Origin of the sequence: Salinibaculum salinum, from assembly GCF_037645885.1 — an archaeon.
Classification (GTDB): domain Archaea; phylum Halobacteriota; class Halobacteria; order Halobacteriales; family Haloarculaceae; genus Salinibaculum; species Salinibaculum salinum.
In genome coordinates this window covers 114,536-225,580 of sequence record NZ_JBBENW010000007.1, presented here as the reverse complement: position 1 = coordinate 225,580, position 111,045 = coordinate 114,536, and the positions used below count along the sequence as shown (strand labels likewise).

General features: G+C 60.8%; 112 protein-coding genes, 3 tRNA genes and 1 pseudogene (1 of these 116 running past the window's edge). 50 read left to right on the top strand and 66 right to left on the bottom strand.

Annotated features, from left to right (window positions below; translation table 11 throughout):
• The 5 genes in view from rpoA2 to WDJ60_RS09585 are tightly spaced (at most 3 nt apart) and all read right to left on the bottom strand, a layout consistent with a single transcriptional unit that may run on beyond the window.
• A protein-coding gene (gene rpoA2, locus WDJ60_RS09605; protein ID WP_340100162.1) for a DNA-directed RNA polymerase subunit A'' crosses the window boundary here: on the bottom strand, positions 1-649 show its 5' portion. It extends 551 nt beyond the left edge of the window; 649 of the gene's 1,200 nt are visible here — the first part of the coding sequence; the start codon lies at positions 647-649; the stop codon falls past the left edge of the window.
• Positions 650-652: 3 nt separating this feature from the next.
• Positions 653-3,631, bottom strand: a complete 2,979-nt coding sequence (locus tag WDJ60_RS09600) for a DNA-directed RNA polymerase subunit A' (RefSeq protein WP_340100160.1) — start codon at positions 3,629-3,631, stop codon at positions 653-655.
• Between the two features lies 1 nt (position 3,632).
• A complete protein-coding gene (rpoB, locus tag WDJ60_RS09595; protein WP_340100159.1) occupies positions 3,633-5,465 on the bottom strand; it encodes a DNA-directed RNA polymerase subunit B in 1,833 nt (610 codons plus the stop codon).
• A gap of 1 nt (position 5,466) precedes the next feature.
• Positions 5,467-7,029, bottom strand: coding sequence for a DNA-directed RNA polymerase subunit B'' (locus WDJ60_RS09590; protein WP_340100158.1), 1,563 nt, complete (start codon positions 7,027-7,029; stop codon positions 5,467-5,469).
• Entirely contained in the window at positions 7,029-7,256 is a 228-nt protein-coding gene (locus tag WDJ60_RS09585; RefSeq protein WP_302082690.1) for a DNA-directed RNA polymerase subunit H, read from the bottom strand. Before WDJ60_RS09585 ends, WDJ60_RS09590 begins: the two co-directional genes overlap by 1 nt.
• A gap of 274 nt (positions 7,257-7,530) precedes the next feature.
• Here WDJ60_RS09585 and WDJ60_RS09580 point away from each other — a divergent pair.
• Both WDJ60_RS09580 and WDJ60_RS09575 read left to right on the top strand, forming a co-directional pair.
• Positions 7,531-7,603 (top strand) — tRNA-Asp (locus WDJ60_RS09580).
• Between the two features lie 130 nt (positions 7,604-7,733).
• The gene (locus WDJ60_RS09575) at positions 7,734-8,549 is read left to right on the top strand and encodes a YihY/virulence factor BrkB family protein (protein ID WP_340100157.1); all 816 of its coding nucleotides are present in this window, start codon (positions 7,734-7,736) and stop codon (positions 8,547-8,549) included.
• 46 nt (positions 8,550-8,595) lie between these two features.
• Here the strand turns inward: WDJ60_RS09575 and WDJ60_RS09570 are convergent, their stop codons facing one another.
• The gene (locus tag WDJ60_RS09570; protein WP_340100156.1) at positions 8,596-9,810 is read right to left on the bottom strand and encodes a LolA family protein; all 1,215 of its coding nucleotides are present in this window, start codon (positions 9,808-9,810) and stop codon (positions 8,596-8,598) included.
• Positions 9,811-9,918: 108 nt separating this feature from the next.
• Between WDJ60_RS09570 and WDJ60_RS09565 the strand changes: the two genes are divergently transcribed.
• Positions 9,919-10,569, top strand: a complete 651-nt coding sequence (locus WDJ60_RS09565; protein ID WP_340100155.1) for a hypothetical protein — start codon at positions 9,919-9,921, stop codon at positions 10,567-10,569.
• Positions 10,570-10,587: 18 nt separating this feature from the next.
• Here WDJ60_RS09565 and WDJ60_RS09560 read toward each other — a convergent pair whose 3' ends face one another.
• From WDJ60_RS09560 to WDJ60_RS09550, 3 genes are read right to left on the bottom strand one after another with little or no spacing between them, the layout of a single operon-like run.
• Positions 10,588-11,694, bottom strand: a complete 1,107-nt coding sequence (locus WDJ60_RS09560) for an aminotransferase class V-fold PLP-dependent enzyme (RefSeq protein ID WP_340100154.1) — start codon at positions 11,692-11,694, stop codon at positions 10,588-10,590.
• A 47-nt stretch (positions 11,695-11,741) separates the two neighbouring features.
• Positions 11,742-12,086 carry a fluoride efflux transporter FluC gene (locus WDJ60_RS09555; protein ID WP_340100153.1) on the bottom strand — a complete coding sequence of 115 codons (345 nt, stop codon included), beginning with the start codon at positions 12,084-12,086 and terminating at the stop codon, positions 11,742-11,744.
• Complete coding sequence (locus WDJ60_RS09550) at positions 12,086-12,457, bottom strand: fluoride efflux transporter FluC (RefSeq protein ID WP_340100152.1); 372 nt, start codon at positions 12,455-12,457, stop codon at positions 12,086-12,088. Before WDJ60_RS09550 ends, WDJ60_RS09555 begins: the two co-directional genes overlap by 1 nt.
• Positions 12,458-12,578: 121 nt before the next feature.
• On the opposite strand from WDJ60_RS09550, the gene WDJ60_RS09545 reads away from it, so the two are divergent.
• Entirely contained in the window at positions 12,579-13,022 is a 444-nt protein-coding gene (locus WDJ60_RS09545) for a DUF7382 domain-containing protein (RefSeq protein ID WP_340100151.1), read from the top strand.
• 24 nt (positions 13,023-13,046) lie between these two features.
• On the opposite strand, the gene WDJ60_RS09540 is transcribed toward WDJ60_RS09545, so the two are convergent.
• The 8 genes from WDJ60_RS09540 to WDJ60_RS09505 form a co-directional block, all read right to left on the bottom strand.
• On the bottom strand, positions 13,047-13,796 hold the full coding sequence (locus WDJ60_RS09540) for a protein-L-isoaspartate O-methyltransferase family protein (RefSeq protein WP_340100150.1): 750 nt from the start codon (positions 13,794-13,796) through the stop codon (positions 13,047-13,049).
• 74 nt (positions 13,797-13,870) lie between these two features.
• Positions 13,871-14,497 carry a protein-L-isoaspartate(D-aspartate) O-methyltransferase gene (locus WDJ60_RS09535; RefSeq protein WP_340100149.1) on the bottom strand — a complete coding sequence of 209 codons (627 nt, stop codon included), beginning with the start codon at positions 14,495-14,497 and terminating at the stop codon, positions 13,871-13,873.
• Between the two features lie 22 nt (positions 14,498-14,519).
• Complete coding sequence (locus WDJ60_RS09530; RefSeq protein ID WP_340100148.1) at positions 14,520-15,167, bottom strand: HVO_0476 family zinc finger protein; 648 nt, start codon at positions 15,165-15,167, stop codon at positions 14,520-14,522.
• A 168-nt stretch (positions 15,168-15,335) separates the two neighbouring features.
• Positions 15,336-15,530, bottom strand: coding sequence for a cold-shock protein (locus WDJ60_RS09525; protein WP_302082681.1), 195 nt, complete (start codon positions 15,528-15,530; stop codon positions 15,336-15,338).
• A 145-nt stretch (positions 15,531-15,675) separates the two neighbouring features.
• Positions 15,676-16,626 carry an aminopeptidase gene (locus tag WDJ60_RS09520; protein ID WP_340100147.1) on the bottom strand — a complete coding sequence of 317 codons (951 nt, stop codon included), beginning with the start codon at positions 16,624-16,626 and terminating at the stop codon, positions 15,676-15,678.
• Between the two features lie 123 nt (positions 16,627-16,749).
• Positions 16,750-16,935, bottom strand: a complete 186-nt coding sequence (locus WDJ60_RS09515) for a DUF1328 family protein (RefSeq protein WP_340100146.1) — start codon at positions 16,933-16,935, stop codon at positions 16,750-16,752.
• A 60-nt stretch (positions 16,936-16,995) separates the two neighbouring features.
• Positions 16,996-17,490, bottom strand: coding sequence for a metallophosphoesterase (locus tag WDJ60_RS09510; RefSeq protein WP_340100145.1), 495 nt, complete (start codon positions 17,488-17,490; stop codon positions 16,996-16,998).
• Positions 17,491-17,515: 25 nt separating this feature from the next.
• A complete protein-coding gene (locus WDJ60_RS09505; protein ID WP_340100144.1) occupies positions 17,516-18,826 on the bottom strand; it encodes a coiled-coil domain-containing protein in 1,311 nt (436 codons plus the stop codon).
• A gap of 173 nt (positions 18,827-18,999) precedes the next feature.
• Between WDJ60_RS09505 and WDJ60_RS09500 the strand changes: the two genes are divergently transcribed.
• Complete coding sequence (locus WDJ60_RS09500; RefSeq protein ID WP_340100143.1) at positions 19,000-20,058, top strand: type II glyceraldehyde-3-phosphate dehydrogenase; 1,059 nt, start codon at positions 19,000-19,002, stop codon at positions 20,056-20,058.
• A gap of 9 nt (positions 20,059-20,067) precedes the next feature.
• Here the strand turns inward: WDJ60_RS09500 and WDJ60_RS09495 are convergent, their stop codons facing one another.
• The gene (locus WDJ60_RS09495; RefSeq protein WP_340100142.1) at positions 20,068-20,481 is read right to left on the bottom strand and encodes a hypothetical protein; all 414 of its coding nucleotides are present in this window, start codon (positions 20,479-20,481) and stop codon (positions 20,068-20,070) included.
• 119 nt (positions 20,482-20,600) lie between these two features.
• A complete protein-coding gene (locus tag WDJ60_RS09490; protein WP_340100141.1) occupies positions 20,601-21,830 on the bottom strand; it encodes a phosphoglycerate kinase in 1,230 nt (409 codons plus the stop codon).
• Between the two features lie 153 nt (positions 21,831-21,983).
• Here WDJ60_RS09490 and WDJ60_RS09485 point away from each other — a divergent pair, with 153 nt between their 5' ends.
• The 3 genes from WDJ60_RS09485 (at position 21,984) to WDJ60_RS09475 (ending at position 23,664) form a co-directional block, all read left to right on the top strand.
• Complete coding sequence (locus WDJ60_RS09485; protein ID WP_340100140.1) at positions 21,984-22,385, top strand: Hsp20/alpha crystallin family protein; 402 nt, start codon at positions 21,984-21,986, stop codon at positions 22,383-22,385.
• Positions 22,386-22,564: 179 nt separating this feature from the next.
• On the top strand, positions 22,565-22,948 hold the full coding sequence (locus WDJ60_RS09480) for a DUF7344 domain-containing protein (RefSeq protein WP_340100139.1): 384 nt from the start codon (positions 22,565-22,567) through the stop codon (positions 22,946-22,948).
• A gap of 8 nt (positions 22,949-22,956) precedes the next feature.
• Positions 22,957-23,664 carry a DICT sensory domain-containing protein gene (locus WDJ60_RS09475; protein ID WP_340100138.1) on the top strand — a complete coding sequence of 236 codons (708 nt, stop codon included), beginning with the start codon at positions 22,957-22,959 and terminating at the stop codon, positions 23,662-23,664.
• Between the two features lie 3 nt (positions 23,665-23,667).
• On the opposite strand, the gene WDJ60_RS09470 is transcribed toward WDJ60_RS09475, so the two are convergent.
• From WDJ60_RS09470 to WDJ60_RS09460, 3 genes are all read right to left on the bottom strand, one after another.
• Entirely contained in the window at positions 23,668-24,528 is an 861-nt protein-coding gene (locus WDJ60_RS09470) for an ATP-grasp domain-containing protein (RefSeq protein ID WP_340100137.1), read from the bottom strand.
• 98 nt (positions 24,529-24,626) lie between these two features.
• The gene (locus tag WDJ60_RS09465) at positions 24,627-25,274 is read right to left on the bottom strand and encodes an HVO_2922 family protein (protein ID WP_340100136.1); all 648 of its coding nucleotides are present in this window, start codon (positions 25,272-25,274) and stop codon (positions 24,627-24,629) included.
• A gap of 177 nt (positions 25,275-25,451) precedes the next feature.
• Positions 25,452-25,982, bottom strand: a complete 531-nt coding sequence (locus tag WDJ60_RS09460; protein WP_340100135.1) for a 50S ribosomal protein L16 — start codon at positions 25,980-25,982, stop codon at positions 25,452-25,454.
• Positions 25,983-26,090: 108 nt separating this feature from the next.
• Between WDJ60_RS09460 and WDJ60_RS09455 the strand changes: the two genes are divergently transcribed.
• Entirely contained in the window at positions 26,091-26,906 is an 816-nt protein-coding gene (locus WDJ60_RS09455) for a DUF4097 family beta strand repeat-containing protein (protein WP_340100134.1), read from the top strand.
• Between the two features lie 42 nt (positions 26,907-26,948).
• Here the strand turns inward: WDJ60_RS09455 and WDJ60_RS09450 are convergent, their stop codons facing one another.
• A complete protein-coding gene (locus WDJ60_RS09450; protein ID WP_340100133.1) occupies positions 26,949-27,509 on the bottom strand; it encodes a type IV pilin N-terminal domain-containing protein in 561 nt (186 codons plus the stop codon).
• A gap of 135 nt (positions 27,510-27,644) precedes the next feature.
• Here WDJ60_RS09450 and WDJ60_RS09445 point away from each other — a divergent pair, with 135 nt between their 5' ends.
• The gene (locus tag WDJ60_RS09445) at positions 27,645-28,643 is read left to right on the top strand and encodes a glutathione S-transferase family protein (protein WP_340100132.1); all 999 of its coding nucleotides are present in this window, start codon (positions 27,645-27,647) and stop codon (positions 28,641-28,643) included.
• 6 nt (positions 28,644-28,649) lie between these two features.
• Here the strand turns inward: WDJ60_RS09445 and WDJ60_RS09440 are convergent, their stop codons facing one another.
• Positions 28,650-29,360 (bottom strand): sugar phosphate nucleotidyltransferase, encoded by a 711-nt coding sequence (locus WDJ60_RS09440; RefSeq protein ID WP_340100131.1) that lies wholly within the window; start codon positions 29,358-29,360, stop codon positions 28,650-28,652.
• A gap of 72 nt (positions 29,361-29,432) precedes the next feature.
• On the opposite strand from WDJ60_RS09440, the gene WDJ60_RS09435 reads away from it, so the two are divergent.
• From WDJ60_RS09435 to WDJ60_RS09425, 3 genes are all read left to right on the top strand, one after another.
• Positions 29,433-29,597 carry a hypothetical protein gene (locus tag WDJ60_RS09435; RefSeq protein ID WP_340100130.1) on the top strand — a complete coding sequence of 55 codons (165 nt, stop codon included), beginning with the start codon at positions 29,433-29,435 and terminating at the stop codon, positions 29,595-29,597.
• Between the two features lie 81 nt (positions 29,598-29,678).
• A complete protein-coding gene (locus WDJ60_RS09430; protein ID WP_340100129.1) occupies positions 29,679-30,425 on the top strand; it encodes a DUF429 domain-containing protein in 747 nt (248 codons plus the stop codon).
• Positions 30,426-30,510: 85 nt separating this feature from the next.
• Positions 30,511-33,015 carry a PAS domain-containing protein gene (locus WDJ60_RS09425; RefSeq protein ID WP_340100128.1) on the top strand — a complete coding sequence of 835 codons (2,505 nt, stop codon included), beginning with the start codon at positions 30,511-30,513 and terminating at the stop codon, positions 33,013-33,015.
• Between the two features lie 77 nt (positions 33,016-33,092).
• On the opposite strand, the gene WDJ60_RS09420 is transcribed toward WDJ60_RS09425, so the two are convergent.
• Positions 33,093-33,287, bottom strand: coding sequence for a cold-shock protein (locus tag WDJ60_RS09420; RefSeq protein ID WP_302082665.1), 195 nt, complete (start codon positions 33,285-33,287; stop codon positions 33,093-33,095).
• Between the two features lie 215 nt (positions 33,288-33,502).
• On the opposite strand from WDJ60_RS09420, the gene WDJ60_RS09415 reads away from it, so the two are divergent.
• Positions 33,503-33,862 carry a Cdc6/Cdc18 family protein gene (locus WDJ60_RS09415; RefSeq protein ID WP_340100127.1) on the top strand — a complete coding sequence of 120 codons (360 nt, stop codon included), beginning with the start codon at positions 33,503-33,505 and terminating at the stop codon, positions 33,860-33,862.
• A gap of 26 nt (positions 33,863-33,888) precedes the next feature.
• On the opposite strand, the gene WDJ60_RS09410 is transcribed toward WDJ60_RS09415, so the two are convergent.
• Positions 33,889-34,623 (bottom strand): MinD/ParA family ATP-binding protein, encoded by a 735-nt coding sequence (locus WDJ60_RS09410; RefSeq protein ID WP_340100126.1) that lies wholly within the window; start codon positions 34,621-34,623, stop codon positions 33,889-33,891.
• Positions 34,624-34,782: 159 nt separating this feature from the next.
• Here WDJ60_RS09410 and WDJ60_RS09405 point away from each other — a divergent pair, with 159 nt between their 5' ends.
• Positions 34,783-35,181, top strand: coding sequence for a DUF2892 domain-containing protein (locus tag WDJ60_RS09405; protein ID WP_340100125.1), 399 nt, complete (start codon positions 34,783-34,785; stop codon positions 35,179-35,181).
• A 241-nt stretch (positions 35,182-35,422) separates the two neighbouring features.
• On the top strand, positions 35,423-36,385 hold the full coding sequence (locus WDJ60_RS09400) for a glycosyltransferase family 2 protein (protein ID WP_340100124.1): 963 nt from the start codon (positions 35,423-35,425) through the stop codon (positions 36,383-36,385).
• A gap of 2 nt (positions 36,386-36,387) precedes the next feature.
• Here the strand turns inward: WDJ60_RS09400 and WDJ60_RS09395 are convergent, their stop codons facing one another.
• Complete coding sequence (locus WDJ60_RS09395; RefSeq protein ID WP_340100123.1) at positions 36,388-37,305, bottom strand: glycosyltransferase family 2 protein; 918 nt, start codon at positions 37,303-37,305, stop codon at positions 36,388-36,390.
• 166 nt (positions 37,306-37,471) lie between these two features.
• Here WDJ60_RS09395 and WDJ60_RS09390 point away from each other — a divergent pair, with 166 nt between their 5' ends.
• Complete coding sequence (locus WDJ60_RS09390; protein ID WP_340100122.1) at positions 37,472-39,259, top strand: ABC transporter ATP-binding protein; 1,788 nt, start codon at positions 37,472-37,474, stop codon at positions 39,257-39,259.
• Positions 39,260-39,263: 4 nt separating this feature from the next.
• Positions 39,264-40,223 carry a hypothetical protein gene (locus tag WDJ60_RS09385; protein ID WP_340100121.1) on the top strand — a complete coding sequence of 320 codons (960 nt, stop codon included), beginning with the start codon at positions 39,264-39,266 and terminating at the stop codon, positions 40,221-40,223.
• Here WDJ60_RS09385 and WDJ60_RS09380 read toward each other — a convergent pair.
• The gene (locus tag WDJ60_RS09380; protein ID WP_340100120.1) at positions 40,211-41,104 is read right to left on the bottom strand and encodes a ParB N-terminal domain-containing protein; all 894 of its coding nucleotides are present in this window, start codon (positions 41,102-41,104) and stop codon (positions 40,211-40,213) included. The two genes, WDJ60_RS09385 and WDJ60_RS09380, sit on opposite strands and share 13 nt — an antisense overlap.
• Positions 41,105-41,146: 42 nt before the next feature.
• Positions 41,147-42,940 carry a hypothetical protein gene (locus tag WDJ60_RS09375; protein ID WP_340100119.1) on the bottom strand — a complete coding sequence of 598 codons (1,794 nt, stop codon included), beginning with the start codon at positions 42,938-42,940 and terminating at the stop codon, positions 41,147-41,149.
• Between the two features lie 248 nt (positions 42,941-43,188).
• Between WDJ60_RS09375 and WDJ60_RS09370 the strand changes: the two are divergent.
• Positions 43,189-44,297: pseudogene (locus WDJ60_RS09370) on the top strand (transposase).
• Between the two features lie 562 nt (positions 44,298-44,859).
• The gene (locus tag WDJ60_RS09365) at positions 44,860-46,434 is read left to right on the top strand and encodes an HTTM domain-containing protein (protein WP_340100117.1); all 1,575 of its coding nucleotides are present in this window, start codon (positions 44,860-44,862) and stop codon (positions 46,432-46,434) included.
• 80 nt (positions 46,435-46,514) lie between these two features.
• Here the strand turns inward: WDJ60_RS09365 and WDJ60_RS09360 are convergent, their stop codons facing one another.
• From WDJ60_RS09360 to WDJ60_RS09350, 3 genes are all read right to left on the bottom strand, one after another.
• Positions 46,515-47,417, bottom strand: a complete 903-nt coding sequence (locus WDJ60_RS09360; protein WP_340100116.1) for a hypothetical protein — start codon at positions 47,415-47,417, stop codon at positions 46,515-46,517.
• Between the two features lie 5 nt (positions 47,418-47,422).
• Positions 47,423-47,914 carry a hypothetical protein gene (locus tag WDJ60_RS09355; protein WP_340100115.1) on the bottom strand — a complete coding sequence of 164 codons (492 nt, stop codon included), beginning with the start codon at positions 47,912-47,914 and terminating at the stop codon, positions 47,423-47,425.
• A gap of 336 nt (positions 47,915-48,250) precedes the next feature.
• A complete protein-coding gene (locus tag WDJ60_RS09350) occupies positions 48,251-49,222 on the bottom strand; it encodes a DUF7983 family protein (RefSeq protein ID WP_340100114.1) in 972 nt (323 codons plus the stop codon).
• Positions 49,223-49,303: 81 nt separating this feature from the next.
• Here WDJ60_RS09350 and WDJ60_RS09345 point away from each other — a divergent pair, with 81 nt between their 5' ends.
• The 6 genes from WDJ60_RS09345 (at position 49,304) to WDJ60_RS09320 (ending at position 57,282) form a co-directional block, all read left to right on the top strand.
• Complete coding sequence (locus WDJ60_RS09345; RefSeq protein WP_340100113.1) at positions 49,304-50,899, top strand: hypothetical protein; 1,596 nt, start codon at positions 49,304-49,306, stop codon at positions 50,897-50,899.
• A gap of 40 nt (positions 50,900-50,939) precedes the next feature.
• Entirely contained in the window at positions 50,940-53,300 is a 2,361-nt protein-coding gene (locus WDJ60_RS09340; protein ID WP_340100112.1) for a DEAD/DEAH box helicase, read from the top strand.
• A gap of 22 nt (positions 53,301-53,322) precedes the next feature.
• Positions 53,323-54,120: an SWIM zinc finger family protein gene (locus WDJ60_RS09335; RefSeq protein ID WP_340100111.1), complete on the top strand. Its 798-nt coding sequence runs from the start codon at positions 53,323-53,325 to the stop codon at positions 54,118-54,120.
• An 81-nt stretch (positions 54,121-54,201) separates the two neighbouring features.
• Positions 54,202-54,762 (top strand): IS1096 element passenger TnpR family protein, encoded by a 561-nt coding sequence (locus tag WDJ60_RS09330; RefSeq protein ID WP_340100110.1) that lies wholly within the window; start codon positions 54,202-54,204, stop codon positions 54,760-54,762.
• Positions 54,763-54,907: 145 nt separating this feature from the next.
• Positions 54,908-55,897, top strand: coding sequence for a DUF8137 family protein (locus tag WDJ60_RS09325; protein WP_340100109.1), 990 nt, complete (start codon positions 54,908-54,910; stop codon positions 55,895-55,897).
• Positions 55,894-57,282: a hypothetical protein gene (locus WDJ60_RS09320; protein ID WP_340100108.1), complete on the top strand. Its 1,389-nt coding sequence runs from the start codon at positions 55,894-55,896 to the stop codon at positions 57,280-57,282. The genes WDJ60_RS09325 and WDJ60_RS09320 overlap by 4 nt, the downstream gene beginning before the upstream one ends.
• 15 nt (positions 57,283-57,297) lie before the next feature.
• On the opposite strand, the gene WDJ60_RS09315 is transcribed toward WDJ60_RS09320, so the two are convergent.
• The 4 genes from WDJ60_RS09315 to WDJ60_RS09300 all read right to left on the bottom strand — a co-directional run bounded on the left by WDJ60_RS09315 (position 57,298) and on the right by WDJ60_RS09300 (position 60,562).
• Positions 57,298-57,786, bottom strand: coding sequence for a hypothetical protein (locus tag WDJ60_RS09315; protein WP_340100107.1), 489 nt, complete (start codon positions 57,784-57,786; stop codon positions 57,298-57,300).
• 73 nt (positions 57,787-57,859) lie between these two features.
• On the bottom strand, positions 57,860-58,402 hold the full coding sequence (locus WDJ60_RS09310) for a hypothetical protein (RefSeq protein ID WP_340100106.1): 543 nt from the start codon (positions 58,400-58,402) through the stop codon (positions 57,860-57,862).
• Between the two features lie 20 nt (positions 58,403-58,422).
• Positions 58,423-60,240 carry an SWIM zinc finger family protein gene (locus tag WDJ60_RS09305; RefSeq protein ID WP_340100105.1) on the bottom strand — a complete coding sequence of 606 codons (1,818 nt, stop codon included), beginning with the start codon at positions 60,238-60,240 and terminating at the stop codon, positions 58,423-58,425.
• Between the two features lie 67 nt (positions 60,241-60,307).
• A complete protein-coding gene (locus WDJ60_RS09300; RefSeq protein ID WP_340100104.1) occupies positions 60,308-60,562 on the bottom strand; it encodes a DUF8081 domain-containing protein in 255 nt (84 codons plus the stop codon).
• 41 nt (positions 60,563-60,603) lie between these two features.
• Between WDJ60_RS09300 and WDJ60_RS09295 the strand changes: the two genes are divergently transcribed.
• The 4 genes from WDJ60_RS09295 (at position 60,604) to WDJ60_RS09280 (ending at position 62,518) form a co-directional block, all read left to right on the top strand.
• On the top strand, positions 60,604-60,756 hold the full coding sequence (locus WDJ60_RS09295) for a DUF8137 family protein (protein WP_340100103.1): 153 nt from the start codon (positions 60,604-60,606) through the stop codon (positions 60,754-60,756).
• Between the two features lie 61 nt (positions 60,757-60,817).
• On the top strand, positions 60,818-61,351 hold the full coding sequence (locus WDJ60_RS09290) for an ERCC4 domain-containing protein (RefSeq protein ID WP_340100101.1): 534 nt from the start codon (positions 60,818-60,820) through the stop codon (positions 61,349-61,351).
• Between the two features lie 46 nt (positions 61,352-61,397).
• Positions 61,398-61,943 (top strand): helix-turn-helix domain-containing protein, encoded by a 546-nt coding sequence (locus tag WDJ60_RS09285; protein ID WP_340100100.1) that lies wholly within the window; start codon positions 61,398-61,400, stop codon positions 61,941-61,943.
• A gap of 158 nt (positions 61,944-62,101) precedes the next feature.
• On the top strand, positions 62,102-62,518 hold the full coding sequence (locus WDJ60_RS09280) for a hypothetical protein (protein WP_340100099.1): 417 nt from the start codon (positions 62,102-62,104) through the stop codon (positions 62,516-62,518).
• Between the two features lie 110 nt (positions 62,519-62,628).
• On the opposite strand, the gene WDJ60_RS09275 is transcribed toward WDJ60_RS09280, so the two are convergent.
• A tRNA-Phe gene (locus tag WDJ60_RS09275) sits at positions 62,629-62,702 on the bottom strand.
• Between the two features lie 111 nt (positions 62,703-62,813).
• Here WDJ60_RS09275 and WDJ60_RS09270 point away from each other — a divergent pair.
• The 3 genes from WDJ60_RS09270 to WDJ60_RS09260 all read left to right on the top strand — a co-directional run bounded on the left by WDJ60_RS09270 (position 62,814) and on the right by WDJ60_RS09260 (position 64,430).
• Positions 62,814-63,101 carry a DUF7577 domain-containing protein gene (locus tag WDJ60_RS09270; RefSeq protein WP_340100098.1) on the top strand — a complete coding sequence of 96 codons (288 nt, stop codon included), beginning with the start codon at positions 62,814-62,816 and terminating at the stop codon, positions 63,099-63,101.
• 93 nt (positions 63,102-63,194) lie between these two features.
• Positions 63,195-64,019 (top strand): heliorhodopsin HeR, encoded by an 825-nt coding sequence (gene heR, locus WDJ60_RS09265; RefSeq protein ID WP_340100097.1) that lies wholly within the window; start codon positions 63,195-63,197, stop codon positions 64,017-64,019.
• A gap of 174 nt (positions 64,020-64,193) precedes the next feature.
• Positions 64,194-64,430 carry a hypothetical protein gene (locus WDJ60_RS09260; RefSeq protein ID WP_340100096.1) on the top strand — a complete coding sequence of 79 codons (237 nt, stop codon included), beginning with the start codon at positions 64,194-64,196 and terminating at the stop codon, positions 64,428-64,430.
• A 176-nt stretch (positions 64,431-64,606) separates the two neighbouring features.
• On the opposite strand, the gene WDJ60_RS09255 is transcribed toward WDJ60_RS09260, so the two are convergent.
• A tRNA-Val gene (locus WDJ60_RS09255) sits at positions 64,607-64,680 on the bottom strand.
• Between the two features lie 84 nt (positions 64,681-64,764).
• Here WDJ60_RS09255 and WDJ60_RS09250 point away from each other — a divergent pair.
• Complete coding sequence (locus WDJ60_RS09250) at positions 64,765-65,247, top strand: DUF192 domain-containing protein (protein ID WP_340100095.1); 483 nt, start codon at positions 64,765-64,767, stop codon at positions 65,245-65,247.
• Positions 65,248-65,286: 39 nt separating this feature from the next.
• Entirely contained in the window at positions 65,287-67,182 is a 1,896-nt protein-coding gene (locus tag WDJ60_RS09245) for an ABC transporter ATP-binding protein (RefSeq protein WP_340100093.1), read from the top strand.
• Between the two features lie 32 nt (positions 67,183-67,214).
• On the opposite strand, the gene WDJ60_RS09240 is transcribed toward WDJ60_RS09245, so the two are convergent.
• Complete coding sequence (locus WDJ60_RS09240; RefSeq protein WP_340100092.1) at positions 67,215-67,409, bottom strand: DUF7501 family protein; 195 nt, start codon at positions 67,407-67,409, stop codon at positions 67,215-67,217.
• 114 nt (positions 67,410-67,523) lie between these two features.
• Between WDJ60_RS09240 and WDJ60_RS09235 the strand changes: the two genes are divergently transcribed.
• Both WDJ60_RS09235 and WDJ60_RS09230 read left to right on the top strand, forming a co-directional pair.
• Positions 67,524-68,033 (top strand): DUF6789 family protein, encoded by a 510-nt coding sequence (locus tag WDJ60_RS09235; RefSeq protein ID WP_340100091.1) that lies wholly within the window; start codon positions 67,524-67,526, stop codon positions 68,031-68,033.
• A 38-nt stretch (positions 68,034-68,071) separates the two neighbouring features.
• On the top strand, positions 68,072-68,806 hold the full coding sequence (locus WDJ60_RS09230; RefSeq protein ID WP_340100090.1) for a creatininase family protein: 735 nt from the start codon (positions 68,072-68,074) through the stop codon (positions 68,804-68,806).
• On the opposite strand, the gene WDJ60_RS09225 is transcribed toward WDJ60_RS09230, so the two are convergent.
• From WDJ60_RS09225 to WDJ60_RS09215, 3 genes are all read right to left on the bottom strand, one after another.
• Positions 68,807-69,250, bottom strand: a complete 444-nt coding sequence (locus WDJ60_RS09225; RefSeq protein ID WP_340100089.1) for a DUF5790 family protein — start codon at positions 69,248-69,250, stop codon at positions 68,807-68,809.
• An 84-nt stretch (positions 69,251-69,334) separates the two neighbouring features.
• Positions 69,335-70,351 (bottom strand): DUF7544 domain-containing protein, encoded by a 1,017-nt coding sequence (locus WDJ60_RS09220; protein WP_340100088.1) that lies wholly within the window; start codon positions 70,349-70,351, stop codon positions 69,335-69,337.
• 61 nt (positions 70,352-70,412) lie between these two features.
• On the bottom strand, positions 70,413-70,769 hold the full coding sequence (locus tag WDJ60_RS09215; protein WP_340100087.1) for a dihydroneopterin aldolase family protein: 357 nt from the start codon (positions 70,767-70,769) through the stop codon (positions 70,413-70,415).
• Positions 70,770-70,856: 87 nt separating this feature from the next.
• On the opposite strand from WDJ60_RS09215, the gene azf reads away from it, so the two are divergent.
• On the top strand, positions 70,857-71,627 hold the full coding sequence (gene azf, locus WDJ60_RS09210) for an NAD-dependent glucose-6-phosphate dehydrogenase Azf (protein ID WP_340100086.1): 771 nt from the start codon (positions 70,857-70,859) through the stop codon (positions 71,625-71,627).
• A 459-nt stretch (positions 71,628-72,086) separates the two neighbouring features.
• Here the strand turns inward: azf and WDJ60_RS09205 are convergent, their stop codons facing one another.
• Complete coding sequence (locus tag WDJ60_RS09205) at positions 72,087-72,695, bottom strand: GNAT family N-acetyltransferase (protein ID WP_340100085.1); 609 nt, start codon at positions 72,693-72,695, stop codon at positions 72,087-72,089.
• Between the two features lie 332 nt (positions 72,696-73,027).
• Here WDJ60_RS09205 and WDJ60_RS09200 point away from each other — a divergent pair, with 332 nt between their 5' ends.
• On the top strand, positions 73,028-73,312 hold the full coding sequence (locus WDJ60_RS09200; protein ID WP_340100084.1) for a HalOD1 output domain-containing protein: 285 nt from the start codon (positions 73,028-73,030) through the stop codon (positions 73,310-73,312).
• Between the two features lie 497 nt (positions 73,313-73,809).
• On the opposite strand, the gene WDJ60_RS09195 is transcribed toward WDJ60_RS09200, so the two are convergent.
• From WDJ60_RS09195 to WDJ60_RS09160, 8 genes are all read right to left on the bottom strand, one after another.
• The gene (locus WDJ60_RS09195) at positions 73,810-74,202 is read right to left on the bottom strand and encodes a hypothetical protein (protein ID WP_340100083.1); all 393 of its coding nucleotides are present in this window, start codon (positions 74,200-74,202) and stop codon (positions 73,810-73,812) included.
• Positions 74,195-75,307, bottom strand: a complete 1,113-nt coding sequence (locus WDJ60_RS09190) for a signal peptidase I (RefSeq protein ID WP_340100082.1) — start codon at positions 75,305-75,307, stop codon at positions 74,195-74,197. Before WDJ60_RS09190 ends, WDJ60_RS09195 begins: the two co-directional genes overlap by 8 nt.
• Complete coding sequence (locus WDJ60_RS09185) at positions 75,304-76,200, bottom strand: hypothetical protein (RefSeq protein WP_340100081.1); 897 nt, start codon at positions 76,198-76,200, stop codon at positions 75,304-75,306. Before WDJ60_RS09185 ends, WDJ60_RS09190 begins: the two co-directional genes overlap by 4 nt.
• A 289-nt stretch (positions 76,201-76,489) precedes the next feature.
• On the bottom strand, positions 76,490-77,158 hold the full coding sequence (locus tag WDJ60_RS09180; protein ID WP_340100080.1) for a hypothetical protein: 669 nt from the start codon (positions 77,156-77,158) through the stop codon (positions 76,490-76,492).
• A gap of 79 nt (positions 77,159-77,237) precedes the next feature.
• Complete coding sequence (locus WDJ60_RS09175; RefSeq protein ID WP_340100079.1) at positions 77,238-78,308, bottom strand: right-handed parallel beta-helix repeat-containing protein; 1,071 nt, start codon at positions 78,306-78,308, stop codon at positions 77,238-77,240.
• Between the two features lie 89 nt (positions 78,309-78,397).
• Entirely contained in the window at positions 78,398-79,984 is a 1,587-nt protein-coding gene (locus tag WDJ60_RS09170; protein WP_340100078.1) for a SipW-dependent-type signal peptide-containing protein, read from the bottom strand.
• A gap of 83 nt (positions 79,985-80,067) precedes the next feature.
• Positions 80,068-81,822, bottom strand: a complete 1,755-nt coding sequence (locus WDJ60_RS09165; RefSeq protein WP_340100077.1) for a vWA domain-containing protein — start codon at positions 81,820-81,822, stop codon at positions 80,068-80,070.
• Positions 81,823-81,960: 138 nt separating this feature from the next.
• A complete protein-coding gene (locus WDJ60_RS09160; RefSeq protein ID WP_340100076.1) occupies positions 81,961-83,439 on the bottom strand; it encodes a SipW-dependent-type signal peptide-containing protein in 1,479 nt (492 codons plus the stop codon).
• 352 nt (positions 83,440-83,791) lie between these two features.
• Here WDJ60_RS09160 and WDJ60_RS09155 point away from each other — a divergent pair, with 352 nt between their 5' ends.
• Both WDJ60_RS09155 and WDJ60_RS09150 read left to right on the top strand, forming a co-directional pair.
• Positions 83,792-84,331, top strand: a complete 540-nt coding sequence (locus WDJ60_RS09155; RefSeq protein WP_340100075.1) for a DUF7344 domain-containing protein — start codon at positions 83,792-83,794, stop codon at positions 84,329-84,331.
• A 1,038-nt stretch (positions 84,332-85,369) separates the two neighbouring features.
• The gene (locus WDJ60_RS09150; RefSeq protein WP_340100074.1) at positions 85,370-86,122 is read left to right on the top strand and encodes an IclR family transcriptional regulator; all 753 of its coding nucleotides are present in this window, start codon (positions 85,370-85,372) and stop codon (positions 86,120-86,122) included.
• A 140-nt stretch (positions 86,123-86,262) separates the two neighbouring features.
• Here the strand turns inward: WDJ60_RS09150 and WDJ60_RS09145 are convergent, their stop codons facing one another.
• The 6 genes from WDJ60_RS09145 to WDJ60_RS09120 all read right to left on the bottom strand — a co-directional run bounded on the left by WDJ60_RS09145 (position 86,263) and on the right by WDJ60_RS09120 (position 92,960).
• Positions 86,263-86,661, bottom strand: coding sequence for a universal stress protein (locus tag WDJ60_RS09145; RefSeq protein ID WP_340100073.1), 399 nt, complete (start codon positions 86,659-86,661; stop codon positions 86,263-86,265).
• Between the two features lie 56 nt (positions 86,662-86,717).
• Positions 86,718-87,440 (bottom strand): ABC transporter ATP-binding protein, encoded by a 723-nt coding sequence (locus tag WDJ60_RS09140; RefSeq protein WP_340100072.1) that lies wholly within the window; start codon positions 87,438-87,440, stop codon positions 86,718-86,720.
• Complete coding sequence (locus WDJ60_RS09135; protein WP_340100071.1) at positions 87,433-88,200, bottom strand: ABC transporter ATP-binding protein; 768 nt, start codon at positions 88,198-88,200, stop codon at positions 87,433-87,435. The genes WDJ60_RS09140 and WDJ60_RS09135 overlap by 8 nt, the downstream gene beginning before the upstream one ends.
• A complete protein-coding gene (locus WDJ60_RS09130) occupies positions 88,193-90,220 on the bottom strand; it encodes an ABC transporter permease (RefSeq protein WP_340100070.1) in 2,028 nt (675 codons plus the stop codon). Before WDJ60_RS09130 ends, WDJ60_RS09135 begins: the two co-directional genes overlap by 8 nt.
• Before the next feature lie 7 nt (positions 90,221-90,227).
• Positions 90,228-91,457: an ABC transporter substrate-binding protein gene (locus WDJ60_RS09125; protein ID WP_417750449.1), complete on the bottom strand. Its 1,230-nt coding sequence runs from the start codon at positions 91,455-91,457 to the stop codon at positions 90,228-90,230.
• A gap of 141 nt (positions 91,458-91,598) precedes the next feature.
• On the bottom strand, positions 91,599-92,960 hold the full coding sequence (locus WDJ60_RS09120) for an NAD-dependent succinate-semialdehyde dehydrogenase (protein ID WP_340100069.1): 1,362 nt from the start codon (positions 92,958-92,960) through the stop codon (positions 91,599-91,601).
• A gap of 120 nt (positions 92,961-93,080) precedes the next feature.
• Between WDJ60_RS09120 and WDJ60_RS09115 the strand changes: the two genes are divergently transcribed.
• From WDJ60_RS09115 to WDJ60_RS09100, 4 genes are all read left to right on the top strand, one after another.
• Positions 93,081-93,797: an EthD domain-containing protein gene (locus WDJ60_RS09115; RefSeq protein ID WP_340100068.1), complete on the top strand. Its 717-nt coding sequence runs from the start codon at positions 93,081-93,083 to the stop codon at positions 93,795-93,797.
• Positions 93,798-93,800: 3 nt separating this feature from the next.
• Positions 93,801-94,391, top strand: coding sequence for an HD domain-containing protein (locus tag WDJ60_RS09110; RefSeq protein ID WP_340100067.1), 591 nt, complete (start codon positions 93,801-93,803; stop codon positions 94,389-94,391).
• 77 nt (positions 94,392-94,468) lie between these two features.
• Positions 94,469-94,672: a DUF8027 family protein gene (locus WDJ60_RS09105; RefSeq protein ID WP_340100066.1), complete on the top strand. Its 204-nt coding sequence runs from the start codon at positions 94,469-94,471 to the stop codon at positions 94,670-94,672.
• Between the two features lie 109 nt (positions 94,673-94,781).
• Positions 94,782-94,961, top strand: a complete 180-nt coding sequence (locus WDJ60_RS09100; RefSeq protein WP_340100065.1) for a DUF8027 family protein — start codon at positions 94,782-94,784, stop codon at positions 94,959-94,961.
• A gap of 27 nt (positions 94,962-94,988) precedes the next feature.
• Here WDJ60_RS09100 and WDJ60_RS09095 read toward each other — a convergent pair whose 3' ends face one another.
• The 5 genes from WDJ60_RS09095 to WDJ60_RS09075 form a co-directional block, all read right to left on the bottom strand.
• The gene (locus tag WDJ60_RS09095) at positions 94,989-97,787 is read right to left on the bottom strand and encodes a penicillin acylase family protein (protein ID WP_340100064.1); all 2,799 of its coding nucleotides are present in this window, start codon (positions 97,785-97,787) and stop codon (positions 94,989-94,991) included.
• A 118-nt stretch (positions 97,788-97,905) separates the two neighbouring features.
• Positions 97,906-99,213, bottom strand: coding sequence for a methyl-accepting chemotaxis protein (locus WDJ60_RS09090; protein ID WP_340100063.1), 1,308 nt, complete (start codon positions 99,211-99,213; stop codon positions 97,906-97,908).
• Between the two features lie 115 nt (positions 99,214-99,328).
• Positions 99,329-99,712 (bottom strand): PaaI family thioesterase, encoded by a 384-nt coding sequence (locus tag WDJ60_RS09085; protein ID WP_340100062.1) that lies wholly within the window; start codon positions 99,710-99,712, stop codon positions 99,329-99,331.
• Between the two features lie 69 nt (positions 99,713-99,781).
• Positions 99,782-101,068 (bottom strand): phenylacetate--CoA ligase PaaK, encoded by a 1,287-nt coding sequence (gene paaK, locus WDJ60_RS09080; protein WP_340100061.1) that lies wholly within the window; start codon positions 101,066-101,068, stop codon positions 99,782-99,784.
• Between the two features lie 49 nt (positions 101,069-101,117).
• Positions 101,118-102,122, bottom strand: coding sequence for an LLM class flavin-dependent oxidoreductase (locus WDJ60_RS09075; protein WP_340100060.1), 1,005 nt, complete (start codon positions 102,120-102,122; stop codon positions 101,118-101,120).
• A 285-nt stretch (positions 102,123-102,407) separates the two neighbouring features.
• Here WDJ60_RS09075 and WDJ60_RS09070 point away from each other — a divergent pair, with 285 nt between their 5' ends.
• Both WDJ60_RS09070 and WDJ60_RS09065 read left to right on the top strand, forming a co-directional pair.
• Positions 102,408-103,685 (top strand): MFS transporter, encoded by a 1,278-nt coding sequence (locus WDJ60_RS09070; protein ID WP_340100059.1) that lies wholly within the window; start codon positions 102,408-102,410, stop codon positions 103,683-103,685.
• Between the two features lie 186 nt (positions 103,686-103,871).
• The gene (locus WDJ60_RS09065) at positions 103,872-104,168 is read left to right on the top strand and encodes an acyl-CoA thioesterase (RefSeq protein WP_340100058.1); all 297 of its coding nucleotides are present in this window, start codon (positions 103,872-103,874) and stop codon (positions 104,166-104,168) included.
• Here the strand turns inward: WDJ60_RS09065 and WDJ60_RS09060 are convergent.
• Positions 104,165-105,433 carry a M24 family metallopeptidase gene (locus WDJ60_RS09060; RefSeq protein WP_340100057.1) on the bottom strand — a complete coding sequence of 423 codons (1,269 nt, stop codon included), beginning with the start codon at positions 105,431-105,433 and terminating at the stop codon, positions 104,165-104,167. The two genes, WDJ60_RS09065 and WDJ60_RS09060, sit on opposite strands and share 4 nt — an antisense overlap.
• 94 nt (positions 105,434-105,527) lie before the next feature.
• Between WDJ60_RS09060 and WDJ60_RS09055 the strand changes: the two genes are divergently transcribed.
• Both WDJ60_RS09055 and WDJ60_RS09050 read left to right on the top strand, forming a co-directional pair.
• Positions 105,528-106,967, top strand: a complete 1,440-nt coding sequence (locus WDJ60_RS09055; RefSeq protein ID WP_340100056.1) for an amidase — start codon at positions 105,528-105,530, stop codon at positions 106,965-106,967.
• 69 nt (positions 106,968-107,036) lie between these two features.
• Positions 107,037-107,510 carry a VOC family protein gene (locus WDJ60_RS09050; RefSeq protein ID WP_340100055.1) on the top strand — a complete coding sequence of 158 codons (474 nt, stop codon included), beginning with the start codon at positions 107,037-107,039 and terminating at the stop codon, positions 107,508-107,510.
• A gap of 4 nt (positions 107,511-107,514) precedes the next feature.
• On the opposite strand, the gene WDJ60_RS09045 is transcribed toward WDJ60_RS09050, so the two are convergent.
• Positions 107,515-108,477 carry an NAD-dependent epimerase/dehydratase family protein gene (locus WDJ60_RS09045; RefSeq protein WP_340100054.1) on the bottom strand — a complete coding sequence of 321 codons (963 nt, stop codon included), beginning with the start codon at positions 108,475-108,477 and terminating at the stop codon, positions 107,515-107,517.
• 109 nt (positions 108,478-108,586) lie between these two features.
• On the opposite strand from WDJ60_RS09045, the gene WDJ60_RS09040 reads away from it, so the two are divergent.
• The gene (locus WDJ60_RS09040) at positions 108,587-108,982 is read left to right on the top strand and encodes a RidA family protein (protein ID WP_340100053.1); all 396 of its coding nucleotides are present in this window, start codon (positions 108,587-108,589) and stop codon (positions 108,980-108,982) included.
• Positions 108,983-108,994: 12 nt separating this feature from the next.
• Here the strand turns inward: WDJ60_RS09040 and WDJ60_RS09035 are convergent, their stop codons facing one another.
• The gene (locus tag WDJ60_RS09035) at positions 108,995-110,698 is read right to left on the bottom strand and encodes a thiamine pyrophosphate-binding protein (protein ID WP_340100052.1); all 1,704 of its coding nucleotides are present in this window, start codon (positions 110,696-110,698) and stop codon (positions 108,995-108,997) included.
• Positions 110,691-111,017: an EthD family reductase gene (locus tag WDJ60_RS09030; protein ID WP_340100051.1), complete on the bottom strand. Its 327-nt coding sequence runs from the start codon at positions 111,015-111,017 to the stop codon at positions 110,691-110,693. Before WDJ60_RS09030 ends, WDJ60_RS09035 begins: the two co-directional genes overlap by 8 nt.
• Between the last annotated feature and the right edge of the window lie 28 nt (positions 111,018-111,045).

The following is a 111,045-nucleotide window of genomic DNA, read 5'->3' as shown; positions in this document are numbered from 1 at the left end:
GCTGGAGGAGGTCGCGGTAGGACGGCTCCTCGGGACCGAAGGCGATGACGAGGTCCTGCCGACGCGTCTCGACGCCGAGTTTCGACTCGATGGTGTCGGCGATTTCCTCGGCGATCTCGATTGGGTCGTCGACGGTCGGCCACCGTTCGAGCAGCGTGTCCTCGTTGAGCGAGACGCGAACCTGCATGTCCGCAACGTTCGTGGAAACGTCACCGAGCTGAAGAATCTTCGTCGCCTCGATGTTCCAGACGACTTCGTGTGCGCGCTCGCGATTCTCGGCGAACTCGTCTTCGAGGTGGACCGTCATCATCGGCGTGTCCGGTTCCTTCCGGGCGTCGACGAGTTCGATGAGTCGCGGCAGGCCCTGCGTCACGTCGATCTCTGCGACGCCCGCGTAGTGGAACGTGTTCATCGTCATCTGCGTTCCGGGTTCGCCGATGGACTGGGCCGAGACGGTCCCGACCGGGTCCAGCGGGTCCACGCGGGTGTCGAGATACTCGGCCTCGACGCCCTGGACGATGTCTTCGACCTGGTTGAGGCTCGCGTCGCGGTCTTCGAGTGTGCTGTACACCTCGTCTTTGAGTCGTCGCGGAAGCTCCGTATCTTCCACGAGGACTTCGATGTCGGTGGATACGTCGTAGTCTGTCATGGGTTAGTCGTCACTCTGGGCCATCCACCAGTCGTCGGCGTGCTCCGACAGGTTGGTCGGCGTGGCCTTGTCGCCGAGGAACTGTTCTTTCGCCTGGGCACTGTCGAACTCCTCGTCGAGGACGCGGTCCGCGATACCCTCGACGTCGACAGCCGGTTCGTCCACCGAACTAGACACCTCCACGGGGGAGGTCCCGTCCTCGCCGAACTCGAACTGAACGACGGTGTCCGAGGTGTCCCGGACGGTGCCGTCGTACTGGGTTTCCAGTTCGGAGAGTGCGTTGATGAGACGTCGCTGGAGGTAGCCGGACTTGGAGGTCCGGACTGCCGTGTCCACCAGCCCCTCGCGGCCACCCATCGCGTGGAAGAAGAACTCCTTGGGATTGAGCCCCTCACGGTAGGAGTGCTCCACGAAGCCGTGTGCCTCCGCGGAGAGGTCGTTGGGCGCGAAGTGTGAGAGCGTGCGGTCCTCGTAACCGCGGTTGATTCGCTCGCCACGGACTGCCTGCTGGCCGACACAGCCGGCCATCTGCGTGAGGTTCAGCATCGACCCACGCGCGCCGGACTCGGCCATCACGACGGCCGGGTTGTCGTCGGCGAAGTGGTCTTCGGCGATGTCACCCGCGCTGTCACGGGCCTTGCCGAGTGCCTGCATAATCTTCATCTCCAGCGTCTCGTCGACGGTTCGACCCGGTAGCGATTCGAGTTCGCCCCGATCGTAGGTGTCGATGAGTTCCTGCACCCGGTCGTAGGCGCTGTCGATCGCCTCGTCGACCTGCTCCTGGGCCGCCGGCGGAATCGACTCGTCGTCGATACTGATGGAGAACCCGAAGTGCATGATGGTCCGGATGGCGAGGCTGGACACCTCGTTGATGAAGATGCGCGCCCGGGTTCGCGAGTACTGCTTCGTGATGGTGTCAACGATTTCACCACCGAAGGCACCGACCCCGTCCTCGTCGATGGTGCCGGCCGTGTGTTGGCCGTCCTCGATGACGACGGTGTCGCCGGCCGAGGAGGTGAATTCGAGATTCAGTCCGTCGGGGAGCAGTTCCGAGAAGAGGGTCCGGCCGGTCCAGTACTCGGTACCGCTGTCGTCGGTCCGGTCCGGTTCCGGCAGCTCGTCGATGCGGGTGGTCCGCAACAGGTCGAGCGCCTGCGTCTCGTTGAACTCCGGATTCTGGTTCGTCAGGAGGTAGGTCGCGGTGATGTGGTCCTGAATTGCGCCGATGATGTTCTCACCGAAGCGCGGCGAGAGCATCTGTTCTTGGACGCGCATGAGGACGCGCGCCTCCGCACGGGCCTCCTCGTTCTGGAGGGCGTGCATGTTCATCTCGTCGCCGTCGAAGTCTGCGTTGTACGGCGGGCAGACCACAGTATTGAGACGGAACGTCTTGTACGGCATCACGACCACTTCGTGGGCCATGATGGACATCCGGTGTAGCGACGGCTGCCGGTTGAAGATGATGATGTCGCCGTCGATGAGGTGCCGGGAGACTTCCCAGCCCGCCTCGACCTTCTCCGAGAGTTCCTCGCAGTTTTTCTCGGTAACCTTGAGTCGGCGTCCGTCCGGTCGGCGGACGTAGTTCGCCCCCGGATGGCCCTCCGGTCCGTTCTGGACGTAGCGACGCGCTTCGGCCAGATTCATCTCGTTGACGTTCATCGTCTGGGTCATCTCCTTTGCGACCCGGTCCGGGACCCCGACCTCGTTCAGCGAGAGGGTCGGGTCCGGACTGATGACGGTCCGAGCGGAGAAGTTCACACGCTTTCCGGACAGGGAGCCACGGAAGCGCCCTTCCTTGCCTTTCAGGCGCTGGGAGAGCGTCTTGAGCGGGCGACCCGAGCGGTGTCGGGCCGGCGGCGTCCCCGAAATCTCGTTGTCCATGAACGTGGTGACGTGGTACTGGAGCAGTTCCCAGAGGTCCTCGATGATGAGCTGTGGGGCACCCGCCTCGCGGTTCTCCATGAACCGTTGGTTGATGCGGATGATGTCGACCAGCTTGTGGGTGAGGTCGTCCTCGCTGCGCTGACCGTTGTCCAGCGTAATCGAGGGGCGTGCGGTCACCGGCGGCACCGGGAGCACGGTCAGAATCATCCACTCCGGTCGGGATTTCTCGGGGCTGACACCGATGGCGTCCAGGTCCTCGTCCGGGATGTCCTCGAACCAGTCGCGGATGTCCGAGGGCATCAGCTTGTTCATATCCTCTTCGGTGAGGTCCGCGCCGAGCGCGTCCTCGATTGCCTTCCGGTCGTCCTCGCGCGGGCGGAACGAACCGGAGAGAATCTCCTGCACGCGACCGGGATCGATTCCCGTCTGGTCGGCGAGGTCCTGCGGCGTGATGCGCTCGTCGTCCTCGTCGTCCGGTTCCATGGCGCTGGCGATGCGCTCGGGGTAGTCCGAGGAGAGGACCTGCTGGACCTCGTAGTAGGTAGTCGGCTTCTCGTGTTTGACGTCGTACTGAACTGCCCCACAGTAGGGGCAGAGGTCCTCGTTCGTGTTCGTCGAGGAGCGCCGACAGGTCCGCATCGCCGATTTGAGTTCGTCGCTGAGGTCCTGGCTGAGGTCGCGCGCCTCGCGGAGGTTCCGGCGGAACTCGTCGAGCTGGTCGTCGGCGGCCGCGCTCGACTCTTCGAGGTCGGCGTACTTGCTGCCGTCGACGGGGGTGAGTCGCGAACACTCGCGACAGGTCCCGCGCAGCAGGCGGCGAATGAGCTTGTTGAAGCCGACGTGGATGACCGGTGCGGCCAGTTCGATGTGCCCGAAGTGACCGTTACACGACCCGGAGTGCTTCCCGCAGGTCTTGCACTCCAGTCCGGGGTCGATGACGCCCAGACGCGGGTCCATCAGTCCCATGTCGATGGGGAAGCCGTCGTCGTCGTAGGTGTCGGCTGTGATGACCTTCGTGGCGCTCATGTTTCGGTACTCCTCGGGGTCCATCAGCCCGAAACTCAGGCTCTGGATTTCCTTGGGTGCGTGTTGGCTCATGTTAGACTGCGTCCTCCAGTTCGATGCGCGGAGCGATGCCAAGCGCCTTCATCTCGTCGAGCAGGAGCTTGAACGCGTAGGACATCTCGATTTCGTGCACGTCTGTCTCCTCGTCACAGTTCGGACAGTAGACGCGCCGTTGGTCGACGTTCTCGACGGCCGCCATGCCACAGTTGGCACAGACGTAAATCCACTCGCGGTCGGACTCGTCGAGGAGTCGCTCCTTCAGGGTCATGGCCGCGCCGTGTCCGATGAACACGTCGCGCTCCATCTCCCCGATACGGAGACCACCCTCACGGGCGCGCCCCTCGGTAGGCTGTCGCGTGAGCACCTGCACGGGGCCACGCGAGCGGGCGTGAATCTTGTTCGAGACCATGTGGTAGAGCTTCTGGTAGAAGATAGTCCCGACGAAGATCTCTGCCTGAATCTTCTCGCCGGTGACACCCGAGTACATGACCTCCTTCCCGCTGGACATGAAGCCGTGGTCTTCCAGCGAGCCGCGGAGTTCATCCTCGTCCTCTCCGGTGAAGGGAGTCCCGTCGACGCGCCGGCCTTCCAGCGCGCCGACTTTCCCGCCGATCATCTCGAGGATGTGTCCGACCGTCATCCGGGACGGCAGCGCGTGGGGGTTGACGATGAGGTCCGGCACGACGCCGTCCTCGGTAAAGGGCATGTCCTGCTGGGGTGCGATGTGACCGACGACACCCTTCTGCCCGTGCCGCGATGCGAACTTGTCGCCGAGTTCCGGAATCCGCTCGTCGCGCACGGACACCTTGGAGAGTTTCGAACCGTCCTCGCCCTCCATCAGCGTCACCGTGTCGACGACGCCGGACTCGCCCGAGCGCATCGTCACGCTCGTCTCACGGCGCTTCTGGGGTGAGAGGCCGCCCATATCGTCTGGTTCTTCCAAAAATCGAGGCGGGCTGGTCTTCCCGAGCAGGACGGCGTTCTCGTCGACCTGCGTTTCGGGGTTGACCAGTCCGTCCTCGTCGAGGTGGGTGTACGCTTCCTCGCCGCGTGCGCCTCGGACCTCTTCGTCGGGAATCTCGAAGCGGTCCTCCTGACCGCCGGGGTAGCGTCGTTCCTCGCCCTCGTAGGTCCGGAAGAAGTGCGAGCGAGCGAGTGCGCGCTCGACGGACCCTTTGTTCATGACGAGTGCGTCCTCGATGTTGAACCCCTCGTAGGACATGACCGCGACGACGAAGTTCTGTGCCGCCGGGCGGTCGTCGTAGCCGATCTGTTCGGTGGTCTGGGTCTTGACCATCGAGAGCTGCGGGTAGTGCAGCAGGTGCTGGCGCGTGTCCGGCCGAATCCGGTAGTTCGCGCTGGGCAGCCCCAGCGACTGCTTGATCATCCCCGAACCCATCGTAATCCGCGGGCTGGCGTTGTGTTCAGGGTATGGAATCATCCCCGCACCGATACCGAACATCAGCTGCGGGTCGATTTCGAGGTGCGTGTGGTTGTCGGTCAGTTCCTCCTCCTCGACGGCGACGAAGATGTCGCCCTCCTCTTCGGCGTCGATAAACTCGACGAAGCCCCGGTCGACGAGGTCTTCGAACTCGATATCGCCGTTCTGGAGCGCTTCGACCTCCTCGTCGGAGATGAGCGGTTCGCCGTCCTCGACGACCAGCAGTGGGCGGCGCGCCCGGCCGGCGTCGGCGTTGACGATGACCTCCTGAGTCCGCTCGTCGACGGAGACGTTGACCATCTCCGAGACATCGCCTCGGCGGCGGGCCTGTCGAATCTGGTGTGCGAGCTTTTCGGGGTTGGGGTGTGTCCCAACCAGACTGCCGTTGACGTAGACTTTGGCTTCTCGTCCCTGTTGTTTGCTCATATTAATCGTCCGCAGGCTGTTCGACACTCTCGATGCCGGGGATGCCCTGTACCCCCATCTGCGCGAGTTCCTGTTTGAGTCCCTGTTCGTCCTCGATGTTCTGGGAGAGCTCCATCGCCTGTGCGAAGTTCTTCACCAGCCCACAGTTCGGTCCCTCGGGCGTCTCGGAGGGACAGATGCGACCCCACTGGGTCGCGTGCAGGTCGCGCGCTTCGAAGTGTGGCTGACTCCGCGAGAGCGGCGAGCGCAGGCGGCGAAGGTGCGAGAGAACCCCCATGTAGTCGGTCCGGTCCACGAGCTGGCTGACGCCAGAGCGGCCGCCGACCCAGTTCCCGGTCGCAATCGGGTGTTCGAGTCGCTCGGTCAGCACGTCCGACCGAACCACGGTGGAAACCGACAGCTGCCGGTTCCGCATGTTGGCGCGTTCGAGCTGGTATTTCACGTCGCGTGCCAGCTTGTTCAGCGCCGTCCGGAACAGGTCCTTCATCAGGTCGCCCGAGACTTTCAGGCGCTTGTTGGCGTAGTGGTCCTTGTCGTCTGCCTCACGGCGGTCGAGCGCCAGCTCGAAGCAGGCCTCGGCCATCCGGCAGAGGTAGTAGGCCTTGTTGATGCGCACGTCCTCGTCTTCGACACCCTCCTCGTGGAGGTGCGGCAGCAGATATCGGTCGATGACGTAGTTGGCGCGTTTGAGCTGGTAGTTTCTGCCCTGGCCGCTTGCGACGCGTTCACCCAGCGTCTTGATTGCGTCCTCGGTGGTCTGGACTTCCGCGGCCTCCAGATTCTCCAGCATGAACTTGACAATCTCGGGGTCGTCGCTCACGCGGTGGACGATCTCCTCGTCGGATTCCAGTCCGAGCGCGCGGACGAGCGTGACGAAGTTCACGCTGCCCGAAACGGACGGGAAGGAGACTTCCAGCAGACCGTCGCGGGTCCGCTCGACGAGCACGAGCGCACGGTAGCCACGACGCTGGCTGAACGTCTTGGCAACTTCGATGGTGTCGCCGTACTTCGTGTCGGTCTCGGCGAGAATCTTGTTCGGTGCGAGGTCCTCGCTCGTCATCAGGACTCGCTCGGAGCCGTTGACGATGAAGTACCCACCGGGGTCGGCGGGGTCCTCGCCGATATCGATGAGTTCCTCGTCGGAGAAGCCGGCGATGTTACACTTCTCGGAGCCGACCATGACCGGCATGCGGCCGATTTTCGTCTCGGTCTGGTCGACGACGCGCTCTTCCTCGTCGTGGCCACCCTTGACGATGGCCATCTCCATGAAGACTGGCGCGGAGTAGGTGATGTTGCGCAGGCGCGCCTCCTGCGGATAGAGTAGTTCTTCACTCCCGTCGGCCTCCCGGACGCGGGGCGTGACGACGCGCACGTCGCCGAGTTCGACGAAGACCGGTTCCTCGCCTTCCTTGTCGCCGATGTCCGTCTCGATGGTCTCTTTCTCGTCGACCACCTGCTGCATTCCTCGGCCGAGGAAGGAGTTGAACGACCGGAAGTGATGTTCAGCGAGCCGTTCGCGCGAAAAGTATTCCCGTGAGATGTCTCGTTTGTCGTCGATATCCATTATTCCACCACCAGTCGGTACACTCTTGCGACGTCTGTGGTGCGTGAGTCGCGTTCGATTTTCACCACGTCGCCAATCGACGCGTCGTCGGGCAACGCGGGGTCTGCGCGTTTGATTTTCGGCAGGTCTGTTTTTCTAATGTTATACTCCTCGAGTACGTCCTCGAGTGCATCGTCCTCAAGGACCGTATGGTCGGGCACGAGTTCGTGTTGGCTTACATCTACCATGGGTGTGGCTTGGCCGGCAGAGAAGGCTGTTCGAAGATACTACAGCGCCCTATATTCGGAAGCCATATAACACTTACCAAACGCCGACGAGCGACGCTATCGAACCCCCGGCCGAACCGCGCGGTTGAGCCACGTAAACAGCCGTGACACGGGGAGTTTCTGGTCTGGTATCTCGCTGTTGTCGTGGCGAGAATATATAATTTGGGTCGGACTCCCACAGCGTCTTGCTTTGGAAAGTCTTAATACCAGAACCTGGATACGGTGTAATGCGAAGGCCCGGGTGGTGTAGTGGCCCATCATACGACCCTGTCACGGTCGTGACGCGGGTTCAAATCCCGCCTCGGGCGTCTCTACCTTTCTGCGAGGCGTTTCATCGCCGAGCACCCGCTCTATTGTGGCGGTGAGGGTCGCTGCCCGACTGAAAAACCAACTGTATCAGGCCCTTCAGTTACAGTGCCCGAATGAGATGGTGAAACTATGGATATCCGGCCAACTGTCTCGCAAGCGAAAGTGGTCATGAGCGTCTTTAGCGAGAAGAACGTGACGTTCCTCGCCGGCAGTATCGCCTACAGCGCGCTCATCTCACTCATTCCACTGATTCTGTTCTTTTTTCTTGCGGTAACTGTGTTCGGTGCTCCCGAACTGCAGCAGCGAATCATCGAGGTCACCACCGACAGTGTCTCCCCGGCAATAGGGGGAATCATCGAGGTGATGATCGAAGAACAAAGAGACACTGGTACTGGATCGACTGTTGGCGCATCTCTCATCGGAGTGCTCACGCTCGTCTGGGGTGCAATCAAGGTATTCCGTGGACTCGATACTGCGTTCTCGGAGATCTATGAAATAACCACACAGGAATCGTTCGTCGGCCAGATAAAGAAGAGCCTGCTCGTGCTTGTTACTCTCACGATAGGAGTTGTCGTGATGGTCGGCACCACCAGCGTCGTCGCGCTCTTCTCGTCTCTCCCATTCATTGGGGTCGTTGCACCGCTGCTACTTATTGCTGGCCTCGGTGCCGTGTTCTTCCCACTGTACTACCTGTTTCCGGACATCGACATGGAGCCGCGGGATGTACTTCCAGGGACGATTGTCGGGGCCGTCGGCTGGGCACTCCTGCAGGTACTGTTTCAGGTGTACGTCTCCCTGAGTGGGAGCGGCGGCGGCAGTCTCATCGCGAGCGTCCTGCTGTTGATCACCTGGCTTTATTTCAGCGGCGTCATCCTGCTGCTAGGCGCTGTGGTCAACGCAGTCGTCATCGGCCGTGCTGGCGAGATTGTCAGGATGGCAGGCTGATCGTTGGCACCGGGAGCAAACAGGAGTCCCGACGAGACGCAGTCTCTCATCGACAGTCGATAGAGGCCACGATCTCGAGCAGCGTGTCTTTGCTGACCGCGTTTCCGGAAATTGAGTAGCCGAAGTCGCCACATTCGAAGACGACGCTATTGGTGGTGCCGAACTGCCGATAGACGACTTCGCGGCCGTCGACAGTGACTGGCTCGCCGCTCACGTTGGTCGTCGTCATATTGTCGACGCTGACGGTCAACACCGACGTTTCGTTGGTGTACCGGAGCGAGGCAAAGCGGTACTCGCCGGGAGCGAGCTGTGCCCGTTCGAGCTCGTAGGATTGGTCGATGTCGGGGTCCGGAATCGGAAGTTCCGTGTTCGCACGGAGTTCAGCGACTGAGTCGTAGGTCTGAACCGACGGGAGGCCGGGGTCGACTATCGTCGCGTTTTCGGGGGGTTCAAACCGGAACGTGTCGTCGTCGATGCCGGGCTCGAAGGTGACGTTCCGATAGGTGGTCGTCGACTCGATTCGGCGGTCGTCAGACACCCACTCGATGTGGGTCTCCAGCGGGAGGAACCACTCCGCGTCGACGTGCATCGTCTGTTTGTACTCCTCGAGAGTCGTCGCGTTGTCGGCAGTCGCTGTCGGCCGTATCGAAATGACGTACACCTCTCGGCCGGCGACCGTGTCAGTCCCCTCGTACCGGACGCCGAACTCGTCGGCAGCCTCGACCGGTGGGGCTGGTGTCGAAACGCCCGACTCGCCGCTTGGGACCACTGGAAGCGGTGCCGCTCGTGGCTTGACTTCGACCGTTGTCGACTGGCCGTCTGTGTCACGAGTGACGTTGAGGCGAGTGAATATCTGCTCGATGCGCTCTGCCTGCGTGAGGCTCGCGGACGGCTGTCCAGACGTGTTCAACCGCGTGACGTTGTTCTCCTCGCGGTCGTACAGCCAGGTGACAGAATCGTTCGACACGACGAGAGAATCAGTCGGCCCCTCGATGGACTCGACCCGTCGCTCGCCGGTGCTGGGACGCGCCCAGACCCGCTGGACCGACCGGTTCGATTCGTTCCCGAAAGCGTACGACGACTCGACTGTGGCGACGTAGCCGTCGAGTTCCGCCAGCCGTTCGGATGCGTTCTGACCGATTGGCTCTGGAGCACTCTGTTGTGTCTCGGCGGGCCAGAATGCGACCAGCCCGGTGGCAGTGACAGCGACAGCGAGGACAGCGACGAAGACAATACTGGGGAGGGACTTGCCGAGCGGCATTCGTAAGTAGGCAAACATGACGGCGAACGCATAATCGTTTCGAGACACGGGGCCGCGCAGTCACGACCGACCGGTAAACGGTTTAGTCCCCGAGTGAAAACGAGGTGTATGGACGACGTGGACAGGGAGATGCCGGGGGCTATCGTCGAGGAGTTCCTGCAGCGCGAACGGGGGACGCGGGCGCTACTCGATGAACTGGAACAACTGTCCATCGAAGGCAACAACGAAGAGGTCCGGAACCGCATTCGTGAGTTCGCCGACAGCAGCCGCAACGTCTTTTTCGCCGTCGCGCTCTCGCTGACGAACTCGAAGCACTTCTTCGGCGACGTGGAGTCACAGCTTGGCGTCGGTGCCGCCGACCGCCTCCGCGACCTCGCGGACACCTATCCGACGCTCGCAGAACCGTTCGGTATCGTCCGGATGGAGGTCGCAAACGACCGAAAGAACCCGATGACGGGCATGGACGTGACCACCAGCTACCACGCCGAAGAGGAGGTCCCGCTCATCGCCTACACCGCCCACTCCGGCGAGATGGCGCTCCACGAGTCGCGGGGGTCACCCCAGGAAGTGCTTCAGTCGGCGAGCTACCTCGTGCAGGCGACCAACGATGCGCTGGAAGCCGCACTCGACCAGGACCACTCGGTCAACACCGACGAACTCAGCGAACTCATCGACCGCCGCGAACAGCTAGAGTCGGAACTGGGCCAACTGCGGGACCGCATCGACGAACTCCGACGCAAGCCCGTCGGCGACGAATAGCGAAGCGAGGAGCGCCGTTCAGAGCGCGTCGAGCAGTCGGTCGACATCCTCGGCGGTGTTGAACACGTGGACCGACGCCCGACAGGCGTTTGGCTCGGGAATCGAGCGAATCTGAATTCCCTTCTTTGCCAGTCTCTCGGCCGTCTCGTCTGGATTCTCGACAGAGAAGGACACCAGCCCCGACTCGTACTCACGGGGACTCAGCAGTCGGTCACCCAGCCCATCTTTCAGCCGGTCGGTCAGTCGCTCGATCCGCGACTGAACGGTATCGAGACCGAGTTCCTCGAACAGCGCGACGCTCTCGGCCAGTCCGACGTAGGGACCGAGCGCCGTCGTCCCGAGTTCGAACCGACTGGCGTCCGGGGCGTAGGTGTACCCTTCGCCAGTGGCATCCCAGTCGATAGAGAAGTAACCGATTCGCTGCGGTTCGAGGTCGTCGAGGACAGCGCGGTCGACGTACAGAAAGCCCGCGCCCCACGCGCCGAGGAGCCACTTGTGGCCCGACGCCGCGACGAAATCCGCGCCCCACTCGTTAACGTCCATCGGGACCTGTCCCGGCGACTGGACGGCGTCGACGAGCACGAGCGTGTCCGCGTCGTGAGCGATGTCGACCACCTCACCGATTGGCAGGCGCGTGCCGTAGTTCCACGACAGCGAACTCAGGCACAGCAGGCGCGCGTCTGCGACTGCTGTTTTCAGTTCCTCCAGCGAGAGTCGCCCGCTTTCGGTTTCGAGTTCGCGTACCTCGATACCGTGGCGGTCGGCCATTCGCTCCCACGGCAATTCGCCCGCTGGGTGTTCGAGGTCAGTCCGGACGACGATGTCGCCCGGCTCCCACTCGATGCTGGTTGAGACGTGATTAATCCCTTCGACAGTATTCCTGGTGAGTGCGATTTCCTCGGGGCGCGCACCGACGAAGCCGGCGACTGCCTCGCGGGCGCGCTGGCGCTCGTCTGCCGCAACCTGGTACATGCCGTCGCCACAGGGCGCGTCGAACTTATGCCGGCGCTGGAAGTCGCTGATAGCATCCACGATTCGCGTCGGGCTGGGACCGCTCGCACCGGTGTTGAGATACGTACAGTCAGAGAGTGCGGGAATGTCAGCACGGAGTGTCTCCGGGTCCATACAGAAGCGTCGAGGCCGACGTACTACAATCCCGCGCCCGAGCGTCCTCAAAACACCAGGCCGACAACGACAGAACCAGCAAATACTGCGACAACCGCCCCGGCCAGATTGACCGTCGCGTTCACAGTCGCCTGCGCGGCGTCGCCCGTCTCGGCCAGCCGGACCGTCTCGAAGGCAAACGAAGAAAAGGTCGTGAACGCGCCACAGAACCCGACTCCGGCCAACAGCAAGAGCGACTCGTCGACCGGCGCAGCGACGAGCGCACCAAGCAGGAAGCTCCCGAGGACGTTGACGGCGAGTGTATCTCTCGTGTTGGTGTCGACGCGTTCACCGACGAGATGGCGGGCGATGGCACCGAGAACGCCGCCGAACCCGACGAGGGCGAAGACCATCACGATAGCCACCTCGCGACGAGTTGTCCGAGAAGCACGGCAAGAAAGCCGAGCGCGTAGTTCGCGCCGACGTTGAGCGCGGCCAGCTGTGGGGACAGTTGCGTCGTCTCCAGCGCGAACGTGCTGTAGGTCGTAAACGACGAACAGAAGCCGGTGCCGGCGACCAGACGCGTCTCCACACTGAGTCGGTCTGCAATATGGGCTTCGTAGAGGAGAATGCCCAGCAGAAACGTCCCGGCGACATTCGCGAGCAGCGTCCCCCACGGGAACGCCGTCGGGAACGCCACGGCGACGGCGTGTCGGAGCACCGCCCCGAGAAACCCGCCAGTCGCGATGAGTGCGAGCGGTCTGGCTCGCTCCCGTAGCTGCATCGTCCGTGGCAACTCAACCCCGCTATTCGTCGTTTACGGTCTCAGTCAACGAGGTGGTTCCGGGTTCCCTGAAAAACCCTCGTCCGAGTGTTTATCCCCCAATACGGGACCAGTCCCCCGTGTGTCCGACAGAAGCCTCCGGCACGACACCCGTGCCATCGAAGGACTGCCGATTCGACTCGTCATCGCGCTGGTCGTCGGGGTGGCCTGCCTCAGCGTCATGATGACCACGATCTCCGGGATGGAGAGTCTCGGCGTCAGCGAAGTCGACGTACAGCCAGAGCCGGAAGTCGTCTCCCCGTCTGTGGACAACGTCACCGTCACTGTCGTCGATGCCAACGGTGACCCCGTCTCGAACGCCACGGTCATCGCAAAGAGCGGGTCGGCCAAACTCTCCGGCGTCGAGACGGCCAAAACACGAACCAACGGGACCGCAACGATGTCACTCGACCCAAAGCTCGGCCCGAATCAGGTTGAGGGGACAATCAAATTCGACGTAAAACCGCCCGGTGGGGACTACGCCGACCGACGCGAGAACACGGAACTGCTGGTAATCAAAGAATGAGAGGGTGCAACCGGTGACAAACAGCTACCGCATCTGGGGTTCACTATCCCAGTCGATCCAGTCGAGTTCCCAGCCCTTCCGGCGGCGGGCATCGCGCTCGGCGAACTCGCGGTCCTCGCGGCGAGTCCGGTTGCGCTCGATGGTGTCGGCCTGCTCGCCTTCGACTAGCATCGGGTCGAAGGCACACGACCCCAGTCGCTCGGCGTCGCCGTCGCGGTCCACGACGGCGATAGTCTGCTGGTGAGCACCCAGCGGCATCACCAGTTGCCCGTCCCGGGAGAGCTGGTCGAGCAGCGCCCGCGGGGGACGGACAGCCGCTGCCTCGACCAGAATCCGATCGTAGGGTGCGTACTCGGGGAACCCGTCCGCGCCGTCACGACAGTCGACGAGAACTCCCTCGTAGCCCGCCCGCGCGAGGTTCTGGCGTGCCTCGTAGACGAGACGGCGCGTGATGTCGATGGCCTGCACGTCACGCTGGCCGGCGATTTCCGCCAGCACGGCCGCGGTGTAGCCGACGCCCGCGCCGACGACGAGCACCGAGTGGCCCTCGTCGGTATCGAGTGCCTCCAGCAATCGTGCGACGGTGCTGGGAGCGAGCACGCGCGTGCCCATGTGTTCGAAGGCGCGGTCGGCGTACGCGTTGTGGTCGTCGTCGACGAACTCGTGGCGCGGCACCGCCCGCATCGCCACGGAGAGAGTGTCGCTGTGCAGACAGCCCTTGCTCTCGTGGGTGAGGCTGTCGACCATATCGTCCCGCAACACCGCGGCGTCCATGTCCGGACGTTAGCGTGGACAGTAATGAATTGCCCGCCCGCCGAACCCGACATCCCCGCAAGGACAGACTGCGGTTACTTCAGCGGGACAAATCGCACGCGACTGTGCTCCTCACGGTCAAGCGACCCATCGGCACGCCGCCGCGCCCGGACCAGCGTCTGTCTTCGGTCACCGAGAGGGCCAAGCAGAATGCCACCGGGACGGACCTGCTCGATGACCGCCTGCGGAAACGCCGACGCCGCACAAGTTAGATACGCGCGGTCGAACGGCGCGTGCTCGGACCATCCCTGCTTGCCGTCGCCCGCGCGCACGGAGATAGCACCGTAGCCGGCACTGGCGAGTGTCTCCCGAGCTTTGGCGGCCAAACGGTCGTGGTACTCCACGCTGTAGACGTTCTCGGCGCCGACGACTTCGGCCGTTACAGCGGCGTGATAGCCACAGCCAGTCCCGATTTCGAGGACGGTATCGCCGGACTGGAGTTCCAGCAGTTCGGTCATGAGAGCGACCATATGGGGCGCGCTGATGGTCTGACCCTTTCCGATCGGGAGTGGCGTATCCTTGTAGGCCGCCCGACGGCTGCCGCGGGGAACGAACTCGTGTCGGGGGACCGCGCGCATCGCCGCGAGCGTCTGCTCGGTGAGGTCGTCTCGCGTTGCGAGGGCGTCAACCATCGCCGCCCGCCTGTCGGTCCAGTCGGTCATGGCTCCGTGTCGCCCGTCGCCGCTACCAGGCCGACCACGCGCTGGTCGACTCGTCGCGTGCGTAGAGTCGTTTGATGTCCTTGGCGACGACCGTGTCACCGTCGAAATCGAGTTTCTCGTGGTCGTAGCCCATCGCGTCGTCGCGGACGAGGACGCCCTCAACGGTGAACTCCTCGCCGCCCAGCTCCTCGGTCTCGCCGACGACGAATTCGTAGTCACCGGGCACCTGCAAGTCGAAACTGCGCGTCTCGTCGTGTTCGCCGCCTTTCGGGTGGGCAGTCACGCTGACGCTGACGTTGCCGACTGCGCGCGTCCAGATGGTGTCGACGGTGTCGGCGGCAGCTTCGTCCTCCCGGCGGTCGCCGACTTCGAGGCTCGTGATACGGACGGTCATGATCGCCTCGTCGGTTTCCAGCAGGAACTCCTCGCCCGTGGCGAGCGTCTCGTCGGCTGGAACGTCGGCCTTCGCGGAGAAGGACTCGTCCTCCTGGGAGACGACCACGTCTATCTGTCTGGTCTGTTCTTCTGGCAGGGCTGTCTTGTGGACGTGACTGCATTCGGTACAGCGGACAGTCGCCTGTCCGCCGGGTTTCAGTACTTCGTGAACCGTTTCGAGGTCCGGTGAGCAGGCCGGACACTCGAGCGGGACCCGCTCGACGGTATCGTTCATATCCGGTGTCTACGCCAGTCCTGTATAAAAGGCGTGGGCTCCGGCCCGCGCGGAGAGCGGTGTCGACCGACGCTGGCGGTCAAGAGAGAGCGAAGCGACTATCCAGAACAAAATAAAGAAACCGAAATCCGCATTCAGTGTCGCCGGAGGGCGACGGTAAATGGGAGATTAGTTGCGGACGACGTTCGTCGCGCGGGGACCCTTGGGGGCCTGTTCGATGTCGAATTCGATATCTGTTCCCTCTTCGAGGTCCGGGCCGCCGACATCTTCCATGTGGAAGAACACGTCGTCGTCAGCATCGTCCGTCGAAATGAAACCGTAGCCGCCTGTGTCGTTGAAGAAATCAACGTTACCTTTCGCCATTACAAACAAACGTACATCCGGCCCGCGGATAACCCTTCCGAGAGTCGTGGTACCATCCAGGTCGCGGCTCCGCCACACGGCTATGCTGTTCAGCTACTTCTGGGGGAGTTCCACTTCCTCTCCGTCTCGCGGCTACGCCGCTCGACTATTCCCGAGGAAGTTTCACTTCCTCTCCGTCTGCGTAAACCGTCGGTTCAGTCAGAATCCCGTCCGAGTGAATCGGTGCGTGCACGTCGCCGCCGATACCGTGGTCGTCGCCGATGGCGATATGGACGGTCCCGGCCGCTTTCTCGTCGAGCAACACCGACCCGACGAGGTCCTGCACGCCGACGTTCGTCCCGATACCCAGTTCGGCAAGATTGTACGCAGCGTCGCCGACTTCCCCGGCGGCGGCCTCGACTTCACCACGGAGTCCCTCGTCAGCGATATCGACGACCTGCCCGTCCTCAACGGTGAACTCGACGACGTGGCCGTCTTCGAGCTGTCCGTGGGGCATCATCGTCCCGTCGACGACGACGGTGCCGTCTGCGGTTTCGGGGCTGACGAACACCTCACCGGCAGGGAGATTGGTCATCAGCCCGGGTTCGTGGACGATGCCGGTGTCCTCCCGCCACTCGCGGTCGCCGGGAGAGAGCGTGATATCGGTCCCCTGGGGTGAAGTGACCCGAATCTCCTCGGCGTCCTCGACCTGCGCCAAGACCTTCCCGCACTCCTCGCGGATGCGCTCGTAGTCGGCGTCCATCCCCATCAGAAAGACGCCGTCGGTGATGCCGGGAAGGGTGGCGACGCGTGCGCCCGCCTCGTTCGCGTCCGTGCGTGCGTTCGTATGACTCAGACTCTTGGTCGTCGGCGCGAGTACCACGTCCGACCCGGCCATCGCGGCAGCGACTGGCGCGGGCGGTTCCTCGCCGTGCTGGTCGCCCGGCGGGTAGCGAATCATCGCCACGTCGTCGGTGATTTCGCGGGCAACAGCGTACAGCGCCTCGGCGATTGCCTTCCGTTTGTCGTCGGTGACGATACAACAGGACTCGTTGGCGCGCAGTCCCATGCACTGCTCGATTGCGGTTTCGGCGGGCTTGCGAAGGGAGTTGTTCATGTCGGCGAGGTTGGGCGGTAACGGTATAGGAGTTTCTGCCCGCAGACGGATTGCCGTCGATCGGTTCGGTCTCGACCGCGCTACAGCGAGGGTCGAACCGACGCACAGCGACAGCGATGCGTATCACAGCACAATCGACGCGATGGCGAGGACAACGAAGATGATGACCAGCCACTTCGCGATAGTCATACTGAGGCCAGCAATCCCACGTGCGCCAGCGAGCGCCGCGAGAATCGCGAGGATGACGAAGATGATTGCGTACTCCAGAAACTCACCCGAAAACGACTGGAGGACAATGAGGTCAGTCATGGGAGTTCGTTCGACCTCGACGGGCTTTGTTACCCGGCTGCTATGTCGGGTAAGCTCCGCTCACTGCAACGGGGTGAAGGTTATCGCACCGGTTTCGGTGTCCAGTACGACCGCGGCGGGCGGCTCGCCGCCGCTGGGTTCGGTCGGGATACCGCCGGGGTTGATGTGCATCGTTCCGTCGTAGTCCTCCTCGACTTGCTCGTGGGTGTGGCCACGGAGGACGTAATCGTAGCTGCCCGACTCCAGGAGCGCGCCGACGATGCCCTCGCTGGTGCCGTGATAGACTGCGATACGGGTCTCGTCGAGGACGAGTTCTCCCATCTCGCCGAGGTACATCCCGAACTCGTCGACAAGCCCTTTCAGCCCCCACTCACCGTCGTTGTTTCCACGGACTGCGTAGAAGTCGAACTCGTCGCTGTCGAAGGGACGGGCCGCGAAGGGAGCGACGATGTCGCCGCAGTGGACGACCACGTCTGCAGTCTCTTCGAAGTGGTCGACTGCGCGCTGTACGATGTCGAGGTTGTCGTGCGTATCGGAGACGATGCCGACTTTCATGGGCCTCGTTCGGCTGGGACCTGTATCACGGTTTGGAATGAGTGATGTCGAACCAGCGCTGGAAGGCGTCGATAGCGGCGGGCAACGAGTCGAGTCGCGCGTGGAGATTGGCATACTGTGCGTAGTACAGCGACGGGTTCACGTCTCGGTCCTCTTCGCGGGCCCTCGAAACGCTCTCGAGCAGACTCTCGTCGATCAGGTGCGCCCACTGAACCGTTCGAACGTAGATGTCTGCACCAAGTGACTGCTCGGCCGGGTCGATGTCGATATTCTCGGCCGCAGTAAGTGCAGCGTCCCGTTCCTCGCGAACCCGGTCGGCCGTCTCGGGCGGCGGGAAGTCGTCGTCGTTGAGCCGTGACAGAATCGCCTCCAGCGCACGCCCCTCCATCGCCATATCGAGTGCCGAATCGAGAGCCAGCGCAAGCTGGCGCCGCTGTGCGTGTTCGTTGAGTTGTTGGAGGCGCTCCGGCGAGACCTGCGCGATATCGACGAGCCGTGCGACATCTGACCGGTCCGCCGCTGCGTCGGCCAGTTCCTCCGGTGATTCTTTTGCCCGCACGTACTCGGCGAGGTCCGCTCTAGCGCGTGCCAGGACCGCATCGAACGTCTGCGTGAACTCGGTCGGGGTCTGGACGGTCGCACTGTGTCGCTCCGACAGGTGCGCAGCTGTGTCGGTGATTGCCCTGGCGTACTCGGCGTCCGCTGCGAGCTGGCCGAGCCCGGGCGCGCCCCCGTCGTCGTGGTCATAACTCCGAGCGAGCGCGCGCTGTGCCGCAGTCAGCGAGTCCTCCAACCGGGCAGCGAGCAGGAGTGTCCGGTCGCAGTCCTCGCCAGCGTACTGCACCTGTGCCAGTTGCGTCCCGAGCGCTCGCTCGACGTCCGTCCGTTCGCTCTCGATACTCTCGCGGCGGTCCGAGTCGAGTGCCTCGTAGGTCGTTCCGGCGTTTCGAGCGCGCTGACGGAATCGGGCGACCTCTCTGAGCGCGTGAAAATCAGTCGGAGCCGCCTCGACCTCCGTTCGTTTCTGCCGCGCCCGTTCTCGGAGTTGGGTGAGTTCCCGCCGGACGTCCTCGTCGGGGATCGCCTCCGAGGAGAGCGAGTCCGGTAGCCTGGCGAGGAGTTCGTCCCCACGATTGAGTCCCGATTCGACGACACCCGCGGCTGGCTGGATGGGGGCCGGACGAGCGATGTCCGGCGGAGATTCCGAAACGATGGCAGCCACTTCGTCGGGGTCGAGACGAGGGTCCGCGTCGTCGCCATCGAAGAGAGACGAACAGCCGGCGGCAGCGCCGAGCGCAGTGCCCCCGACCAGGCCCAGAAGCTGTCGACGCTTCATATCTCACCAAACGATTTGCCAATATAAATGCAGTTTCAAAGATCAAATCGGCGTTTGACCTACGCCCGTAGCAGGCCGGGACACCGCTAGAGACCGACCAGTCGAACAGGAGCGAGACGAGCAGTCACACCCAATCACAACGCCTATACAGAAAAGCGGCGAACCTCCGGACAATGATTCAAGTCGGTATCAACGGGTACGGGACCATCGGAAAGCGTGTGGCCGACGCCGTCCGCGAGCAACCGGACATGGAAGTCGTCGGCGTCGCCAAGACCCGACCGAACTTCGAGGCACAGAGCGCCGTGGACAAGGGATTAGACCTCTACGCGGCCATCGAAGACCGCAAACACCGCTTCGCCGAAGCCGGCATCGACATCGCTGGCGACGTCGAGGAACTCGTCGAACAGAGCGATATTATCGTCGACGCCTGTCCGTCGGGCATCGGTGCCGACAACGCCGAGATGTACGCCGAGTACGATACGCCGGCGCTCCTCCAGGGCGGCGAGGACGGCAATATCGTCGACGCGAGTTTCAACGCCCGGTCGAACTTCGACACCGTCGAAGGCGAAGACCTTGTCCGCGTCGTCTCCTGTAACACGACCGGCCTCTCGCGGCTCGTCGCACCCCTTCAGGAGGAGTACGGCATCGAGAAGGTCCGCGCGACGCTGGTCCGCCGCGGTGGCGACCCCGCCCAGTCCGGCCGCGGCCCTATCAACGACATCCTGCCGAACCCCGTCTCACTGCCCTCTCACCACGGCCCGGACGTCAACACCATCTTCCCGGACCTCGACATCGACACGCTCGGGCTGAAGGTGCCCGCGACGCTGATGCACATGCACAGCATCAACGTCACGCTCGACGCCGAACCCGCCGCAGCAGACGTTCGGGACCTGCTCGAATCCCAGTCGCGGACGTTCGTCATCCCAGAGTGGCTCGGTCTCGACGGGGCCGGCGCTATCAAGGAGCTCGCACAGGACGCCGGCCGCCCGCGTGCGGACATCTGGGAGAACTGCATCTGGGGAGAATCCGTCTCGATGGAAGGGTCGGACCTCTACCTGTTCCAGGCGATCCACCAGGAATCAGACGTGGTTCCCGAGAACGTCGACGCCATCCGCGCCGTGCTGGGCGAAGCCGACCAGCAAGAGAGCATCGAGACGACCAACGAGGCGATGGGCCTCGACGAAGGGCTGGCGCCGAGTCGCGTCGCACCCGAAGCGATGGCCGACGACTGAGACTGTTGGCTACGTTTCTGCTTGCGTTTCGTACGTCGGCAGTGGTTCGTCCTCGATAATTCCGAGGCAGTTAGCGGCTTCCGAGAGCGGGAGTTTCTCGTAGTAGATGTGAGGCCACAGTTCGTCGACCTCGGAGAGTTCGTGGTTCTCCGCGGAGACCTCACCGTCAGCTGGTGTCAGTGCCTCGATACTGGCGAGCGCGTCCATGACTGTGTCTTTCTCCGCGGTCGTCGCGACGAACCGGACTTTCATCTCGTCGACCAGCGGGCCGGAGAGCGAGAGCGAGGTTGGGCGCATCGTGTTCTCGATGCGCGGGTCGAGTCGTATCTTCACCCAGACGCCGTCGATACCGCGGTAGCTCCCGACCTCGATTGGCGAGTCCACGTGCTCGGCCAGCACCCTCCGGACTGTCTCCTCGTTCATACGAACCAGAACGTGCTACACGCCCATGAACGTATCAGTCGTCGAGAGTAGCCGGAACGGAGAATCGCGGGGTCGGAATGGGCGACGTCCCGTCGTCGCTTCACGATGAAAACGACGCCTCACCTGGTGATCTCGGCTTCGTTCGCCTGTTTCAGTACTTCGACACCGGGGAGTGGTTTCCCAGTCAGCGCGCGGATGTAGGCCCCGCCAGCGATAGAGACGTGCGAGAAGTCCTCCTCACGCATCCCGTACATCTCGATGGCCCGAGACGTGTCGCCGCCGCCGATCACCGAGAACCCGTCACAGGCAGCGATTGCTTCGAGGATGTTCGTCGTGCCGTGGGCGAAGCGTTCGTCCTCGAAGACACCGAGTGCCCCCTTGACGAAGACAGCCGCGGAGTTAGCGGCGATGTCGGCGTAGCGGGAGGTGGTGTCAGCGCCAACGTCCAGATAGTCGTGGTCCTTGTTTTTCACGTCGGAGACGGTGACTTCGACGCGCTCGCCCTCGTCGTTCTCGTAGGCCAGGTCCGTCGGATAGACGAGTTCGCTCGGGTGGGCCTCTATCATGTGCTGGATCTTCTCCAGGTTCTTCTCGAACTGCTCGTCGTAGAGGTCCATATCGCCGATGTCTCGGCCCACGTCGTAGCCCACCGCACGCAAGAACAGTTCACCCGCGATACCGCCAAGGAGGAAGTTGTCGACTTTGTCCTCCAGTGCGGTCATGACCTCGATAACGTCGGTCGCTTTCTTCCCGCCGGCGACCATCGTCACCTCGCCGTCGAACTCCTTGTTCGCAATCGAGGAGTTGGCCTCGTACTCCGAGACCATCACGCGGCCGGCGTAAGCGTCCATTACGAGCGGGAACCCGACGATCGAGGCGTGTTTGCGGTGTGCGACGGAGTAGCCGTCGCCGATGTAGGCGTCGAATTCCGGAGCGAGCGTCTGGACGAGATTGCTCTCGGCGTGGACCTCGGGTTCCTTTTCCGGGAGTTCGTCGTCGGTCATCCGAACGTTCTCCAGCATGAGCACGTCGCCAGCCTCCAGGCCCCGGATGGCGTCGAGCGCCTCGTCGCCGTACGTATCGGAGACGTACTCGATTGGCTGATCGACGTACTCGGCGAGAATCGTCGAGTGCTGTTCGAGCGGGACGAACGTGTCTCGACCCGGGCGACCCTGGTGGGCGAGCAAGGCCACGCGGTGGCCGGAGTCGATGAGGTCGCGAACAGTTTTGGCGTGACGCGTGAAGCGGCGGTTGTCCCGGACGCGCCCCTCCTCGACTGGGGAGTTCAAGTCCACTCGCATCAGGACCCGTTGTCCGTCTGCGAGGTCGTCGAGGGTCTTGTAACTCATTGCGTAGGAGTGTGGCGACCAGCTATTAGTAGTCCGCGATGTTACCGCGGGTATCCACCGCCTACTGCCCCCAGACGACCCGAGTCGGGCATCACAGTCTCGGCGGTCGACCCGAGCCGAAAGCTTTTGAGTGTGATTCCCCTATCCCCTTCCATGAGACGCGACGACCGTGACGACCCCTTCGACGAGTTCTTCGAGGAGATAGAGCGGATGATGAACGAGATGATGGGCTCGAACGCGGAGTTCCACCTCGAACACAACAGCGGCGGTGGCAACGCCGGCCACCAGACCGGCGACGTGCACTTCGATAGTCACGAGACTGACGACACCGTCCGGGTCGTCGCGGACCTCCCCGGCGTCACCAAAGAAGACATCAACCTCAAGTGCGACGGCACCACGCTCCACGTCAACGCCGAGGGCCCCGAGCGGACCTATCAAGAGCGTATCGGGCTCTCCAGTCGCGTCGACGAGCGCTCTGCCAACGCTACCTACAACAACGGCATCCTCGAAGTGACCTTCGACCGGGTCGACGACTCGACCAGTATCGACCTCTGAACGCGCGCCAGCGCTGATTCGCTGGAACGTCTCGCCAACCGACTTGCACATCGTTGCCACCCTCCGATATCTTCCGGCGGCGTTTTTTGATGGCCACTATCTGCCGACCGACCAGACAGGTCAGATGGACGAACTGGCAGATTAGTTTATAAAACTACATTACAAACCAACAATTCACCATGAGTGAGAATCAGAGAGGGGAGGGGAGCGAACACACTAGAGAGGCCGGAGATTCCGTCGCCGGACTGGCAGACGACCGCCTCTATCGGAGTATCGCGGCACGGCCGCGGCGGCGACTGCTCTACTACTTGCTCGACACTGGCGAGACGACCGTCGGAGAACTTGCAGAGGTGCTCGTCGGGTGGGAGGCGACCGAATCTGGCGGAATGGCAACAAGGGAGGAGTACGAACAGATGGCCATTTCACTCAGACACTCTCACTTGCCCGTCCTCGCAGATGCGAACCTCGTAACGTACGACCCGGCCGACGGGACTATGACAAACGGCGAGATAGCCGAGAGTGTCCGTAACCTGCTCGAACGGAGCATCGCCGCTGAGACGTGACGAGAGTGATGCTCGAAAGGCTCATCGACGACGCACAGCACCATGGCAAGCGCATTATACTCTATACGGACGACGCTGAGACCGCTCTCGACACGCGCTTCAGTGGCTCCAGCGTTACTACCGAGCAGCGACGACTGCCGCCACACGGACCGGACCCGTTCGTCACGATACACGACGCGGGCCAGGTCGTTGGGTCGCTCTCTCTCGACGACTTCGAAGAGTTGCTGACCCCACCGATCGTCAGACCCGGCGACAGAGAGGAGGTGTCGGCAGGCTATCGCGCACTGTTCGACCTGTTCGACGACACCGTGTTCGACTCGCTCGATCGACGACAGTTGCTCGGTGCGAGCCGTGAAATCGAAGACCGCGCATTCCGCGTCGGCCACGGCACGCTCCGAGCGAGTTTCCAGTCACTCTCGGTCTTCGAGAGTCAGGTCGAGGCGTACCGTCACCTCGCAGGCGACACGGCACTCGACGTGCACGTCTACGGCGAAGCTGACTGGGAACCGCCCGAGATAGCGGGCGTCACCTACCACCGAAGCGACGCGGCCACAGTCAAGCGGTTCTGGACGCTCGCCTTCGACGGCGGTGGGGACGAGACACAGTCCTGTGGACTCGTCGCCAGGGAACAGGGCAACGGCTACACCGGGTTCTGGACCTACGACCCCGAAATTGTTAGCAGGATTGCCGACGAACTGGAGTCAGTCGAGGCTTGAGACTCAGATGTCTGCAGTTTGCCGTATCAACCCGGCCAGGTCGTCGTAAAAGCCGTCTTCATACTTCGTCGCCGAGTCGATAGTCGGCCGTGCGTTCGTCTCGTTGACCACCACCCGGTCGTCAGTCACGAGTAGGTCGATACCCAGGAAGGGAATCTCCATCGCCGCCGCGGCCCGTTCGACGAGCGCACGGTGGTCCGCGGGCAGGTCCACCCCTGTCGCCTCGGCCCCGCGGTGGACGTTGTGTTTCCACTGGCCGGCTTCGAGCGCAGTGTCGGGCAGACGACGCTCGACAGCGCCGACGTACTCGCCCTCGATACACATCGCGCGGAAGTCGCTGGCGTCGGGGAGATACTCCTGGACGAGAAAGGAATTGTCACCGGTCGCCTTGTAGTCGTGAACCAGGTCGAGGTAGTCACAGATACCCAGAAACGAGTCGAGGTCGGCCGCCTTCGCCACGCCGATGCCGCGCGTGACGGCGTTTGGTTTGACGACGACCGGTGGGTCGAACCGCTCGAAGGCGTCGACTAACTCCGACTCGTCGACGGGGTCTGAGACGACGACTGTCTCTGGTGTGGGGAGTCCCGCCCGCGAGAGTCGCGCCAGCGTTTCGCCCTTGTGCCGAGAGCGCAGAATCGCTTCGCGGCCGTTGACCCACGGAACGCCGAGCAGTTCCGAGACGACGCCGCCCTCGGCGAGTCGCGGTGGAAAGACGAAGCCGGCGTCGAACTCGCCGAACTCCTCGTCGAGTGGAATCGTCCGCTCTGAGGACGGGACGTAGACCGCGTCGATATCGCGCGCTTCGAGTGGAGCCTGCATCCGCTCGTACGTTTGCTTGTTCGTCGCAACCGCCAACCGGAGCATACAGACGACAGGAGGGCGAACGGAATAAATCTGGTCGGTTTCTCCAGGAGCGACTGGTCAGCAACGCAGTCGACAGAAAATGACGCGCAAACGCGCTGCTACTCCTCTTCGACAGGTGCGCCGCGTGCGTTCTTCTGGACGCTCCGGAGACCCTGTTTTGCCTTCTGTTTCGAGGCATACCCCTGGCCGCTGTCGGCAATAATCTCGCCGTTGTCGTGGACGAGCCGCCACCGCCACTTTGCGGCTTTGTCGGCGTAGAGTTCGAACGTCGCGTTGCTCCCCCCTTCCTCGATGACGGCGTCGTCCTCTTTGGACGTGTCGACGACGTAGGCACCTGGTGCGTTCGATTTGACGCTGTCCAGTCCCTGCTGTGCCTTCTGTTTCGAGGCGTACCCTTCACTGCCGTCGGCGATGATGTTCCCGTTGACGTGGACAAGTCGCCACCGCCACTGCCCGCTGTTGTCCTCGTAGAGTTCGAACGTGGCCTTGCTCGCAACCACGTCGGTTTCGACGTCATCCTCGTCCTCTTCCCACACCAGTTCGAGTTCGAGCGTGACTTCGCCGCCCGCCCGTTCGAGGTCGACCTCGAAGTCGGGTTCGGCAGGCGGGGTGACCGTCACCGTCTGTCCTTCGTCGACCGGGACGGGGTCGCCGCGGCTGAGTCGGCTGGCGACTCGACGCAGGTACGATGCGATTCCTCTCCGTGTGCGCGGCTCTTCGGACTCGTGAATGGTATCCCCGGACATGCGAACCGACCAACGTGATGTAGTCACTTGAGTGTACGCACCAGAACAGGGCGAGACTGCAGGCGACGCTGCCTCGCCTCTCGAAACCTCGCCGCTGTCGATTCCAGTACCGTCGGCTGGACAAGGAGAGAGTTGGCACCCGAAGGTGCCGACGTTGAAAAGGAAGCGCCGGTAGGCTCAGGCGATGAGCTGCTCTTCGCCGCGTTCGACGACGATACGGCACGGCGGCGTAATCTTGTTGTACGCGCGACGGTAGGCTTCCTTGACGACCTCTGCCTGGTCGACATCGCAGTAGGCGGTGAACAGACGCTCACCGGCGTTGATGCGGGCAGCGGTACCGACGATTTTCCCGAACGCCTGACGCATCCCGTCGGAGACACGGTCTGCACCGGCACCCGTCGCCTGCTTGTTCTCACGCAGGACCTGGTGGGGGAACTTCCGGAGAATCATCGAGTAGTTGTTCTCGCCGAGTTCCTGGATGAGATAGCGGTTTGCCGAGAGGCGGGAAGCCTCCAGCGAGCCGTGACGGAGCTGTACCGTCTCCTCGACGACCAGCGAAATCTGGACGTCGTACTCCTCGGGCTCTTTGTGCCTGTCGCCCATCTTGTGCTGTGCAATCTTCGACCCGGGAATACCCGTGATGTACTCGCGTCGCGTGTACGGGGGCTTGTCGATGTCCCGGTACATAGAGGCCGGCTTATCGGACATGGTCTTGGAGGAGACGAAGCCGACAGCGTAGATAAAGCCTTTGAACCTCGGCGACTGCCGGATCACGATGCCGATACAAATTTGACACAAGCGTGAGCACACGCAACTATGCGCCGCCGAACCCTCCTCGCTGGCGTCGGAACAGTCACAACCGCCGGGTTAGCCGGCTGTTTCGATGCGGTCTTCGAGACGACAGTCTCCGAATCGTTCGAGAATAGCTACGACGTGAGCGCCGAGACGACCCTGACCGTCAGTAACCGAAACGGAAACGTGACCGTTCGAAACACCGACGACGACCAGCTCACCGTCGCCGGTGAGAAGCAAGCCAGCTCCGAGTCTGCGCTGGACCAAATCAGCGTCGACGTGACGACAGGCGAGCGGTTCGTCGTCGAAGTCTCCTTTGGCTCCGGGTCGAATTTCCAGCAGCGGAGCGTCGACCTCACCATCGACGTGCCGACGGGCGTCACCGTCGATCAACTGGAAACGTCCAACGGCAACGTCACCGCCACGGGAGTAACGGGGGACGTGAGCGCGACGACGAGCAACGGCAACGTCGAGGTGACCGACGTAGACGGCTACGTCGACTGTGACAGCTCGAACGGGAACGTTCGGGTTCGCGGAGCCACCGGAGTAGTCGGTGCGCGTACCTCCAACGGGACTGTCGACGTCGAGCTGCTGGCAATGGACGGCGACGTGACCTGCAGGTCCTCGAACGGAGGGGTGACGGTCCGAATCGGGCCAGACATCTCTGCCGCGTTCGAACTCTCGACGTCGAACGGACGGGTCGGCGTCGAAGACGTGCCACACACTACGTCCGTCTCTCGACGCGGCCGCATGGAGGGACAGATACGTGGCGGGTCGAGTCCGACGCTGACCGCAGAGACGACGAACGGCGACGTTCGACTCCGGTCAACTGGTTCCTGAGACTGTCGGCAGTATGAGGCGGTCGCTGGCACAGTGATTCGGTTATCTTCGCATCCGGACTCTCACCGCACACTCGACGACGACGCTGTCCGATGGCTCGTGAACGACGCGAACAGTCACGTCGTCACCAGGCGCGAGTCGGACCGCACGCTTCTGGATTCGAAAGTGGACAGTCTCACCGGCCCGCCAGGTCCCATCAGAGTCCGCCCCGACCGAAGTCAGCGAGCCACCGACGCGGCCACACCGGCCGTCGAAGAGGTCCGGTCCCTCGACGTGGCCGTCTCGGATGCAGTTCGTCGAAAGCGGCAAGTCGACCAGACGGGCCGATTCGCGGCCTGGCACAGAGACGATAAATTCCAGGTCGGCCATCGGCAGCGGGTCGCCGTTCCGGTGGCGCAACCGGACGACCTGGTCGTCCGGCCCGCAGCCAGCACACGCGGCCGTGGTTGTCGCTGCCTCGATGGTCGCAACAGGCTGCGGGTCGCCGAGCGATGCCATCGCCATCCCGGCAGCGAGGACACCCGTCGCCAGCACCACGACGAGCGCGACGAGCGTGATTGTCCCGACGACCGAGGAGAGACCACGGTCCGATTGAGGCGTCATCGGACAAAGCTGGTCGCGTCTTCCTTGATAAACGTCGAGGTAGGTGACACGCCGATACCGTCGTACGCACGTCCGTCGGTAACACCGACGTAACTGCACGCCGAGTTTAACTCGCTCGCGGCCCTGGTTGCGGGTATGAATATGCTCGTCGACGGCAAGTGGCAGGCAGACGCGTACGAATCGACGAACGAGGACGGCGAGTTCGACCGCCAGGAAACATCGTTCCGTGACTTCGTCGAGGACGACCCCGACGCCCGCTTCCAGCCGGAGGCCGGCCGGTACCACCTCTACGTCTCGTACGCGTGCCCGTGGGCACACCGCACGCTGCTGGTCCGGGCGCTGAAAGGGCTGGAAGAGGCCATCTCCGTGGATATTGTCGACCCGTTCCGCGCCAACGACGGCTGGCAGTTCTCCCCCGACAAAGCGGGGTGTACGCCCGATACAATCAACAGCAGCGACTACCTCCGAGAAGTCTACACCGAAGCCGACCCGGAGATGACCGGTCGCGTGACCGTCCCCGTCCTCTGGGACAAGCAAGAAGAGACGATCGTCAACAACGAGTCGAAGGAGATTCTGCGGATGCTCGACACCGAGTTCGGAAACGTTGCGGAGTACGACGTTGACCTCTACCCGGAAGGCTACCAGGACGAGGTCGACCGCATCATCGAGGAGATCTACGACCCCATCAACAACGGCGTCTACCGGGCCGGCTTCGCCAAGAGTCAAGAGGCATACGACCGCGCCGTCGACGAACTGTTCGATGCGCTCGACCACTGGGACGCGGTGCTGGCCGACCAGCGCTACCTGGCCGGCGACCGCCTGACGGAGGCGGACATCTGCATGTTCACGACGCTGGTTCGGTTCGACCAGGTGTACCACACCCACTTCATGTGCAACAAGCAGCACATCCACGAGTACGACAACCTCTGGCCGTATCTCCGGGACATCTACCAGACGACGGGTGTTGCCAAAACCGTTGAGATGAGCCATATAAAAGAACACTACTACACGACCCACCCCGACGTGACGCCCTCGCGCATCATCGCGGCCGGCCCGGACCTCGACTTCGAAGCCGACCACGACCGCGACGAACTGCCAGGAAACCCACCGGAAGCGCTGCTCCCGACGGTCTAACGGGCACTACAACGACTCGAAGTGAGCGGCGACCCGTTCGCGGTCGGCCGGCGTGTTGACGTTACAGCACCACCCCTCGAACTCGACCGTTTCGACGCGTCTGCCGGCCCGAATCAGAAGGTCGACGGCGTCGCTGAGTTCGTACTCACCGGTGTGACCCGGCGTCACGAGTCGGCAGGCCGGGAAGATCGCCGGCGAGAACGCGTAGACGCCGCGCGGAATCAGCTGTGACGGTGGCTCCTCGGGCTTCTCGACGACGCCGACCACCTCGCCGCCCTCGATGTCGAAGACGCCACCTGCTCGTGCGCGCTCGCGTGGCACCCGCTCGACGAGCGTGGTCGCGTCGGCGCCAGTCGTTCGATGGCGTTCGACGACCGGTGAGAGGTCCGCATCGAAGACATTGTCACCGTTCATCAGGAGAAACTCTCCATCGACGTGCGGCGCTGCCTGTAACACGGCGTGCGCGAGGCCGAGCCGCTCGTCCTGTGTCGCGTATTCGAGTGAAATACCTTCGAAGGAACTGCCGTAGTACGTACGGATATCCTCGCCGCGATACCCGACGACGACCACGATAGATTCGACGCCGAGAGCTGCGAGCGTCTCGAAGACGTGCGTCAGCAGCGGTTTTCCAGCTACCTCGACCAGCCCCTTGGGCTGCTCGGCAGTGAGCGGGCGGAGCCGGGTCCCTTCGCCGGCGGCCGGAACGACAGCCTGCATGCGCGAATGTAGGAATCCGGCCGGCAAAAACGCAGGGCTGGATTTTAGCCGATCGACTGCATATCTCCGTCGATGAGCGACGGCACCCTGCACTGTGACACCTGTGAAACGGACGTTTCGCGGGCGGCGGCGACGCGAACGGAGACCTACGGCGACCTCGACAGTGACAGTTGGCAGACGCTGTGCTGTCCGACCTGTGGGTCGCGGCTCAAGACTGTCTTCGTCGGCGGCGAGTGATGCAGGACGCGAGCGGCGCGAACACCGCCATCGCTCGCATCCAGCGCGAGGATTTTTGGTATCAGGGCCAAAGCGTGGTGTATGGCCGAATCGCAGTCCCTGTCGCTGGGCGTTGACTGGAGTTCGGGGTCGTGGTTCGCGGTGGCGTTCGACCGGACCGGGTTCGACCACGCTGCCGTCTTCGACGAGATCGGCGAACTCTGGCACCGCTACGAGGAGGTGGCCGACCGCGTGTTCGTCGACATGCCAATCGGGCTCATCGAGGAAGGCGAAGACGGCCGCGAGTGTGATGAACTCGCCCGACGTGTGTTGGGTCCACGCAGTCGGTCGGTGTTCACGCCGCCGGTCAGGGAGGCAACGCGGCGCCACGGCTACAAGGCCGCAAAGCGCGTCAACGAGCGAAAGTCCGGTCGCAGCCTCTCGAAGCAGGCGTTCAACATCAGCCAGAGCATCGCCGAAGTCGACGACCTGCTCAGAAACGTTCCCGAGGCGCGCGAGACGTTCGCCGAGTCCCATCCCGAAGTCTGCTTTCGCGCACTCGCCGGCGAACCGCTTCAACACTCCAAACGCAAAGCCGGCGGCTACGCCGAACGGATGCGAACGCTGGCCACCTTCGACGCCGACGCCCCCGCCGCGGTCCAGTCCGCCGCCGAAGCAGCCGGCGACGCCGAGGTTACCGTCGACGACGTCCTCGACGCGACAGTGCTCGCCTACGCCGCCCGCCCCGGTCCCGGAGAGCGCTACTCGCTGCCGCTCGATCCACCGACCGACGCGAAGGGACTCCCGATGCAGATCGTCTACCGAGCCAGCGCCCCACTCGTCGAGTGAGGCGGGGGAGTTACCTGTCAGCTCTTCTCAGGGATAGAGAACGCAGCCCCAGGTTAATGTACGGAGGAACGCGTGCGCTCACTGTATGAACACGAGCCTCGATACGGAGGGGGTTTTCGAGGTGTGTCCGGACGCGGCAGCCCTGCTCGATGTCGACGAGGGCAGGATTGTGGCCGCAAACAGCCGGTGTGCCACGCTGTGTGGCCGGTCCAGGGAGAGGCTCGAGGGGACGAGTCCGCGCTCGCTTGCGCCGGCAGACTGGACGCCGCGGGCGTCAATCGAGGCGCTGGTGTCGCGTGCGCGCAACGAGCGAGTCACCTTCGATTGGCGTGTCGAGCGGCCAGACGAGTCGACCGTCACGCTCCGGTGTTCGATGCACGCTGTGCCGGACGAGGACGGACAGCTGCTCGTCACCGCCCGGAAACACGCGACAGACAATCGAACCGCAGCACACGCCGTCAGAACCGACGGCGAACTGCAGGAACTGCTCGACGGCATGAACGACGCCATCATGGTCGTCGATACCGACGGCAACTTCGTTGACGCCAACCGCGTCGCATCAGAGCGTCTCGGCTACACGCGAGCCGAGCTACTCTCGATGGGTCCGGCCGACATCGCCCCACCAGACCAGGCCAGCCGAGTCCGCGAGCGCATCCAGAAAATCGAGGCAAGCGAGACACTCGTCTTCGAGAGTGTCCAGGTGACTGCCGACGGCGAGGAGATTCCGGTCGAAATCAACGCCCGTCAGATTACCTACGGTGACGAACCGGCCATCCTCAGTGTCGCCCGCGATATCAGCCGTCGGAAGGAACGAACCCGAAGGCTGCAGACCTTCGAGCGGGCGGTCGAACAGGCCGGACACGCCGTCTACATTACCGACACCGACGGCACAATCGAGTACGTCAATCCAGCGTTCGAGCGTGTGACCGGCTACGACGCCGGGGAGGTACTCGGGGAGACGCCCGCCATCCTCAGTACCGGCGACCGCGACGACAGTTACTACGAGCGGCTGTGGGAAACAATTCTGGACGGAGACGTGTGGGACGAACAGATCGAGAACGAACGGGCCGACGGCGAGCGATACTACGCCGAACAGACAATCGCCCCTATCGTCAACGACGGCGAGGTCGTCAATTTCGTCGCGATTCAGCAGGATATCACCGAGCGCAAGCAGCGTGCACAACAACTCGAACGGTACCAGCAACTCATCGACAACATCCCAGTGGGCGTCTATCGGAACACGCCCGGACTGGCCGGCGAGTTTGAGGAGGTCAATCCTGCCATGCTCGATATGTTCGGCGCAGACTCCGAAGCGGCGTTGCTCGACACCCACGTCGCAGAGCTCTACCGGACGCCGAGCCAGCGGGAGCTACTCACCCGGAAACTCGAACGAGAGGGCCACATCGTCGAGGAAAAGCTCCGGCTGGAAACGCTGGACGGTGAGCCGTTCTGGGCCGCCGTGACCGCCATCCGTCACGAAGTCGACGGCGGCGTGTACTACGACGGCATCATCCAGGACATCACCGAGCGCCGCGAACAGGCCCGGAAACTCCGCCTGCGCGAACAGCGATTCCGGCGGCTGTTCGAGGGTCACAACGCGGCGATGCTACTCATCGACCCGGACACCGGCACCATCGAGCGAGCCAACGACGCCGCAGTGGAGTTCTACGGCTACGACCGCGAGACGCTGACCGCGATGCGGATTCAGGAGATCAACCAGCTCGACGACGAGGAAATCGCACACCGCCGGGAAGCCGCCGACGACGGCGAGAAAAACCGGTTTATCTTCCCACACGAACTCGCCGACGGAGAGATTCGCCAGGTCGAAGTCGACTCCTCACCGGTCCACACCGGGGAACAGCGCGTCCTGTTCTCGATTATTCACGACGTTACCGAGCGCGAGCGAAACCGCGAGCGACTCGAGCGACAGAACGAACAGCTCGAGGTACTCAATCGCGTCGTCCGCCACGATATCCGCAACGACATGACCGTCGTGCTCAGCCACGCGGAGTTGCTCGCCGACCACGTCGACGAAGACGGGACAGAGTATCTCCAGAGCATCACCGAACACGGCAAACACGCCGTCGAACTGACGAAGACGGTCAGGGAACTGATGGAGACGATGCTCGACGACGGCGCGATCGAATCGCAAGTGCTCACACTCTCAGACGTGCTCGTCGCTGAGGTAGAGGACGCCGACGCCGGTCACGACGCCGCCGAATTCATCCTCGAGGGAACCGTCCCCGACGTGCGCGTGAGCGGTAACGAGATGCTCTCGTCGGTGTTCCGGAACATCCTCACCAACGCCGTCCAGCACAGCGACGTGACCGATACCGAGGTGACGATCTCGACCGAGGAGAGGTCCGACAGCGTCGTCGTCAGCGTCGCAGACAACGGTCCTGGTATTCCAGACGGCCAGAAGGAGGAAATCTTCGGGAAAGGCGAGCGCGGGATGGACAGCCCCGGCACGGGTCTCGGCCTGTATCTCGTCTACACGTTTGTCGAACGGTACGGTGGCGAGGTCTGGGTGACCGACAACGAGCCGCGGGGAGCGGTGTTTCACATCGAACTTCCGAAAGTGTCGGCGTGAGTTCGCTACAGCGTTACCACTCACAGAATATAAAGAATGAAAGAAGTCAGCGGTATATCCGCGATGACTGCCGTCGCTTACAGCCGGGTAACGTTCGTCGCCCGCGGACCTTTGTCTGCCTGTTCGATGTCGAATTCGACTTCCTGTCCCTCTTCGAGGTCCGGTCCGCCGACGTCTTCCATGTGGAAGAACACGTCTTCGTCCGCATCCTCAGTCTCGATGAAACCGTAACCGCCTGTGTCGTTGAAGAAATCAACCTTACCTTTCGCCATTTCCCTTCGTCAATGGTGGGGCGTCGTAATAATCCTTGCGAAAGTAGTGTTTCTCTGTAACTATCGAACAATTCGGATCTAAGCGGCGACTACTCGCGGGAATTACGCACTACGTCACACCCACACCGCCGGAATTTCCAGCCGATTGGGACGCTTTAGAGGGTGTGAGACAACAAATAGCGGGGCTTTTATTCACGGGATTCGTTCTGCTGGATATGTCAGACGCCATTGCTTCGCTGTCGCTGTCCAGTCGGGTCGTTCTCCTCACCGTCACCCATCTCTCACAGAACGACGAGACGCCCGCCCACACGGGACAGGTCATCCGAGCCAACGCCGACCACCTCGACGCTGTCGACGCCGACACCCTCGGCAAGATTTCTGAAGCCGAGGTCAGTCGCGCGCTGAACCGTCTCGAAGACGAGGAACTGGTCGAGATGGCAAATCAACGCGAGAAATCACCCGTCGGCAAAGGCCGGCCGGCCTACACGCTCGCGGTCGATATCGAGACTGTCCTCGACGAACTGGCTGACGACGAAACCGTAGCACCGCTGGTCGAACAGGTCGACGACCGGTAGCTCTCCCGACGTTCTCCTGTCCCCGCTTATTCGAATCGGTCGCTGGCCACCGGGTCCAGATCCGCCCCCTCGAAGAACACCCGCTCTAGCTGGGTGGTCAGCTGTCGGTACGCATCGGCAGCATCGCTGTCCGGTGCCGTCAGTACCAGCGGTTCGTCACCCGCCACGTCGAACGCTTCCGGAACCCCTCCCAACACCGGAAAGTCGAAGGCAGCCTCGATGTCACCGAGATCCGTCTCCCTGGTCACCCGAACGATGAGTGCCCCGAGGATGTCGCTGTCGACGCGAGTGGCGAGCTGTCCCGTCTTCGTGGTGTCAGTCAGGGAGACGTAATCCGGCGTCGTCAACAGCAAGACGCCGTCGGCCAACGCCAGCGGAACAGTGTTTTCCTGACGCAGTCCCGCCGCAGTGTCGACGACGACCACGTCGTAGGCACGCCGGAGCGTCTTGATGACCGTCCGGAGTTTTTGCGGGTTCGCTTCGGCGTACGCTTCCAGCGCCGGTTCGCCGGGGATGAGGGTCATTCCGCCCGGTGCGTCGGTCAGCGTCTCACTGACAGTCGCCCGGCCGGCGAGAATGTCGTGAAGGCTCTGCTCGTGGTCGACCCCGAGCATCTCGCTGACGTTTGGCATCCCGAGGTCGGCGTCGATAACTGCAACATCGTACCCGTCGGCCGCCAAGACGGCGGAGAGATTAATAGCCGTCGTCGTCTTGCCGACGCCGCCGTTGCCGCCGGCGACCGCACACACGTAGCCTGCCATTCGTTACTGCGCAGTCGTCGTCGCCGGTAATTAACTGTTCCCTGTCGGAATCCGACTATGGGACCGAGGCCAGGACGCGAATAGGCTTGTGTCGGCCACGACTTCTCCGCATCGACGAGGCTGGATGAATTACAAGAGTGTACAGCCCCACAGTGAACTATGGCCAAAACCGATAACAGCCGCGGCCGACTCGCCCGCATAGTTCTCGCCGTCGCCCTGGTAGTGGTCGCGATTCGCTCGTTCCGGAACGGAAAACGAGCGACTGGAGTGCTGGCAGGCCTCGGTGCAGGCGCACTCGGATACAGTGCGACGGCCGAGGAGCATGAGCTAACCGAAGAAGTAAAGATCGAGACACCTCGCGAAGACGACAGCGCCGGGAAGAGCAGCGACAGCGACAGTACCGAGAGAACTGGCAGCGTTGACAGCACTGACACGAGCGACGAAGATGGCAGACTCCGCTGTGCAGCCTGCGGCGACCCTATCATCCTGGGACAGCGGCGAGGGCCGAATGCAGACAACGAAATCGTCCACGGGACCTGTATGACCACTCAACAGTGATTTTCTGAGCGACGTCTCCCCCGTCCGGACTCTCCGCCGGACGCCACCTCGCTGTTTTCGCCACTTGAGATTCGGCTCGCTGCGCTTGCGAGTCAAGAAGCAACTGACGAGTTCACGCGGAACGAGATTGAGCAGTATGTCTCACATACCGAACCGGTACGACTCGACAGGGCAAATGAGACGCTCTATAACGGTGGGTAACAGAGCCATACTAAACACGTGCTAGACGAACATGCACGTGATGAACCCCACGGAAGTCGACGGGGAACCCGAGGGGGAGAGGGAAGCGCCACTGGTGAGTGTGGTCCTTCCGACGTACGACCGGCCAGAGAAACTCGCCGACGCAGTCGAGAGTGTCTCCGCACAGCAGTACTCGAACGTCGAACTGCTCGTCGTCGACGACGCGTCACCGACGCCGATGAAATCGGTCGTCGCAGAGGCCGCGTCGCCGGACCTTCAGTGGCGCTATCTTCGCCACGACACCAATCAGGGAGCGAACGCTGCGCGAAACACCGGTATCGAGGCTGCCGACGGGGAGATACTCGCCTTTCTGGACGACGACGACAGGTGGGTTCCGGAGAAGCTCGCCGCACAGATTTCGACATTTCGCGACCGAGAGCCGGAAGTCGGTGTCGTCGTGGTCGGCCAGCAGTTCGTCGATGGCGACCAGGAAACGACGATCCGGGTTCCGGATATCGGACCGGCTGCGACGCCGGATTTACTTGCGGGCGGCGTCGGGGGGTCGTTTTCCACGCTCGCGGTCCAACGGTGGGTCATCGAGGAGGCCGGACTCCCGGACGAGCGCCTGCCCGCCTGGCAGGACCGCGAGTGGCTCGTGCGACTCTCGTGTCACTGCGAGTTTGCCACCATCCAGCGTCCCCTCGTCATCAGGCAGGTCGGCGGGTACAACCAGATCAGCGACCTGTTCGAGCCAAAGCGAGACGTTACCTATCCGCTGTTCCTCGAAAAGTACAGCGAGCTCGCCGCCGAATACGGCCTCGAACAGCGGTTCAAGGCCCGACTCTCGTTGAGCATCGCCAGTTCGGCGCTCGTAAACGGGTATTATCGGGACGCCCGCCGGTTCGCAGTGAAGGCGATCAAGACTGACCCCAGACTCAAGACGGCGTACGCCTATCTGGCGCTGGCGCTGGGCGGGCGCTACACGTACAGAACGGGTGTCCGACTCAAGCGAGCGTTCGACTGACGCTAGGGGATTGACAATCCGGTTTCGGCACGTTCGAGTGCGCGGCCGGTCGTCCTGGCGAGACGGACGAGACAACTGACGGCGTACGTCCCGAACTGTTGTGAACGCGAGATCCGGTCCCACTCGGAGTCGAAAGTCTCTGGAAAGCGAAGCGGGTGGGTCGGGAGCACACCCCACAGATACGACGAGAGCGAGTCGTCGTACCGGTCCGGATATCGCCGCCACCGTTGCGTAATGCCACGGCCGACGCGGAGGTGCTTCCCGAGCAGCGAACGGAGCGACGAGCGAGCAGGATGGACGACGCGGGCATCGGGCACGTAGTGAAGCGTCCAGCCCGCGTCGGCGACCCGCTGGCCGAACTCGACGTCGCCGCCCGAGACGAGTTGCTCGTCGAACGGTCCGACATCGCGGACGACATCCCTGGCGACCAACAGCGCGCAGGTCGGCGCAAAGTTGTTCTCGGTGACGTACCGCTCGACCGGGAACCCCATCTGGGCGTCGTACAGCCCGGCACACGTCCGTTCCGAACAGACGACGTCGACGCGACAGCCCGCGTAGGCCGCGTCGTGTGCATCCATCGATGCGACTGCCGTTTCGAGCCAGTCGGCGTCGGCGACAACATCCGCATCGACGAACGCGAGTATCTCACCGTCGCTCGCCTCGATACCGGTGTTTCGCGCAGCATAGGAGCCCTGTACGTCGGTCTCGGACTCGACGCTGACGAGGTCGGAGTGCGCAGTGGCAACCGACCGGGCCACATCAGGCGTAGAATCGGTGGAGTCGTTATCGACGACGACGATCTCGTACCGCGCCGCTGGATAGGTCTGCTCGACGAGCGAGCGGATCGTCGCTCGGAGACCATCGGGGTCGTTGTAGACAGGCACGACGACGGAAACGGAGGGGAATTTGTCGGGAGACATCGAGACGACTGAGAGTACGACGGTCCATCGCCAGTCGAGAGAATAGTAATGGTGACCCTACTTCGGAATCGCGTGCGTCCCCCCGCTATCGGTGTCCCGTCTCCGTAATCACGAGTCGGTTACGGGGTGTAAAACAATACCAGCGGGTTTCCATGCTTCGGGTCGAATGCATGAGTCTGACATCTCCCGTCGCGAAAAACTCCAGGGGCTATACCGCGTTGCGGCGTACCGTCCGGCTCTGACGGCGTTTATTATCTTCTTCAGCTTCTTCGCGGCGGTACTCGAGGGTATCGGGATTAGCTTCATCGTGCCGATTATCGAAGTCGCACAGTCCACAGGCGACCCCACCGAGACCGCCAGCGGATACGCGCTGGTGTTCGTCCAGCTCTACGATTTCCTCGGCGTTCCCTTCACTATCGGGGCGCTCGTCGCCGGCGTCACGCTCGTGATGATTGTACGGTTTACGGCGAGTTTCACGATTTCGTGGCTGCAGGTCGCGCTGAAGACGTACTACGTTCGGCACCTCCAGACCGAAGCGTTCAGCCACGCACTCGACGCTCGGGTCGCGTACTTCGACAAGGAAGGGTCGGACGACGTGATGAACGCGATCGTCACGCAGGCGGAGTACGCCGGAAAGGTCATCCGCGATTTCGTGGACTTCTTCCAGCAACTCCTGTTGTCGCTGATGTATCTCAGCATCGCGCTCTATCTGTCGTGGGAACTGACGCTGTTTGCAGCGGTGTTTCTCGGGGGGCTCACCTACGTCTTCAGGAACGTCCTCGAACCCGGATACGCTATCGGCGACCAGGTAGCAGACGCCAACGAACAGATTCAACAGAGTGTGCAGGCCGGAACGCAGGCCATCCGGGACGTGAAGCTGTTCAGGATGGGCGACGAGCTGTTTTCGGGATTCTCGGACCACATCGACAAGTACACCGAAGCGTCGGTCCACCTCGGCCGTAACGAAGCAGCGATCGACAACTTCTACAACCTGCTGACCGCGGTGATGGTGTTCGTGATGATCTACGGTGCAGTCACGTTTACCGGGATGAGTCTCAGCGCCCTCGGCGTGTTTCTCTTCGCGATGTTCCGTCTCGGTCCACGGGTCAGCTCGATGAACTACCGCTTCTACAAGTTCGAAGGGCGACTCCCACACCTCGTTCGAACCCAGCAGTTCATCGAGGAACTGAAACGGAACGAGGAGCCAGCTGGTGGCGCCCGGCCGGTCCCCGAAAACCCGACGCCGGTTGCCTTCGAAAACGTGTCGTTTGCCTACGAGGACGAGGCAGTCCTGGAGGACGTCTCCTTCGAGATACACGGCAAGGAGTTCGTGGCGTTCGTCGGCCAGTCCGGTGCCGGAAAATCGACCGTTGCGGCCCTGCTTGCACGGATGTACGAACCCGATGAGGGGCAGATAACCGCTGACGGCATTCCAATCGACGAGTTCGACCCCGGAGAGTGGCGCGGCCGCGTCGCCGTCGTCCGGCAGGACCCGTTTATTTTCAACGAGTCCGTCGAGTACAATCTCACAGTGGGGAACCGGGAGGCGACACAGGAAGAAATCGATCGCGTCTGTGACATCGCACAGGTCACGGAGTTCCTGGACGACCTTCCCGAGGGGTACGACACGAAACTCGGGGACGACGGCGTCCGGCTCTCGGGTGGCCAACGGCAGCGAATCGCGCTCGCGCGAGCACTGCTGAAAGACGCCGACGTGCTCGTCCTCGACGAGGCGACGAGCGACCTCGATACGGGTATCGAATCAGACGTCCAGCGGGAAATAGAGAAGATGGACCGCGATTACGCGATCGTCGCGATTGCCCATCGCCTCTCGACCGTGCGAAGCGCGGACCGAATCTACACACTCGACGACGGCCACATCATCGAGCAGGGCGAACACGACGAGTTGGTCGACGACGACGGAATGTACGCAAAGCTGTACGCGACACAGTAATATCATGCCGGGTGTCCCCACACTCAACGACGTTCGACGAGGGCTCGAAAATCCGGTTCTCACGTTCGACCACGTGCGACACCAGCTCCGATTGCGCGCACGACGGTATCACGGAGCGGTCCACCGGAGACTAAGCGAGGAGTCACCGACGAACGTTCTCGACGAGGACTGGGAGAACCTGATCATCCTCGACGGCTGTCGGTACGATACGTTCGAAGCGTGCAACAGCATCGACGGCGATCTCCAGTCCCGAATTTCGCTCGGCAGTCAGAGCTGGGAGTTCCTCCGGCGAAATTTCGCCGGCAAGTCGGTTCACGACACCGTCTACGTCACGGCAAACCCCTTTGCCACCCGGCTCGGAGACGACGTGTTTCACGCGGTCGTCGACCTGCTCGACGAGTGGGACGATAAACTCCAGACGGTCCCGCCGGAAGCTGTTGCTGCTGCGGCGCTGGATGCACACGAGGAGTTCCCGGAGAAGCGGCTTCTCGTCCACTTCATGCAACCACACTACCCCTTCATCGGTGAACGAGGCCGCACACTCGACGTTCGCGGATACAGTCCAACACAGGACGACGGGTTCGATGCACCGTCGGTGTGGCAGATTCTCCGTCACGACCACTACGACGACGACGGGATAACCCGCGAGACCGTCACGGAGGCGTATCGTGAGAATCTCTCGCTCGCGCTCCCACATGTGGAAAAAATCGTCTCCGAACTGCCGGGGCGGTCGGTCGTCACCGCCGACCACGGCAATCTGCTCGGGGAACGACTCTACCCGATTCCGGTACGCGAGTACGGCCACCCGCGCGGACTGTACTCGCCGGCGCTCGTCCGCGTCCCCTGGCTCGTCGTCGACGACGGCCAGTCGCGACCGATAACGAGCGACCCCCCAGTCGACCAGTCGACTCCCGACGCCGATGTCGTGTCTCGCCGCCTCTCCGCACTCGGTTATCGGGCGTGACCGACGCGCCGCGTCGGGGCAGTTTCAGCCGCAGGGATATCCCGTAGATCGGGGTGTGATTCTACCTCGTCGGATTCGATAGCCGACTCGCGACGTGCCATCCACCCGGGGTGGCGAACTAAAAAGAGAACCGGGACTCGCTCGACACCGAGGAGTTTCGCGATGGTGAGTCGGTGTTTCCCACAGACCAGCAGTAGCTCACCGTCGCGACCGATATCGACTGTAATCTCGTTTCGAAGCCAGTCGCGGAATCCGCGCTGGGGGTCCGTCCGGAGGAGTTGGCGCTGGCTTTTGAATCCCTCGCGCTGGATCGTCTCGTACAGCTCGTCGAGATACGCGAACCGCTTCCGGACATCCGAAACTGACCGACAGTGCTGCCAGACCCGATTTTCCTCACCTTCCCGGAGGAGACGACACGTCTCGACGAACAGTTCCGTCTCCTCCCAGTCCACGCTCCGTTCGAAGTGCGCCGCGAGCGACTGGTACAGCACAGAATTCTCGAATCGATCTGCGACGAACAGCTCCGGCGGTGGGCCGTCGTAATCCGGGTTTGTCGGTGGGCAGTCCCGCTGGTCCCAGTCGCCATCGAGTACTTCACCGAACCGCGAGAGGCGGCCCCGCCAGGGAGGGTACTCGCGTCGGGTGTGGCGCTCGATTGCGGCCGGGTCGACCCATTCGAGTTTGAACGGGTCGGGTGGCTCGGAGTACACCTGGACGTCGTTGGCGCAGTTGGCCCGGTAGTACCACGACGCGAGTCGCCAGTGGAGTGTCGGCCAGCCACGCGGCTCCGCAAAAAAGGACTGCAACGAGCGGTCGACAACCGTCGAGACGCCCCCGTCAGCGTACGCACGAGCCAGTCGGTTCCAGACTCCGCGAGTCATTCGTCTCTCACGAGCGGCTACCGACGCAAAATTATGCACGCACTACCGGGTCGCGAGCGTCACCTCGTTGCGGTCAACCTCGGTGTCGTTGACGAAGACGCGGACGTGCTCTGTCGAGAGAAACCGCGTAATCTCCCCGTCGAACCGAAACGTGTCGACACCGCGTTCTGGCCCGACCCAGTCGAGGGCGGTGAATCCGTCAGTCTCCGGTTCGGCATCGACCGGCGCAATCCCGTCCGTGGTCGTCACCGCGAAGTAGCCCGCTCCAGTCCCCGTACTCTCGACACGAAGCGTCTGCGACAGCGAGTCGGGGTCGACGGTTGTCCCGCTCGTGCTGATATCGTCCGGGTCGACGACTGACCCGTTCCAGCGGACCCTCACCGTGCCTTTGATCAAGAGTGTCTCCGGCTCTCCCTGGACGTAGTGGGTGTCGGTTCCGGTCTGCGGTCCCAGCCAGTCGAGTGTCGCTGTGCCCGTAGTGACACCCTCTCCGGTCTCTGCCCTGGAGACACCGGCTTGCGAGGCGACGAAGAACGCACCGCGGCCGTCCTCGACACCCTCCTTGGTGACCGTCAGTGTGTTCTGTGTGTCTCCGTTGGTATCGTCGCCGACAGTCACGAACAGCCCATCTGTCGAACGCTTTCCCACCAGTATCTTCTCCGAGCCAACGGTGGCGCTATCGAAGAACGCAGTGTCGCCCGGGCGCTCTGCGACGATGCGCTCTAACTGGGTGCCGTCGCTACTGACGAGCGCAGCGACTGCACGGTCATCTCGTTGGCCGAGCACGAGGAGTGAGCCGCTCTCGGTCTGGCGAACTGTGTGACAGAGCACGTCGATTTCCCGCCGCCACTGGACGGTCCCATCGGTATCGACACCGAACAGGTATCCCCGTTTGTCCTCCTCGGCCAGCGCGTCTTCCCAGCCGATTGGCGGAGCCGTCTCACCCCGAATCGCCGCGGCGACGTACCCGCCGTCAGTTTGTATCACGTCGACGAACTGCAAGTCGTCAGTTCCGATACTGTACGTTCGGTCCCACTGCACGTCACCGTCGGGCGTGATTTCGACGAGCCAGCCAGCGGACGACGATTCGTCGGTTCCGAGTGCCTCACCGGCGAGCAGGTAGGTTCCGCTGCCGGTTTCCGTAACGGCGTAGAATTCGTCGTGTTCGGGGTCGTCACTCCAGTCGTCGTAGCGCTCGCCACGGGGATTGTACATCCGGTTCCAGCGTACGGTTCCGTCGGTGTCGAGAGCAACTACCCACCCCTCACCAGTTCGGTCGTCGACGGCTGACCCACCGATAGCTCGGCCAGCGAGGAGATAGCCGTCTTGGCCGGTCGCGACCACGCCGTCCCGGAATTCGTTCGCAAAGGAGTCGGTTTCGGCACTGATGTCCCACTGTTCCCACTGGCTGTCGCCCTGCGCGTCGGTCTTGACCAGCCAGGTCTGTGTCGAGACCGGCCCGCCGTCAAAATATCCACCCACCTGGAGATGCCCCTCCCCACTGTCGGGCAAGGCGAAGTAAAACTGGCTGACCTTGTCAGGGATGACCTCGTCGGCATCTCGTAACGGCGGCGGCGTATACGTTCGTGACCAGACCTGCTCACCGCTGTCGGTTCGCTTTTCTATCTCCCCAATGGCTATCGGAGAAGTCCCGCCGGCGACACCTGGGAAATTCGTTACTCTCGCACCACTGAGAAGGAACCCATCATCTGCCATTCGAACGACCGAATTGTACCAGCCCGCTCCTTCTCGGTCAGCAAGTTGGGCCTGCTGTCCCGAATCACGCTGACCGACTGTCCCACCGTCAGTACTGATTCCGAGTTCGAGACTTACCACAGCCGCAGTTTCGAGTATTTGTCGTCTTGATAGATTCATACGTAAGGATTCTCCGTGCGTCACACTTCAGTGCGTCTACAATTTGAAGGGGATAAGATAAAAAGCAGTATTCACCGATTGAAGCCCTGAAGTCAATACTCAGATGCGACTTGCTCGCTATATTGTTTCCTCTTGACATCCTCCCCGCGCTGAACAGTAGTTGCCGAACCTAGCTGAGATTCTTCACGCTGGATTACGTTGGTTGAGAGATGGTCGAGACAGCTGAGGCGAAACAGGTCTGTCGTGCTGCTTCGACGGTGCTGTACCCAGAGCTGGACTTCAACGTGAAACCGTGCGGCGAATACACGAGAGAGGATGTTCTCGAAATCCTCTCTCGTATCGCCTTCGATCAGGAATTCGCAAACACGGGTGGGAAGACGCTCCGACTTGATCGTGACGAGCAAGTAGACATCACGTCCACTGCTCGGAACTCTCTCGCTAAATCGTTGCTCTACCACTTGCGAAATCTCTCGACGGACGCTATCAACGCACAGTTCGATGGCGTTCGGGACCGCCTATTCGAAGTCCTTCGATCACAACGGCGACTTCCCGCTCATGTCGAGGTTGCCATCGACCTCCACGAATGGCGGTTCTACGGTTCAGCCGACACCGACCATGTGATAACGACGTATCCTGACCTGGGAACGAACAGAGCATTTTGCTTCGCAACGCTCTGTATCGTTGCTCCGCGCATTCGGTTCACTCTCGATGTCCTGCCGATGGACGCGAACGGCTTCCGCGCCAAACGCGAAGCCGTTCGCTCCCTACTCGAAACGGCGCGTGAGTATGTTTCGATTCGACACGTCTACCTCGATCGTGGCTTCTACCAAGTCCACGTTGTCGCAGAGTTAGAGCAGTTGGGCGTTGATTACATCGTTCGCGCACGCCCGAGTAGTGGAATGAAGGACCGTCTCAGCGCCGGTGCTGAGACGGTCGTCGATGCGTACACGATGCAGCGAAAGCGCAAACCGACAGCATCGGTAGATGTCACGGTTTTCGCGGTTCCGCACCGTTCGAACGACGACGAGCACGTCTGGTTTGTGACGAGTTTGGACGTCGATGCTTCAACAGCCAAAGCGTACGCGGCGGCGTTCGCCGCCGCTGGGGCATCGAAACATCCTATCGCCAGATCGGTGGCTTCCTCCCGAGAACGTCGTCGCCGACGTTCTCGGTACGGTTGTTCTACTTTTTGTTCGCCGTGGCGCTGTACAATTTGTGGGTGCTCGCAAACGTCCTTGTCGGTGGTAAGCACCGACCAGAGAAACCACCAATTTCGACGCGGATCTTTCAACGACTCGTCTTGACGGACTATGGCTAGGCTAGCCGGTCGATTCGACCGGGAAACCGGTTAGCAAGCGCCTTTTAGAGAGGTATCGCTCGGGAACGCCGTCAAACGGCGTTCCCTCGCTCCTTCCGAGCATCTACTGCTGGGCAAAGAGTCACACTCGCTGCGATTCCAAAGCAAGCTTGGCCGTAGCTGCTACGATGAGAATCTGATTCGGCAACTACTGTGAAGGGCAGGGCTTTCTCCTTGATTCTCCGTAAATTTCTCTGGACACTGAGACTGTCGGCTGCAACATCTCCACGTACTTACAGCCAACAGTATGAGCTATTCCGTTGGACAGTCAGCGATGGCCGCACGCTGATAGTGAATTAAATCGGCTGCAGAGAGCGAAACGGCCGCTACTGCGCACTGTCGGTGGTTGTGGTATCACTCGCGTTCGACCGACTCGGAGAGAATATCAAGTAGCCTATACTGTGTCGGCCCTCGACTTCCGTCTCACACGAGGAACCCGAACGTGTCTGAGAGGGATAGATACCACAAAATACTCAGTAGATAGCGGAATACGAATGTGCATCTGCTCGACCGCCCTCTAAAGATGACCCGACAATCGGAGCAATCCCGCCGCCAGACGGTCGCCGCCGGCTACGATCAGTTCCGCGACCGTCTCGAACCGGTTTGGGAGCGGATTCGCTCGCGGTTCACCGTCGATGCCCGCGCGCTCGCTGCCCTCCGAATCGCACTCGGACTCATCCTCCTCGTCGACCTCGTTCATCGTGCCGCCCACATCGAACTGTTCTACACCGACGCCGGCGTCTACCCAGTTACGGCATACGAAGCGACCTACATCAAGTACAACGGCCTCTCTCTCCACGCGCTGTCCGGTGCACTGTGGGTCCAGCAGTTGCTGTTTGTCGTCGCGGGGCTGTTCGCCGTCGCGTTGATACTGGGCTACCGGACGCGACTCGTCGGGGCTGTATCGCTCGTGTTGCTGTTCTCGTTACACGGGCGAAACCCGGCCGTGCTCAACGGCGGTGACCGCCTGCTTCGTGTCCTGCTGTTCGTCTCACTCGTGGCACCGCTGGGCGAACGGTGGTCAGTCGACGCGCTCCGTCGCGGATCGGCCCGGTCCAGCGTCACCAGTTTCGGGACCGCCGCCGTGCTGGTCCAGCCGATTGTCGTCTTCACGTCGAACGCGATTTTGAAACATCGCGGCGAGAACTGGTACGCCGGTGACGCACTCGAAATCGCGATGAAAAACGATGTCATGACGATCTATCTCGGAAACAGCCTCGTCGACTATCCCACTCTCCTGACAGTACTCAACTACACCTGGGTGATACTGCTCGCCGGTTCGGTCGTGTTTCTCCTGTCGACAGTCGGGCGAGTGCGAGCACTCGCCGCGGTGGCGTATATGTCTGTGTTCGCGGGGATGGTCGTGACGATGGCTGTCGGCCTGTTCCCGCTCGTCCTCATCGCGTCGGTTATTCCCTTTCTCACAGCGCCCTTCTGGGATGCGCTGGTACGACGGGTTCCGGCCCAGTGGGCAGAACGGCGACCGACCGCGGCGTCGCTCGGCCCCCTCGGGCGTCCCCCGACAGAGCAGCGACTCCTCGAGAAAGTTCGCGAGCGCGGGAACGAATTTGCCGCCTCGTACGCTGCATCGTACGCACGGTCGCTGTTGACCATCGCAGGCGTTGCCGTCCTCGCCTGGATACTCCTGTTTGCCGCGGCCAATGTCACCAGCTATGAGGTTCCGGACGGTATCGACTACAGCCACCTCGACCAGCAAAGTTGGGGATTGTACGCCCCCGACCCCGCCGAAGGGTACAGCTGGTACGTCGTCCAGGGGACGCTTGCGAACGGGTCGACTGTCGATGCGCTCGACGGCGGGGGAGTGGATTTCGACCGCCCACCGGACGCCTCACAGGAATACGAGACCTTCCGACACCGCAAGTTCATGCAGTCTGTCAGTCGCTCCGGTTCAGAGAACACCTCCGGCGTTATCGCCGAGCGCTATGCCAGTTGGGCCTGTGAACGGGCCAACACCGAACACGACGGTCGAGTCGAACAGGTAATGCTCTACCAGTTGTACCAGCCGAGCCCGCTCGACGGCGAGTTCGAGGACACCTACGAGATACCGGTTATCGAACGCGACTGTGCCCCCGCGTGACGATAACCCGTCGTCGAAGAGATACAGTCACTTTGGCAGCAGTCACCAGTTGCGACGAGAGGCCATATTACAGGCCCATCTCAATCGAGTGTGAACGTCTCCGTCGTCTGAATTCGTGTACCCTCCGTTCGATCCGTGATCGATATCGTCATCGTGTACTCACCGGCGGGGTCGTCCTCGTACGTCGCAAAGGCTCTCGAATACACCAGTATTTCGTCTTCTTGAACCCGTTCCCACTCTTCGGTCGTATCGTCCGGTCGCCAGGGTTCGCCCTCCGGTGGCTCGACCTCGAACTGGTACACCAGCCTCGCACGTCCACTGTCATCAACCGGCGCGTTGACGACTTCGGTGTACACCCACACATCTTCGCCTCGGGTGTAGGTCCGATTGGGCTTCCGGTCGTAGTCGTCGAACGACGGCTCACCGTCAGTGAAGGCGACGGTTTCGAATTCGAACTTGCGTATCGTTAGCGACCGCGACAGGTCGATGGTCTCGCCCGACCCCCGATCGGTCAGTGTCACGTTTAGCGTATACTCGCCGGACGTCGGGATTTCGAACGCCGTCGTGTCGATCCCTTGTGTGACGAACGCCTCGTTTGGCAACTCCTCGAGTGATCCGTCCGGAATCGTCATCGACTCTTCCGTCGAGACAAGGACCTCGCCACTTGGAGAGAGGAGCTCCCAGGTCGAATCCAGATGTGGGCCGGACTCCACCGGCGTCACGTTCGACAACTCGATGTATATCCAGATTTTCTCACGATCACGATACGTTTTGTCGGGTCTGGGCGTGTACTCCCCGAGCCGTCGCGCCCGGCGTGTCGTGTACACGAACTCCTCGACAGCAAAGGGATGGTCCGTTGTCTCCGTGGTCCCGGCATCCCCGGCGTTTTCGTCGGGGCTGTCAGTACTGTCCAGACAGCCAGCCAGCGTCGCACCTGCGATGACCGATGCGCCTTGGATCACGAGTCGTCGGCGAGATATCATTGGTATCACCCACCCCTCTCTAGTTCGAACGTCTCAGCCGTCCGCAGTTGTTCGCCGCCCACAATGTCCTCGACAGTGACTTCCGTCTCGTATTCACCGGGCGTGTCCTCTGGGTAAGTTGAGAACCGCTCCCAGACGACGAGCCTGTCGGTGGCTTCGACGTTCTCCCACTCCTCTTCGCGTTCGACCACTGGCTCCCAGGTCGTTCCCCCCGGCGTGACCGTCCGGAAGGTGTACGTGAGCGACGCAGTGCCGTCGTCTGTCGGAGCGTTCCGTACGACGACGAGGAGCCACAATCGATCGTCAACGACGAACGTCGTCCGCTCGGGTACGGCCTCGTAAGAGTCGTACTTCCCTGGGTTTTCGTCGCTGAAGACTACCCGCTCGAACTGGAATTCCCCTCCGCTCTCGTCTTCGGAATCCGAGAGACAGCCAGCTACTCCTACCGTTACAACAAATGCTCCACCGCGGGTGATCAGTGATCTACGCGTCATCATACGTAAACGTATATGTTCTATAATTAAATATATAATAAATTAGTATAATGGGATGAGAACACTCGGAAAATTTATTAGCACAACGATACCTAGAGAAGGGAAGTTCTCAGGATTCAGACAGTGAAAGAATATAGTCTCCCGGAGTGTGAACCTCGCCGAGACGTGCTCGCTCACTTCGTTCGCTGTGCGCGACTCGTCTAGTTCAAATCCGCTCGGGAGCGTTTTCACTGCTCACTTCGTTCGCAGGAAAATGCCGCCTCCCGGCATTCTAGCCGATTCTTTTAAATACTATTTGTATCATTACTGCCATTGAGCATCGTCTGCTGGAGTAGCCAACTACCCCTTCATTTGAGTCCCTTTGCTGAAACTGGTGAGGTCGTCGATACGCTCCTCAAGCGCTTCAATTTCTTGTCGTAGTTCGTCGGACTCCGCATCGTCGCTTGCCGCCAATCGGTCTTTCAACCCTTGGAGGCGTGATTCCTTGACATCGTCATCGACTTCGGCTTTCCGGACGTACTCGCTTTCAGAAACCTCATAGAGATCCGACTCAGCTAGTTCGGTCACATCCAGAGCCTCAGCTACCTTACTCGAATCGACGCTCATGACACGTTCACGCGCAATCCCAGCATCTTCCAGCAGGTCCAACACGTCGTCATCGTCTTTGAGTGAGCGATTGCGACGTGACGTTCGCTGGACCGACCCGTACTGGCCGTAGACCGGTTGGTCGTGATGGAGTCGGTCGAGGAGCACGTCGGCGACATCCTGTCGGAATTCGTTTGCGTTCCGCTGGACATCCGAACAGAGCGTGTAGATGTTCACCAAGGCGTCCGTCTCAAGTTCGCTGAGGCCTGTTACGTCATGCCGTTCCAGCGCGTCGATGAGGAGCAAGGCATCGGAGTAGACATCCAGTCCATCGGGTTCGACACGGTCATCGGCTCCCGAAAGCGTGTTGCCGTCAACGAGTTGCGTCTCTGTCGGGCCCTCTGTTTCGACAATGACCCCGCTATCGCCGTCAATCTCAAAGCGCGGGTGCAGGCTCAGGACCGCCGGGTACGGGTCGGCATCGGCCGGCAGGCGGTCAAGCTCGAACTCGCCATTCGAATCCTGAATCCGCCGGTAGAGCGTCTCGAACTGCTCGCGCTGGAGTGGGTAACGCTCACCGGACTCGTCAAGAGTGATTATAACACGATGCTCCTGTATGTCCGTGATTCGAAATCGATCGTGAGAGAGTGGCGTAATGAGTTCAGCCCCGTCGGAGAGGTCATCGAGTTCCTCAAGGAGCGTGTGCCAACTGACGCTGAATGGCATGGGAAAGAGTACGACGGCTTTGGCTAAAGTGTTCAGGCTCTCGGCCAACCGTTTTTGTACCGTCCGATTGGGAGTGTCAGTATGGTCGACACAGAATATCTTCCGAACCGGCCGCTGAAGGAGGGCGAATTCGAGGACTTCGTCGAGACACAGAACCTCAACTGTCCGATGGCCTTCTACTCCTACTGCATCCACTGTGATACCGAGGGAATTGTCGACGCTCTTGTCCGTGATGGACGCCAAGTCTACGCACTACATCACGGCTGGGACGAGTGGGAACTCAAGACTCTCGAACAGGATATGGATCCCGAGACGTTCCAGCTGATCGTCTCGCAACTTGATCCAGCGATGCTTCGGCAGTTCGGTGGGGACCAACTTCCGGAAGTCGACGATGACACGGGATACGTACTCGAAATCGATCCGATCAGCGACGACATCGAGTTCGACGTACTACCGGATATCGATGGCATGGGCCTACCCGATGCTGACGACATGGAGTTACCCGATGGGCAACCGCTGCGCGATCTCGTCGACGAGGAGACGCAACAGGAACTGGATGAACAGCTCCAGCAAATTATGGAGGAGCGCATCGATTCGCTGGATGAGCAGGAGATTGAACACCTCTTCGAGCAGGAAAACGGTCCAACACCTGACGAACTAGCCGAACTCCTCGATCCGATGCTGATGCAGGAACTCAACGAAGTAATAGACGAGACACTGAACGACGAGATGCTGCAGGATATCGCTGCCGAGCATGGTAACGGGAGTGACGAGGACTTTCCGATGATGCTGGACATGGAACGCGAGAACCGCTTTCTCGATCTCTATGCCAACCTGCTCGTGTATGTCAACGACCGGTTCGACGTAATTGAGGATATCGAGACAGTTGCGGACATCGCCAACCGGAGTACTGGCGAACTCCTGCCGCTCCGCGAACAGCTCTACGAGGAAGATACCGCAGCAGTCATTGAGGCATTCGTCGATAAAAATCCAGCTGACCTCGCTACCGATGACCTCGATACAATCGCGGGCTGGACCGACTACGAGTACGGTGAGTTCGTCGTTGTCCGGCATCACTCGGACTACGCGGTGTTTCTCGATTGGGACGACCCACCGCAGGCGTTCGGTGTCAAGGCTGTTCGTCTGCCCTTTAGTGATCTCTGGCCCGAAGAGCGGCTCCCGGTGTTCGTTACAAACGTCGCCTTGCTCCCCTTTGAGGACAGTATCGTGACCGACGGCTGGCTGGCCATCCAGCGACTGGTCGCCGGTGGTAACCTGAGTACTGATATCGACGACAGCTACGAAGAGGCTAAACATCGTTTTGGAATAATCGAAACTCTCCCAGTATCCGACGAGTCAGAGAAATCCGACGCGGAACAACTCCGGTACTACATGAAAAACAAGCGCAACCGGGAGCGATACGCGGAGGATATCACCGAACTCAAGAACAAATCGAACGAGCTAGAACGAATCTATCATCAAGAGATGGGCAAAGCTCGGGCACGAAGCTTGGGGCGGGAGCTACGCGAGACCGACCTCAAGGAAGCGTACTTTGCGATCTATAACGATCGAATCGTCGCTAGTGGGACTTCCGAGCAGCACGTCAAAGAGATTTTGACGGAGATTTTACCCGACGGCAAGGAGACACACCCGTATATCTATCACTACGATCCGTGACTGCCGAGTAATATATGCGAGTACGCACATACTGTCTCTCGTGGACGAGTTCGTCGACTGGGTTCGGCATCGAGACTACTATCACGACCAGATGCAGTTCCAGCGAGCGGTATCTGCCCGCAGTCCAGAGACCCGGCCCTGTGAGATGGGTTCCGCGGTTACCGGACAACTCGCTGACCGGGGTATCGACGAACTCTATGCGCACCAAGCCGACGCTATTGAGGCAATCCGTCGGGGCCAGAATGTCGTGCTGGCGACGCCAACAGCGAGCGGCAAGAGCCTCACGTACACGATTCCAGCCATGGAGCGGGCCCGCGACCACGATGGTCGCACGCTGTATATCGGCCCACAGGTCGCGCTGATCAACGACCAGGAAGCGACACTATCTGAGTTTGCCGCACCGTTCGAGAATATCTCCGTCACCCAGTATACGGGCGCCCTCTCCTCATCTGAGCGCCAGCAGGCCCGTGAGGCAGATCCCTCACTCGTGTTGACGACCCCTGATATGCTCCACTGTGGTCTGCTCAGCCACGCTGACGATCTCTGGCGATCCTTTTTCGAGTCACTTGACCTCGTGATCGTTGACGAGGTCCACGAGTATCGTGGGGTGTTTGGAAGCCACGTCGGTCTCGTCCTTCGTCGACTCACGCGACTTTGTGAGCGGTTTGATGCGACCCCCCAGTTTGCGTGCTGTTCGGCGACAATCGGTAACCCCCGAGAGCACGCGGCAACGATTACTGGCCAACCCACGGATTCGTTTGCCCTCGTCGACACGGATACCAGTGAGACTGGGCCGACCCAGTGGCTGTTCTGGCAACCACCGAAATACGACGAGGGAGACGCACCTGCCGGGGCGGGGCAGCGTCGCTCCCACCATGGGGAAACGATGCGTCTGTTCGTCGATCTCGTCCAGCGCGGCTACCAGACGGTGGCGTTTACGCGCGCCAGACAGACTGCAGAACGGTATGCGACTATCAGCAGTGACACCCTCGCCGAGCGGGGCAAGGGCGACCTCGCAGAGAGTGTTACAGCGTACCATGCGGGTTTACGCGATGATCGGCGTGGGGCCATTGAGACGGCATTGCACACCGACGAGTGTGCGGGCGTCTGGAGTACCAGCGCACTTGAACTCGGCGTTGATATCGGGAGTCTCGACGCTGTGCTGTTGGACGGCTACCCGGGCACACAAATGTCGACGTTCCAGCGGGCCGGTCGGGCCGGGCGTGGGACCGAACCGAGTCTCGTCGCCCTCGTCGCCAGCGAAGACCAACTCGACCAGTACGTTATCAACCACCCCAGCGAGCTGTTCGAAGGAACCCCGGAACGCGCCGTCGCTAACCCGTCGAACCCACATCTCCTTCGACTGCACACTCACGCGGCAGCCATCGAACGACCGCTTCGAACCGCCGATGAGCGGTATTTCGGCCCGGCGTTTCCCGACATTGTCAGTGCGCTCACCGACGACGGCGAATTGACCCGCCGACAAACAGCCGATGGGCTCGAATGGCGACGCACGGCCAGCGGCCGGACGGTGAATCCCTACGAGCGGGGGCTCCGCACTGTCACCGACCGCACTGTCGTCCTTAGGGTTCGGGGCGGCCAGTCAGACGAACTCGGGGAATTGCCTCTCGACGCCGCGCTTCGGGATGTCCATCCGGGTGCAATCTACCATCACCAAGGCCAGAGCTACGAGGTGCAATCGCTTGACCTTGACCGTGACGTAGCGTGGCTTGCACCGACAGAGAGCGACCATCAGACCCGCGTCCAGTTCGAGGAGTCGATGACGATCGAGGAAGACATCACCACCAAACCACTGGCGACCCGCGAGGATGTCACCGTTCACTTTGCGGACGTAACTCGTCGAAAGCAAGTCACAGGCTTCCAGCGGCGTGACCACCGAACGGGAGAGATTATCAGCGACGAATCACTCGACCTGCCCGAGACGACGCTGTCGACCCGTGCGCTGTACCTGACACTCCCGCCAGGCCTCGAAGGACTCATGCAGACGATGTCCGGCTCGTTCGAGGGCGGCCTCCACGCAGTCCAGCATGCCCTCGTCGCCACGTTCCCGCTCGTAATTCTCTGTGACCGCCGTGACGTTGGGAGTGTCTCGACGACCGACCATCCACAGACGGAGACGAGCGCTCTGTTCATCTACGACGGGTACCACGGTGGCGTCGGGCTGGCCCGGAACGGATACGACCAGATCGAGGGACTCCTCCAGCACACATGGGGATTGCTCGCCGACTGTGGCTGTGCGGACGGCTGTCCGGCCTGTATCCAGTCGCCCCACTGTGGGCGGGCGAACGAACCGTTAGATAAACGCCTCGCAGTGACACTCACGATGGCGCTTGCCGACCCAAACCGGCAGGGCGATACTGTCGAACCGAACTCAAATTAGACCTGACCGCGAACGATGGGATATGAACATTGACGAGGAAACCATCCGAAATCGGAGCACGGACGCCGTGTTCGAGCGGGGAGAAACGTACCGCAAGGAGGGGCGCATTCAACAGCTTGACCGGTTCGACGACCTCGTTACCGCGGCCGTCAGCGGGTCGAAACTGTACGACGTGACGATCGAGTTCGGTGGGCACAGTCTCGATACGAAGTGCAGCTGTCCGTACGACGGTGGTGGCGACTGCAAACACGTCGTCGCCGTGTTACTGGATATCGCTGCCGGCCCGCCAGATGACGAGAGTGAGGGCGTCGAGGCAGTTCTCGACGACGTGTCGGCCGACGACTTGCGTGAATTCGTCCGTGATGCACTCGCCGAACACGCTGAGCTACGCGAGCAGTTCCTCGCACACTTTGGCGACGAGCACAGATCAGTCGAGGAGTACCGCGAGAAAATCGCGCAGTCGTTCGAGCAACACGCAGACCCGGTCGTGTTCGAGGCGATCGACTTCTCCCGGTTTTTCGAGATCGCCAAGCAGTACCGTGACCGCGAGCGGTATCTGGCCGCTGCGACCGTCTACCGGGCGGTGTTCGAGGAAATCGACGAAAAGTACAACTGGATCGACGGCGCTCACGACCACTACGCAAAGACCATCCAGACCGCACTCGACGGCTACGCCGACTGCATCCTCGCGACCGATCCGACTCCGGAAGAGTTCGACACGTACGCTGGCGTGCTGGAGGCGCGGGCGACGACGGAGCCACGGATCAACGACGAGCAGTTCTGGCGCGCACTCGACGACCTCGAGGAGCGATACGAGTGAGGAAGTCAGCAAATCGATCTATCGGTAGGTATCTGGTGTCTACGCGAAAAATCTACAACACTGACCTGCGTTAGATTGTGCATGACGACCTACGTGTTTCGCGTCTGGCTCCAGCCGCATCCACCGCTGGGATTCGAGCCCGACGAGGAGGTCTGGCGCGACATCGAGATCGACGGGTCACACACGCTCGCTGCGTTCCACGAGGCGATCTTCGATGCGTTCGATCGCTGGGAGAGCCACGCCTACGAGTTCATCACACGTGACGAGAACGGCATCGCGCTCCGGAGCTACGTCCACCCGATGCTCTACGAGGGCGGGACAAGCTGGCGACCGATGGACGACGAGGAGATCGACCGCTTCATCCAACAGGCCGTGCCCGACGACGCCACCGAAGCGACCAAAGAGCGGTTCCGTGACCTCCAGTCGAATCCGCCGCCAGAGGGCGACGCCGCCGAGACGACGGTCGACGAACTCGATCCGGAAGAGCTGGGTGCGCTGTCCTACACGTTCGATATGGGCGACAACTGGGAACACTACATCGAACTCCAGGAGGCCCGCGAGGGATCGCTGGATGGCGACCAGACCGTCGTCGACGAACAGGGCGCGGCACCGTCCCAGTACCCCGATCTGGACGAACAGTAAGCTATCGCGCGGATGAGCGACCCGAAACCCTCGATCCGGGAACGGACTACCTGGAGTGACCGTACCGCCACGCTTTCGGATTCCGTGGGGTAGCTCCCCGAACACAGATACGTCTCCCTCTCGCATATCCAGACGAACACGAACGATGCCACACGAATGCGACGCCTGTGGCGAGACGTTCAACACGTTGAGCCGCCTTCGCCTGCACGACTGTCCGGCCGACGAGCCAGCCGATCGGGGCCCACTATCGTCGTTCGACGCGTTCCTGGATTCGATTTCGGACGCGCTCGACGCCGACATGCAGCGACGGAACTCGGAACGCAGGAAGCGGGGACTCGAAGCCGCGAGCGATACGTTGAAAACCAATCTTGAGGGGGCTGCCCAGGGTGACGTCGACGCTGCGTTCCGGTTGATCGGCCAGTACGAGCGAGAGCTCCGGGAGTACCACGACAGAGAAGACTACGACACGTATCGCGGGCTCTTCTGGGCGTTTTACGAGCCGGCCGCAGCGGCTCTCGACGAAATCGCCACACGTGAGGGTTGGGACTTTCTCGTGGATCTCATCGACGCCTATCCGCGTGAAAGCACCGCTGACGAGCCCTTCACGAGCCCGGTCATCGAGAACGCCGTCGGACGGCACGTCATCCGGACGCGGCTGGAGGATGGCGTTGCGGCGGTTCCCATCGAGGCGCTTGCGTATCTCGGCTCGTTCTGGGAGTCGATGGGAGAAACCAGCGGCGAAGAGTCATTCACGTACGGCTGGGGGATCGGCCATCCCGAGCACTCGGTTGCAGACCACGTCCAAGAGGTCGTCACCGAGGAACTGTTCTGGGTGCGGGGCGTGCTCCCTCATACGTTCTACGCCGACCAACACGCCGCGGCCGACCTGCTCGACGCGTTGCTCACCGACGAGCGAATCGATTACGAAGACCGATGCCTGCTGGCGTCGATCCTGGCCACGGTCGACCGCGAGTCGTCGCTGCAAATCCCCCGGTACTGGGACTGTCGCGAGGAACTGGACGACCGATTCGAGTTCGACGAGGCAGTTCGATCGCGGCTGCGAGAGACGATCGAAGCCGAGGGCTTCCACCGACGACTGGGAGAGGACTGGACGTTCAGCGACATGGAAGTATGAGCGACATCGAAGAGAAACTCGAAGAAACGCCGCCGGAGGTGCTCCGAGCGTTTCTCGCCCGGGAGTTGGCAGCCGACCCGGACCTCGAACAGCGGTTTCATTCCTTTCTGAACACGTCGGATCTCGACATCTACGAACTACGAGACGAAATCGAATCCAAGTACGGGTACCAGTCGGTGCCGAACTTCACCACATACGAAGACAGGGCAGAGTCCTACATCGAGAAGGGTCGACACCGCGATGCGGCGACCATCTATCGTGCGATGTTCGAGGCGATGCGCGATCACCTCCACGAATTCGATCCCCACCGGGGTGGGTTCGAACACGACCAATCCTTTCAGGACGCCATCGCGAGCTACGCAACCTGTATCCGAGACGCGAACCTTCCACACGAGGAGAAACGCGAGTACATCGAGTACTGTTTCGACCAGTGGCTCGACGAACACGAGGAAGGGGGGTTCCCACAGCACTTCAGAGAAGCACTCTGGGAGCTATGCACGACCGAGGACGACTATCGCTATTGGCAGTCCCTATTGCGGGACCGCCTCGACGATCGACTCTACGGTGACCAGTACGACGAAGACACGGATACGTGGCGACGCGGTGATCTCACCGCCTCTGCCGACGAAGAGGAGTTACTCGACGGATTCACGGAAACCGCGTGGTTGCGCGGCTACGTCGAACTGCTCGACCGCATCGACGAGCAGGCGGAACTCGGAGCCATCCTCAACCGACACTATCCTGCGTCTCGGCACCTCTGTCTCAGATACGCTCGACTTCTCGCGGAGGAAGGTGAAAATGAGGCCGCAATTACCGTCGCGGAGTACGGAGCTGACGAGTTCTCGGGGTCGGATACGGTCGAGCTCCGTGAGTTCCTCGTCGATCAGTACGAGGGGACCGATCCCGACGCTTTCCGGGACACGATGATCCGGCTATTCGTCGAACAGACGGACTGGACGTACTACGACCGGCTGAAGGCAGCAACGCCCGACGACGAGTGGGAGCACGTCGTCAACACGATCGTTGACCGACTGGATAGTCGGTGGGAAGCCGACACGATCGTCGAAATCTACCTGCGAGAGGAGCAGACCGAGGACGCCTTCGAGACGGTCACAAACACCCACGACCTCAACCTGTTCGAAGCGTATATCGACCAACTCGGGGACCACGACCCCGCCGCGTACTTCGATGCGTATCGTCGCGAGATCAAGAAGGCCGCTGCCGACGCGAGTCGGCGCAAGTACTACCGACAGGTCGCGGAACACCTCCGGACGATACAGACGCTGGGACGTGACCGACGGTTCGAAAATCTAGTATCGTTCCTGCGAGACGAGTACTCGAACCGGCCAGCGTTTCTCGACGAGCTGGAGAAAGCTGGGGTCTGAGCCTCGACCCCGATCTCATCCGAAGTAGTCCGGGAGGATGCCGTACGTTCTGGCGAGCGTCACGATTTGTTTCTTGAACTCGTCTGACTCTGTACCGTGCGATTCCGCGAGTGCTTCGACCTCCGTGGAGTATGCCTCGCGAATTGCACTCGCTTCGGCCCGTCCCTCGACTGTCGGCTCCCAGCGGGCTGTCGTCCCGTAGTCACCCGGTTCGAGCGGTGGGCCCAACCGCTCGCGCTCCCCAACGTACTCGATTAGGCCCCGTTCCTCCAGTGTCTGGAGTGTCGTCTCGACCTCTGGTTCGAGATCCGTTTCCGCTGTAAAAAACTGGTCGATCGATGGAAGTCCGGGTTCGTCCCCTGACGTGACGAGATCGAGTTTCGCACAGGCTGCAACGAGGTCGTCAGTCGTTTTCTCGATGCCACCGTAATCGTGTTTGTAGCGTCTATCGTGAGTCGTGAGTTGGTCGATGATGGTTCGCTCGATCCACGTCTCCGTTTGCATCAACCGTAATATATCCGCGGAGACAGAGAAGCGTGTCGCACGAGTTGCCTGTCAGGAGCCAAGCGGAGACCACTCAGTCGATCTCCGCTCGCTCCTTCAGCTCATCGACCAACAGCTCGACGATCGCGTCTTTGTCTTCTTCAGGAACATCTCGGCCATCGAGTTCGTCGAACTTCTCCTCCCAGTGGTCGATCCACGACTCGAACACCTCTTCGAAGGTCGCTTCCGGATCGTCAGCGGTGTTGACCTTCTCGATTCCCTCCTCGATGGCTCTTCCGACAGGCCCGTCCCCCAACTCGGCTTCGATCACCATCCACGGCTCGTACTCGAAGGTCGAAGAGAGCTCTTCGATATGCCAGGCGTCATCGGTCAGATCCAGTCGATACGCCGTCACGACGTGAAACCGAGCGGGTGAAGCGTCGAGCCCCGCTACACCCGCGTCCGAGAGGTACATCGTCGGGTGGCGCTCGATCCGGAACGAGAGTTCGTCCCCTGCCTCGAACTGGAATCCGAAAGCCCGTTCTCTGATCTTCTCCAGTGTTAGCCCATCTTCGAGGCGGCTGACGTCACGCTCGTCCAGCGCGGTGAGGACGCGGTCTCTGGTAGTACCAGTCATCCCCTCTCACTCAGTTCCGTTCATCCCGAGAACTCCTTCAACAGATCTTCGAGCATCGGACGGAGCTTGTATTTCCGGTAGTGGTCGTCTTTGATCTCTTCGACGTAGGCACGCCACTCGTCGAGGTCGCCAGACGCCTGGGCTGCCTTCCCCGCATACTCCAGCCAGTCCACAGCATGGCGATACCGCTGAGACTGTCCTTCCTCGATGATCGGCTCGGCCTGCTCCTTACAGGCGTCGATCGTCCAGTGGGTGAACTCCTCCCAGACGGCCTCGACAACCGGCTCCACCACCTTGTAGTCCGAAAAGCGGTCCGCGATGGCGATGGCCTCGTCGTATCGCTCCGCGTACAGAAAGATTTCGACGTGCCGTCGCGCAGTCCGCTGTCTCGTGTCCCTGTCTGCAAGCGACTCCAGTAGCTTCTCGCGAACGGTCGGCCACTCCTCACCAGCGAGTTCTTCCGTGGCTTGGTAGGCTGCAAGTGTCGGCGAGGCATCGAACGCGGCGATGGCTGCCTCCAGCGCAATCTCGGATTCACCCATGCTGCTGGCCCGGTCGCGGAGCCACTCGGCTAGCTCTGCTTTCCCGCTGCTGTCGTCGAGGGTCAATCCGTGCTGGGCGATCTCCAGGGCGTCCTCCGGCCGGTCGTGTTCCCGAAGGACTTGGGCCAACGTGAGTGCCTCGTCCGGGGAGTACAGATTGCGTCGGCCGTATTCGATCGCCTCGTCGATCCGACCCTCCTCGACGAGCATGGTCACGTAGTCGTCGATCAGGTCCGCAGCCTCCGCCAGGTTCAGGTACTCCTCGATGCGATCTTGGCGTTCGAGAACGTTGAGTCGGACTCTGACGAAGTCCTCGGCGTACCACGGTGGGTCGCCCTCCCAGAGGTCGGCATGGGTGATATCACCGCCCATCGCTCGCTGGACCGGCTCGAAGTCCCAGCCTCGCTGTGCCGCTTCGAGGGCGACACTGTACGGTGGCTGGTGTGTATACCCCCCCAACTCCTGTTCCCACTCCCAGAGGCGATCCTCCCAGTCTGCCCGGTCAGCTTCTGAGATGTCGGCCGTGAGCAGCGCATCGGCCAGCACTCGGTCGACCTCGTCGAAAAACTCGAAGATCGCGTGCGAATCGTCGTACGAGAGAGCGAGCCACTCCTCGTCCATGAGTTCGTCGGCCAGCGGTTTGAGGATATCCAGTGCCGTCTCGCCGTCGCCGGCCTCGACGGCTGTCCGTGCCTGGTCGAGAAGGTTTCGCAGCTTTTCGACGTCAGTTTCAACCGCTTCATACGGGTCGTACGCGTGGGCGCTACGTCCCTCGGTTGGACGGAGAATGTACTGCACCTGCTGGCGGATCGACTCCCGATTGATGTCGGGCGTGCGGTCGCGAGCGTCGTCGCCCTCATCTCCTGATTCTAGTGTTTCGAGCCGGGACTCAACCTGCTCTGCCAGTTCGGGGCGACTCTCGACGAGGTCGACAAGAACGTCACGGAGATCCTCGGGATCCGCGTCGGCGACCAGTTCGGAGACTGGCGGTCGCTGATCGATCCTGTCGGGATCACGGATGTACGTCAGGAGGACAGCGACACGGTGCTTGCAAATCCCACCGTGATCGTACGGACAGGAACACGCCGTGTCGACGACCCCGGTTTCGTCGAGTTCGATCCGCACTTGGTAAGGCTCGTACTGGCTGCCTTCAACTGTCGCTCGGATCGTCTCACCGCGCCGGACGAGTTCGACGACGGTACCCTCGTCGTAGTAGTTCTCCCCCCGGTCGTATGACTGGGGACGTGCCAGATCCCGGACTGCTGCCTCCGTGAGTTTCGGGTCGGGATCAACCATCGTTGGTATGGTATCTACGGATTGAACCCGTAGTAATACTGTGGTGGACGGTTGGGAGGTTGTGGGCCTACGAATCTAGGACCCAGACGCCTTTCACCGGCTGGAATACGACGTAGGCGTCGATGTCCGACGTGTCGGCCGGATGAGCGGTGTGGAGCGTGAGTTGTCCCCTGCTCGCGTGTTCTCGGTTCCGTTCGGTTACCCACTCCTCCGCATCCGCTTTCGAGTCGAATGCAAGTCGACGGTCCTCATCGAAATCCACCTCCGAGAGTGGTGTCTCGCGAAAGACCGAGTCTTTGAGTTCCACGATGTAGTCGCCCATGGCTGTTCGTTCGCATAGGCTCCCCTTCAGGATTTTCCGAGTTGGGGCGGATTATATTTCTGCCGCCCGTACGAACCGTATCCGGATTCGACTGGGAGCCCGGCATCCGGGACCGACTCCGGGCCGTTGTCGAAGACTGTGGACTCGCCCAGCAGTTGCCCGATGAGTGGACGTTTGCCGACATCGTCGTGTAACTCCGACTTTGCGACTCTGCGACGAATGTTTACCCGTGATACCGGACACAGGCCCGGTTAGATGGTCGAGACGCGAGAGACAACCCCGATTCCAACGACGATCCTGCGAGACACGCGCGAACGACGTCCGTGGGCGTTCGACTGCTACCCGGTCGAAACACGCGATGTGACTCTTTCGACCGGTGACTACACCGTGCCGGCATACTGTACCCACGACCAGGAAACAGATACATATCACCCGCAATTCGCCGTCGAACGCAAATCCGGACACGACTTTCTCACGGCACTCACCTGGGAGCGAGAGCGATTCAAACGCGAGTTACAGCGGGCAGTCCAGTGGACACGGTCCCTCCCCGTTGTCGTCGAGACGTCGTGGGAGACCTTTCTCTGTAATCGCGGGTGTATGGCGTGGCGAGACATTCACCCGAATCAGGTCACGGGTACGGTCTCGGCATGGACTGACCACTACAACGTGGCATTTCATTTTACCGAGACTCGTCGACGAGCCGAACTGTGTGCGTTCCTCCTTCTCGTTCGTCACAGTCTGGTCCGACGGTTAGACAATAGTCACCCGGCACCGAATAACACGCAATAATTTGCGGAGGGGTAGAACTATTACGTTCGGGCGAGTACTGTAGCGTATGTCACCCGAGGAGGCATCCAACGACGAACCCGAGTGGATAGGGACGTGGAAGGACCACGCGTCGGCGTTCGATCGGGTGAAATCAGTCACGATGACGCTCTCGGAGGCGCAGCCCGCCCCGTGGATAGCCGAGGAGGCTGCTGTCTCTCCAAATACGGCGCGGGACCACTTGCATCGGCTCATCGATCTCGGCGTCGTGACGGCAACCGAGAAGGACGGGACCCGTCGCTACTATCCGGACCCACTGTACACCCGGCTTCGGGATGTTCGAGAGTTACTCCGAGAGACGACGAAGCAGGAACTCTCGGAGCAGGCCGCAGACTTGAAACACGACATTGGGGCCTGGAAGACGGAGTACGACGCAGACTCGCCGGGCGCGTTACGCGAACGGGCGGCTGCTGACGACGTTTCCGCCGAGCAAGCGTACGAGTTCGTACGGATTGCGAGCGACTGGGAACTCGCCCGGTATCGGCTCTCGCTCGTGCAGGACGCTATCGAGAACTACGACACCTGGACATCGGACCCGTCGTCGATCACGGTATGACGGGCGAACGGGACACGCCAGAGACCACACCCGACACCGGCGGTCACCGAAACACTCTCCCTCGTCCTGATTCCCGCGGGGCACGTGTTCGCTCCGATGGAGGTGCGAATTCGGGGCGGGATCGTCACCGCATCTTACGCGAGTTACGCGGCGAGTTGGTGCGACATCCCGCTGTTAGATCCGTCGAAGGGGAACCACCGGACGAGTACCGGGAACTACGAGCCACGCTCAACCCGTCGTGGTTCGGTCGCGTTACAGAGACGGCGTCACTCCGGGTAACGTGGGTCCCGGATCCGACCCCCGGCCCCGAAGCGTCCGACCGCGCGAACGATATCTGGATGCGAACGCCGGTTCGTGCGTACTACACCCTTCATTACAGCGAGTCAAACGGACTCGACTGCGGGTTCCATTGTGAACCGAACCCGCACGTGGACGGGTTGCTTCACTATCAGAAACGGGAGGACGCGAACGACGCGTACACGTACGAACCAGTCTCGTTCGGCGCACGCTCAGTCACCGGACTTCTGTGGGAGATGATGGACGCGCTCGCCGATCGGCTTGACGGCCTCGATTGAAATAAACGGAACTTCGTTCACCGGAACACCGCGCTTCGAGAGGGTAGAGTAACTGGCTGGCACCTCCTGCGCGTACGCTACGCTCGCAGGCATGTGAACTCCGAGTCTAATGCCGCCTCCCGGATTTGAACCGGGGACAGCTCGATCTTCAGTCGAGTGCTCTCCCAGTCTGAGCTAAGGCGGCGCGCCGTAACGCCATTTCGACGGTCGGCAAGGGAAGAGAAAAGGATTTCGAAAGCCAGCAGCAGTCTGAACCGGCACAGCCACTATCTGTCTCGGGGTCGTAGCACCGGTGATGGTGGGGACACTCTACCTCCTCGCGGTCACCATCCTCCTGCTGGTAGCACTCGCCGTCACGCTCCCCGTCATCCGAGACATCGTTCTCGAAGGAATCGAGCGCCGCCGCGAGTGGAAAGACGACGAAATCGAGCGCGATACTGACGGCGAGGTATTCGACGCTGGCCCACCGACTGCGGGAGCCGACGAGGTCCAGACCGACCCCGACCGCCAGACCTGCCGACACTGTGGGACGGTCAACGATGCCGGCTACACCTTCTGTGAGGAGTGTGCCGAACCCCTCTGAGTCCGACGCCACCCGTGAGTTGCAAAGCTCGTGTCGTGCCAGACCAGTTCAACCGCCCACAGAAGTATACCGGAGGGAGTTGATACGCCAACAATGCCCTCACACAGCACCGAGACGCCCGATACAGCGACAGGAAATCCCGAACAGCGTGAGACGGCGGGAGACACCCGGCTCCGACTGTGGAACAGCGTCATGGCTGTCCTCCACTTCCTGCAAGGGGTCGCAATGGTACTTCTGGCCGAGAACGTTCTGTGGCCAGTAACTCGCACCAGATACACGTTCAATCCCGAAACCCAGTCGATTGTTCCGGAGACAGTCGCGTTTCTCGACCTCAACCTCCCGTTGCTCGTTGCGGGCTTTCTGTTCATTTCGGCGTTCGCCCACACGATTATCGCGACGGTCAGGTACGACAGGTACGTCCAGTATCTGGACCGAGGAATGAATCCGTATCGCTGGTACGAATACTCCGTGAGTGCCTCGCTGATGATTGTCGTCATCGGAATGCTTGCCGGCGTCTGGGACTTCGGGACACTGGTGGCACTGTTTGGCCTCGTGGCCGTGATGAACCTCGCGGGCCTCCTGATGGAGCAACGGAACGAGTCGACCGAACAGACTGACTGGACACCCTACTGGGTCGGTGTCATCGCTGGTCTCGTACCCTGGATTACCATAGCGGTGACGTTCATCGGGTCCGTGACCGCCAGCGGCGGCGAGTTTCCCGAGTTCGTCATCTACATCTACATCTCGATTTTCGTCTTTTTCAACCTCTTTGCGCTGAACATGGTACTGCAGTACCTGGAAGTCTCCCGGTGGAGCGACTACCTCTTCGGCGAGAAGATGTATATCCTGCTGAGTCTGGTCGCGAAGTCCGCCCTCGCGTGGCAAGTCTACTTCGGGACGCTGAACTCCCCAATCTGACAGTCACCTCGCCGTGTGCGATGGGTCGAGTGGGAACAGCGAACCTGACACGCGATTTGGACGCCCGCCAGTTATCGGTTACCGTCCGGTGCGACCACGAGACACGGGACGCCGCTGTCCAGCCACCCGGGAGTGCCGTCACACAGAAGCGAGTTGAGCCCCAAACGGAGAGTGATGGAGTTGACGACACCGCTGGCGCTCGGTGGGAGGTTCTATCTCGTCGCCGTCACGGTCGGACGCGACGAAGACAGCCAGACGGTCCGGGACTGCCTGGCCTGTGGCGGCCACACGTTCGACGACGAGTTCCACCTCGTCGGGGAAGTCCACGCCCGCGGCGACAGCTTGCGCCGCCACTACTTCTGTGACGTTGACTGCCTGCACGAGTGGCTCCGACTGTTCCCGGCGACGTGAGTGAGGTCGTCGCAGTCGGCGTCAGAAGTGGGTTCGCGGTCGTTCACAACGGAAATAGTGGGTTCGGGCGGGTTCGAACAACGTGAAACTCGCTCCCGACGGTCGCTCGTTTCTCTCGTTCGAAACCGCCACTCACAGAAATTGCTGGCGCTCACGAGTTACTCGCGCCAGCAATATGGGTTCGGGCGGGTTCGAACCGCCGGCCTCGGCCTTGTAAAGGCCGCGTCATAACCAACTAGACCACGAACCCTCTATTCGAAAGATACCTACCCGTCGGAATAACGCTTTCTCTCTCGGACGGAACGCTTACCCGGACCAACACGTACACTCACCCATGAACACCCGCCGGGCCGTCGCCGCCGTCGCACTCGCGGCCGTTGCCGTCGCCACCGTCGTCGTGTTCTTCCCCGGCTTCCTCATCGGTGACCCGGGTCCGTACAACGAAACCACAGTCACCGTCAATGACGAGAACGGTACTGAACTCGGAACCGTCGACGTTCGCATCGCCGACACTCGCGCCAAACGCTACACCGGCCTCAGCGAGACAGCATCACTCGACCCTGACGAGGGCATGCTGTTCGTCCACGACAATGAGGATCAGCACAGCTACGTCATGCGGGATATGTCGTTCCCACTCGACATCATCTTCGTCGACGCAAACGGCACCATCGTCCAGATTTTCCACGCGGGCGTCGACGGCGAGAATGCCCCCTACGAAGCCCGCGGAAAGTACGTCCTCGAAACGACTCGCGGCTGGGCGAACCGGACCGGCGTCAGCACCGGCGATACGGTCGACGTTCCCGACAGTGTGGGCTGACCCCGAGAAACTTTTGCAGATGCGTCCCCTGATTCGACTGTGGATATCGACGCTGGTCCCGACTCGGACGCCTTCGAAGAAGAACGTGCGGCCGTCGACCGGCCGATGTACCGACTCTTTACCGAGTACAGTGACGGTCGCCGGACGTACTTCGTCATCGGTCTGCTGAGTAGCATCTTCGCGCGCGTCCTCGACCTCCTCCCTCCCCTCCTGCTTGCCGTCGCCATCGACGCCGTCTTCCGCGGCGAGGCAGCCTTCTCGCTGTGGCTCATCCCCTCATCGTGGCTGCCCGCAACAGACACCGGCCAGCTGTGGCTCACCGGCGGCATCATCGCCGCCTCGTTCCTGCTCGCCGCGATGTTTCACTACACCCGAAACTGGGGGTGGAACCGCTTCGCGCAGGGCGTCCAGCACGACATCCGAACGGACACGTACGACAAGATGCAGCGGCTGAACATGGACTACTTCGCCGACAAGCAGACCGGCGAACTGATGTCCGTGCTCTCGAACGACGTGAACCGGCTGGAGAAGTTCCTCAACGACGGGATGAACTCCGTCTCCCGACTGGTAATCATGGTGCTCGGCATCGCTGTCATCCTCTTTGCACTGAACTGGCAACTCGCACTCGTGGCTCTCCTTCCGGTCCCCATCATCGCCCTCTTCACGAAGAAGTTCATCGAGATTATCCAGCCCAAATACGCCGAGGTCCGCTCGTCGGTCGGCTCGCTGAACTCCCGACTGGAGAACAACCTCGGCGGCATTCAGGTCATCAAGACCAGCAACACCGAGTCCTACGAGTCCGAACGCGTCGAAGACGTCTCCGAGGACTACTACGACGCCAACTGGGACGCTATCCGGACCCGCATCACGTTCTTCCCGGGTCTTCGGCTGGTCGCGGGACTCGGCTTCGTCATCACGTTCATCGTCGGCGGCTTCTGGGTGTTCGACGGCCGCGTCACCGAGGGGCAGTTCGTCGCCTTCATTCTCTACACCCAGCGGTTCATCTGGCCGATGGCCCAGTTCGGACAGATTATCAACATGTACCAGCGCGCGTACGCATCCGCCGAGCGCGTCTTCGGGCTGATGGACACGCCCGATCGCATCGGTCAGCGAGACGACGCGGAGCCACTGACCGTCACCGACAGCGACGTCGAGTACGACGACGTGACCTTCGGCTACGACGACGAACCCATCGTCGAGGACGTGAACTTCGAGGTGGACGGCGGCGACACCGTCGCGCTCGTCGGCCCGACCGGCGCTGGGAAATCGACTGCGGTCAAACTCCTCCTCCGCCTCTACGACGTCGACGAGGGCGCGGTTCGAGTCGACGGGACCGACGTGCGAGACGCGACCGTCCCCAGCCTCCGCCGTCAAATGGGTTACGTCAGCCAGGAGACGTTCCTCTTTTACGGCACAGTCAGAGACAACATCGCCTACGGCAGTCCCGGCGCAACAGACGAGGATATCCGTGCGGCCGCGAAGGCTGCCGAAGCCGACGAGTTCGTCCGAAATCTCCCCGACGGCTACGAGACCATGGTCGGCGAACGGGGCGTCAAACTCTCCGGCGGCCAACGCCAGCGCGTCGCCATCGCTCGCGCCATCCTCAAAGACCCCGCTATTCTCGTCCTGGACGAGGCGACCTCGGACGTGGACACGGAGACGGAGATGCTCATCCAGCGCTCGCTCGACCGGCTAACCGAAGACAGGACGACACTGGTCATCGCCCACCGCCTCTCGACAATCAAAGACGCAGACCAGATTATCGTCCTTGACGACGGTCGAGTCGTCGAACGCGGCACCCACGACGCCCTGCTGGACGAAGACGGTCTCTACGCGAATCTCTGGGCCGTCCAGGCGGGCGAAATCGACGACCTGCCACCGGAGTTCGTCGAGCGAGCGGCTCGCCGTCGGGCACAGACCGACGCCGACGACTAAACGGGTTGTCTCCGCCTCACGCTCGGCCTCGTTCACCCGCTCCACTCGCTGCCAATATCGTCTGCAATGTGCTCGCGCCAGTCAGCAAAGCGCTCTCGACACGACTCAGACTCGTCGAGGTGGTCGATGAATCCGGCGCCGGGGTCGGTCAGCCGGGTGCCACAGAACGGACAGAAATCGGGGTTCGCCCAGTCGTCAGTGCTCGGGTCCGGATGATCGTGTCCCATACACGGCCGAACGACCACAGCCGTAATCAACGCTGTCACGGCAGACTCCGGTGACGACCCGATACTGATGATTCCGGTAGTCGGATTTTATTTCGCGGCATGTTATACCAACACATGGCCGAATCAACGGAGTTCGAGGATCCGACACACACGGAGGAGGAAACGGAGTACGACCGAGTCATCGGTATCGTGGCCGACGGCGTGGTCGGTGCAGCGGGTGGGTTAGTCGGCGTCGCGATGATGACGGTAGTACTCGTTATCGCAGAACAGTTCGGGGCGTTCTCGCGCCAGTCCTTTGCCGACCTGACAGAACTAATCGGTCTTGGGGGGTACGTCCCCGAAGTGACGGTCGGCTTTCTCATCTTCCTCGCGGGCGGGATGGTTCCCTGGCCGCTCTTGTTTGCTTCACTCCGGGAGTACCTCCCCGGCGAATCCTGGCCAGTTAACGGTCTGTTCTTCGGGACCGCACTCTGGACAGGATTCGTCGGCGCGTTCTATCCCGGCGTGACCGGCTTCGCACTCGTTCTCTACCTCGCCTTCTCGCTGGTCGCCCACTGGGTCTACGGCGTCTCGCTGGGACTGGTCTTCAGTTATCTCTCCGAACGACCGGAGACGCTCGTCTGACCGCCAGGGATTAGACGCCTCCCGTGGTACGCCCGGACATGAAACTCTCGGAGACAGCGTGGCCCGAGGCCGAGTCCATGGACACTGACCTCGCCGTCCTCCCTGTCGGCAGCACCGAACAACACGGTCCCCATGCCCCACTCGGGACCGACGTCCTCACCGCCGAAGCTGTCGCCGAGGCGGGCGTCGCCGCCCACGACGAGGAAGTCGTTCTCGCACCACCGATCCCGGTCGGTGTCGCCGAGGAACACAGACACTTCGCCGGAACACTGTGGGTCAGCGAGGATGCCTTCCGCGCGTACGTCCGCGAGACGGTCGAGAGCCTGGTCAGTCACGGCTGGGACCGCGTCGTCGTCGTCAACGGCCACGGCGGCAACGTCGCCCCGCTCCGGGAACTGTGCGCCCGCCTCACTCGCGATGGGACCGCCTGCGCCGTCCCGTTCACCTGGTTCGACGCAGTGGATACCGAGACCATCGAGATGGGACACGGCGGTCCCCTCGAAACGAGTCTCCTCCGACACGTCCACCCCGAACTCGTCGACGAATCGGCGTTTGACACGGCAGCAGCGGACGGTGCAGACTCCTGGGGAGAGTGGCAGTCGGGAACGAACCTGGCCTACGACACCGTCGAATTCTCCACGAATGGTACTGTCGGCGACCCGAACGAGAGTAGCGAAGAACTGGGAGAAGAGTTGGTAGCAGCGGCAAGCGACCAGCTGAGTGAGCTGCTGACCGCTATCGCCGAGCGCGAGTGGACTCGACGAGAGGACTGACTACGCCTCCGCTTCGGTACTGCCGTCGGCGTCGGCTTCGGGGTCTGCGTCGTCCGCTGCGGCGTCTTCGAGCGCGCCGCGGAGTTGCGGAATCGTGCTCGTCAGGTCACTGACCTGCTCGCCCGCGGCCTCGATGTCTTCGACGAGCGCTTCCACGTCCTCGATCGCCTCGGCGAGGTCGTCGGCGTCCTCGAAGGCGTCGGCGCGCTCGCCCATCGTGTACCACTTTTTCGCGTCTCGGAGGTGTTCTTCGGCGTCGCCGATGTCGAGTGCGGAACTGAGCGTGTTCAGCGCACCCAGCGTGTTGTCGGCGTCCACGTCCCAGATGTCGTCGGCGGACGGCAGCGATTCTCGGGCCGCATCGAGCGACTCCTCCACGTCCTCGCGCATCTCCGAGGCAGCCTCGCCGAACAGTTCGTCGTCGTCGAGTGTCGATTGACTCATACGTCCCGGTTGGCCGGCCGTGAGGTTAAATACCCGCCTGAAAGTGAAAGTGAAATTCGACGTTTCAGCGCACTTTCGGCGGGTTTAGATCGAGCCCGACTGAAGGTCCTCTCTGCGCTCTCTCACGAGGTCCAGATCCGGTTCGATGGTACCCAGCACGAACAGTTCGTAGTACCGCGTGAACGTCTTCAGCGGGACCTGGACCAGTGCGACGACTGCGAGCAGCGTCAGGACGTAGAGCACGGCGACGCCGCCGAGCAGAATCGCACTGCCGACAGCGAGCGATGCACCGCTGGCGAAGAAGACGACGCCAGCCAGAATCCCGAACGGAAGTAGCAGCACTGCCCCGGCGATGCCGACGGCGGCACCGGCGACGATGCCGAGGGCGATCAGCAGGCCGATTCGGATCGCCAGATAGACGAGAAACTCGACGATGTTGTCACGGAGAACGCCCCAGAAGCGCCTCCACGCCGAGCGGAGACCGCGGTCCTCGGCGATCATCGTCGGGACGACGAACGCCACAGTGAAGACGTACGCGAGTGCGGCCAGCACCCCGACGACGAGTGCAACGAAGCCAGTGAGGAGCATCCCGATAGCCAGCGTTATCCCACCGTCGTCGAGCGAGGGGACGACGAACAGGACTGCCGAACCCACGATGGGGCCGGCGGTCACGAGAAACAACAGGAGATAGACGCCAAACAGCGCGAGGCCCCTTCGGACGTGCTCGCGGAACATCGCACGCACCGAGACCGATTCCGTGCGGAGCGCGTCGACGAGGACGAATTCCATGACCGCGCCGACAACAGTGAATACGAGACCGAGAAGTGCAAAGAGTGCTGCGACACCGACGACGAGCGTAAGGTACTCTTCGAACAGCGCGACTGGCAACCCGTCAGCCGGTACGGCGTCCGACGGTAGCCCCTCAATGTTCCCAGCGGGGAACTGCCAGGAGACGTTCGGGAGCGAGCCGACGCCGCTTCCGCCCGAAAGGAAGAAGACGACGACGGCGAGGCGAAGCCACAGTCCACGGTCGATGGGGAGGAGGAACTCTCGGGTGGCGTCGAGTGCGTCACCGAGACAGGACAGGGCGGCGTATGCCATATCGGATGTTCGCCTGAATCCCAGATAAATCCTGCCGGCTCACGCACAACCGTGCGGGTCACTACTCGCGAACGTCGACGATGTCCATCAGCGGGTACCCCTCGGTCATGCGCATCTGTGCGTGGACGAAGATGCCCTCGTAGTCGATATAGATGTCCACGTCGACGAACTTCCCAGTCAGTTCCGTGTAGTCGGCGGGACCGTCGGCGAGTTCCTCGCGGAGTCGGTCCTCGCGAACGTCGACGACCACCTCGTCGCAGTGTGGCTGGTTCCCGATTGCCGACTCCATGGCGGCTGCGAGTGAGTCACCGCTATCGGGACTGACGGGCGTGCCTGCAAACTGGTGATACAGCGAGCCGAACTTGATACCGGCCTCGAAACAGGCAGTCTCGCGGTCAGTGGGATGGGTCTCGGACATAGGCGGTTCAGGGTCGCGTGACCTATTGGGTCGTCGGTCGCGGCAAATCGTATGCTACTTACCGACCCTGCGCCTGGGTTGAACCGAATGAACGACCCTGTCCTGCTGACGGGCGCTGGGGGCCACGTCGGACAGGTCATCCTCGATGGACTTCGCGACGAGTATGACTGGCGACTCATGTTCCACAGCGAACCCGCCAAGGAGCCCGATTTCCCCTACTGGACCGGCGAAGTCCAGGATTACGACGACGTGGCACCCGCCGCGGAGGGCGTCGGCGCGATTATTCACCTCGCCGGTGACCCCCGCCCGAGCGCCCCCTGGAAGAGCGTACTGCAGAACAACATCGACGGCACCCACACGGTCTACGAGGTCGCCGTCGACGAAGGCGTCGAGAAGGTAGTGTACGCCTCCTCGAACCACGCCGTCGGGGCCTTCGAGAGCGACGAGCGCACCCCCGAGATGTACCGCACACACGACGAATTCCGACTCGACGGCACTGAACTTCCCCGTCCGGGCAACAAATACGGCATCTCGAAAGCCACTGGCGAAATTATCGGTCGCTACTACCACGACAAATACGACCTCTCGGTCTGTAACGTCCGCATCGGAAACTTGAACGAGAATCATCCCCCCATCGACTACGAGCGCGGCCAGGCGATGTGGCTCTCCCCGCGTGACTGTGCACACATCCACCAGTGTACACTCGAAGCCGACTACGGGTACGAGATCGTTTACGGCATCTCCGACAACGACCGCAAGTACTACTCGCTGGAGCGCGCGAAAGAGGTCCTCGGATACGAACCGATGGACAACTCTGCAGAGTGGAGCGGCGAAGAGAAGGTCGTCAAAGAACAGTAAGTCGGTGCGGATTCTTCCGAGATCTTCCGTTTTTCAACAGTGTGAAGCAGAGCGGAGAGTTTGGGGAGTTCAGTCTATCCGTCAGATTACCAATTATATATAATATACAGAATACTTGGAAGATTGTTGAGAAGGGTCACGAAATACAATTTTTGTTTTTATAGTATGTATTGGAATATAGATTTTAATACCCAAATAGTAGTAAAGTAGGGGTATTTCTGCCCAAATTTCCTATTTTTACAGATCTCATAGAATTTATGCTGGTTGCGTTGGAGAATATCGTAATACTGCTGGAGGAAAATCGAGGACAGCGGACAAGAATAAGATATTAGAGCGGATTATAAATGAGATAGAGAGGAATCTGTTGATATCGGCACAACAGTGTATTTAAATATATTAAGCATACATCGGTGATCGAGTTAAAGTAATATTTTCAATATATGTTTAGATGGGTCAATTTTACAATCTTTCTGCCGGAGGGGCCTGGACCGTACTGACCAGTTCATCATCGAGCGCGAGACGCATCTCGATGCGTTTGTCTTTTCGGTCCACTTCGACAAACCCGAGCGAGCGGTACACCGCAAGCGCTCGTTCGTTGTCGGCGTCGACGTGGAGTCTAAGCGCGGCGTGGCCATCGTCCGCTGCGTGTGCCATCGCCTGACGACAGAGCTCGGTCCCGAGTCCCCGGTTCTGGTACTCGCTTGCGATGAAGACGATGAGCTCCGGTTCGTCTTTGTCCGCGGGCATGTACGCCACGTGGCCGACGATTTCTCCGTCGTGGGACGCGATGATGCTACGACCGCGTTCGACGAGCTGGTCGACCCAGGACTCGACCTGTGGCCTTGTTAGCGGCGGAAGTGACATCGAACGGTCCCTGGACGGATACTCGTCGTAAAAGTCGACGAGTTGCTCGACTGTCCCGTCCACGCCAGGAGTGAGAAGAAGGGCCGTCCCCTCCTTGTCGAAGAACCGAGGGCACCGCGCTGGACACCCTTCCATCCCCACACAGTCAGTGTGATCCCACGTGGGAGCCTGCTGATTCACACCGATATCTGATTTCGTTCCCATGTTGTTCGACCTATTTGAATAGAAGGGGCGTGTGTTCATCACCCTTCGGCAGCATATAGACGGGGTTTATATACTAAACGAATGGCTGTATATCCAAATTATCGATTTGCAGAACATGGCGGAGTGGTGTCCATTGGTAGATTGGTTGGCTCCGTGGATCCAGCGTACAACCGCTTTCTCTACGGAATTCAGCCGTCAGAAGTGCAAATTGAGATAGTACGTTATTGTCCAGATATACAAATATCCCGCAAATAGGACTGTAACGGCATCTAATTCTCAAATTTGATACTCAATCGGTCGGGTTTTTATCCATCAGGTTACAAATTCTCCTCATGTCGACGAAAAGTAATCGTAGAGCATCCAGTTCATGGGAAGAACTTGCAAGGCACGACTGGAGTGATAATCAGGCTATCGAAACAACGCTAACTGGTGCCCTCCAGGAACTGGACTGCAGTACCGATGGAAAACTACTCTACGATTACATTGATCTGGAAGCGGTCACAAATACGTTTGGACCGGAAGAATCTAGGTGTGGAGCCTCGGAAGTTCGCTTTGACTTCGAGGATTACGAGATCCGTATCGCTCAAGATGGGACAATCGGCGCTCGAAAACGATAACAGTCCACACAGTTGTTCGGGTAGTGCAAATTAACCGATATGCTCTACCAGTTTCTCGTTTCGGATTTTCGAGTGTTCCAACGACTTCAACTGGCATGATTCACCCGGTTACGTAAATTTGAACGTTCACTCAATAGATAATTTCATATTACAAGGTTAGTTTTAGTGCTGATAAAAATGGGGAGAAGGAAGAAGAGAAGTCCTGGTTTGGGGTGCGGTCCGTGTAGCATATCATCTGCAGATGCGCCCCAACGAACAAGAATCTCAAAGATTCTTTGGAATTCACCCGGATTGTTATATATTACAAATAGACATATTTATTACCATCATTATTAATTATATTAGTATATGGGGATGGTTTTACTACTGAATTGAAGCCGAGAATAGACAGACATCAAGATTATCTCCATAAGCTAGTTTTATTTGATATGGATTCTGTTTTCTACCCAACATATGTTATATGCATAGAGTAGTTCTTGAATCCCTGAATTGGTATTCTACAAAGCTCTTCTTTGACTAGTCTCTGCCATTCTCTCGCTTACCGCGGTACCAACCAACGCCCCTTGTCCGTTGTCACGTTTCTGGCTGCTGTTACCAGCACTATCGTTTATTGCGTTTTCTACCACGTCATTACCGCTCGTGCCAGCACTGTTCTCATCTGTGTCGGTGTCGGCACCAGTATCGTCGTTGCCGGCACCAGTCTGCTGTGGGAGAGTCGTCGTTTCCGTCTCCCATCCGGTGGTACCAGCTCCATCAACGGCGACATTAATTTCGGCAGACACCGACTCTGTATCGCTCAGCATTGAATGGGTCCCTCCGCCTCCACCTGTGAAACTGGCCATACCGAGAACGACAACCAACGCGAGCGCAAGGAGCGGTCGGTTAATCATCTAACCCCTCCTCTGTGGCTTCGTCGTGGTTCAATATCGAAGCACCGCCTGCGGCCTCAGTTGTAGTCGAGCTCGAGACTGACTCGGCAGAAATATGGCTTCTGTCATCATCAACTCCGTCAGTATCCATGAGAGACGAGTCGTCAGCATCCCCAAAGAGTAGTTCCAATCCCTCGGTATCAAGGTCAGAGAGGGTCTCCGCTTGCGTAGTCGGCGATGCCGTCTCTTCTTCTCCACCATCTCCGAACAGATAGACTGCACCAAGCAAAAGGAAGGCCGTAGTGACACTCCCCGCGACAGCGAACGCCCAGACTTCCAAGGTGATGTAAGCAACCCAGAAGCTGTATACAACAAAAATGCTGAGCACGATCAAACCGAGCTGGAGTTCCGGAGAAGTAAACGTTACCTGCGTCTCCGCCTCGGTGGACGCTGGCTCTTCAGTAGTTTTGTCGGTCTCAGAATCAATCAACTCGGTTCTAGTACCGGTGTCATCGGATTCGTTTTCATCCACATCATCAACTTTCACAGCGGATTCCGTTTGAGCGGATTGTACCATCACCCAGATCTCCGAGATAATGAACAGTAGGAGTGGCACCACCAGGAGTGCAATAATCCCCGTCTGACTGCTGGCAAAGGTGATCACATAGCCGAGGAACGGAATGACAAAGAGATACCCTCCGACAGTCATCACTGTACCCTCGACTTCCTCGGAGGGGACAAGTTGCTGGTCAGGGTCTTCGTTGGCGTCACCCTGAGTTCGAAACGCAAGACCATCTTCCCGGTCGACGACTTCGATGACGCGGTGTGTCGTCGGTCTCGTGTCGCCGCTTCGACGGTAGGTAATGACATCACCACTCTCGATGCGATCTGGTTCGACACCGTCGGTGATAATAACATCACCAGTACCGATGTTTGGCTCCATACTCCCGGAGAGAACGACGTAACTTTGCTCCCCGCCAGCGACCTGTGGAACGGTATAAATGATGAACGGAACGACGATCGCAACGAGTACCAGCACACCAGCAACGCTGACGATTCGTCGCCACGGGATGCGGGCATGCAGTGGCTCGTCGTCTTCTACTTCGGTTTCAATTGCGTCGCTCATGCTCCACCCTCGTACTCGAATGTTACTTGGGTCCCCTCGAACTGTTCGGTCGTGTCGTCGGTAACAACTCGTTCGGCGACGCTGCAAGGAGTCGACTCATCCCCAGGCCCGTAGACACCAGTTCCCTTCTCTACGGTTTTGAACGCATCCTCATCCCAGGGCGCTGCTGTCCCAGACTGGGCTGTCTCCTCACTGTAATCATAGATTGTTATGTATGTCGCTGTCTTTACAATAACATATCGCACATCCGCGTCCGTCTGCCAATCGACAGAGGTGGGGTCTCCGTCGTCATCGACGGCGTTTATGTCTGTAATCTCCGGATTAGGATCAGTCGCCCCGCTACAAAACGCGATGAAACTAATGGCTTTGTTAGCTGGTTCGTCGGGTGGGTCCGGACACGCTGGGCGCTCCGGATACGGCGACGCTTCGCCATCGTTGTGCCGGCACTGTTCCGCGGCGAACTCGAACGTCACAGAAAGAGACTCCTCTCCGACGTACCAATCCGGTAGATTCGCAGTTAGTACCAAATTGATTGTTTCCCCGGGTGTGAGACAGTCCCGCTGGTCTGCCGAGACTACGGTTCCGTCCGGGTTGAGTGGGGCGCTATTTCGCAATTGGTTAGCAACCGAAACGAGCGACCCCTCTGCGATTGTTCCGCCGTCACTGTAGGTCACCGCCATTTCGAGGTCTTCTGCAAGTCCTGTCGCCCCCGGGCATTCCAGCCGAAACCAGGGGTACGCTGGGTTGTTCTGTGACCCAGGAAGCGAAACAACAAGTTCTGCGACGACGTCAGGGTCACCCCCGGCATTGGTATCCGTAATGGATAGTGGTAGTGTCGTGGAACCAGTACTCGACCCGGAATCACCGCCGTCGAGGTTCCATTCGACAGCCATGTCGACCACGCCAGCGGTAAGTGAATTATCGGTTGTTTTCTCCGTGTCGGAAAAGAACGCGGTGGCACCGCTTCCGAGGACAGCGCCAGTGCTTCCTGCTGCACCGAGCGCAGATAGTACTTTACGACGGCTCAGTTCAGATTTCTCCATTACTCCCCCCTCTGATGATTCTGGTTACTTCCCGCTCGTTGCCCTGATTGCCACGTATTATACTGGATACTTTCCAGACACTTAGTTCTTGACACTGGAATACAATTATGGATAAGATAAAAAGAGCGGTGTCGAGCCATCATCCATTCGTCACACAGCGGTGGCCGTCGATAAGACAATCAAACGTGACAGAGTCACCCTGTGTAGCGTTAATGCCAGCGGCATCGTCGTCAAACGACCAACCGAACGAGACGATAACTGACTCGTCGACACCGAGACAGCCCCCCGGTGTCAAAGACACGGCGTCTACTGCCGCTGCGACCTCCGCGAGTGTACCCTCTGCGCCGTCATGAATTAGTTGCTCTCCGAGGTCCTGTACACTGTTGTTGGCGCCGAACGCGTCGATACTGGCCAGACCGGTGTCGTACCAGATTGCCGCGTTGAGGAACTCTTGGAGTTCCCCCGTCTCCGCGCTCGTATCACCAACCGACCGTTCAGGTTCGGAGAGTCCATTTTCCGCAGTTTCGGTCAGTTGGACTGTCAGCCGTGGCTCCGCCTGCGGTGACTCTGCTTCGTCCTCCGATTGGACGCTGAGTCGGACCGAAAGCACACCGCTGTCCCCCGGCATAATGTCCCCCAGAGAAAGTACCGCACCCGACTCCGTTGCTGTTATCCGCGTCTCTTCGAGCACACTCCCGTTGTACGTCTCACGCCAGTCAGCCGCCAGCGTGACGCCATCCACGCTCTGGATGGTCGTTGTCTCGGTAAAACCGAGTGAGCGCTCCGTCGTGAGCGCGAGCCCAGTCATCGAAGTAATACCAGCGACTCCCATTCCGCTGAGCAACCGTCGTCGCGTGAGGTTCGTTGGGTTCCACATCTCTGTTAGTTCAGACATCCACATCAACCCGCTCCCAGGTCGCTGTATCGACGGAGCTACTCTCGAATGGTCGCCACTGGACACCAGCGACTGCGTCACCGCCGCCATCTGGCTGATCGGACAGCGTTTCGCTGTCATCGCCAGCCCAGATAGCAGATGCCGACGGGCCGTCGTCGGTTCCCCACCAGCTGTGAGTTGCGTCGAAGCTGGCTGTACCGAGGTTGAGTGCACCGGTATCGTTGACGATGATGTTGTTGCGGCGTGCCATGATATCGCCCCGTCCCCGGGCAGCGATGCCGTTGTTATTCCCCTCGATATCGTTCCAGGCGATAAACGCATCCGGCACGTCGACAATGATAACACCCGCACTGACGCTACTGTCCGTAAAGTAGTTGTCCGCAACCGTGTTCCCGAGGATCGTGGCTCTGTCGACACCGCCGACACGGATTCCCTGCTGACGGTTCGCCCTGATCGGCCCCAGTCCCGCCACCGTCGTTTCGGCGACTCGGAAGTCCAGACCGCCCCCGGCGCCGACGATACCACTGTACTGGTAATTCCGAATATCGCAGTTCTCGATGGTAATGCATCGGTCGAGACCATCCGTATTCGACACGAGGATGCCGACGTCGTGTCGCTCTGACTCCGCGCTTTCGACCGAAATGTCGGTGAGGCTGATACTCGCATCGCGTCCAGCGACACCGGCGACCGTTCTCGTCTCGGAAACTCTCGGACTTCGCTCGATTGATAGGCCCTGAACTGTCGCGTTGTCAGCTTCGATAGAAACGATCGGAGTGACAGGATTGTCGTTCCACCGGAAGCGTCTCGACACCGACGCTGGTGAACGGATTGTGGTCGTACCCGATCCGAGACCGACCAGTGTGAGTTCTTTCTCGACGACGACCTGCTCGCTGAAGGTTCCGTTCCACAGTCCGATCACGTCGCCTGGACTGGCTTCACTAATTGCGTCCTGGATGGAGTATCCCTCGGTGACGAGCGTATCTACGTGACGGCCGGTAGCGGTGTCGCTCTCAAGCGCTCGTTGCTTCCGGTCCTGCTTTGCTGGGTCGGTGTTGTGTGCCATCGCTTGTCATTCCGAACGGCCCACCGGCGGAGTCGAACCGCCGACGCGCGAATACGCGTGCACCCGCGTAGGTCTACTCTAATGCCTGCTCACTTTGCTGGAGGGGACTGGCCGCTCCCGTCGTTGTGCCGACACTGCTCGGTGTAGAATCCGAGGTCGAATTTTACCGAGTCACCCTGGATTTCGTTACCAACGTGTTCGGGGACCCACCACTCGAAGCCAATGTAGGCGGTCGTCGAGTTCTCGAAGCACCGATCTCCATTCTTGTCCGGTGGACGCTCGCTGTCCCCGACCGGGCAACAGATGTCGATGTTGCTGATTTCGTGGTCACCTAGAGTCGTGAAGGTGGCCTCGTCGAGCACGACGGGTTCTGCGAAGACGTAGACCTGTTCGCCGTTTGGACCGCCCTTGATGCTGACGATCTGTACCGGACTGGTCGAAGAGAGTGTAATCGTCCCAGTGTTCTCATCGAACTCAGCAACGGTGATAGTAGTGCAGCCGACGTAGTTCGACCCGACCTGAATCGGCGCGTCATCCGGGTTCAGCACCTCCGAACCGACCAAGTCTCCCTCGGCGAACTGGTCGAGATTGTCTTCGTAGTCGGCACACGTGTAATTTTTCGCCGGTCCACCGGTGAATCGATCGTCATCACCGGTTGCGAAAATCTCGTCGATATGCTCCGTGTCCTCATCGATCGAACCGGAGACGGTCGGAGCCTCACTGTCCGATTCGCCTTCGTTGGTATTGTCATTCCCGTTCGCTACGGGTTCGGGGTCGAGCGGGAACATACCTGCTTCGAGTGCTTCGAGGACGCTCCGCAGTGAACCCATCAACGGAATCAGTCTCTCACCGGCTCCGAATATGTTGTCACCTTCACCGTCGTCCTTGTCGTCCAGCTCGGCCCCGTAGACGCCGTCTTCGCCGGTGTCGTACCAGACGGTGGCCCGGATTGCGTCGAGGAGTTCGACGTACTCGCCGTCCACGTCGGGATCGTCGTCCGTACGTTCCTCGGGGTCGTCCGCTTCAGGTTCGGTGTGGCTGTTCTCGCTGGCATCGACGAGTGCTCCAGTGAGCCACACGTAGCCAGGGTTGCCACAGAGGTGGAAACTAAAGGTCACCTCGCCGAAGTCACCCGGTTTCACGTCGCCAATACTGACGAGTGGGTCACCTGGTTCTGTGGTCTGGGGATTGGCGTCTCCGCCAAACGTCCCTCGCGTTCGGAGCGGGTGGTCAAGCGCACCGTCCAGATCAGCCAGCAGATCGCAGATATCGTCGTCGATCCGTTCCTTCTGGGCGTCGTAGTCGTCCTCGTCCTCTTCATCGAGGATATCGGGGAACGCCTCGATGGCCGTGTTGGCCATGAACTGCTGCTCGTCGTCGACGAACACTACCTGTTCAGAAGCCGGCGCAGTCGAAGGGAAGCCAGTCATGCCGTCGACGGATTCCGTCGAGACCGAATCGACACCCTGGTGCAGGCTCTGCGACCCGTCGTAGTAGTGTTCGGTCCAGTCAATTTTGAGGTCTAGCGTCCCGGCAGTCAGGCTGTTGTCCGTGAACGATTCCTCGTCGCTGAAGTACGCGCTCGTACCCATGCCTGCCACAGCACCGGCAGCCCCGACGGCACCCATGCTGGCGAGAATCTTGCGCCGCGTCAGTTCGATTCCTTTGTTTGTCATTGTGGTCCCTCCTCGGGAAGACCCACCGGCGGAGGCGAACCGCCGACGCGCGAACGCGCGTGCACCTGCGTAGGTCTACATTATTATCTTGCTGGAGTGGATTGTCCGCTCCCGTCGTTGTGCCGGCACTGCTCGGTGTAGAATCCAAGGTTGAATTCGGCTATGTCGCTCTGAATCTGATTCGCGTGATCAATGGGGAGCCACCATTCGAATCCGACACAGTGGGTTGTCCCCGCACCTGCGAAACACTCTCGGTCAGCGTCCGTCGGCCCACCGCCAGTGACCTCGTCAGCATCGTCTTCGTCAAGATTACGCACAGACCCGCTGAACTCGTTGTAGGCGGTAGACGTGTCGCCGTCAAGTGGGATACCATGCCCACTAGAGAGTTCGGCCAGAGCCTCACGGAGTGATCCTTCGAAGAACAAATTTTCTTCCATTGTGACGGCTGAGAGACTGTTGGCTACCGCAGCGAGGTCATCGAGTTTGACGTTCTTCGCGTACGCCTGCGAGGAGGCGATCTCGTTCTTGAGATACGCGGGGAGATCGAGGACAAGATCAGTATCTTCCCCAGCCACATCGATGTTGACGGTGATAATGCGCGTGCCGCTATCGCGAATCATTTCGGCCACATGAGCCGTTTCTTTGAGTTCGCCATCGCTGATACCGCCAGGACGACCCTGGGCGTCGTTGCCGCCACCACCCTCGTCGTATTCAGGGGTGGAGTTGTCGAGTGTGTAATCTGCATTCCGAGGTGCGGTGTGTCCGCCCGCACTGTATTCGACGTTCTCGTAGTTTGGACCACCGTCGGTGAACACGACGATGACCTTCTCCACGTCCTCACGCGCGTTCTCGTCGAGTTCCTGGTCGGCGATGTCGAGCGCCGGCGGGAGCGGCGTGTTACCACCACCGGAACCCTCTGCGATTCCTGATATATCGACCGAGTCGCCGAGGCCCTGGAAATTCGTCACCTCGCCGTCGCCGAAGGTCAAAAGTCCGACCTCCGTATCGGTTGCGAGTCCGCTGACAAACTCTTCTAGTCCGTTCCGGAGGAAGTCCTGATCTTCGTCGTCTGACGAAATAGAGTCGTCAACTGCAATCATCACGTCGACTAATCCCGTTTCAATCTGATTATCGCAGTTCTCGTCGTACCACATCCGGGTTCGAACCTCATCGAGGAGTTCGACTACACCCTCCTCTTCTTGTGGGTCGTCACCCTCCGGCTCGGTAACTCCGTTTTCATCCGCTCTCACGAGCTCGCCTTGCATCCAGACGTAGCCCGGGTTATCACAGAGGTGAAAGCTGAACGTTACTTCGCCGAAGTCCCCCGGTTTGATGTCTTGGAGTTGAACAAGCGGGTCGCCACCATCACCCTGCCCGTTCCCGGACGTTCTCTGCTCGGACGCAAGAGCGTTTTCGACGCTCTCCAAATCATCGCAGGTAATGTCACCATCATCCTGAATCCCATCATCATCCTCATCTGGGAAGGCTTCGATTGCGGTTGCGTCCCACAGGTCGTCCTGTGAGTTCGTGAAATTCAGCGCAATTGGACTCGCGTCAGGGTTTCGCACTGCCGGGAGGTAGTAGTCGACCTCAGTGGGATTTGGATCGCCAGACACCAGTGTTGCCTCGTCGGCTTGAGTTCCCTTTCCGTCGTAGTAGTGTTCTTCCCAGTCGACCTTCAGATCAAGCTCGCCCGCGGTCAGACTGTTGTTCGTGAACGATTCCTCGTCGCTGAAATACGCACTCGTACCCATGCCCGCCACAGCACCGGCAGCGCCGACTGCGCCCATGCTGGCGAGGATCTTGCGCCGCGTCAGTTCCATTCCTTTGTCTGTCATATCTGATCCCCCTCCTCGGGGAAAACCCACCGGCGGAGTCGAACCGCCGTCACACGGACATTGTCCGCGCCACGTGCCGTCGACAGTGTCGACGACGCCGCACTCCGAATGGGTCAATGTTGCTAGTGCTGTACAGTCTTAGATCTGGAGCGTTCCCGAACCATCAGTCACATTATCAATGTCGCCGCGCCCATCGTTGGAACTGTTGGGAGTCGCGCCGACGCCTTCACCGCCGTCGCCGCCAAACACTTCGTTGACCTGGATTGCTCCAGGCGCACTCGCGAGTTGAGCTGTCGGAGTATCACCATCAGCAGCGATACTCGCCCAATCGAGTATCAACGTATAGCTCAGCTGATCACCACTTTCGAAGGCGAGGAACCCGGGGACATCCTCTTCGGCCACGTCGCTCCGGTTCGCTGAATCACCAGAACTGGAGCCACCGGTGTTCCGACGGATGTATCCACCGTTGCCACTCGCTGAGGAACTGTTCGAGATGGCGTTAGCACGGGCTCCGGAGTTTGCCGCGGCGTAGCCGACCCGGAAGTCGTCGTCGTTCGCCGCTTCATCGATAGAGTCGTTGTCGATATCGATGTTGGCCTCCATGAAGTAGTCGTCCTCATTGCTGGGCCATTCTGGGAAGTCGGAGTTTCCAGAGTTATCGTCGTTACCGTAGACCTCTCCGTTGAGGTCTATCTGGACGACTGTCGTCGGCCCGGCGCTGATCTGAGCCGTAATCCAGGGCTGCTCGTTGCCTGCCAGATCGTCATCAGTTCCCGACGATGGGTCGGATGTCAGAACAGCGTCAGCGAATGGGTTGTCCGACCCGTCGTTGTGACGTTCTTGCACAGCGTAGAACGTGATGTCGAAAGTCAGACTATCGGTCTGAATCTCGTTACCGACACTGGTCGGAACTTCCCACCAGAAGCCGAGGCAGCGCTCATCGTCGTCGAACGATTCTTCTTCGTCACCAGGGAACGCCTGGCGTCCGTCGTCATCACTGCCGTCCAGCGGTACACCAGTCTGTAACGCTGCCAGTATCTCTCTGAGACTCCCCTCCAGAATAATGTCGTCTTCGTCTCCAGGTGCACGCGTTTCAGTGGGCCTACCTTGCTCGGCGGGGTCGTAGTCACCGTGCGTCGTGTAGAACAGGCACCCCTCGATGGCGTCCGCGAGTTCACCGTCGCCTTCGATTTGGGAATCCGTCTGCGCGTTGTTTTCTTTATCAGAATCTGCCTCGGGTTCAGTGACGGTGTTTTCGTCGTTGGAAGTCAGTTCACCACCAGCCCAAATATAGCCTGGGTTGTCGACGATAGAGAAGCAGAACTTGCCCCAGCTGTAGTCGCCCGGCTTGACGTCAGTGAGTTCCTGCTGGACATCGTCGCCACCATTGACGACCCCATGGAATGACTGGCCACCGTCGTTGGCAGCCCCTTGATATTCGTAAATATCGGCTTTCACTGCAAGATCCAACTTGCCCGCGGTGAGGCTGTTGTCCGTGAACGATTCCTCGTCGCTGAAGTACGCGCTCGTTCCGAGCCCGGCACCAGCGCCCGCGACCCCGATTGTTCCGAGACCGGCGAGCACTTTGCGTCGTGAGATGTCGTATTTGTCTGGCATTGTTGTCTCCCGTTCGGCCCACACAGCGTGGCCCGAACTTGCCACATCATCCCATCCCCATCCCCATAGATAATCACAGCATCAGGAGCTGCTAACCGCCCGCTGAAACAACAAACGTCTCGTTTGCCCCACCGAATCGATGCGTTGAGAGAACTAACCACCCGTTGAAGCCACTCGATAACCGACTGTTCAATTTTAGTTGCCAGTTAATTATACCGCAGTCTATTGAATTTGCGATTAGCGTTGAATCAACGATAGGTTCATAATCCCTTCGTGAGAGTGAAAGTACACAGAAGAGTCAATCAAAGCGAAAGTAAGGATAGTTAGAAAGCAGTCAAAGGGGGAGTCTACAATGGGTATCCAGCAAACAGACGGGCGAATAGAGCCGGAGGTCGTCCACGACGTTCTCCGCAACGACCGAAGACGGCGTGTGATTCAGTATCTGAAACAGCGATTGGAGCCGGTCTCGTTGCGTGAGCTCTCTGAACGGGTCGCAGAGTTAGAGACCAGTAAATCGCCACCACCGCGAAATATCCGCCAGAGCGTGTATAACTCGCTTCATCAGACCCACCTCCCGAAACTCGACGAAATCGGGATCATCGAGTACAACAGGGATCGAAAGACGGTCGAACTTCGTGAGCGCGCGCGTGATGTCGACGTGTATATGGAAGTCATCACGCGGTTTGGCATCTCCTGGAGCACCTACTACCGCTCACTGGGGGTCTTCAGTCTGATCGCCGTCGTGTTGGCAGAAACCGACATCGCCGCCTTTGCTGGCATCGAATCACTGCTCGTCGCGACGGCGTTCCTGTTCGTGTTCGCCGCATCGACTGCCTATCAGTTCTGGACCCGGCGGTGGTTCTATCTGCGAGCACTCGTCGCTGATGAATGAAGCCTGGCGAAGCCATAGAACAGAAATACCGACACATAGCCGGCTGGCACGGCACTGGGGTATCAGACACGTATCTGGCAAGCGAATTCGTCGCTCGTGCAACCTGTCGCGCTCCGACTGACAGTCGACACAGTTCGACGAGTTATCGGTTTAGTCAGTCTTGGTCCTTCATCTGTTCCCATGTCGGACTCATCAGAAGTCGTCACCTCGATAGCACTGCGAGCAAGTCTCTCAGCACCTGTGCGTGGTCTAAAAAGCCGACGGCAGCCGAACTGGTATTCTCAACGGACCCACTATTGAAACTCGGATGACCGTAGTTGCCGATTGAATACACCAATACTCGTGACAGAGGGCGTCCTCAACGACGCTGAAGGACACTCACAATCTGACAGTAGTTGGCTAGTAGAGACCGATATTCGGCTTTGTCAGAGAATGAAGCCAGCTACGCCTGCAGAAAAACGTATTCCGTGAAAACGACAGATGTAGAACTGAATCGTGGTGTGTCTTTCGCGTGTGGAAGTCAGCCCCTAAGATGACCTCAAATCGACACATGGGACAGTCTCGACTGCGAACGCCAACCGTGAAATTATAACCTGAGTTATGCTTGAAGAGCGGAGAGCGCAACAAGCAGTGAACGATTACACACATACGACCGTAATCCAGACCAGTACGAATCCTGGAAATATCTTTCAGAATTATTCATCATCATTGAACGTAAGAGACCAGGATGTCCGACGAGACCGAGCCAGAGAGGTAGCTAATATAAATTAAGTTTATTTTTACACGAGATTGGAATAAAGAAGTGGTTTGCTATTCGATTAATTCGAATAGAGTGGCTGCACAGAGTAGTCAAATCACCTGAGTCCGGTGGTTATGTATCAGTAGAAAAAGTGCTACTGGGAAGGTAATCTGCTGATAGTATAGCGGAATTTCGGTCAGATTTTGCCAGAGATACCATAGTAGAGCTATGAGAAGCCTGTATTCAATAGATTCGATGATAGTGAACAGATTTATCCAATTACACCCCAATGGTAACGTATGGCATCAAACAGTACGGTCGGTTCGGACGAACGGGTGCTGGATATAGTCGAGGCGCTCAAGGAGTTGCGAACCGCGGGAGTGACAGAACTGGCAGACGCTCTCGACATGCCGAAAAGCACGGTACACGTTCACCTGTCGACTCTCAAGGACCGCGGCTACGTTGTTCAAGACGAAAGCCAGCAGTACCAGTTAAGTCTCAAATTCCTCGATGTCGGAATGGAGGTCCGGGAGATGCAAGAGATGTACGAAGAAGTCGTCCCCAAGCTGGACGAGATCGCGGACGAGACAAACGAGAAGGCGTGGTGGGTTACCGAAGAAAACGGCAAGGCGATTTTCCTTGCAAAGTCGCTGGGCAGTCGTGCGATCCGGACCAACGCTCGAATCGGACAGCACACCGAACTCTACGAGCTGGCTGGCGGGATGGCCACACTCTCCGTCCTCTCTGAGACGCGCCGCGAAGAGATTCTCGACAGCTACGATTTTCCGCTTTCGGACGGGCGAAGCCGAGAGGACCTCGAAGCAGAACTGAACACCGTCCAGGAGCGCGGCGTCGCATACGGAACCGAACAGTTTCTCAAGGGAGTGACTGGAGTCGGAGCACCGCTAACAGACAACGCCGGCAACGTCTACGGTGCAATCAGTATCTCGGGCCCTGCTGACCGCCTCGACTACGAACGCATCGAGACTGACCTCGCTGATCTCGTGCGAGGAATCTCCGGGGAACTTCGAGTCAATCTTTCCTACAGGTAGTTCTATTAATTCGAACATACTTCTGCAGCGTAAACCCGGTCTTTTATCACCTCTATCCTGTTGATTCGGCCCAAAAAGTACGATATGGGTTGTTCTCTCATGGCGGACGAACAGTGGTAGACACAGAACGGCAGTGTGTACTACGCTTGATCCGACGGACTGCAGAGAAGCACGGGCCGTTGCGTGTTCAGAATAACAGACTGTGAGACACTCCCGAACAGCATCTTACCGGCTGGCGACCGCTTCCGTCCGGCGATACATATCGCGTCTGCATCGAGGGATTCGGCACTCTCGATTATCGATTCAGCCGGATCACCGCTCCCTTCGCGGAGTTCGACGGGAACGCCGGCATCTTCGAGAAGTTCTTCAGCCCGTTTGACGGCATCAACCTGGGTGACCGACGCGCCTTCGGGGTTGTCGACGAAGTCGTGCAACAGATACGCGTGGATGTTGTCGGCGTCGAAGAGTTCGAGCACTGTATTGACCTGTGCGACTGCACGGTCGACATCCTGGTCGATACCGAAGAGTACGTCTTTCATACTACCCCTTTCAGGGAGAACTGTAAAATATGTATCGCTCAGCTGGAAACCCCCGTTCAGTCTGCTGTGCCGACACCGAGGTGTTTGTCCAGCACGTCCTGATTCTCGCGCACTTCTTTGGCGGGGCCTTCGTGGACGATGTGCCCTTTCTCGAGGATGTACGCGTAGTCGGAGACGCCCAGTGCCACCGGAATGTTCTGCTCGACGACGAGGACGGTAATTCCCTGGTCGTTCAGATCCTCGATTATCTCCTCGATCTGCCGAACGATGTAGGGAGCCAGTCCCTCAGTCGGCTCGTCGAGCAAGAGCAGGTCGGGGTCAGCGATGAGCGCGCGGCCGATGGCGAGCATCTGCTGTTCGCCGCCGGAGAGGACCGAGCCGTGGCTGTCCTCGCGCTCTCTGAGGTTCTCGAACATGTCGAGGACCTCGTCGATTGACGGGCCGGTACTCTTATTCGCCCCAATCTGTCCCATCTCGATGTTCTCTCGGACGGTCAGCTCCGGGAAGATGCGCCGCTCTTCGGGGACGAACGTGATTCCTTTCCGGATTGTCTCCTCGGTACTCATCGTCGTAACGTCGTCACCGTCGAACGTAATCGTGCCGGCAGACGGGGTGATGTTCCCGACAATCGAGCGCAGCGTCGTCGTCTTGCCGACGCCGTTGCGGCCGACCAGCGAGACGACGCCGCCACGCTCAACGTCCATCGTTACACCCTGCAGCACTTTCGTCAGACCGTAGCCGGCCTCGACGTCCTCCAGTGATAGTATTGGGTCACTCATCTCGAGTACCTCCAAGATACGCGTCGCGAACAGCTTCGTCGTTTGCAATCTCCTCGGGCGTCCCACTCGCGAGTACCTCTCCCCGCGTGAGGACGGTAATTCGGTCCGAGACTCGCATGACAAGGTCGATGTCGTGTTCGATGAGCATCAGCGACTGGTCGGAGAGCACGTCGCCGATGAGTTCCATCGTCGACCGGGTCTCTTCGCTACTCATCCCGGCAGTCGGCTCGTCAAGCATGACGAGTTCGGGGTCCGTCGCGAGAACGAGTCCGATTTCGAGTCGTCGCTGGTCGCCGTACGCGAGCGTCTCGGCGTTCTCGTCTGCGCGGTCGCGCAGTCCAATCTGTTCCAGTACTTCGTTCGTGTGGGCAGTGATATCGTCGAAGGAGTCCTTATCGCGGAACATCGCTGACGCAGGCCCGATGTCGTCGTTAAACACCGACTGTGCAGCGACGCGGACGTTCTCACGAACGGTGAGACCACCGAAGACGTTGGTGATCTGGAACGAGCGGCCGAGACCGCGTCTGACCCGATGGTGAGGCTCCATGGTCGTAATGTCCTCACCTTTGAACAGGACAGTCCCTTCGGTTGGGATGAGTGCCCCAGTGATGAGGTTGAACGTCGTCGTCTTCCCGGCCCCGTTCGGACCGATGACACTCCGGAACTCCCCACTCTCGACTTCGAGGTCGACGTGGTCGACAGCAGTCAGTTCGCCGAACCGCTTTGTCAGGCCGTCGGTCTTGAGCACCGGGTCAGTCATCGGTATTCACCTCCGAATCCTCGATGCCGAGGGGAGGTTCTTCCTCCTGTGACTCCTGGATTCGGCTGGCGAGCAGCGATGGCACCGACACCAGTCCGCGCGGGACGAACAACACGAACAGGATGAAGATAGCACCGATTATCATCCGCCACTGTTCGGTGTATCCAGAGAGGACCTCCTCGGCACCGATGAAGACACCGGCACCGAACATCGGGCCGAACAGCGTTCCCATGCCACCCAGCAACGTGATGACGATGATCTCACCGGAGTGGATCCAGGCGAGTGTCTGGTCGGGGGAGATGATAAACGTGGTCGGACTCACTGCGAGGAGTCCACCAGCGAGGCCAGCCATCCCGCCACTGATGACGAAGGCACGACGTTTGTACTTGACTACGTCGTAGCCGATGAACTCGACGCGTTCCTCGCTCTCGCGAATCGACTGGATGACACTCCCGAAGGGAGCGTTCATAATACGCCGGGCGAAGAGGAACGACAGAACGGCGAGTACGAGCGCAAAGTAGTAGAAGACGATCTGTTGCTCGATTTCGTATCCGAGGAACAGGAACTCGATATCGGAGAGGGGGGCACCGATACCGCCGATGCCCATGAGCGCCTCGAACCCGAGCAGGCCGTCGCTCCCGCCCGTGAATTCGTACTTGAACACGGCGCTGTAGATGAGCTCGGCAAACGCCAGCGTAATCATCGCGAAGTAGACGCCAGAGACGCGAATCGAGAGGCTCCCGACGACCCAGGCGAGTATGGCACAGATGACGATTGCACCGAGCAACACGATGAACACCGACGACGTGTAGTGCAACATGATGAGCGCCGCAGCGTACGCGCCCACGCCGTAGAACATCGTGTGTCCCAGCGGGACCAGCCCCGCATAGCCCATCACGATGTCGAGGCTGAGTGCGAATATTGCCCAGATGAGAATCTCGTTGAGCACGATGACGTAGTACCGCTCGCCCATGAACAGAACGGCAAACGGCGCAATCGCCAGCAGTCCAACGAGGAGAAGGCCGAGCTTCTTTTTCGTCGAGTCGTCTAACAACGCCCCTTTCGCACCGACAAGGAGTTCGCCTTCACCGCCTTCCGACTCTTCACCCCGCGTTCCGAACAGCCCCTGTGGTTTCACGAGCAATACGCCAATCATCAACAGGAAGACGGTCAGTCCCTCCAGGTCCGGAAGAGCAAGGGTGAAATCACCGAAGGTGGCGATGACAGCCTCGTTGTAGGTCCGCATCAGCGTCTGGACGACGCCAACCAGAAGCCCGCCGACAACCGCACCACGGAAACTTCCGAGTCCGCCGAGCACCACGACAACGAACGCCGGGATGATGACGCTGTTGCCCATTCCGGTGTTGACGTTCTGGTAGCCGCCGAGCACGACACCGGCAACCGCTGCCAGTGCGGCCCCGACACCGAACACCAGCGTGTAGTAGCGGTCGATGTCGATGCCGACGTTCCGGACCATCTCGCGGTCCATCGAGCCGGCCCGGATTATCATTCCGTACTTCGTCCGGTTGAGCAAGTACCAGACCCCAGCCGCGAGCAGGGCCGCGAAGAATATCATGAAGTAATTGTACAGCGACAACTGCACCGAGAGTATCTCGACAGATTGGCTGAGATACCCCGGTACGTCCAGTTGCCGCTGTTGCGTGCCCCAGACGAGCCGGATGAGGTCGTTTATCACGAGGACCAGACCAAACGTGAGAAGAATGTGATAGAGTGGGTTGCGTCCGTACAGCGGTCGAATCGTCGTCCGCTCGATTGCCGCCCCGATAACGCCGACGATGAGTGGCGCGGCAATGAGCGCGACCCAGAATCCGACGCCGGCCCCGAGTGGATTGACAATACTCAGTGCGAAGTACGCCCCGAGCGCGAACAGCTCCCCGTGCGAGAAGTTGATGACGTTCATCACGCCGAAGATGACGGAGAGACCGGCGGCTAAGAGGACGTACACCATCCCCACCGTGAGTCCGTTCAGCAGTTGTTCGATGAAATCAGCGACTACCATAGCCGGATTAGCTCATGTTGCAGCCGAGCTCGCTGGCCGGCGGCAGTGTGTCCTCTCCCTCGACTTTGCTGAGGAGTTCGACATCGGGCATATCGCCATCTCCTTCGACCAGTTCACCCATCCACGTCGGGTTGGTCGCCTGGTGGTCCCCTTCACGTAGTGTGATGTCTCCGAGCGCAGTCGTGAACGTCCCGCCTTTGAGCGCGTCGCGGACGTCTTCAGGGTCGGTACTCCCGGCTTCGTCCATGCCTTTGGCCATGAGCCGTATCGAGTCGTAGCCGACGCGTGCGAAGCTGTCTGGGACTGCGTCTTCGGAATCCTCGTAGGCGTCGACGAACTGCTGGTTGTCACCCAGGTCCAGCGACGGGACGTATCTGACGCCGCCGAAGGTCCCGACAGAGTTCTGTCCGGTCCCGGCACGGATACTCTGGAAGGTCATCGTCGGGCCGACGACAGCAACGTCGTCGGTAAGACCCTGGTTTGCGGCCTGGTTCGTGAAGTTGACGAGGTCTCCGCCAGTCATCCCCAGAATGACCGCGTCCGCATCGGAGTTACTAATCTGGCTGATGTAAGAGCCGAAATTCGAGGAGCCGAGTTCAGATGTCGACGTTCCAGCCTCGGTGAAGTTGTCGTTTGCAGCCTCCATCCGCTCTTTGACGCGATCGTACACCGATTCACCGTAGGCGTAGTCTGCGGAGTGGAACCAGACGTTCGAGCCGAGTTCGTTGACAGTGTACGCAGAGATTGCCTCGGCAATCTGTGCGGTGTTTGTCTCACACCGGAACACCCACTGGTTGCACGAATTGCCAGTGATTGGGACAGCCGCGCCGCCCGGGAAGTAGACGAACTCAGCCGAGTTTGCGAAGTCGTTGAGACCCAGCGCGACTGAACTGGAGATTGCGCCGAAAACGAACTCCGCACCCTCTTGTTGGACGACACGCTGTGCCTCGTCACTTGCGGTCCCTGCCTCAGTCTCGGTGTCACCGAGAACCAGGTCAATCTCGAAGTCGTAGTCGTCGTTGTCATTAATCTGTTCGACAGCGAGCTCTGCGCCCGAACGCTGGCTCGGCCCGAGCGAACTGTAGGCCCCACTGATCGGGTTCAGACTCGCAACCGTAACTGTGTCCGTCCCACCTGTCGACCCGCCACCACAGCCTGCGAGGCCGAGTGCGCCGACTGCACCGGTCGTTGCCAAAAATTTTCGGCGCGATGTCCCAGTCTGCACGGTTCCGTCCATAGTATCACCTGTGTCGTTCATCGTCACACGATTGATTCCCACCTAATTCCTATTAAAACCTTCTGTGTGATTGACTGCCAGTAGCTGCCACGATACGCCGAATTTGGGTTCGTTCGCCGGATTCCCGGCACCGGACGGCGATTACTCGACCCAGACCGTTTTGCGGTTAACGAACTCTTTGATGCCTGCCTCGGACAGTTCACGGCCGTAGCCGGCGTCTTTGATACCGCCGAAGGGCACGCGCGGGTCGGATTTCGTCATCTCGTTGATGTAGACACAGCCCGCTTCGACCGCACGCGCCAGGCGCTGTGCCCGCTCGCGGTCCTCGCTCCAGATGCTCGCACCCAGCCCGAATCGCGTGTCGTTTGCGACCGCGAGCGCTTCGTCTTCGTCGGCAACCTCGTAGACGGTCGCCACCGGGCCAAACGTCTCTTCGGTGTCTGCGGGACAGCCCGAGGGAACGTCCGTCAGTACCGTCGGCGGGTAGAACGCACCCTCGCGGTCGAGCGGCTCGCCGCCGGTCAGAACTGTCGCTCCTGCGTCGATACTCTGCTGGACCTGGTCGTGGAGTTCCTCCATGAGGTCAGGGTCGGCCTGTGGACCGACATCAGTCTCTTGGTCGGTCGGGTCCCCGACAGTGAGGTTCTCGAATGCGTCGACGAGTCGGTCGACGTACTCGTCGTAGACAGCTTCGTGAACGATGAATCGCTTGGCGGCGATACACGACTGCCCGCCGTTCAGGGTTCGCGCCTGTACGCCGGTCTCGACGGCCGCCTCCAGGTCCGCATCGTCGAGGACAATGAACGGATCCGAGCCGCCCAGTTCCAGCACGGTCTTTTTGAGGTTCTTCCCCGCTGTCTCGGCGACGGCACGGCCAGCGGGGCCACTCCCCGTCAGCGTCGCCGCGCGCACGCGGTCGTCTGCGAGAATCCCGTCGACCTTGCTGGAGCCGATCAGGAGCGTCTGGAAGACGCCCTCGGGATAGCCGGCTTCCTCGAACACTTCTTCGAGCGCGAGCGCACAGCCGGGCACGTTCGAGGCGTGTTTGAGCAGGCCGACGTTACCCGCAGTGACGTATGGCACAGCGAAGCGGATGACCTGCCAGAACGGGTAGTTCCAGGGCATAACCGCCAGCACAGGTCCGAGCGGGTCGTGGACAGTCTTGACCTCCGTCCCCGGCGGACTCGGGTGATGTTCCTCGGAGAGGTAGGTGTGTGCGTACTCCGCGTAGTGGTCACACGCCCACGCGCACTTCTCGACTTCCGCAATCGCCTGTGAGATGGGTTTGCCCATCTCCTCGGTCATCAACTCCGCGTACTTCTGTTTGTTCTCGCGCAGGACCTCGCCAGCGTTTACGAGTAGTTGCTCGCGCTCGCGAAGTGGGACCTCCTGCCACTCCTCGAAGGTCTCTTCTGCCTGTTCAAGCGTCGCCTCCACGTCGCTCTCGTCCAGTTCGGTGTAGGAATCTATCTGTTCCCCTGTGGCGGGGTTGATAACGTCCATAACAATCTACGTTCCCTCGCACAGGCTCTTAGTGATTTTGTTGGTTCTCCCTGCAGCACTGGAACGGGGAACCCGACCAGACCTTGGGATTTATTTTCGGGCGTGTGGAACACCCACTCGATGTACAAGCACGTGGCCCTGTTAGTCAGACAGGACGGTATGTCTCACGAGGAGTTCGTCGACTACTGGCAGAACAATCACACACCGATCGCGAAGGACATCGAAGGCGTCGTCCGCTACCAGCAGGTGCTCCCGACCGAACCCGAGCACGCCGAGTTCGACGGGCTAGCAGAGCTGTACTTCGAGTCTCTCGACGACCTGCACGAGGCACTGGGCAGTCCGGGCTCCCGGGACTACGACCCCACCAAAGAGATTGCCGCGAAAGCACGCGAGGACGTGAACAACTTCCTCGCCGTCGAGGAGCGCCCGCGCATCATCGGCGAGGAAATCGTCCAGAAAGACGAGGTCGACGGCGATACCGACGGTCTCTACAAACACTCGGCGTTTCTCGTCCGCCAGGACGACATGACTCACGAGGAGTTCATCGACTACTGGCAGAACAACCACACCCCAATCGCACGGGAAATCGAGGGCGTCGTCAAGTACAACACCGTCATCCCGACCGACCCCGAGCACGCCGAGTTCGACGGCGTCGCCGAACTCTACTTCGACGACCTCGAGAAGCTCTACGACGCACTCGGCAGCGAAGGGTCCCGGGACTACGCGCCGGACAAAGGCAAAGCAAAGGAAGCACGCGAGGACGTCGACAACTTCCTGGCTATCGACGAGCGGCCGCGGTTTATCGGACAGGAACAGCTCGTCAAAGACCAGACCTGACACATGCCAGAGTACGACACCCAGGTTCGGGAGGCGTTCCCGGAACTCGACTACATCTCCGACGACAGCCTCCGTGAGAAGGTTGTCGAGGCGTGGACGCTGGGGCTCGACCGCGGTGGCTGGCGCGACATCGAGGACATTCCCTACGCCTGGAACATCCACGAGGTCACCAACGTCGAGCACGTCCGCGGCGTCACCCGAATCGCCCGAGAGACAGCTCACGAGCAGCGAGAGTTCCACGGTGCCGACCCCGACATCGACGTCATCGTGGCCGCCTGCCTGTTGCACGACGTGGGGAAGTGCTACGAGTACGTCGACTTCGTCGACGAGGAGAAGCTTCTCGATCCGGATCCGGAGTACGCGACCGAGGAAGTGCCACACTCGCTGTCGGGGTACGCGCTCGCTCACGAAGTCGGCTGTCCGCTGGCCGTCCAGCGCGCGATTCCGCACTTCATCGGCGAGATACCGACGCGGACGCTCGAAGCCGAACTCGTCAAGAGCGCAAACTCCGCATCCTCGAACGCGATTACCCAGTCCGCGATGGGTATCACGCTTCAGGAGTGGGTGGACGAGTACTCTCAGACGCAGGACTGAGAGGGCGAATTCCCGCTTACAACCGCACACCTCGAACACACCCCAGAGTTAAGCCAAAGGAGACGTTGTATTGTCATATGGTAAGTGGCGGATACGATCCCAGCGACCTCGACACGGCGCTCGAAGCACTGCTCAGTGAGGACGAGATTCCCGAGTACTTGACCGACGAAGAGTGGGACTCCTACCAGCGCGGCGACGAGAGTCTCATCGACCTGCTCGATGGCCCCGAAATAAGCCGAATCCTCCAAAAGAAAGCGTCGGAAATCGAGAATACGGAGTGAGTGGGTCTGGCGAGACAACCCACGACGTCGTCGACCAATCGCCGTCGAGTCCCCCGGCCTGTGCGAACGCGCCCCAAAGTATATGTCCCACAGGTTAGTTCATCAACATATGCCAGTACCAGGCTACGACCCCGACGACGTCGACGACATGCTCGAGACGAGACTCCAAGAGGAAGACGTTCAGTCACACCTCTCGGACGACGAGTGGCAGTCCTACCGGAACGACGACGCCTCGCTCGTCGACCTGCTCGACGACGAGCAAATCGAACAGTTACTCGAAGAAAAGTAGACCGGAGACGGCGTGGTCGCCGTTTTTTCAGTCGTCGTTTCGCTTGCGCAGCCAGACGAGCGCCGAGCCGATAACGGCGGCAGCGCCGGTCAGTGCGGTAAAGCCAGGACCACTCTCACCAGTGGTGGTCGTCTCGCTGGGCGTCGGTGTCGAGTCTGGCGTGGGTTCGGCAGTCGGGGTCGGGTCTGGCGTGGTCCCGTCGTTTGGGTCATCGGAGCCGTCGCCCATCGTCAGTTCCGTCGTCGATTCGGTTGCCGCCTCGACGTCGTCGTCGCTGAACAGCAACTGCTTGTACTCGAAGTTCTCGAACAGTTCCAGTTGGTCGTTGTAGTGGTCGCCCGTCGAGCCGTCGGGTGCGACGTAGCCGTCGTTGCCCGGCGGGAGGATGTTCTCGGCTCTCGGGTCGTCGCTGAGCCGCACGATGTGGTTCTCCGTCCCGCGGTTCATCAGCGCCGTGTTACCCGCCGAGGTGACGCCGATGGGCATGCCGAAGAGCGCGAGGTTGTTGAACTCGTGGAGAGCCGCCTCGCTCTGCCAGCTCGAGGGGTCACCGTCGTACTGTTCAGCGAGGTCACCGACTGCCGACTTGAACGCGCTGACGAGTGCCTCCTCCGGGGTGCCGCCGGCGTAGTCAGCCTGGAGCTCCAGAGCAGTCTCCTCGGGATTGAGAACTCGCATCAACGTCCCGCGGCCATAGTCGTAATTGAGGAAGTACGACGCCGGCCCGTAGGCATCACCGAACGTGCCCGCAAACACTTCCTGTAGAATGGTCGGGAACGTGGCGTTCCAGATGGTGTAGCCGGCGGGATACTCTCCCTCGTTGTCCTCGCCATCGGCCTGCGCGAAGTGACCCCACGAGTCGAGTTCGGCACGCGCCTGCTGTTCTGTCTCGGTGAGGTCTGCCCCGTCGAGTGCGTCGAGCAGGTGGTTCTTGTACCGAATCGAGCGGAGGTCAGTGAAGGACACGTCGTAGATGATATCTTTCATGTCCTCGAAGTTGACGGCCCCGTTCTCGTCGAGTCGGTGTTCGACGAGGTTGATGATGCGCTGGACCCGGTGGTCAGTCGACCACGAGTAGCTGAGGTCGCCGTTGTTCCACCCCGGCGCTGGCTTGTTGTTCCACTGTGCCGAGTAGCCCGGGTCGGGGTTGATGGCCGAGGGGACCTCGCCGTCTGACGCGCTGAGATAATCGTCGTCGGTGAGTTCGTACTGCGTGCCGTCGGCGGGCAATCGGGTGTCCCACTCGACTGTCTCGGCGTCGGGATACCGGCCGAGATGGACGTAGGCGATGTCGCCGCTCTTGTCGGCCCACAGGAAGTTCAGCGCGTAGTCACACTGCTGTGCAGCGTCGCGGAACTCCTCGGCGTCCTCGGCGAACTGGGCCTCGTAGTACGCCCGCCAGCAGTTCATGTGTCGACCAGCGTACGATTTTGTCTGGGCAAGCGCCTGCCCGTTCTCGGGATCCCACTGCGTGACGACGCCGTGGCGCGTGAACCGCTCGGTGTAGGTAACGTCCTCGCCATCGGCGACTGTAATCGTCTTCTCTGTTGTCTCGATTTCGTGCTCTTCACCCTGGAACGTGTACGTGTCGGGACCGTCCTCGTTGACCGTAATCGACTCGGTGAACATCTGCAGACAGTTGTCGATGCCGGCTGTGGATGTCAGCGCACCGTTACGGTTGTGCCCGAACATGATGAACGGGTAGCCCGCGACGGTGCTGCCGGCCACGTCGAAATCCGGCCCGTGGAGTCCCGCTTCGTACATAATCGAGGGTGTGTTGAACCCCATCTGTGGGCCGCCAAACAGCAGAGCGTCGCCGGACTCGGTGATGTCGCCCTGAACAGCGAGAGCGTTGCTCCCGTATTTTATCGGCAAGCCGAGCGCATCCAGTCCCGACGCGAGTGTCCGCATCCGGTCCATCTCCCTCTCATGGACTGCCGCAGCGTCGGACGGAATGGCGTAGTCGCCACCAGTAATGCGGTTGGTCGGCTGGGAAGCCGCTGCACTCCCGCCGCCAGTCGCGGTCCCACTCGCCTCCGGACTGGTCGTTTCTCCGGTCTGGACGTCGGTGTACGGCGGAGTGTACCCGTCGTCGGATTGGACTGTCGAAGTCGGTGCACCGGGGTCGTCCCCCCAGTTCAGGTCCGCGAACAGTTCCATCGCCCGTTCTTCGCTGCCGGTCTGTGCAGTCAGTGCACCGACCACGGACGCGCCGAGGGTCTCCAACTGAAACCCGCTGAAGTAGGCCATACTACCGACGAACATCCCGGCCGCGTCCTCGGTCGTGAAGTCGTCGGGTTCGAAGCCGTGGTCCGCAAAGCCCTTGTGGAACTCCATCTCGTCGCTGTCCCGGACTTCCTGGATATACCGGTTGATACCGTCGGTGAAGGCCTGCAAGACCTCGCGCTGGTCGCCGGTCAGTTGTTCCTCGGCCTGTTCGTCGAGAGAGGGCTCACCAGCCGTGTTTCGCCGAGCGGCCTGGTCGAACTGAATCCAATTATTCTCATCGCCTTCACCGAGCACCTCGGCGACTGTCCCATGGTAGTACCGTCGGTACAGCTCTAGCTGATAGAGTCGGTCTTTAGCCGTTGCATATCCGTAGCCGTAGAACACCGGCGCACGACTGTCACCATCCCGTGCGTAGATGTGGGGAACGCCGTACTCGTCGCGGCGTATCGTGACTGTGACCGACTCACCGTTGTCCTGAGCGTACGTAAGCTCCGTCTGAAGGGCTCCGATACCGGCCATGCCGGCAGCCGCTGTTCCTGCCTTCAGGACATCTCGACGCGATGCGCGCTGCCATCCGTGATGGGGACTATCTGGCATACACCCTGAAGGCGAGTGGGTATTTATTAAGTGTTTGGGCGAAATTCACAAGTAGCTCGAACGGCAGAGCCAGGCAGGCTGTGGGACAGAAGGTGCCAAAACCGACGATTCAGCCCATCTACTGGACTTCGATATCGGATTCGAGCCGTTCGATCAGGTCGAATATTTCGCGGGTGAGCTGGGCCTGCTGCTCGCTGTGCTCCGAAACCTCGTCCATCTCTTCGCTAATTCGCCCCATCCGTTCGACGGCCTCGTCGATGAGCGCGCTAATCTCCTCGGCCGTGGTGGCCTGGTCCTCTGTCGCTTCGGTCGTTTCGTCCATCGAGTCTGCCACCTCGCGGACGGTATCGGCGATCTCGTTTTGATTCTCGATGAGATGGTCGACGGCGTCCATCGCGTCCTCGACTTCGCTGTTGGTTCGTTCCACACTCTGAAGGGTTTCGCCGATGTTGTCGCGAATACCCGCAGCAATTGATTCGATTTCTGCAACTTCCTCCTGGGACTCCTCGGCGAGGCTTTTGACTTCCTCGGCGACGACGGCAAAGCCCTCGCCTTTCTCGCCTGCGCGGGCAGCCTCGATGTTGGCGTTCAGCGCCAGCATATTCGTCTGTTCGGCAATATCCTGGACGACCTGGACGATCTGGTCGAGTTCCTCGGTTCGCTCCTGGAGTTCGTGGCCGTTCTCCGCGACGAGGTCACCGGCACCGGAAACGTTCCGCATGGCCGCTTCCGCCGTCTCGGCAGCTTCCCGGGACTCCTCCGCCAGGGTCGCAGCGGTCTCGACCTGCCTGTTAACCTCGTCGGCGCTCGATGCGATTTCTTCGACCGTCGCCGCGAACGTGTTGACCTCGTCGCGCAACGATTCGAGCTGTGCAACTTGTTCGTCGGACAACGCAGTAGCGTCTTTGACCGTCCCCTCGGTCTGTTCGGAGAGCGTCCGAAGATCCGAAACCCGCGTCTCGACGTTCTCCGAGACCTCCTCCTGAATCGTCTCCATCTGCCGCTGCGTCTCGATGAGCCCAGTCACCAGAGAGATTACCTCGAAGACCGCGATAGTGTCCCCGCTGTCGTCACGCAGCGGGACCGCCAGCGCACGCGAGTGGAACTCGTTGCCGTCAGCGTCAGTTGCGGTCCGGATGTCCGTCTCGCGAATCGCGTTTCCCTCTCGCAGCACCGTCTCGGCAAGCGTTTCGCTTTCGCCTTCGGTCCCGAAGACGTCGTAGGCGTTGCGACCGATGACGTCAGACTCGGTAAACCCCATCAGTTCGACCATCTGGTCGTTCCAGCCGGTAATTTTCCCATCGTCGTTGATGACGAACACCGGTTCAGGGAACCCCTCGACGAGGTCCTGGAACGCCTGCTGCCAGAAGTCGGCTCGTTCAGTTACGTCGCCACTCGAAGTCTCTGGTTCGATTGAGGCTGTCATGTGGAGTTCACCAGGTCGATTCGTAACCAAACAGCCGCCTGTCACCCACTTAATTGTGACGACGAACTCACTACCGGTGCCGATGTCGGTGGGTTGGGGGCCTGCATGGGGACCGCTACCCGGTCTTGTAGACGCCGCGTGCGTCCGCGACCCGCGTCCCGTCTTCGGCGTACACTTCCACGTCGACGACGCCGACATCGCCGCCCTCCCGGGTCACGTCGGCCTCCGCGCGCAGGTCACCGGTCCCGGCTTCGAGGTAATCGATGCGCATGTCGATTGTCGGGACGGGCTGGTCGACCATCGAGACGAGCGCGGCACCGCCGACGGTGTCCGCGAGCGTGAAGGTGACGCCACCGTGAGCCATCACCCGGTCGCTGTTCCAGGAGAGGTCCTCGTGCATCTCGATGTGTCCCTCGGCGTGTCCGTCCTCGGCGGTGGTCACTTCGATGCCGAGCAAGTCGGCAAACGGCATGTTCTCGAAGAATTCTTTGACGTCCATACTCGTCTCTCCCGTTTTGCAGCCGGAGGAATAAACGTTGATGTTCCGACCGTTGCCGGGCCGCTCCCGTCACCCGCGGTGGTCGTAGACGCGCTGGACTTTGCCGACTTCCGTCCGTTCGATACCGCCAGGCTGGACCAGCTCTAGCTCGTTGGGGGTGAACGAGAGCACGTTCTGCAAGCGCGTCAGAATCTCGTCTTGCAGCTCACTCTCGCCGCGTTCGATGCCTTCGTCGCGTTCGATAGTCAGTTCCATGACGTCGAGGTTGCCCTCCTTGTAGAGGTCGATGCGGTAGTGTGGTGCAACGCCGTCGATATCGAGGACGACGTGTTCGATCTCACTGGGATAGAGGTTGACACCCCGAACGACCAGCAGGTCGTCGGAACGGCCGGTGACGTTGTCCATGCGGACCATCGTCCGGCCACACTCGCATTTGTCGTAGTTGAGCGTAGTCAGGTCGCCGGTGCGGTAGCGCAGGACAGGCAGTGCCTCCTTGGTGAGGCTGGTGAGGACGAGTTCACCCTCTTCACCTTCCTCGACTGGTTCGCCGGTACGCGGGTCGATTACCTCCGGGTAGAAGTTGTCCTCCCAGATGTGCAGGCCGTCCTGTGCTTCGTGACACTCGGCAGCGACGCCGGGGCCGATGACCTCCGAGAGACCGTAGTTGTTGATGCCGGTCGCATCGAGCGTCTCTTCGATTTCCTCCCGCATGGGTTCGGTGCACGTCTCGGCGCCGTAGGCGATAACCGAGATAGGTAGTTCACGCGGGTCGTACCCCATCTCTTCGGCCGTCTCGGCGAAGTACAGCGCGTAGGACGGTGTACAGGCCAGCACGTCGCTGCCGAGGTCGTTGGCGAGTTCGACCTGTCGCTGTGTGTTGCCGCTGCTGGTCGGGATAACGGTCGTACCCAGTTCCTCCGCACCCTGGTGGAAGCCGAGGCCACCGGTAAAGAGCCCGTAGCCGTAGGCGTTCTGGACGGTATCACTCGGTTCGACGCCGGCGGCATCCAGCGACCGCGCCATCGATTTCCCCCACATGTCGAGGTCGTTCTGCGTGTAAGCGACGATTTTGGGTTTGCCGGTGGTGCCGGAGGAGGCGTGGAGTCGGGCGATTTCCTCGTTATCGACGGCAAACAGGCCGTCGGGATACTCGTCGCGGAAGTCCTCCTTTGTCGTCATCGGCAACTTCCCGATGTCGTCGATACTCTCGATGTCTTCGGGGGATGTCCCCAACTCGTCGAGTTTGTCGCGGTAAAACGGGACGTTCTCGTAGACGTGTTCGACCGTCTCACGGAGTCGTTCACCCTGGAGGTCGCGCAGTTCCGAGCGGTCGAGAGACTCGTTGCTGTGTCGCATATCTTCTGTGAGGTGCTTCGACGTGGTCTGCAAAAAAGATTCGTGGTCGTTACACCAGTTGTGGTCGCACCTCGTCGCCGAGTCGACGGATACACTCGGCCATCCGCTCAGTGCCGATGCCGGGATGGTAGGTGCGGAAGATGAAGTGGATATCGTCGCCCAGCGCCTCGCGGTACTCTTCCAATTCTTCGACGACCTGTTCGGGCGTCCCGAAGATAGCCTGGTTTTTCAGTTCCTGCTTGCGCTCCTCGGCGAGTTCCTCGACAGGTTCGCCGGAGAAGATTTCCTGGTAGCGGCGCTGGATGAAGAAGTACCCGTCGCGCATCTGCTCCCAGGCGTCTTCCCGGGAGTCCCCGACGAAGCCGTGCTGGAGGACGTACACCTGAAAGTCGCCGTCGATGTCTTCGTCCTCGCGGACGTTCCTGATGTCCTCGACGCGCTTGCGAACGCCCCCAACGGAGAGCGACGAGGGCGCACACCACGCGTCACCGGTGCGGGCGGCGCGGCGGACGGCGGGCCGCGCGGCCCCGCCGAGCATGAGTGGCACGTCGTGGGCCGGTTTCGGTGTCACGTTGACATCCGGCCCGACATCGTGAAAGTCCGGGTCGTACTCCAGCGGTCCCTCGGACCACGCCCCCCGTAGCACGTCGACAGTGTCGACCAGGCGCTCGACCCGTTCGTCCTCCGGGATTCCGAAGGCGTCGAACTCGGCGACGTTCGAGCCGATTGCCAGCCCGAGCGTCGTGCGGCCGCCGGAGATTTGGTCGACAGTGGCGATATCTTCAGCGAGGCGGACCGAGTCGTAGAGTGGGGCCAGCGCGATACAGGGACCGAGTTCGATATCGTCGGTGACAGCCGCCAGTGCGCCGAGTGCGGGCGTGACGCCCGAGAGGTAGTCGTCCTCGAGGAAGTGGTGTTCGGAGACCCAGGCGCTATCGAGGCCCGCGTCGTCGATGACGTCGCCGAGTTCCAGCATCTCGTCGTAGATCTCGCTGGTCGACCGGTCGTCGTCCGGGCGCTGCTGACAGGTGAAAAGCCCTGTTCCGAGTTGCATACAACGGGTTTGCGGAGCGACCGACTTAACGATAGTGACACACCCCCATGACGACCGCGATAGTATACTGTTGGACGTAACTTCGTAAAGATATTCGCCACCCCGAGGTGGCGAAATTCTTGAAAGGCTTACGTCCGACAGTATAACAACTGAAACGGTTTACACACCGACCCACCGCAATCGTGCGGTTGTGTGTACAATGGCTTTCAGTGGCTACTATAGCCCAACGTTCCTGCCACTTTCCAGGCATTTATATCGCCCCCCGTGATGACGTTACGTGTCAGCATGATTCGTAGTATCTGGACCGACCCGACCAAGCGACGGTGGGTCGGGTGGGCGGCACTCGCCAGTGCGTTCGTCGTCGTGAACTTTCATCGTGTCTCGACAGCGGTGCTCGCGGACACGCTCAGTCGGGCGTTCGACACCACCGGTGCAGAGCTGGGACTGCTTCACTCGGCGTTTTTCTACGTCTACGCTCCGATGCAACTGTTCGCCGGTATTCTCGCCGACCGGATGGGGACCCGGCGAGTCGCGACAGTCGGGTCGGCGGTGATGGGGATCGGTGTCGTCTGGTTTTCGTTCAGCGGGACGTACCTGTCCGGCTTTCTCGCCCGCCTGCTCATCGGTCTCGGTGGTGGCGTCATCTACATCGCCACGCTCCGATACTGTGCGAACTGGTACCGGGCCGACGAGTTCGCCACCGTGACGGGATTGACGCTCTCTGCGTCGGCCGTCGGCGGGCTGCTCGCCGCGACGCCGCTTGCCGTCCTCGTCGCAGCAGTTGGCTGGCGAGATGGACTGGTGGGTATCGGACTGGGGGGCTTCGTCATCACTGCAGGGGTGTTGGTCTTCGTCCGCGACACGCCGGCAGCGGCCGGTTTCTCGGCTCTCGAGGGCACACCCGAAGCTGCCACACAGACGTTTTCTGAAGTGCTGTCCGGTGTCAGGACGATATTCCGAAGGCAGGACACGTGGATTATGGGCGTGATGTTGTTTTTCGCGACGGGGATGAACTTCACCGTCATGGGGCTGTGGGGGGTCCCCTACATCGTGCAGGCCTACGACGTGTCGGTTCAAACCGCCTCGCTGTACACGCTCGTTGGCAACGCCGGCCTCGTCGTCGGATCGCCGGTACTGGGCTGGCTCTCGGATAGACTGGAGGAACGGACCGGTATCATCCTCGTTGCTGCCGTGGCCTACTTTCTCGCGTACACGAGCATCGTCGCCCTCGGGACACCGCCACTGTGGTACGTGGGGCTGATCTTTTTCCTCGTCATGTTCCTCCTCGGCGGGTTCACCCTCTCCTATACCGTGATCAAGGAACGCCACACCGCAGAGCGGTCGGGCACCGCGACCGGGACGATAAACGGGATGGGCTTTCTCGGGGCCGCAGTGCTCCCCGGCGTCCTGGGCTGGGTGCTCGACGTGTTCTGGACCGGTGACACCGTCAGCGGCAGTCGCGTGTACACGCTCTTTGGCTACCGGGTTGCCTTCGGCGTCGCTGCTGCGAGCGGCCTCATCGCGCTTGTCTGTGCGACGTGGCTCCACTGGCGGGCACAGTGAGAACCACCATCATTAAGCACACACTCTCTCATCCACAACCATGTCGACGACCGACGAGCGCTACGTCTACGAAGCCGATATTACCGTTCGATTTCGCGACATCGACAGCATGGGGCAGGTCCACAATGCCGTCTTTCTGACCTACGCCGAGGAAGGTGGGTACGGTACTTCCGGGACGTACTCAGTGTGGCGCTGCCGGAGACGAACGGCGCTATCGTCCACCAGGAGATCGACTACCACGCCCCTGTCACACTCGATTCGGCCGTTACCGTCCGGTATCGCGTCGCCCGCGTCGGCGATACGAGTCTCACAATGCGTTTTGAGGTTGTCGTCGACGACGAGACGGCAGCCACCGGTGAAGTCGTCCAGGTTCTGTTAGACGAGGACGATACTCCGCGGTCGATTCCGTCAGCGTGGCGCGACAAAATCAGTGCGTTCGAGAAGTTCGTCGACGTGGTCGAAACCGAATCGAGCCGCAATTAGTAGTCGATTCGGGTGATCTCTTCGACGGGCCACTCGCTGAGGATTTCGACGCCGTTCTCGCGGACGACGACCATCTCTTCGACGCGGACACCCTGTCGCTCGGCGGGTTGCATCGTCTCGACGGCCATCGTCATGCCCTCCTCGATTTCGATTGGGTGGTCCGGCGAGAGCCCACGCCAGATGAGCGGTACCTCGTAGAGCTGGAGGCCCAGGCCGTGCGCCCAGTGGTTGGTGGTCATCTGCCAGAACTCGTCGGCGTCGTACCAGTCCATGTGCTCGCCTTCCTCATCCGGGAACCCTTTGCAGATTTCGTCGGTCGTCGCACCAGGCTCAATGCGTTCGAGCACGTTGTAGAGGTCGTCACGCGCTTTCTCGTAGGCGTCTTTCTGAGCCTGCGTTGGCTCGCCCATGCTGAACGTGCGGTAGTAACAGGAGCGATAGCCCAGGTAGCCGATGTTGTAGAAGTCGGCGTACACCAGGTCGTTGGGCCGAATCATCCGGTCGGTCGTATTCGCTTGGTGTTTCGGCCAGGTGTTCGGGCCGGAGGTGACGTACCCGCCCTGGGCCATCGCGCCGTGGCGCCAGAGTTCGCCGACGGCATCGCCCCAGACTTCGGATTCGCGCTTGCCGGGTTTCGCGCTCTCGGTGATTTTCTGGAAGCCAGCCTCGCAGATGGCCGCAACCTGTCGCAAGCACTCGATTTCGTCCCGGGTCTTGGTCTTCCGGGCGTCGAGCATGATATCCGTCGCCGCGCCGGTGTCGACGTCGACGCCGCGGTCCTCGAACTTCTCGACGAGTGCGCCGTTGCCGATATCGATACCCATCGGTTCGCGGTCGACGCCGTACTCTTCCATCGCGGTGTACACCGTCTCGGCCATCTTGTCCTTGAGCCAGTCACGCGCTGACGGACGGCCCGACGCCCGCGGGACGTTGCCGAGGCCGGGACAGGCGTAGCGGATGTCGTCCAGCCACGGGCAGTTGAACTTCTGGTTCGAGGCGTGGTCTGCGGTGTCCCAGTGGACGATATCGCCGTCTTCGGTCAGCAGTGTGTAGTGGTCGGCACCGCTGCCGCCGGTCATCGCCAGCCCGGTCACGTACCGGACGTTCGGGTCGTTGATGAGCAGCATCGACCCCAACTCGGAGTCCTGCAGTCGTTCGAGTGCTCGCTCTTTGCGCTCGCGTCGCATCCGCTGGACGTCGATACGTTCCTCCCAGTCGACGGCCATGGTGCCACGCGTTCCTTCCATGAAGTCGCGCTCGTACATCACTCTCGTGTACAGGGAGGACCCTAATCAAACTCCGGATTCTCGTGGGAGTTACGCGAATCTTTATTCACAGTGCATGCGAATATCACACAGTATGGTCGACGACACAGACGTCCGCGACGTGGCTGACCGACTCGGAATCGAACTGGACGAAAGCGACCTGTCGGCGTATGCCGAAGCCGCGAACGGACTGGGTGCGCAGTTCGACGGGTTGGCGGCTTACACACCAGATTCCGAGGCTGCGACTGCCGTCGAGAGCGGCACAGACGACCACAACGCCGTTCGCTACCGGTTCGAACTACCGGAGACCACGGGAGAACTGGGAGATCTGGAGGTCGGTGTCAAGGACAACACTGCAGTTGCCGGGGTGCCGATGCATTGCGGGTCCGACGCAGTCTCGTTTACACCCACATACCACGCCACCGTCGTCGAACGGTTACACAGCGCCGGCGCTGTCGTCACCGCGACGACGAACATGGACGAGTTCGCCTACTTTACGACCGGTGAAACCTGCGCGTTCGGGCCTATCGAGAACCCGCGAGTCGAGGGCTGTGTCCCCGGTGGGTCATCAAGCGGGAGCGGTGCAGCGGTCGCCGCGGGGATACTCGACGCAGCACTCGGGAGCGACACCGGTGGGAGCGTTCGCATCCCCGCGTCGTTCTGTGGCACCGTCGGGCTCAAGCCGACACACCGAGCGGTCCCACGGTTTGGTTTCGCCGACCTCGCACCGTCGCTGGACTGCATCGGCCCCCTGGCACGCGACGTGGAGACGGCCGCTCGTGTCTACGACACGATTGCTGGCCCCGACCCCAGAGACCCCTCCTCGCTCGTCAGTTCCCCGTCGACTGACGCGGCTGCCGGCATCGACGATTCGGTCGCGACTCTGGAGGTGGGCGTCGTCACCCCGGCGATGGAAGACACCGACGACGAAGTCACTGACGCCGTCGAGACAGCAGTCGACTCACTCGACAGTCACGGTATCGAAGCCGAGACTGTGTCGCTCCCGCAGTACCGCACTGCGACGCTGGCCGGGCTCGTCTTCGCCGGGGCCGAGTTCGCGACGCTCGCGCTCGCGGAGGGGCAAGTGGTCGGAACCGGGACCGGATACAGCGAACCCTGGCGCGAGGCATTCAGCGACGCGGTCCGGTCGCCCGACCTCGGCGAGAACGTCCGCGAGCAGATACTCACGAACGGCGCACTGGCCGAAAATGGGCTCGGCCACTACGTTGCCGCCCGGAATATCGGCACTGAATTCACCACGACAGTCGACGACGCGCTCGGAACCTACGACGCGCTCGTGACACCGACGACACCGATGACTGCCCCGGCGTTCGGCGACATCGCGACCGACGAGGACTTTGCGCGGACTGTCGCCAACACGGTCCCGTTCAACGTCACCGGCCACCCGGCACTTACCGTGCCAGTCGAGACCGACGACGGCACACCGGTTGGAGTCCAGTTCGTCGGGCAGCGTGACGGCGAACGGACGCTGGTCGCACTGGGTGCAGCCCTTGAATCGACAGCAGGCCACTGAACGAGGTGCTACGTCAGACTGGTGTGTCTGACCACAGCCTATAATTGTGCTCCACGAGCACGTCCCGCTATGACACACGAGACGCCGATTCGCGTCGACCACACCGGTATCGCTGTCGAATCCATCGACGACGCCGAACCAGTCCTCTTTGCCCTCGGCTGTCGGAAGCTCATCGAAGAGTCCGTCGAAGGGCGGTTCCGGTGGGCGCAGTACGACTTCGGCCAGGAGGCCTCGCGGCTGGAACTCATCGCACCCGAGGCCGACGACACCTTCCTGACGCGGTATCTCGACGAGAACGGGCCGGGGCTGCACCACGTCACGCTAGAGGTTGCTGACATCGACGCCGTCATCGCTGCCATCGAGGATTCAGGGATCCAGACGGTCGAATACCGCGAGTACGACGACTGGACAGAGGCGTTCGTTCCACCGTCGAATCCGACCGGTGCGCTCTTTCAGTTGTTCGAGTACCACGACAGCTACGACGAGGGCCGTCCACCGGCCGATTCGCTGTACGTCGACGGCGAGCGACTGGCAGAACAGTAGCCGGTCAGACCGGGTCCAGTCCGTTCTCCTCGCGGAGCGTGTTGATATAGGAGCGGAACCCGTGTTCGAGGTCGTACTCGACTTCGTAACCGAAGTCTTCCTGGGCGGCGGTCATATCGAGGTTCTGGGTCCAGGGGAGTTCGCCCTCGTCCGACACGTCGAGGTCGGCGTCAGGGACGATATCCCGGACGGTATCAGCGGCTTCGCGAATCGTCGCGAGCACCCCGCGGACGTTGTAGACGCGCTGGCCGAGGTCAGACTCGTCGACGAACGTGGCCTTGCGGAACGCCTGGGCGATGTCGCGGGCGTGTTGCCAGTCGATGACCTGGTCACCGTACTCGACGCTGAAGGACTCGCCGAGCGCGGGCTTTTCGATGATGTTCGCGAGAAACGCCGACCCACCAGTCTCACGGTAGGGGCCGTAGGCGACCGTCGGGCGCAGCGCGACGTGGTCGAGGCCGTAGTCCTCGTGGTAGACCCGCGCCTGGTGTTCGTTGTACTCCTTGGTCGCACCGTAGAGCGTGTCCGGGTAGACGAGTTCCTCTTCGTCGACGTACTCGGCGTCGTAGTTGTGCGGCGGGGCGTACACCGCGGCACTGGAGGCCCAGGCGACCCGCTCGACCTGGTCGTCAAGCGTGCGCGCGGCCTCGAAGACGGCGTTTGTCCCCTGGATGTTCACGTCCAGCGCGGCACGCGGGTTGTCCCGCGCGGTGTTGGTCAACAGTGCCGCGAGGTGGACGATGTGGGTCGTTCCCGTCTCCTTGACGGCGCGAATGACATCAGTCGCCTCGGAAACGTCACCGCGGCGAATCGTCACGTCGTCGGCGACGCCCAGTTTCGAGAGGATGTGGTCGTCCGTCGAGAGGTCGTAGGCCACCACGTCGTGGCCGTCGTTCACGAGGTCCTCGACGACGTACGAGCCGAGGAAGCCGGTTCCGCCAGTAACGAGTACCGTATTGTCTGCCATCGTTATAGCAGAACCGACACGGAGCAAAATGAAAAAGTTTGTTATCGACTCGTTCGCGGCGGCCCCCACCACCGATAGCTATTTTTGCTGGTGTGCCGAGAGTCCGGCCATGTCACGGAAAGTCATCAACCCTGACGGCCTCGTCGACGCGCCAGCGATCGGCTACAATCACGGTATCGTCGAGGATGGAACGCTCTACACGTCCGGCCAGGTCGGCTGGGACGAGCACTTCGAGGTGGCCGGCGAGGATATCAAGTCACAGACTCGCAAAGCGTTCGACAACGTCGAGACGCTGCTCGCGGCAGTCGACGCGACGCTCGACGACGTGACGAAAGTGACGGCACACATCGTCGACCCGCCTGCCAATCGCGAAGGATTCTTCGAGATCTGGAACGAAGTCTACACAGACCAGCCCTATCCCTGCCTCACGATTCTTGGCCCGCACAAACTCGCACAGGAGGACTTTCTCGTCGAACTCGAAGTTGAAGCGCCAGTCGAAAAATAACCGTCAGACGGCCTACTCGTGGAGGCCGCCGACTTCTTTGTAGAACGAGGACTGGAGGGATTCGACCATCTCCTCCTCGCGGTCGATGCGGGCGTCGATGACGAAGGGCACGTCGGCGCTGGTCCCCTTCTCAAGCGCATCGGCGAGTTCATCGGGCGTGACCGCCTGCGTCGCCTCGGCCCCGAACGCTTCGGCGGCTTTCACGAAGTCGGTGTCGTGGAACTCGACGCCAGCGATGTCGCCATCTTCGTGTTGCATCTGGCGGACCATCCCCAGACTGGTGTCGTTGAGTACGACGAAGGTGGGGGCGACGCCGTGTTCGACAGCCGTTTCGACGCTGGTCATCGTCATGGTGAAGCCGCCGTCGCCGGCGACGCCGATGACATCCTTGTCGGTCGTGATGGCGGCCGACACCGCTGCGGGTGTCGCCCAGCCCATCGCACCGACGCCGCCGCTTCCGTAGTAGGTGCCCGTGTCGGGCGCCTGGAGGTAGTTGAGCAGCCAGAAACGGTTGTTGCCGGAGTCAGCAGTAACAATCGTGTCTTCGTCGACGACTGCTTCGATCTCCTTGACCGCGCGCTGGGGCTTGATCGGCGAGTCGTCGGAGTCGCATTTGGGGTCGTAAAACGACTCCTGTGCCTCGGCCGCACGGTCGCGTGCCCAGTCGTTGCCGGCGCTGTCGGGCAGTTCAGCAGCCAAATCGTCGAGGCTCTGTGCGGCATCGCCGATGAGCGCCACGTCGGCGGGGTAGACCCAGCCGGCGTTGCGCGTATCGATGTCGGCGTGGATGATGGTCTGTTCGTCCGGCCGGATGAACTCCGGCGACTGCCAGTTCGTGTCCATCGGATTCATCCGACAGCCAACGACGAGCAACACGTCGGCCTCGCTGACGACCTGGTTCGCCCCTTCGTGACCGAACGAACCGATGACACCCGCCGCAAGATCGTGGGTTTCGGGGAACGTCGACTTGCCCAGGTAGGACGTCGTGACGACGGCATCGGTCGCTTCAGCGACCGTCTGGAGTTCGTCGTAGGCGTTGGCCGCGTGGACGCCGTTACCGGAGACGATGACCGGCCGGTCGGCCTCGCTCAGGGCGTCGATTGCGGTTTGCACGTCGTCAGCGTCGGGCCGGGACTCCCAGTTCTGGACCTGGTCGTGGCCGTCCCAGACCGGCGGGACTGGGTCTTCGGGCATCTCTTCGGTGACGGCGTCGCCATCGAGGATGATTGCTGTGGGGCCAGGCCGGCCAGCAGTCGCGTGTTTGAACGCGAGCTGGAGACTGCGGACAGTCTCGGTCGGCGAGCGGGGGAACCAGTTCTCCTTCGTGTAGGCGTCCAGTGCGGACGGCAAATCGAGGCCGCCGTAGTCGCCGCGTGCTTGCTGATACGGTGCAAGCGTGGAGTACTCGCCGCGCTCGCTGGCTTCGGTGATAACGACCATCGGCGACGAGGCGAGTTTGCCCTCCATCTGGCCGATGGCACCGAGACTGCCAATCCAGGGCCCCTGTCCGGCGAGGACACCTGGATTACCGGTGAGACGGCCGTGCATCTCGGCCATGACGCTGGCTTCGCGCTCGTCGCGGGGGCGGACCATCTCCACGTCGTAGTCGGGCACGTGGTCGAGAATCTCGATGATACGACCACCGGGATACCCGAAGACGTAGTCGACATCTTGCTCGTCGAGTTCCGCGACGAGACGTTCTCCGACTTCAGTCATGCATCTCGTCGAGCTGGACGGTTTCTTCGACGATGAGGCGCGGCCCGGCCTCGAGGTCGATGAACTCTGCGGCGTCGGCCTGTACCTCTGCGGCGATATCGGAGTCGAACGCTTCGCCCAGCGAGGCCATATCCTCGAAGTAGAGTTCGAGCACACCGTCGAACTCGGCGTCTTCGGGTCGTGTCGGAACCGACGTGACGTAGCGCTTGAGTCCGGGCAGGTCCTTCGCGAGGTCCGCGTGGTCGCCTTGCCACCGCTCGGCGAACTCTTCGTGACTGTACCCGTCCGCGCGGACGAGCAGGTCGACTATCTTTGGCATACACGTACACCGTCTCATTGGTGGGTCT

Excerpts from the sequence above, each read along its gene's own strand:
- WDJ60_RS09550 (WP_340100152.1), bottom strand. The coding sequence starts at position 12,457 with ATGCAGCTACGGGAGCGAGCCAGACCGCTCGCACTCATCGCGACTGGC.
- WDJ60_RS09400 (WP_340100124.1), top strand. The coding sequence starts at position 35,423 with ATGAACCCCACGGAAGTCGACGGGGAACCCGAGGGGGAGAGGGAAGCG.
- WDJ60_RS09555 (WP_340100153.1), bottom strand. The coding sequence starts at position 12,086 with ATGGTCTTCGCCCTCGTCGGGTTCGGCGGCGTTCTCGGTGCCATCGCC.
- WDJ60_RS09385 (WP_340100121.1), top strand. The coding sequence starts at position 39,264 with ATGCCGGGTGTCCCCACACTCAACGACGTTCGACGAGGGCTCGAAAAT.
- WDJ60_RS09565 (WP_340100155.1), top strand. The coding sequence starts at position 9,919 with ATGGACGACGTGGACAGGGAGATGCCGGGGGCTATCGTCGAGGAGTTC.
- WDJ60_RS09055 (WP_340100056.1), top strand. The coding sequence starts at position 105,528 with ATGGTCGACGACACAGACGTCCGCGACGTGGCTGACCGACTCGGAATC.
- WDJ60_RS09250 (WP_340100095.1), top strand. The coding sequence starts at position 64,765 with ATGAACACCCGCCGGGCCGTCGCCGCCGTCGCACTCGCGGCCGTTGCC.
- WDJ60_RS09105 (WP_340100066.1), top strand. The coding sequence starts at position 94,469 with ATGGTAAGTGGCGGATACGATCCCAGCGACCTCGACACGGCGCTCGAA.
- WDJ60_RS09045 (WP_340100054.1), bottom strand. The coding sequence starts at position 108,477 with ATGGCAGACAATACGGTACTCGTTACTGGCGGAACCGGCTTCCTCGGC.
- WDJ60_RS09205 (WP_340100085.1), bottom strand. The coding sequence starts at position 72,695 with ATGGGAACGAAATCAGATATCGGTGTGAATCAGCAGGCTCCCACGTGG.
- WDJ60_RS09050 (WP_340100055.1), top strand. The coding sequence starts at position 107,037 with ATGACACACGAGACGCCGATTCGCGTCGACCACACCGGTATCGCTGTC.
- WDJ60_RS09100 (WP_340100065.1), top strand. The coding sequence starts at position 94,782 with ATGCCAGTACCAGGCTACGACCCCGACGACGTCGACGACATGCTCGAG.
- WDJ60_RS09175 (WP_340100079.1), bottom strand. The coding sequence starts at position 78,308 with ATGGCACACAACACCGACCCAGCAAAGCAGGACCGGAAGCAACGAGCG.
- WDJ60_RS09480 (WP_340100139.1), top strand. The coding sequence starts at position 22,565 with ATGAGTGAGAATCAGAGAGGGGAGGGGAGCGAACACACTAGAGAGGCC.
- WDJ60_RS09585 (WP_302082690.1), bottom strand. The coding sequence starts at position 7,256 with ATGGTAGATGTAAGCCAACACGAACTCGTGCCCGACCATACGGTCCTT.
- WDJ60_RS09540 (WP_340100150.1), bottom strand. The coding sequence starts at position 13,796 with ATGGACGCCGCGGTGTTGCGGGACGATATGGTCGACAGCCTCACCCAC.
- WDJ60_RS09150 (WP_340100074.1), top strand. The coding sequence starts at position 85,370 with ATGGCATCAAACAGTACGGTCGGTTCGGACGAACGGGTGCTGGATATA.
- WDJ60_RS09215 (WP_340100087.1), bottom strand. The coding sequence starts at position 70,769 with ATGTCCGAGACCCATCCCACTGACCGCGAGACTGCCTGTTTCGAGGCC.
- WDJ60_RS09405 (WP_340100125.1), top strand. The coding sequence starts at position 34,783 with ATGGCCAAAACCGATAACAGCCGCGGCCGACTCGCCCGCATAGTTCTC.
- WDJ60_RS09330 (WP_340100110.1), top strand. The coding sequence starts at position 54,202 with ATGACGACCTACGTGTTTCGCGTCTGGCTCCAGCCGCATCCACCGCTG.
- WDJ60_RS09460 (WP_340100135.1), bottom strand. The coding sequence starts at position 25,982 with ATGTCCGATAAGCCGGCCTCTATGTACCGGGACATCGACAAGCCCCCG.
- WDJ60_RS09390 (WP_340100122.1), top strand. The coding sequence starts at position 37,472 with ATGCATGAGTCTGACATCTCCCGTCGCGAAAAACTCCAGGGGCTATAC.
- WDJ60_RS09225 (WP_340100089.1), bottom strand. The coding sequence starts at position 69,250 with ATGAGTCAATCGACACTCGACGACGACGAACTGTTCGGCGAGGCTGCC.
- WDJ60_RS09220 (WP_340100088.1), bottom strand. The coding sequence starts at position 70,351 with ATGGCATACGCCGCCCTGTCCTGTCTCGGTGACGCACTCGACGCCACC.
- azf (WP_340100086.1), top strand. The coding sequence starts at position 70,857 with ATGAACGACCCTGTCCTGCTGACGGGCGCTGGGGGCCACGTCGGACAG.
- WDJ60_RS09395 (WP_340100123.1), bottom strand. The coding sequence starts at position 37,305 with ATGTCTCCCGACAAATTCCCCTCCGTTTCCGTCGTCGTGCCTGTCTAC.
- WDJ60_RS09260 (WP_340100096.1), top strand. The coding sequence starts at position 64,194 with ATGGAGTTGACGACACCGCTGGCGCTCGGTGGGAGGTTCTATCTCGTC.
- WDJ60_RS09310 (WP_340100106.1), bottom strand. The coding sequence starts at position 58,402 with ATGACTGGTACTACCAGAGACCGCGTCCTCACCGCGCTGGACGAGCGT.
- WDJ60_RS09235 (WP_340100091.1), top strand. The coding sequence starts at position 67,524 with ATGGCCGAATCAACGGAGTTCGAGGATCCGACACACACGGAGGAGGAA.
- WDJ60_RS09445 (WP_340100132.1), top strand. The coding sequence starts at position 27,645 with ATGAATATGCTCGTCGACGGCAAGTGGCAGGCAGACGCGTACGAATCG.
- WDJ60_RS09075 (WP_340100060.1), bottom strand. The coding sequence starts at position 102,122 with ATGCAACTCGGAACAGGGCTTTTCACCTGTCAGCAGCGCCCGGACGAC.
- WDJ60_RS09495 (WP_340100142.1), bottom strand. The coding sequence starts at position 20,481 with ATGAACGAGGAGACAGTCCGGAGGGTGCTGGCCGAGCACGTGGACTCG.
- WDJ60_RS09425 (WP_340100128.1), top strand. The coding sequence starts at position 30,511 with ATGAACACGAGCCTCGATACGGAGGGGGTTTTCGAGGTGTGTCCGGAC.
- WDJ60_RS09240 (WP_340100092.1), bottom strand. The coding sequence starts at position 67,409 with ATGGGACACGATCATCCGGACCCGAGCACTGACGACTGGGCGAACCCC.
- WDJ60_RS09030 (WP_340100051.1), bottom strand. The coding sequence starts at position 111,017 with ATGCCAAAGATAGTCGACCTGCTCGTCCGCGCGGACGGGTACAGTCAC.
- WDJ60_RS09165 (WP_340100077.1), bottom strand. The coding sequence starts at position 81,822 with ATGACAGACAAAGGAATGGAACTGACGCGGCGCAAGATCCTCGCCAGC.
- WDJ60_RS09300 (WP_340100104.1), bottom strand. The coding sequence starts at position 60,562 with ATGGGCGACTACATCGTGGAACTCAAAGACTCGGTCTTTCGCGAGACA.
- WDJ60_RS09315 (WP_340100107.1), bottom strand. The coding sequence starts at position 57,786 with ATGCAAACGGAGACGTGGATCGAGCGAACCATCATCGACCAACTCACG.
- WDJ60_RS09090 (WP_340100063.1), bottom strand. The coding sequence starts at position 99,213 with ATGACAGCCTCAATCGAACCAGAGACTTCGAGTGGCGACGTAACTGAA.
- WDJ60_RS09200 (WP_340100084.1), top strand. The coding sequence starts at position 73,028 with ATGTCGACGAAAAGTAATCGTAGAGCATCCAGTTCATGGGAAGAACTT.
- WDJ60_RS09465 (WP_340100136.1), bottom strand. The coding sequence starts at position 25,274 with ATGTCCGGGGATACCATTCACGAGTCCGAAGAGCCGCGCACACGGAGA.
- WDJ60_RS09195 (WP_340100083.1), bottom strand. The coding sequence starts at position 74,202 with ATGATTAACCGACCGCTCCTTGCGCTCGCGTTGGTTGTCGTTCTCGGT.
- WDJ60_RS09505 (WP_340100144.1), bottom strand. The coding sequence starts at position 18,826 with ATGAAGCGTCGACAGCTTCTGGGCCTGGTCGGGGGCACTGCGCTCGGC.
- WDJ60_RS09510 (WP_340100145.1), bottom strand. The coding sequence starts at position 17,490 with ATGAAAGTCGGCATCGTCTCCGATACGCACGACAACCTCGACATCGTA.
- WDJ60_RS09570 (WP_340100156.1), bottom strand. The coding sequence starts at position 9,810 with ATGCCGCTCGGCAAGTCCCTCCCCAGTATTGTCTTCGTCGCTGTCCTC.
- WDJ60_RS09350 (WP_340100114.1), bottom strand. The coding sequence starts at position 49,222 with ATGCCATTCAGCGTCAGTTGGCACACGCTCCTTGAGGAACTCGATGAC.
- WDJ60_RS09130 (WP_340100070.1), bottom strand. The coding sequence starts at position 90,220 with ATGGTAGTCGCTGATTTCATCGAACAACTGCTGAACGGACTCACGGTG.
- WDJ60_RS09410 (WP_340100126.1), bottom strand. The coding sequence starts at position 34,623 with ATGGCAGGCTACGTGTGTGCGGTCGCCGGCGGCAACGGCGGCGTCGGC.
- WDJ60_RS09305 (WP_340100105.1), bottom strand. The coding sequence starts at position 60,240 with ATGGTTGATCCCGACCCGAAACTCACGGAGGCAGCAGTCCGGGATCTG.
- WDJ60_RS09135 (WP_340100071.1), bottom strand. The coding sequence starts at position 88,200 with ATGACTGACCCGGTGCTCAAGACCGACGGCCTGACAAAGCGGTTCGGC.
- WDJ60_RS09525 (WP_302082681.1), bottom strand. The coding sequence starts at position 15,530 with ATGGCGAAAGGTAACGTTGATTTCTTCAACGACACAGGCGGCTACGGT.
- WDJ60_RS09380 (WP_340100120.1), bottom strand. The coding sequence starts at position 41,104 with ATGACTCGCGGAGTCTGGAACCGACTGGCTCGTGCGTACGCTGACGGG.
- WDJ60_RS09500 (WP_340100143.1), top strand. The coding sequence starts at position 19,000 with ATGATTCAAGTCGGTATCAACGGGTACGGGACCATCGGAAAGCGTGTG.
- WDJ60_RS09125 (WP_417750449.1), bottom strand. The coding sequence starts at position 91,457 with ATGGACGGAACCGTGCAGACTGGGACATCGCGCCGAAAATTTTTGGCA.
- WDJ60_RS09110 (WP_340100067.1), top strand. The coding sequence starts at position 93,801 with ATGCCAGAGTACGACACCCAGGTTCGGGAGGCGTTCCCGGAACTCGAC.
- WDJ60_RS09230 (WP_340100090.1), top strand. The coding sequence starts at position 68,072 with ATGAAACTCTCGGAGACAGCGTGGCCCGAGGCCGAGTCCATGGACACT.
- WDJ60_RS09430 (WP_340100129.1), top strand. The coding sequence starts at position 29,679 with ATGGCCGAATCGCAGTCCCTGTCGCTGGGCGTTGACTGGAGTTCGGGG.
- WDJ60_RS09455 (WP_340100134.1), top strand. The coding sequence starts at position 26,091 with ATGCGCCGCCGAACCCTCCTCGCTGGCGTCGGAACAGTCACAACCGCC.
- WDJ60_RS09070 (WP_340100059.1), top strand. The coding sequence starts at position 102,408 with ATGATTCGTAGTATCTGGACCGACCCGACCAAGCGACGGTGGGTCGGG.
- WDJ60_RS09335 (WP_340100111.1), top strand. The coding sequence starts at position 53,323 with ATGAACATTGACGAGGAAACCATCCGAAATCGGAGCACGGACGCCGTG.
- WDJ60_RS09035 (WP_340100052.1), bottom strand. The coding sequence starts at position 110,698 with ATGACTGAAGTCGGAGAACGTCTCGTCGCGGAACTCGACGAGCAAGAT.
- WDJ60_RS09600 (WP_340100160.1), bottom strand. The coding sequence starts at position 3,631 with ATGAGCCAACACGCACCCAAGGAAATCCAGAGCCTGAGTTTCGGGCTG.
- WDJ60_RS09160 (WP_340100076.1), bottom strand. The coding sequence starts at position 83,439 with ATGCCAGACAAATACGACATCTCACGACGCAAAGTGCTCGCCGGTCTC.
- WDJ60_RS09085 (WP_340100062.1), bottom strand. The coding sequence starts at position 99,712 with ATGGACGTCAAAGAATTCTTCGAGAACATGCCGTTTGCCGACTTGCTC.
- WDJ60_RS09155 (WP_340100075.1), top strand. The coding sequence starts at position 83,792 with ATGGGTATCCAGCAAACAGACGGGCGAATAGAGCCGGAGGTCGTCCAC.
- WDJ60_RS09095 (WP_340100064.1), bottom strand. The coding sequence starts at position 97,787 with ATGCCAGATAGTCCCCATCACGGATGGCAGCGCGCATCGCGTCGAGAT.
- WDJ60_RS09360 (WP_340100116.1), bottom strand. The coding sequence starts at position 47,417 with ATGATATCTCGCCGACGACTCGTGATCCAAGGCGCATCGGTCATCGCA.
- WDJ60_RS09270 (WP_340100098.1), top strand. The coding sequence starts at position 62,814 with ATGGTGGGGACACTCTACCTCCTCGCGGTCACCATCCTCCTGCTGGTA.
- WDJ60_RS09285 (WP_340100100.1), top strand. The coding sequence starts at position 61,398 with ATGTCACCCGAGGAGGCATCCAACGACGAACCCGAGTGGATAGGGACG.
- WDJ60_RS09520 (WP_340100147.1), bottom strand. The coding sequence starts at position 16,626 with ATGAACAACTCCCTTCGCAAGCCCGCCGAAACCGCAATCGAGCAGTGC.
- WDJ60_RS09185 (WP_340100081.1), bottom strand. The coding sequence starts at position 76,200 with ATGGCTGTCGAATGGAACCTCGACGGCGGTGATTCCGGGTCGAGTACT.
- WDJ60_RS09530 (WP_340100148.1), bottom strand. The coding sequence starts at position 15,167 with ATGAACGATACCGTCGAGCGGGTCCCGCTCGAGTGTCCGGCCTGCTCA.
- WDJ60_RS09450 (WP_340100133.1), bottom strand. The coding sequence starts at position 27,509 with ATGACGCCTCAATCGGACCGTGGTCTCTCCTCGGTCGTCGGGACAATC.
- WDJ60_RS09435 (WP_340100130.1), top strand. The coding sequence starts at position 29,433 with ATGAGCGACGGCACCCTGCACTGTGACACCTGTGAAACGGACGTTTCG.
- WDJ60_RS09170 (WP_340100078.1), bottom strand. The coding sequence starts at position 79,984 with ATGACAAACAAAGGAATCGAACTGACGCGGCGCAAGATTCTCGCCAGC.
- WDJ60_RS09365 (WP_340100117.1), top strand. The coding sequence starts at position 44,860 with ATGACCCGACAATCGGAGCAATCCCGCCGCCAGACGGTCGCCGCCGGC.
- paaK (WP_340100061.1), bottom strand. The coding sequence starts at position 101,068 with ATGCGACACAGCAACGAGTCTCTCGACCGCTCGGAACTGCGCGACCTC.
- WDJ60_RS09560 (WP_340100154.1), bottom strand. The coding sequence starts at position 11,694 with ATGGACCCGGAGACACTCCGTGCTGACATTCCCGCACTCTCTGACTGT.
- rpoB (WP_340100159.1), bottom strand. The coding sequence starts at position 5,465 with ATGAGCAAACAACAGGGACGAGAAGCCAAAGTCTACGTCAACGGCAGT.
- WDJ60_RS09355 (WP_340100115.1), bottom strand. The coding sequence starts at position 47,914 with ATGATGACGCGTAGATCACTGATCACCCGCGGTGGAGCATTTGTTGTA.
- WDJ60_RS09040 (WP_340100053.1), top strand. The coding sequence starts at position 108,587 with ATGTCACGGAAAGTCATCAACCCTGACGGCCTCGTCGACGCGCCAGCG.
- WDJ60_RS09145 (WP_340100073.1), bottom strand. The coding sequence starts at position 86,661 with ATGAAAGACGTACTCTTCGGTATCGACCAGGATGTCGACCGTGCAGTC.
- WDJ60_RS09490 (WP_340100141.1), bottom strand. The coding sequence starts at position 21,830 with ATGAGTTACAAGACCCTCGACGACCTCGCAGACGGACAACGGGTCCTG.
- WDJ60_RS09190 (WP_340100082.1), bottom strand. The coding sequence starts at position 75,307 with ATGAGCGACGCAATTGAAACCGAAGTAGAAGACGACGAGCCACTGCAT.
- WDJ60_RS09470 (WP_340100137.1), bottom strand. The coding sequence starts at position 24,528 with ATGCTCCGGTTGGCGGTTGCGACGAACAAGCAAACGTACGAGCGGATG.
- WDJ60_RS09060 (WP_340100057.1), bottom strand. The coding sequence starts at position 105,433 with ATGTACGAGCGCGACTTCATGGAAGGAACGCGTGGCACCATGGCCGTC.
- WDJ60_RS09575 (WP_340100157.1), top strand. The coding sequence starts at position 7,734 with ATGGATATCCGGCCAACTGTCTCGCAAGCGAAAGTGGTCATGAGCGTC.
- WDJ60_RS09440 (WP_340100131.1), bottom strand. The coding sequence starts at position 29,360 with ATGCAGGCTGTCGTTCCGGCCGCCGGCGAAGGGACCCGGCTCCGCCCG.
- WDJ60_RS09320 (WP_340100108.1), top strand. The coding sequence starts at position 55,894 with ATGAGCGACATCGAAGAGAAACTCGAAGAAACGCCGCCGGAGGTGCTC.
- WDJ60_RS09115 (WP_340100068.1), top strand. The coding sequence starts at position 93,081 with ATGTACAAGCACGTGGCCCTGTTAGTCAGACAGGACGGTATGTCTCAC.
- WDJ60_RS09590 (WP_340100158.1), bottom strand. The coding sequence starts at position 7,029 with ATGGATATCGACGACAAACGAGACATCTCACGGGAATACTTTTCGCGC.
- WDJ60_RS09325 (WP_340100109.1), top strand. The coding sequence starts at position 54,908 with ATGCCACACGAATGCGACGCCTGTGGCGAGACGTTCAACACGTTGAGC.
- WDJ60_RS09420 (WP_302082665.1), bottom strand. The coding sequence starts at position 33,287 with ATGGCGAAAGGTAAGGTTGATTTCTTCAACGACACAGGCGGTTACGGT.
- WDJ60_RS09485 (WP_340100140.1), top strand. The coding sequence starts at position 21,984 with ATGAGACGCGACGACCGTGACGACCCCTTCGACGAGTTCTTCGAGGAG.
- WDJ60_RS09475 (WP_340100138.1), top strand. The coding sequence starts at position 22,957 with ATGCTCGAAAGGCTCATCGACGACGCACAGCACCATGGCAAGCGCATT.
- WDJ60_RS09515 (WP_340100146.1), bottom strand. The coding sequence starts at position 16,935 with ATGACTGACCTCATTGTCCTCCAGTCGTTTTCGGGTGAGTTTCTGGAG.
- WDJ60_RS09140 (WP_340100072.1), bottom strand. The coding sequence starts at position 87,440 with ATGAGTGACCCAATACTATCACTGGAGGACGTCGAGGCCGGCTACGGT.
- WDJ60_RS09120 (WP_340100069.1), bottom strand. The coding sequence starts at position 92,960 with ATGGACGTTATCAACCCCGCCACAGGGGAACAGATAGATTCCTACACC.
- WDJ60_RS09180 (WP_340100080.1), bottom strand. The coding sequence starts at position 77,158 with ATGACTGGGCTCGCGCTCACGACGGAGCGCTCACTCGGTTTTACCGAG.
- WDJ60_RS09345 (WP_340100113.1), top strand. The coding sequence starts at position 49,304 with ATGGTCGACACAGAATATCTTCCGAACCGGCCGCTGAAGGAGGGCGAA.
- WDJ60_RS09415 (WP_340100127.1), top strand. The coding sequence starts at position 33,503 with ATGTCAGACGCCATTGCTTCGCTGTCGCTGTCCAGTCGGGTCGTTCTC.
- WDJ60_RS09290 (WP_340100101.1), top strand. The coding sequence starts at position 60,818 with ATGGTCGAGACGCGAGAGACAACCCCGATTCCAACGACGATCCTGCGA.
- WDJ60_RS09535 (WP_340100149.1), bottom strand. The coding sequence starts at position 14,497 with ATGACCGACTGGACCGACAGGCGGGCGGCGATGGTTGACGCCCTCGCA.
- heR (WP_340100097.1), top strand. The coding sequence starts at position 63,195 with ATGCCCTCACACAGCACCGAGACGCCCGATACAGCGACAGGAAATCCC.